The following is a 115,343-nucleotide window of genomic DNA, read 5'->3' as shown; positions in this document are numbered from 1 at the left end:
GTTTCTCTCAAAAATTCTACATTACGCATAGTTTTTTCAAGATCCGGGAACAGAAAAGCAACCGTCTGTGCATAATTCCATACATGAGGCACACTACCGTAACCGCAGCCTATGTAGTCACGTATTCCTTCAAATCCGGCAAAGGTTCCGTCTTCCAGCCGGAAACATAAATTACTTCGAAGATTCGTAATGTTTGCAGTCAGAGCATCAATCACATAATAAGGTAATGTAGTCTTATGGAACATAGCATCGGCAAATTTTCTGCTGTCTGATTCCAGTCGTTCCTTATTATGGTATACATATTTTGCTACATCCCATGCATCTGTGAATTTTGTTGCATAGTAATTTCTTACCGTTCCGTATTCACCGCGCTGGAATTTCTCGTAGTCCTCATCAAACTCGATCCATGCCTTTACCCTGTTGGGGAAATACCATGTAATGACAAATTCGAAGGTTCTTTCTTCTCCCGGCTGAAGTTCTTCCCAGGCTCCGATGGATCCGATCTTTTCTCTTCTTTTCAGGAAACTGAAATTATGAAATTGTGCAAATTCACATCCCACACTGTCAGATACGGTCTCTTTTTCCAAAAGTCCATCACTGGTAAAGTCATCCCAGAAATCCTGTATTCCATCCACCCATTCGCCGTCAAACCACTGTGTTTTATAGGTTACATTGGATCCACTGGTCAGAATCGCCATATTTCCATACCGTAAATGATCCTCTTTCAAATGTTCGGGTGAATAATACAATCCCTTCACATCATCAAATTCCCGATATTCATTTTTTACGCTGTCGGCCAGCTTCAGGTTCTCAATAACATCATATCCCTCAAAACCGGATGCATTGGGAAGTGTGCCTACCAGGCTTACTTTTGTCGGACAGTCTGCAACATTTTTCACTGTGTATCGGATAATTGCACAGGGAATACTGGAATCGTCTGTATTTAAAGGAATAAACGGTGTATATGCTTCCATAGATACTTTTACGGGCAATTCGGAATCTTTGAAATTCACCCTTGCAAAAGGATATTCACAAATCAGTTCGGAATCTTCCATTCTTGGCAGATTTACTAATTCAGCCTGAAGATATCCGTGTGAGCTGGTATATGGCGGAACCATTCTCGATTCCAGAATTTTCGATATAGGTTTTTCCAGTTCTTTGTTTTCCGTACGAATTGCAAAAAAGGAAAGGGGAAATTTCGTATTCTTGGAAGGCCAGTTAAAAATTTCCCAGTCGAGGAACTTTCCTCTTGAATTTACAGAAAAATTACCTGTTCCGATTCCGCCCAGCAGAAAACGGACTTCCGTTGCATCCCGCTTAAAGACCCGCGGTGTTCTGTCAAATAATTTCTCTTTTGAAAATGTCTTTTTCATCTTCTCCTCCTTTTAGTTGTTCGGTTGTTCGAATAACTTGTTTTATTTTTTAACTCCCTGCTTTTGCAGAGAGTTTTTTATTTAATCTTGTTTGTTCGAATAACTTATGCTATGATATTAGCATAACGAAAATATATTGTCAATCACTTTTCAAAATGTGGGGGATTTTATGAACACCAGAACACCAAAATACATGCTTATAAAAAATGAATTTGTCCAGAAAATCGAAAGCGGATATTATCGTCCCGGCGATCTCATCCCTTCCGATAATGAATTAATGCGTACTCTAAATGTAAGTAAAAGCACTATTACACAAGCCCTGAAATGTCTGGAAGCTGAAGGATATATTATACGGCAACAAGGAAAAGGTACTTTTGTAGCAGACCGCTCCAAAGATAAAATAAACCTATCTATTTATTTATGTCCTATGGAAGATAATGAAAAACATTTTTGGATCTCTCTGATCGAACAGTTTAATCTGACATCTTCCGGTTTTTTTGTAACACCGACTTTTCTCACCAACGATAAGGCTCCTCTGCGTGACTCGCTGTTGCAAAGCTTTACCAGTGGAAATGCACCGGATATTCTGTCCCTGGACGGTCCTGATGTCCCCTATTGGGCATATATGAATTCTCTGCTGCCGTTTGATGGATATATGGATTCGTCTTTCCTATCCTCTTTTCTGTCTCCCATTGTGACACAGGGAACCTATCAGGGAAAACTATATCATCTGGGTTATACGGAATCCACTTTATGTATTCTGTATAACAAGGAGTTATTCCATTCCCTTGGTATCCGCATTCCGACTTCTGCGGAAGATGCCTGGAGCTGGGATGAGTTTCTGAATGTCTGCCATACAATACAGACCAAAACTTCTTTTCCCTATCCTTTGCTTATGGACTCCGGACGCGGTCTTTCTCCAAAATCCGGAGAATGGAACAGCTACGCCGGATTGCCATTTATCGTGCAGAACAACGGCAGCTTTTTTAACGATACGCTGACGGCAACCTCTGGATATATTAACTCTCCGGCTTCCGTCGCTGCTATGAATTGGCTGGGCGAATTATTTCATAAATATCATTATACCCACGTAGAGGATCTCAGTGCCGATTTTCCTGAAAACTTTGCCATGAGTCTTTCACTGCCCAGTGCCTATTTTCAATCGCAAAAAAGGAACAGTAATATCGGCATAATCCCTCTTCCCCATGGTATAAAAGCAGCTTCTCCCCATGGAAGCTGGGGATTATGCATGTCCAGACAGACACAATATCCCAGGGAATGTTGTGAATTTATCCGTTATGTTTTCAGTCTGCAGAACCAGTTGAAGATCAGTCAATTAACGGGTATTCCTGTTTTAAAAGAGATTTATGACGTAATGGACAGCTTTCAGGCTGGTTCCGGCAACAGCAATATTTTATTTTCACAATTACGGAATACCTCTTTTACCAGACCGCAGACCCCCGCATATCCTTTCTTCAGTAAGCAGTTTTCCTATGCGTTTTATAATATTGCCATGGGTGCTGATGCACAAGAAGAAATGAATCACCTGGCGCAGCAGGTAGACGATCATCTTTACCGGCATAATTACTATCAACAAAGCTAATAATTTAGGCTAAGGATAAATAAATTCATTTACCCTTAGCCTATTTTCTTAAATATACAATTTTGACATTTCCTCTTCCAGTCCCCACCGCTTACAGTTCTCTGCCAGCTCCGCCAGCGAATATCTGAGATAATCCATGGGCTGTTCCTTCGTAATCTCCACGGCAAAACGAAGATTTTTATAAGTGTTCTTCATTCCCCAGATCACATCCTCCCAGGGAGTTCCCTCCGGGATTCCTTTCACGCTTTCATCTGCATAGACCACATTTTTGGCTCCCGCCTGATACAGAAGATCGAAATAGGCTTTCATTTCCACTTCGTTCAGCTTCTCGTGAATAAAAATAAGCCCTTCTCCGTATCCCGTAAATGATGCCTTGCCAAGATACCGGCACAGCATCTGCTTTAGCATCTTTTCCGCACAGGTATAGTCGCTGACTCTTCCCAATACGATCGGAGAAAAACCAATAGAATTAGCCGGAAGAGCGTAAAGCATGCCTTCGCACTCTTTTCCGGCTGTTATCATTTTCCCTGTTTTCTCAAAAATCACCAGGGATTTCTCATCATATTTTACTTTCTGCTTATAATCATAGATCTTAATGTCTGCACAAAGCTCTGAAGGGGTAAACTTTTCCATCCCGGTACCTCCGTTCGTTTCCGGAAATAAGTATACCTCTTTTGCCCTGTCAGTTCAATCCGATTCTTTTACCGAGAAATCCGAATCTCTTCTACAAAGAAATTCGTGCGATAGAGATAGCGCAGTTCCTTCTCTGTGATGTAAAAGCCGTAATCGGCATTAAAATTTTCTTCGTTTTCTTCTTCAATAGAGCCTGCTGCCCGGATCTCGTCCCAGGTCTTCCCCAAAACTTCTTCCGGAGTGACTTCTTCGCCGGTGGCAACGGAGATCGTCACGGGTATGTAATAGGATAATGGATGCGCTGCTCCTGCATAATAAACCGTGTCATTAAAATGTAGGCTGACATACTCGTCATCCGCTAAAGTAATGCCATTGAATACCAGATAATTATCATCATACCGCTGTCCCTCGGAAAGAGTTTCATCCACTAACTCATACGCTCCGGTGTGATTCTCCCCTTCCTCCTCATACTGGGTTCTGTAATTCTCATACATCTGCTGCAGATAATCATTTACCTTTGCATACTTTTCATCAGCAAAATAGAACTCATCTATTTCGAAATAATAGGTCTTTTCTTCATTATCATTGTAGAATTCTTTTACCGTGTTGGAACATTCTCCATAATCTTCCCAGGGAAGCCATGCGTCCTCATCTTCGTAAGAAGGACCTGTCGTGGATGCCGTAGTGTCGGAAACAGTCTCCGTGGATACTGTCGCTTCCATGGATTCACCAGTCTCTGAAGTGCTCTCTTCCGTTACCGCAGCCTCTGCGGATACGATAACCTCTGAACTACTACTCCCTCCCATCGGATCACTCCCCTGTACTCCGCATGCAGACAACCCCAGTGCCATAACTCCTGTGATAAAAATTAATTTGCTCCTCATTTTGTATCTCTCCTTATGTATTTATTGTAACCGAACGCTTCCCCCGTCCATTACAAGCATAAGCTTAACATATTATAATATCATAGTTGCATCACGTGCAACTCTTCCGATTTATTATTCAATTATCATTTCATAAAAAACGCAGAAATGTATAAACATGAATTACACATCCACGCGTTTTTTCCGGTAATAATTCTCAGGCCTCTTGGGATTTTTCTTTTCCCTCAATAATCGTCTTTACCTCTTCTATTGTTTTATCTGTTGCAGATGCAATCAGTTCTATTGAAAGACCGTTTTTATACATTTTTGTAATGAGTCCTGCCTCACCCTCTGCACGCCCAATTGCGATACCTTCTTCCTTAACTCCCTGGCTCAAATTACACATAGTACTCATATCCTTTCTGAAATTCTCTTCTAATGGAATATCATATTCCTTTCCAATAATATCCAGCTTCTCGTCCACTGTAAGCTCTCTGGACAATAATGCTCCCAACAGACGATGCAGCTCGTAGGCCTCATCATGCTCCGGCAGTTCCTTCGCAAGACCTATCATAATGATATTCAACAGATCCAGATGGAATAGACACATTTGATGTCATCGTAGCTCGAATTCTCAAAATCCCGTTCTTTCTGGGAAGAAATCAATCTGCTCACGTAGAAGACTGCCCGGTTCAGGATCTCATATTCGCCGGGTTCATCCTTTTGTGCTTCCACATTAATAATGATCTGCGAAAGGCCATCCTTCATCCGCACATAAAATACAATGTCAAAACGCACCAGGCCTTCGTTCAGTTCCTGATTCTCTGTATTAAAACCAACAAGGCGTTGACCATTCTGAAAATGCACCGCATTCGTCAGTCCCGGCTCCACCGGCACGGCGCTGATATAAGGAAGTCCCTCTATCAGGCGTTTTGCGCTGTTATCGTATTGGGCGTCTCTGTCTGTTGCCATTACTGCACTCTTTAATTCCGTATTCAATGGTTTCCTCCTTTTGTGTCAGGTAATCATAGATACCGCCGGAAATAAAAGGATTTCGCCATATCTACATTATAACTTACCTGTTTTTCTGATACAACTGATTTTCTTTCTGTGTGGGTTTTCCTCTTCCCTTCTTCCTGGTTCTATGATTTAGGGAATCGGATGGGACATCAGCTTTCGCTGACATAGAAATTTTCATAAGTGAAATGTACTTATACGCAAAGTATAACTTATAATTCCTAATTAGACAATAAATATATTTTAATATCTAAATAGAATTGTCTTTTAAGTGTAATAGTATAATTACCCCTTAAAAGACAATCCTATAAATGATAATTTACCACGGTGATTGCTTATTAAATAATCCGGTTACTTACTTCGATATTATTTCAACAGTCGGCGTTATGCTGTCCAACCCGAGTTCGCTATCTTCCGCAACTCTATAATTAGTAACATCTATTGAATACATATAATCCGAAATATCTGGATTTTCCTCATCAGCCGGAAGTTCAACTTCAAATGTCTTGAACTCGAACACATAAACCGTTCCTTCAACAAGCTTTCCTGTCATATCTTCCTGAAAGCGAAGTAAAAATGGTTTATCCTGAAAGAAGTGAACTACGGCAATCGTTTTTCCCTGAAGCGCAAAGTAATCCGGCAAGAGTTGTTCAACGGAAGCTGTAAAAGATCCCGAAAACTGTGCAAAGTACTTTTTGTTTTCGGCCATTTGCTGCTTCCCATCATTATATCCAACCTCGTAGCCAGCCGTATAACCTTCTTCGTAGTTCGCATCATGCGTATCTGAACTTTGATCATTATTTCCACAACCAGCCAATGAAAAAACCAACACAAGACAAAGAACCATTGCAATAATCTTTTTCATACTGTTTCCTCCCTCAAATTCCGATTTAGTTCAATTCACTTTTATCATATAAAAAAGCCTCCCTTTCAAATATTATTATATCCAAAAGGGAGAGCTTTTTCCATTAATATTCTCCCTTTTCGGAAAAGTGTTCCCGCTGTTCATTTCCCCAATTTTAGTGTATATTCATACATTTCTTAATTTTTCGAGCAATTTGAGCAACTGTATCTTGGATTTTGCCTACTGAATATTGAGAAAATTTAGGCTGAGAATTGAAAAAAGGCTATCCCTTTATTGAGACAGCCTTTTGAATTTAATTTGACTTATCTATCGTTTATTCTCTCATTCAGATTCTTCTCTGTATTCAAAGACGAACCACTTTTCATTCATATAAATTTCTATTGTATCGTCTGCCCCATACTGATAACCAAATCCACTTCCAAAATTAGACTGATTATCTTCTGTTGGTATTTCAGTTCCATCGACAGTTGATGTTATTTCTCCATCCATAGTGCCACAACGTGCATCCATGATGCTTTCTCTCCCTGTATCGTAGTATAATTTACCATCTATTCTTACCATAGGTATTCTATCCCACATGGCATTTGCTTCTGTCTGTTCTATCACGGTAATTTTATAAACCTCTCCTAATTGCGCAGGATATGATTCCATTATTTCTCCGTTATAGCTAATTTCTACGAAATCTCCAATTTGCAATTCAAGGTTCTCTTCGTTTGATATATAAAACTTATCTGCTGAATCAAGTTCCAAAGAACCATCTACCGGTTTTACTATTATTGAATCATGATTCGTTTCAATTACCGATGCCTGAAATGTTACCATTAGCGGTCTATTATCTGCCGAAGCAAGCATTTCAGTTATACAATTACCTAAAGCAGGCGTTGGTTTATAAATTCCTTGATATGGCTGTTCTACATATTCGATTCCTTTATCTACATAGTAAAAAAGAGTAGTTCCTGCCGCCCCATCACAATTTATATTGATCGTAATAGAATCTTTGTTAACCGGTGCATCATTGATTGATTGCTGACTAGTTGTTTCCATATCCATTAGCATAGATAAAAATTCATCAATAAACTCCGTAGCTTCACCTTCTGTGTTAGGTGACATAGCATATTTGTCACCGTCAGAGACACCAATCGATACAATATCCTCTCTGGCAGGCAATCTAATAGGATTCCCCTGTTCTTTTCTTCCACATGCACATAACATAATTGAAACAAAGTAGCAAAGACAAACAATACTGCATAATTTCTTTTTCATGGTCATAATCCTCCCCAAAATATATTTCGTATTATATGTTATCTAAGTGTATATTTCAATGTGTGGGAAATAGCCGGAACGTGTTTTTATGCATTGTGAATGCATGTTTATAGGCTCGTTTTCAGTGGGTACACAATTCCGAAAAGGGAGTTAATATTTTACTATTCTTCCACCTGCGCCGCCGTTTTCCCGGTGTACTGCACAGCAATGCGGTTCTCGGGATGGGCGTCTGTCAGGTACAGCACGCACAGGAAGATCCATTCTAAAGGTTTCATGATAAAATACACCAGATCCGCCGTGTATTTACTGTGGATCAGTCTCGCCACAGGGAACCCGTAAGTGTCATAAAAATGACGCAGTGCCCGGTGGAAGCCGGGAGTCCGTTCTTCCAACACCTGTTCAAAAGCATTGGCGATGCACAACTGACGGTTCACAATGACTTCATGCCCATGCCGCCTCCCCAGGCGGATAGGCTTTACGACCTTTTCATGACCGCCGGCAGCTACCGTGCAGAGATAATGTTCATCATACATGACATTCTGCGGTGCCTGCCTGAGAGACAGATTCCAGTCGCTGGTCTCCGTGAATGCTTTAATCACAGAATCCGGTGCCTGCCCAAACAGCATGAGGATTGCGATCAGGATCCCCAACAGTGGGAACATCAATACCAGTCCCAGCACCGGCCACCATGCAGCCTTCCGCAATATGCTGTCACACCAACGCAGCATGGGATTCTGATAAATCTTCCCCGTCCCAAAGTGTTCCGCCTCCGCATTCTGCATCAGTGCATTCCACTCCCGTATTTTCTTCAGAAGCAGTCGCACCACTAGCAGCACACAGCACAGTGGAAATAATAACAAATATCCATCAAGCAAAATCGTCGGCTTGAATATCTGTACTGTGAACAGGATCAGTTCTAACAATCCCAGGTACATTGCGGAAATCGACAGTACTGTCACAAGGGGCGGCAGCTTCCGAAGCGGAATACTCTGCAGGATCTCATACCCTATAAATGCCAGCAGAATGAGTACTATAAAAGTAACCATAGAACCACTGTAAATCGGTGTATGTTTATTGGAATTGCTTAACTGCGTCTGCCAGTCAGCGGATGTCACATCCATAATCAACCCCAAATAACAAAGTTCATAGAATCCGCCCAGCCAAAATACATGCTGGTCAAACAGCCAGGCTCCCTTCACCGGACGTTCCCATGCTTCACTGATCAGGCAGATTCCTTCGCTGATCGTCAGCACCACAGGAAATACCAGTACCGCTCCCATTAAAATTGCCCAGGTAAACATTTCTGTAAAAGCCTTAATGATCTCCCATACATAATCTCTTTGCTCATAATGAATAACAGAGGCTATGATCGTAAAAAGCGCATAGCCCAGTCCGATAAATATAGAAATCAGCCATGCAAGCAACACCGGATGCTTTTTATAAAACTTTATTTTTTCCGTATTCATTTCTTTATTTTCCATCGATTCTTGCCTCTATCTGTTTCCGCGCCATATATCTGGAAATATTAAATGTCCGCAGAGATGTCTGATCCAAACGCTTCTTATTATGGTTCAGGTAATAATATCCGAATCCCTTCGGCTGATAACTGCCCCACCACTGAGCCTGCGTATCATCCCTCATAATATCCGTAGGGTTCTCCAGTTCATAGGCGCCAAAATCATACCCCAGGCTCTCCATATAAGGAATAATGACCGGTGCCGCATCCGCACTGAGATCACTCAGATAAGAGTAGTCATTATATTCCGATCCCCGGAAAAACGGTCCGGTGAAAAAATCATCTCCGTAATCCTGTGCCACGGATTCTTCCCAGCCGGCACCATCTGTACCCGGCGCATTGGCAATATTCACTCTGGCTATAATATAGTCGGGATGGCTGAAGGACAATGCCAGATACAGCACGGTCACTATCACCACACCATAGCGGAACAAAGGGAAGCTTTCCCTGTAAATGTTGATCAGTACTCCGATAAACATGACGAATAATACCGCCAGCATCCACAATACGAAGATCCGCAGGAAAGTCAGATAATAATACCGGATGTAAATGATCATACGCATTACGCTGGATGCGATCATGATAAAAGTACATAATGACATAATCGTCATAATTACTTTCAGTACCTTACTTTCCCTAAAAAAGCTGAGGCACACCAGTACCAGGATCAGATTCAGAATGCTGACAGCCAGCAGCTGGAAGAAGCCCTCTCTTGCATACTGTGCGTAAGTATAGCCCTCCGGCAGCTGCATTTTTCCTAAGAACAATCCGAAGATCTGAATACCGGAAAACAGCAGATACAATAGTGACAGCAGTGACATAATCGTAATTGCCAGTACCGGCTCACCCTTTCTGCGATCCTTCACTTCTTCCGGGATGCTTCTCTTACACAGATAAGAAGTCAGTGCATAGGAAGTAAAGAACAGAAATGTTACCCTGATGACTACGTTGAATATATTGCCCGGGCGGATCCAGTTCATGAAATCCGTTGTCATCTTACGGAATACCGCATCGGCAGAGCTTAACAGTCCGGCAGCGATCAGTACAATAGGCAATGCGATCACTACTCCCAGCAGCCCATACCATACCTTCTTATTTACTTTTCCCTTTTCACGAAAATAGGCTTTGCCATCGGAGAAGGGCTTGCCCAGTTCGCCGAAGCTCATAACGATCAGCTGACAGATACTCCCCACATATTTTCCCAGATTCCACTTTTTCGTATCAAAATATTGATTCAGCAGCAGACACATTACCAGCAAAAAGACCGCCAGCTTATTCAGGCTGATGATTGCCCATCCGTCCGTGCAGAAGGTGGATATCCCCAGCAGCAGAATGCTGATCATGTAAAAGGTGCTTCCTTTTTTCAAGGTAATCTTCAGTTTTGACAGCGAGAAGACAAAATACAGTAAAGTGCCTGCGAGAAAAAAAGGGAAGGTAATTCCCGATCCGTTATGAAACATGCAAAACGCATAGAACACGGCATAGAGAAACGTCACCGGTCCAAAGAAATTAAAATGTTCCTTCATGCGCTTTGTCTCCGCAGTCTCTGTCTTTTCTACCACCCGGACTACATTCTGCCCGGATATCTGTCCCTGATTTGCTGAAGTTGTTTCCTGTACTACTGTATTTTCCTGCATTGTGATCTCCCCCTTTCAGGATTTAATTGTTTTTCTCTTCTTTTGAATCTTCCACATATTCCAGAATGTCTCCGGGCTGACAATGCAGCACCTCGCAGATGGATTCCAGCGTAGAGAAACGGATTGCTTTTGCTTTATTATTTTTCAGGATGGATAAATTTGCCTGTGTCAGATCCACCTGATTCGCCAGTTCCGTCAGGCTGATCTTCCGCTTTGCCATCATTACATCCAGATTTACAATGATTCCCATAATAGATGCCTTTCTAATTTTGAATTTCCGTTCAGCCGGCGTCATTTACATAGTCGCGTATCACACGCTCTATCACTTCGTGACTGAATTTTTAGATTGTTAAGTCGTTTTCTTTCTTGTAGCGCACGGCTTCTTCAAATACCATCGCCAGCACTTTGCTGAACATGCCTGCAATAATAAATACCAAAATGATCACCAGCATGGCAATGGTCAGGTACACCACACATCTCACAGCGCTCATGGCCGCGATGAAAAAGCTTAAGTCTCCCATTCTCCTAAGGCTCGCCACATTTTCCGGTACAAAGCAGTTCTCCGCAAGCACCGTGCCAAACATCTTGCGCAGTTCATTGATCAACAATAACGCCAGCACGCCCAGAATGGCGAATATGATCACTGCCGGAAGGTAATTCTCCTCCACTGCCTCCAGATACTTTCCTATGTATTTGAGACTGAGCGGCAGACTTACCGTCACCAGTATCCCCGCATAGAACATGAAATCCAGCAGGTACTTTGTCCCCTTCGCCAAAGATAACTTTTTCTCCCGCAGCTCCTTTTCCGACAACTCTCTCTTCTCCATAATGAATACCTCTTTCCTTCTTGGTAGCCTTAACATATCACTCTATGATACGAATGTCAATATAATTTTATTGATATTCGATAAATTTATATTGAATCTCATATATCACAGAGCAGATATAGGGTAAATAGGGAATTATTAACATAAATGAGCTGAATTGGAATCCGAGCTTCCAGTTTGCAAGTTTAAGTTCTGATTTAGCTAATCGCTTGCATAAGTAAATTCTGGCAAATCAAAATATCATGATTTTTATGGAAGTTAGTTTTGCAAAGTTCTTCAAAACTGGAATTTACTATTAGAAACAAGTTGTTTTATGCTTCATATGCTGATATTCTTTTTTTGAGATCTTAATCCTCTGAAAAAAGAGTCACGTTAAGCGGAGGTCGAATTTTATTTCTTTTTTCGCAAGATTAAATTCCACCCCTCATTCGGTTCAGTATTTTTTCCGAATGGCGCTACGTTTCTTATTTTTTCAGTAATAGAGGTGTAAGGTTAATCTCATTAGCGGGAATGGATTTTATTCCTAACTTGTCAAGAATATCCCCGCCATTAATGAAGCTGAACAACTGGTGTGCCGACTGGTTATTCAGCTTTTTTCTGTTATATGAGTTGATATGACTCATCATAAGATTGATATCATCCTGAGTTAAGTTATCAAAAGAGGTTTTCTTCGGAAGCACACGACGAATCATCTCATGTGTAACTTCACAACCACCTTTTTGATCAGAACGCTGTGGATCACAATAAAAGATATGTGTTCTGCGACCATTGCCCTTATTAAATTCGATTGCCAGCGGGTTAGTAAATTCACTTCCTCTGTCGGTCAAAATCACCTGGAAGAGGCTAGTGAATACTTCATGTCCTAACTGTTCATACAACCAGTCAAATATTTCTGTAACTGACTTGGCGGTATTGTTATCACGGATAAAAGCAAGCATTAAACTACTATTTCTAAAGTATATGGTCAACAAGACTTTACCGCCTTTGCGACCTTCTACTGAATCCATTTCCACTACCGGAATATCAGGATTCGCAGCAAGATAAGCTTCAAAATCCTCGTAAGTGCGTCCTACATGACACTGCTTGTCTACTCTTACAGGCTTCTTATGTGAGCGGGTACGATAACGGACCTTTCTTGGAAGATCAACGTTATCTACAGATAAAAGCCCTGCATCAATGTAGTTATAAATAGTCTTTTCATCAAGCATGATATCATCTGCATTATTGACACATATCATGTGAATAGACTGGCCTAACTTAACAAGCGGTGAAACAATAGCATCTACACGCTTTAATTCTTCCGGTGTAATTGCTATTCCTTGACGACTTTCTGAGCGAGTAGTCTCATAATTCTTCTGAGCTGATTTGGCAGAATAAATATGCTTCTCCAGCTTACAGGATTGCCGTTGGATACAGCCGTTGCAAACGTATGGTGGTTTCTTCAGTTTGTTACAAACCAATACCTCAAACTGCTTGCAATGCTCGTAGCACTTTACACGAGGACATCTCTTGCAGCTTTTTGAATACTGTAGTTTGCACTTTGAACATGCTGTTCCGTATTCATCACAGGTACTTCGCTTGCTGCAGGGATTGAAGGAATCTTTACGTACAGTCTGACTATGGAGTCTGACTTCTTTTGAGATAGTAGAAGGGTCCTTGCCAAGTTCCCTACCTATCTCAGTAAATGAAGCTCGTTCTCTTATGCGAACTTCTATTGTGGCTCTTTCATCAAGAACCAGATGTGCATTCTTAGCCATGGTATTCTCCTTGGATAACGCCATCCGGACTCTATTGCTGAGCCACAACTATAACTAGATATCAAGAGGTTTGCAACACTAACTTCTAGGATATATTTTGCAATACTAAGTTCCAGTTTTTGGGTGAATGGACTGGAATTTAATTTTCCAATTCACCTTAACATAAATGAAAATAATTGATATAGACATTCTCAGTGCTTTTTTTTACAATGAAAGCAGTAAAAAAGAAAAGGAGGATTTTTATGGAATCCGTTTTACTATCCGCACGCTGTACTGCCAACACCGCAACTGTGTTCTGGAATAAGCCGGAAAATGCCAATGCCGACACAGTATATGAAGTTTCTCTCGATGGTGGACATTCTGTTCACACAAATCGGACACATTATACATTCACAGAATTGATACCCAATACTGAATATTGTGTTACTGTCTACAATATCGGCAGTATCCGCATCTGTACCTCACCTGCACGGCACCGCATCTATGTAACGGAAGAACCCTACAATGCCGTGGGTGATGGAAAAACGCTGAATACTGCCGCACTCCAACAGGCTTTTACAGACTGCGGACCAAATGACGAAGTATACTTTCCCGCCGGAATCTATCTGACCGGAGCTCTTGATCTACATAGTTGTATGGCCGTGTATCTGGAGAAAGATGCTGTTTTACAGGGAAGTTCTGACCCCACAGATTATCTGCCTCGTATCTGGAGCCGTTTTGAAGGCACGGAGCAGGAATGTTACCGCAGTCTTTTAAACGCCGGACAGCTTGATCATACCGCAGGTGCAAATTGCGAAAACATCCTGCTTTATGGGAAAGGAACCATTAGTGGCGGTGGGCATGTTCTGGCTGAGCGCATGATCGATATCGAACGGGAGAATCTCAGGGAATATCTTGCCCAAAATGCTGCACTGGTTGCCACCTGTGAGAATGACCGTACCATTCCGGGACGTGTCCGCGGACGACTTATTAATTTAAGCAACTGCTCCCGTATTCGTATTACAGGGCTGACTTTACAAAACGGCGCAGCATGGAATGTCCATATGATCTACTGTGATGACATTGTGACTGACCACTGCACGCTACGCTCTGGCGGTATTTGGAACGGCGATGGCTGGGACCCGGATTCTTCCACAAACTGCACGTTATTTGCAACGGAATTTGAAACCGAAGATGACTCCGTTGCCATCAAATCCGGTAAGAATCCTGAAGGTAACGCCATCAATCGTCCTACAAAACATATCCGCATATTTGACTGCCACAGCAACGGCGGTCATGGTATCTGTATTGGCAGTGAAATGTCTGGCGGTGTCGCGGATGTGCAAATTTGGGATTGCGATATAGCTGCCTCTTCCAATGGCATTGAAATCAAAGGAACCCCTAAGCGTGGCGGATATGTGCGCAATGTCACTGTACGCGACTGCACCTTCCCCCGCCTGCTCATTCATTCTGTTCCATACAATGATGACGGCATTCCTGCTTCAGAGCAGCCTTATTTTGAAGATTTTCGCTTTGAACGGCTGCATCTGACCGGACAAAAACAGGAGCACGGCACAGTGGAATCCGTTGCCCCCATTGAAATTGATGGTTTTACTGCACCTGGGCATAAAATCAAAAATGTACTTTTGTCAGACTGTGTACTGCCGCCGAATGCGAAGCTTCTGCTTTCGAGATATGATGCACTGACAATTTCCAATTTGCACACGGAAGAGGATCAAGATGCATCCCGATACTCCGCAACATTATGATTATATTACAATGGAGAATATAACCGGCAGCATCGAAGGCTTTCTCAACATAAAACCCCGGACACAGTTTTGGCATAGACTCTGAACCAAGCCAGTATCAGCTGATGAATTTTTACATTCTACAATTTAAATATTTACCATTTTTACAAAGCGGGTGATTGTCAATGAATATGAGTAAAATCGATATGACACAAGGTTCTATTTTAGGCCGCGCAGCACAGTTTGCATTGCCGATCTGCATCGGAAATATCTTACAACAGTTATACGGAACCGTTGATACTTTGGTCATCGGTAATTTCTGTGATGCATCCGCTTTGGCCGCTGTAGCCACAAGTTCCCAGCCACTGGAGATTCTTTTGTGTATCTTTCTTGGCATTGGTTCCGGAATATCCATCCTGATTTCACAAGCGGCAGGTGCCTCCGATGCCGATCGACTGCGTAAGCTTGCACAAACCGCAGTGTTTTTTCTGTACGCTGCCAGTCTGCCGCTTACGTTGTTAGGCGTAGCTGCCGGACCGTTCCTTCTCAGGCTGATGCAGGTGCCTGCCGATGCCATGCCCTATGCCATTGTGTATTTGCGTATCACAACGTTAGGCATTCTCGGCAATATGGGATATAACTTTAACGCAGGTATTTTACGAGGTCTGGGAAACAGTACTTCCTCGCTGTTATTTCTTGGCATTTCCTGCGTTACCAATATTGTTCTGGACCTTGTACTGACTGCCGGTTTGGGAATGGGCGTCACCGGTGTTGCCATCGCAACTGCTGCCTCACTGTTTCTGTCCTGGATGTTCAGCATCTTCTACATCCGTCATACTTATCCTGCCATGAATTTTCCTGTTTTTGCGCATGGTTTTGACCTTCCTATTCTTCATGAAATGTTAAAGATCGGCTTGCCTCTCGGACTGAATACCGCACTTTATTCTGTCGGTCATGTGCTGCTTCAGGCACTTTATAACACGCTTGGATCCACCTTCGTAGCCGGATGCTCCGTTGCCGGTAAAGTCAGCGGCATTGCCAATATTGCCATTACTTCCTATTCTTCTGCGGCTACTGTGTTTGCCGGGCAGAACCTTGGTGCCCGGAACTACCGTCGTTTATGCTGCGGTGCATGGCAGATACCGCTCTGTTCCGGCATCGTCACCCTTGCAGGGGGATTACTTGTGACTGCTTTTTGCCATCCTCTGCTGATGTTGTTCAGCCGTGATCCGGCCGTGTTGGCTTTTGCACAGCGATATACTTATCTTGTTCTGCCATTCACCTGGGCCTACGCCGTGTTCAATGGCATTATGTGCTTTATCAATGGTATCGGAGAGATTCGCTATCCCACTATCGTAAATATTCTGCTATTATGGGTTGTCCGAATCCCTGCCGCTTATCTCATCATGTATGCCGGCTATGGCGAATATGCCATGGTCAGTGTTTCCGCCAGCTTTATTACCGGCATGATTGCCATGCTCTTCTACTTTAAATCCAGGCGCTGGGCGCTATTTGTGCCCTTGCAAAAAAACAGGAATACCCACCATTAATTACTGACTTGCCAGATTCATAAAAATTTACATACTTCTTAAAAATAATCACATGGATTTTCCTTTTGTCCTGCCCTATAATAAGCGCAATTACAGGCCACAGGGCAAAAGGAGGACTACCATGTTATATCCAATCATGAACCGTTCCCGCAGCTTGATCGATCTGGGAGGAGTATGGCAATTTCAATTAGGAGATGAGACAGAGCCGGAGGATCTCTGGAGCGGACCGCAGGAGATGGACCTGATTGCCGTGCCGGCTTCTTATAATGACCAGAAGGATGATCCGGCTTATCGGAATCATTACGGTTGGGCTTATTACGAGCGAACCGTGGTGCTCCCGGCTCTTTTGTGCGGGAACAACGGGCAGCGCCAGGTATTGCGTTTTGACGCCGTAACTCATGTTGCAAAAGTTTATATCAATGGGAAACTGATTATGACACATAAGGGTGGTTTTCTCCCTTTTGAAGTTGAGATCACAGATCTGGTTCCGGAGGATGGCCACCTTACCATCGGTGTCGCTGTGGACAACCGGATCAGCCACAGCACTCTGCCCATCGGCAACGAAGGTAATATTGCCTTCTTCGGCTCGGACAATCCCGGCATTCCCAGTGTGGAAGCCGCAAAAATATGGAGAAAGAAACAGAATCTGCCGAATTTTGATTTCTTTAATTTTGCTGGCATCAACCGACCGGTGCGCATCTACAGCACTCCGGCATCCTACATCAGAGACATTACTCTGGTCCCGTCTATCGAAGGTGACACCGGCGTCTTAAATTACGAAATTCTCACGGATGGGATGGATAGTGACGCTCCTGTCACTTTAAAAATCATAGACGCAGAAAGCAACTGCAAAGCAGAAGCCACCGGCCGAAAGGGAGAGCTTCGGATCCCGCAGGTCCATCTCTGGCAGCCTTATCCCGGCACTCCTTACCTGTACAAGGCGGAAGTTCATTACGGAGAGGACTGCTATACGGAAGAATTCGGTTTCCGTACCGTAGAGGTGAAGGGAACGCAGTTTCTGATCAACGGGGAGCCTTTTTATTTCAAGGGCTTCAGCAAGCATGAGGATTCATTTTTCCGCGGAAGAGGACTGGATCTCTGCCTCGATGTAAAGGATATTAATCTTCTACACTGGATCCATGCCAACTCCTTCCGCACCAGCCATTACCCTTACGCGGAGGAGATCTACCGGCTCTGTGACCGTGAGGGTATCGTTATTATTGACGAGACGCCCGCCGTGGGCATCGGTGCCGGAGACAGCTGTGACCCTTATAAGACATTTCCCATAAGAGAGCATCACGAACAGGTACTACGGGATCTGATCGCACGGGACAAAAATCATCCCTGCATCGTCATGTGGTCCATGGGAAACGAACCGGATACCGAGCATTTCCCGGAATCCGCCTACGATTACTGGCATTCTCTCTATGAATTTACCCACCGGCTGGATCCTCAGAACCGCCCCGTGACCTTTGTCTGCTGCCAGAACAATTACGAGAAGGACATTGTGACCAGAACCATGGATGTAGTCTGTCTCAACCGTTATTACGGATGGTACAATCTCTCCGGTGATCTGGAAGCTGCTTCCTACGCCTGGAATCTGGAACTGGATTTCTGGGAAAAGATCGGAAAACCCGTGATGATGACCGAATACGGCGCCGATACTCTCGCCGGGCTCCATAACTGTGCGCCGGAAATGTGGAGTGAAGAATTCCAGGTAGCGCTTTACAAAATGTATAGCAAAACCTTCGACGGAAGAGACTTCTTTATCGGGGAACAGGCATGGAATTTCGCCGATTACGCCACCTTACAGGGCTGCATGCGTGCCGACGGCAATCGCAAGGGCATCTTTACCAGAGATCGCCGTCCGAAGCTGATCGCCCATTATTTCCGGGACAGATGGGGGCATATTCCGAATTTCCATTACAAGAACAAGAATAATTCATAAGATGAGCCACTTAAAAACAGCAGCGATACCTAACATATCGCTGCTGTTTCTGGATTTATTCTACGGTGATGGTGTACTCCCTGCGGAATACCCCGCCCGCCTGCAGAGTATTGCCATACTCCCGCTGTTCCAGGCTGCCGTCGAAGGTCGTCCGGTCGCATCTGCCGTACCAGGGCTCGATGCAGATAAACGGTGCTCCCTTGCCTGCGGGAGACCACAGCCCGAATAACGGAGCGTCAAAGCTTACGGTAAGGTAAGGCTTTTTGTCCGGAGTACACAGGCTCACTGCGGAAGCCTGACGATCCTCCACGATCAGAGCATCCCGGTCAAATAAGTGCTCTGTGATCTGCGCATAACCGCTTTTCACCGGTAGTACATCCTTTTGCTGTCCCATGAGTCCTTGTCCGTCATCTGCCACCAATCCGTAAGTCAGATCTTTGTCCGTATCAAACTTGAAATAATATTCTGACTGCTTTCCTTTTCCATCCACAGGACACATAAATGCCGGGTGTCCGCCGATGGAAAAGTACAGTGTTTTCGTATCCGGATTCTCGACCTGCCAGATGACCTTCAGGTCTTTTCCTTCCAATTCATAACCTACTTTTAAAATGAACTCGAACGGATACTTCGCTTTGGTCTCTTCATTAGATCTCAGGGAAAACCATGCTTCCGTCGCGGTCTGTACATCCACGGCAAACTCCATATCTCTGGCAAAGCCATGCTGACCCATGGAATAGATCTTTCCTTCGTAGTGATATTCCTTATTTTTCAGACTTCCTACAAAGGGAAACAGTACCGGGGCAGTTCTCTTCCAAAATTTTGCATCCGCATTCCACAGATACTCGGTATCTGTTGCTTTCCCCTGAATGCTTGCAAGCTCTGCGCCAAAGCTGTTGATGGTTACTTTTAAAGCTTCATTTTCCAATACTACCTGCATATTAACCTCCATTCCGCAGACGATTCCTTTTGTCGGAGGATACGTACCTCTCCTCTGATATTGTACAGATCTCTATCTGTTATCGGTATTATAACAGACTTCCTATACAAGGACAACCGGTGCGCTATCTCTCTGACAATCCGGCTGTCTTCAGCCAATGTCCGGACAAATATCTGCCCACAAAACAGATCACTCGGAAGATCCAGTCCAGTACCATGGCGATCCAGACACCGATGGCTCCGTAACCCATGTTCACACCGATGATATAGCTGAATCCGATACGGAACACGAACATGGAAAAAATAGACAGCACCATAGTAAACCGTACGTCATTACAGGCACGAAGCATATTCGGCAGAACAAAAGACGCCGGCCACAAAAACATCGCCATACCGTTGTGGATCATAACCAGAATATAGGCTAACTGCGTGGTCTCCGGGCTTAATCCGTAGCATTTCAGGACCCACGACAGACACAGCAGGATGACGCTGTTTACCATAAAGGTACACAAGTAGGTAATCTTCAATAATTTTTTCGTATAGTACCGCACCTGACCGGAATCTCCGGCGCCGACACAACGGCCAATTACCGTGATCATTGCCAGATTCATAGCCTGTCCCACGATACAGCCCATGCTGTCTAAGCTGTTCGCCACGCCGTTGGCAGCGATCTGCACAGTTCCGAAACCCGCGATAATGCTTACCACAATGACACGTCCCAGCTGGAAAATCCCGTTTTCAATACCACTGGGAATACCGATATAAAAGATCTTATGAATCACAGGCCAGTCAATCCGAAATTTTTCTTTTAACAGATGCACTTCGTTGGACGGATTTTTCAGCAAATGATACAGGATAAATCCTGCCACCGCACGGGAGATCAGGGAGGGGATCGCCACACCTGCCACGCCCAGTCCCAACACATAAACACCCAAAGCATTACCGCCGATGTTAATGATATTTTCCACCACGGAGACCTTCAGCGTGATCTGGGAATTTCCCATGGAGCGGAACAGCGCCGCACAGGAATTGTACAGGGCAAGGAACGGAAAGGACAGTGCCGAGATCATCATATAGATCACAGCATTATGAAATACGTCCGCTTCAATTTTACCGAAAAACAGGGAAATGATGCCATTACAGAACACCATGACCAAAATCGATATACCGATCGTAATGCATACCGATGAAACGATCAACTGTTTTGCAGATTTGCAGGCGTCCTCTTTTTTCCCGGCTCCGAGGAACTGGGAAGTCACCACCGCGCCACCGGTAGCCAATGCCGCCAACACACTGATGATCAGGTTATTGAACATGTCGATCAGGGATACGCCGGAGACCGCCGCCTCGCCCGCCGAAGAGATCATGACGGTATCCGCCATGCCCACAGTGATTGCCAGTGCCTGTTCAAATAAGAGTGGAATGATCAGTTTTTTCAGATCATCTTTTGAAAATAGTTGCTTTGTTGTACTTGTTTCCATAACGTTTACCTTTTACTACTATAGATTCCCCCACCAATCATATCTCTTTATCAGCTGACCATTTATTTTTCTATATGATACAGCCTAAGGGAATTGTCCCATGCTGCCTTGCGCACTTCTTCCTCTGTGATCCTCTTGATCTGCGCCATGGCAGCGATCACATAGGGAATATTCAGGGAACTGTTGCGTTTGCCGCGGTTCGGTTCCGGTGCCAGATACGGGCAATCCGTCTCCAATACAATGCGATCCATGGGAATGTACTCTACCGCTTCCTTCAGCTTCTTTGCATTTTTAAAAGTCAGCACGCCGCCGATTCCGAAGTAGAATCCCATATCCAGGAAAATCTTCGCCGTCTCCTTCGTATAGGAATAACAGTGAATTACACCGCCGATCTCCTCCGCGCGCGCCTCCGTCATGAGATCCACAGTATCCTTCGCCGCATCCCGGGAATGAATGATAACGGGCTTTCGGATCTCTCGCGCCAGATCCAGCTGCCGCAGGAACCACTTCTTCTGTGTCTCGTGATCCGGCTCCGGCCAGTAATAATCCAATCCGATCTCTCCCACCGCCAGGCATTTCTTTTTCCGGCACTGTTCCTTCAGCCAGGAATAAGATTCCTCATCCAGTTCCGCGGTCTCGCTGGGATGTACGCCGATGGCTCCGTATATATAATCGTACTGCTCCATCAGCTCTAACACTTTCCGGCAGGATGCCAGGCTCGCACCCACATCCACCACCCGGGCAATGCCCTGCCCCGGCAACGCCGCCAGAAGCTGTTCTCTGTCATCGTTAAATGCGTCATCGTCATAATGCGCATGCGTATCAAATATCGCAGTCATGTGAAATCTCCTTAATCAGGGTATCTATGCAAAAAAAGAACCGTCCCCGGAGCTCCTATGTCTCCAAAAACGATCCTTTAAAGTGCATCGCCAGGAGCTCGAACCCCAGACACCCTGATAAAGAGAAATGGTATCTAAGGGGTATTTTAAGTCGTTTTTTGACGGTTTACGCTACGAGAACCGTGTGATATAATAGGCATGCTGTTGACTCTTTCCAGCAGGAAGGAGGTGGCGCTTTGGATATTATTATTACTTTCTTTCTCTCCGTTATAGCAAGTGTAGTTGCCTACTACATATGCAAATGGCTGGACGGAGAAGCTTAGCAACAGTCAGCCTAGCAACAAAAAGCCCCGGGATCGCACCCCGGGGTTTTCTGCGCCTTGGAACAATTATTACTTTCTTATCTAAGTTCAATATAGCACGGGTTCCAGGCTTTGTAAAGTAGTTTGTCAGACAATTATTTTTCTATTTCTTTCCAAGATGATTCTACAAAATCCTCATACCGCAGATCTTTGTCTGCAGGATCTTTTGTGTCCAGTGGTCGCATATTCCAGTTATTTTTGATAACCGGCTTTCCTGTCCCTCTCTTCTTGCTCCGTTTTCTGGTGCTGGCGGTCGTTGATTGGGACTGATCTGTCCGGATCTTAAATACCAGGTACCCGAACATGACAATTAAAATTGAAAACATCATTGCTATTGCATCATTCATAGTATTCCCCTCACTCATCAATTTCAAATATCGTGAATACTTCATATACAGAACTATTAACAATTTTTCTGTAGTGTCCTTCATCCATGTCGTTTCCCATTTCCAACCAGACTGTGGAAGGGGTGACATTTTGGTAGAACTCTTTAACTTTATACTCTCTGTTGTGGCAAGTGTAGTCGGCTACTACATATGCAAATGGCTGGACGGTGATGAATAGCAACAGTCAGCCTGGCAACAAAAAGCCCCGGGGTAGCATCCCAGGGTTTTCTGCGTCTTGAAGTTAGACATTAGTCTCTCTTTGGCTAATTTCAATATAACATGTGTTCCCAGCTTTGTAAAGTAGTTTGTCCAGCAAAATTAAAACCAAAAAAAAGAACCGTCCCCGGAGCTCCTATGTCTCCAAAAACGATTCTCTCGAGTGCACCGCCAGGGGCTCGAACCCTGGACACCCTGATTAAGAGTCAGGTGCTCTACCAACTGAGCTAGCGGTGCATTTTCTGTGTCGTTGTTGTGTCTCCCGCAACGACAAGACATATGTTATCACATGATTTTAAATAATGCAAGTACTTTTTCAAAAAAAATTAAATATTTTTTTCGATTTTTTTATATAATAGGTGAAATTAGTGATTTTCGCGGGCTTCCTGACACTTTTTGCAATAGCCATAAAGCTCTAATTTGTGTCCGGTGACAGTGAAATCTCCGGTATCCTGCTCTAAATGCACATGTGCAAAGGGGCAGCTGGGCAGCGGAATCCGCTTATGACATTCCAGGCAGACCGCATAATGGGTATGTTCCCCGCGGTTCAGTTCGTATACTACGGTACCGTCTCCCATGAACGTTGTCTTCTCTACCATTCCATGTTCTTCAAATGTTGCCAGGATCCGGTAGATTGTGGATACAGCATAATCGCTGCCTTCGTGTTCTTTCTCAATACGATTGTAAATCTGCACGGCGCTGAGGGGTTCGGTCGCTTCCTCCAGCACCTGATACACGCATTTTCTCTGTTTGGTCCATTTCAATCCCTTAGGGTAGGAAATATCATTGTGTTCACATTTATGTTCTTCCATAGATATCTGTCCTTTTATATCGCGATCCGGGGCATCCGCAGTGCTGCTCAGCTCGGTAACGCCCTGCGTTCCCTCACTGGACGGGCATCGCCCTATCAAAATTGGATCTGCCTCTTATGCCTGCAAGCAGTCAAAGAGTCAGCTCTCAATTTTGGCACTGCTTGTGCCTACAGCCAGTTTATCACAATTCCTGCTAAAACGCCAATCACATATAAAATTCCCACGATTTTCAGATTTTCCTTTTTATCCGGATTCACGCGGAACAACACCAGCAGTCCTACTCCCGCGCCCACCAGCAATCCGGACATCATGGCTCCAAGGCTGATCACACCACTGATATACAATTGCGTTATGGTCACAGATGCTGCACAGTTGGGAATCAGTCCCACCACTCCTGCCAGCACAGGTCCCAGTACGGGACGATTCAGGATCAGGCCGGCCAGAACATCTTCTCCCACAAAATGCAGTGCTGTGTTCAGAACAAATCCAATGACTATAATGAAAAAGGTAATCTGAAGCGTATGTTTTACCGCAGACAGAAAAATGCCATCCTCTTCACAATGGCAGTTCTCATGCTCACAGATTTCATGAATGTGCTCTTCCTCTTCATGATCATTTTCCTCATGCCCGTGAACATGGTCATGAGGATGCATCTTCCTCTCCCGGACCAACAGATCGATCACAAATCCGGCTACCGCACCAATGGCCGCTTTCGCTCCCAGCACGCCCAGAACAAAGCGGATATCCATTTTCTCCGAAATCAGGATCGGCAGCATCTCATCAGAAGTGGACAGATAAATGGCTATCAGTGTTCCCAGGGTGATCACCCTGCCTGCATATAAGTTGGATGCCGCTGCTGAGAATCCACACTGAGGCAACACACCTGCCACACCACCGATCAACGGTCCCATTTTACCTGCCTTACGCACCATATGCGTGGTCTTCTCGCCGGCCTTATGCTCCAGATATTCCATAGCCAGATAGGTCAGGAACAAAAATGGCACCAGCTTTATACTATCTATTAAAGTATCTAAAATAACTTCCGACATAACTCTTACCTTTCCATACTTTCTTTATCAAATGAATACTTAATCATATATTTGTTCTAAATGCAAATGAGTTGCATTTGCATTTAGAACTATAACACATTTTTTCATATTGTCAATATTTTAATTATAAAAAATGCGCTATGCTATGATAAGCTACGAAAAGCAAGAGAATGCCCATCTGGGCAAAAGCCAGCCGGTATACCGTCTTATAGTACTCCCGGATCACTTCCATCAATCTTCGATCAATCCTTTTTTCATCCATGCTCCGCTCCGCCAGCGCAGCAGCATGCCGACTGCACGGCAGCATTCATCTGCTGTCAGACCGATATAAGCACCCACTACTGCCAGATGCAGCTGTATCCCCAACAGATACGTTCCTCCCGCTGCACACAAAAACATGAAAACAGCTCCGAGGATCACCGGAAATACAGCATCTCCACTGGTTTTCAGAGCATTCCCGTATACCAGATTTGTGACTCGTCCGGCTTCCAGGGCAATATCAATAAACATCAGCTTCTGCACTAGTTCTACCATACTCTTATCCTGCGTGAAAAAAGAGATCAGGACCGGGGCACTGACTGCAAACAGAAATTCTGTTCCCATCGCCAGTACCGCTCCGATCGCCGCAGATTTTTTCGTCTGCTTATCACATATTTCATATTTTCCCGCACCCATGTACCATCCGGTCATAATGGCATTCGCCTGGGCAAGTGCACTTCCCACACAGAAGGATAAATTCGTGATCTGTGCCGTATAGGAGCGGGCAGCCACATTGATTCCTTCTGTATCCATCTGGTTCAGAAAACGAATCACCAGTGTCATCGCTACATTATAAATAATATTCTCCAAAGCGGAAGGTAATCCGATCCGGATGATCTTCCGCAAAATCTCTCCGGAATTTACCCTCTCCGAATATTTTTTTGCAGGGATCAGCCGCCGTACAAAGATCACGATCAATATCAGATTCACTACTTTGGAGATCACTGTTGCGGATGCAACCCCCTGCACGCCGAGGTGGAATCGAAACAGAAACACGGCATTTAATATAAAGTTCAAAATATTACCTGTCACAGTTGCGATCAGGGGCTGTTTCGTATATCCAAACGCACGCAGATATCCTGCCAGTATGGGAATCATTGCGTTCAGTATGCTTCCGCCTCCTACGATCCGCAGATATTGTACGGCAGGCTCCTTCAATGCCGGCGCAATACCTACCACATACAGAATCCCATCGGAACAGAAAAACAAAAAAACAGACATCATAACACCCAGGATCCCATTAAACCATAATCCCAGAGTCTTTGCCTGACAGGCGATCCCCGGTCTGCCCGCACCGATATTCTGTGTCATCACAGCCAGCATTCCCATAGAAACTACCGAATACATAATAATAAATACACCAATATAAGTATTTGCTGTTCCGACTGCTCCGACTGCCTGATCTCCCACAGAAGAAAGCATTAAAGTATCCACCATTCCGGACAACATGTAAAAGATTGTCTCCAGACACAGTGGTACAAATAATTGAAATAATGACTTATTCTGTCCTTCCATCGTATGTTTTATATCCTTTCTGCGGTTCCTATAAATTTGCATTTTCATTTTGTAACCATTCAGAATACTATTCTGAATAGTACCTTTAATTTTTACATATTACTACTTTATCTTTCCTAAAGCTTGCATTTTTACCACAGAAAATTGACTTATTTCTACTTTTATAGTAATCTGACCATAATATCCTCTGATCCACTTCACAGAAAGGCCTGCCTATGTACCCTGAATTAAGAGAAGAACGCATTCACGGAACAAAAGAATTTCCTTTTAGCTGTTACCACCTGCATGATATGCCTGCTTTTTTTCAGATTCCTGTCCACTGGCATCCGGAGGTAGAGATCATATATGTCCGCTCCGGCTCTCTTAATGTCATCATTGAAGGGGAAGAATACGAAGCGGCCGGCGGCTCCGTATTCTTTGTGAATCCCGGTGAGCTTCATTTTATGGGTTCCGCAATTCCGGGCGTAGACTATCATACCCTGTTGTTTCCACTGGAATTTATTTCCTTTCAGACGGACGATCTGTTGGAAACGGAGTTTCTCCTTCCCCTGCGTAACCATGAATTGCTTTTGCATCATAATCTTTCCCACGAAAAAAGCTGTCCTGACATCATTTCTCTCATCCGTGAGATCCTGTCTGTCAGACAGCTTCCAAATACATTGAGTGGGTATTTCCGATTACGTATTTTATTGTTGTCACTTATCCAAAAAATTGCTTCCTGCGGAACCATTAACCCGATGGGCTCCAAAAGGAACGATCCAATGCAGCGTGAGATACTGACTTATCTGCAGTATAACTACACAGAACCCCTTCGGTTGGAAACCCTGGCAGAGCAATTTCATTTATCCGAAAAATATTTGTCCCGCTATTTTAAGCAGCACTTTCATCTGACTCTGACGCAATACCTGATGCATCTGAGACTGACCCATGCCTGCCATCTGTTAGAGAGCACCTCTCTGCCGGTTACAGAGGTTGCCCTGCAGTCCGGCTTCCCCAACGTAAGTCATTTTATCCGTTGCTTTCACAGGACATATCAGATGTCTCCGCTGCAATACCGTAAACAGCTGCCCTATCAATGATCGTTTTCAAGAGCTCTTCTTGCAAGCTCCAGGCATCCCATAATGCCCTGATCATCATGAAGAGAGGCCGGCACCACATAATGCTCCATGTCTGCAAGTTCATCTGTTACGATATAGCCATTGATGTATTCCTTAAGCTTCTTGCGGATAAGCGGGAACAACTGCTCCTGGTGCATGACACCGCCGCCTAAAATGATCATTTCCGGTGATACCGTCATGACATAACCGGTCAGTGCCTGAGCAATGTAATCTGCCTCCAACTCCCATACTTCCGGGCAATCTGCCAGGTCCACTGCTTTCCTGCCCCAGCGTTCTTCGATGGCAGGGCCTGCCGCCAGACCTTCCAGACAATTCATATGATAAGGACATCTTCCGGCATAAGTATCTGCGGTCCGCTTCGTGATCAGCACATGTCCGGTCTCCGGATGGAGCATTCCGTGATGCAGTTCTCCATTACTATAGATACCACCGCCGACACCGGTGCCGATGGTCAGATACATGACGCACTTTTTCCCTTGTGCCTGTCCGAAGGTCACTTCGCCGAGGACAGAACCATTCACATCTGTATCGAATCCCACGGGGCAATGAAGTGCCTCCTGCATCTGCCCCACAATATCGCAGTCCCTCCAGGCCAGCTTTGGCGTGGTTGTGATATAACCGTATTTTTCGGAATCTCTGTCCAGCTCAATGGGCCCGAAACAGGCAATTCCCAATGCATCGATCCCCTTGTCCCTAAAATAAGCGATCATCTTAGGAATCGTCTCCTTAGGCGTAGTTGTAGGAAGCGATACCTGTTCATAAATTTCACCATTCTCATCGCCAATAGCGCAGACCATTTTTGTACCGCCGGCTTCCAATGCACCCAAACGTAGTTTTGCCATATAAACTACCTGCCTTTCCAAATTCTGTCTGTCAAATATATCCCGCGCTTTTCCTTCGGATTCTGCTCTCTGTGGTTAGTATAGCAAATCCTTTTCTCCCTGTTAATATCCATTTTTATGGAGTTTCTCTCACTTTTTAATTTTCCCTTTTCCAGGGAATCTTTCCTATGATATACTTGTTATACTGTTCTCAGTTACACACAAATTGCAGGAGGTTATATCACAATGAAAAAAATATGGATCGTCGGTTCCCTCGGTCACATGGGGCAGGCGTTGATCAGGTTGTTAGACATGATGGAATATGAATTATACGAGACCGATAAGGACGAGCTGGATATCACGGATGAACATGCAGTTTCCCTGTTCATGCACCGGAATCGTCCCGATGTCGTCATCAACTGTGCAGGATATCATCCTTCCGCCGGTGCAGCACAGTCGGAGACAGATATGGCTTACAAGGTAAACGCCGTAGGTGCGAGGAATCTGGCGCAGTCTGCGGAAAGCATTCAGGCAAAACTCATACAGATCTCTACGGATGATGTATTTTCCAGCGCATCCGACACACCCTATAATGAGTTCGATGATGTAAATCCCGTGGGGCTGTTTGCGAAATCCAAATATGCCGGAGAGAAATTCGTCATCCAGCTGATGACCCGCTATGTCATTATCCGCAGTTCCTGGATCTACGGCATCGGCAAAGACTTTTTGAATGAAGTACTGGAAGCTGCCGCAGATCCCAAAGTATCCACCATGGAATTATGGAACAATGACCGCGCCGTTCCCACTTCTGCCGCTGAGCTTGCCCGGGTGGTGAAATTCTTCATCGACAACGACCACTACGGTATCTATCACGCCGTATGCAGCGGCGGTTCCTGCACACGCCTGGAATTTGCGAAAGAGATCCTGCGTCTTGCCGGAAAAGAAGATCGGCTTACCGTCACAGTAAAAGACGGCACCCCGGAGAAATATTCCGTACTGGATAATATGATGCTGCGTCTCACCGGCATCAAAGAACCCAGTGGCTGGAGAGAGACATTGGCTTCCTACATGAAAGAAACCGGAGGACTGGAATAGTGGAAAAACACGAAAAAGAAAAGAAAAAACTCGGGCTGTCCACCAAAATCTTTATCGCCCTTTTAACCGGTGCGGTATGTGGTGTGCTGATCCATTATTATATGCCGGAAGGGTACTTCAGAGATACGATTCTGATCAACGGTATTCTCTATGTACTGGGAAATGGTTTTATCCGCCTGATGCAGATGCTGGTGGTCCCTCTGGTATTCTGCTCCCTCGTCTGCGGCGCCATGGCCATCGGTGATACGAAAACATTAGGAACTGTGGGTGTGAAAACGATCCTGTTCTATCTGTGCACCACTGCTTTGGCGATCTGCGTGGCACTGGGTATTGCCAGTCTGATCAATCCCGGCGTTGGCTTAAATATTGCGTTGCCGGAGGATGCCACCGAAGTTGCGACCACCCAGGTAGATTTTGCGGAGACGTTGTTGAATATTATTCCGAAAAATATTTTTACCTCTCTGTCCGCCGGAGATATGCTGCCGATCATCTTCTTTGCTTTATTTGTCGGTATTCTTCTGGCTGCCATGGGCAACCGGGTCTCCACTGTGGCGAACTTTTTCAGTCAGTTCAATGACATTATGATGGAAATGACGATTGCAGTCATGAAAGCTGCCCCTGTCGGTGTCTTCTGCCTGATTGCCAAGACCTTCGCAGGCATCGGCTTCGACGCTTTTGTACCTATGCTGAAATATATGGGAAGCGTCATTCTGGCGCTGGCAGTACAGTGTTTCGTGGTATATCAGGTCATGCTGTTTACCTTCACCCGGTTGAATCCTTTCAAGTTCATTAAAAAGTTCTTCCCGGTTATGACCTTTGCCTTCTCCACTTCCACCAGTAATGCGACGATCCCTCTGTCTATCGACACCCTGTATAAAAAAATCGGTGTCTCCAAACAGATTTCGTCCTTTACGATACCTCTGGGTGCCACCATTAACATGGACGGTACTTCCATTATGCAGGGCGTAGCAGTTGTTTTCATCGCACAGGCTTACGGTATTCCTCTGACCCCGGCTGCCATTGCTACTGTCATTGCCACCGCGACGATCGCTTCCATCGGTACTGCCGGTGTCCCCAGTGTCGGTCTGGTCACCCTGTCCATGGTACTGACTTCCGTGGGCCTTCCCACCGAGGGAATCGCACTGATTATGGGTATCGACCGTATTCTGGACATGCTGCGTACTGCCGTAAATATCACTGGTGATGCTGTATGTACCACCATCGTTGCCAAGCAGCAGGGAGCCTTTAACGAAAAGACTTTCCAGGCAGATAACTGATCACCTGTTTACAGCTTTCCAGATGGCTGCACTGTATAAAAAAAGTGAAACATTCTGTCTTGTGCTCAAGTGCACCGTCAGAAGTTTCACTTTTTTATAGCTCGAAGCTATTCTATTTCAGTTTATTTAATTTTGCCCGGTTGGCAATAACGATCAGACGCATATCCTGTGTCAGAGGTACTTCCGGATCGATATTGGTATTTACATTTTTTCCTTCGATGATCGCCACCACGTTAATGGAATATTTTTTCCGCAGATTCAGCTCGATCAGATTCTTGCCGATCCACTGCTGTTTGACTTCCATTTCCACCATAGACACATCCTGGGACAATTCGATAATGTCCATGAAACCGGAGCTTAACAGATTTTTGGCCAGGTGGATCCCTGACTCACTCTCGGGGAATACTACACGGTCTGCTCCTACTTTCGTAAGGATCTTGCAGTTTATCTCAGTGGCGCATTTGGCGATAACGGTCTTTACGCCCAGTTCTTTACACAGCATGGTTGCCATAACACTGGCTTCCAGATGATTTGCCATGGTCACAATGACCACATCAATATTCGCAATACCGATCTGTCTCAACGCTTCCGGATCTGTAATATCTGCACATTTACAGTATGGAATCTCTGAGATTGCCGCATTGACAACTGCCTCTCTATTGTCTACCGCCACCACCTCTGCGCCGTTCTCTGCCAACTCCTTCGCCACACTTCTTCCATATCTTCCAAGTCCAAATACTGCATAGGTCTGATTGATTCCCATAGTCTCTTCCTTCCTGTTGCTTCGATCTGCTTTATCCGACGCTGATCTCTTCTGTCGGGTTCTTCACAATATTTTTGTTCTTTTTCTGCGTGCTGAATGCCACTACCAGAGATATGGGGCCGACTCTTCCCAGATACATGGTCACGATAATAATCAGTTTTCCCCAAAGATTCAGCATGGAAGTCAGGTTCCTGCTTAATCCCACAGTAGCTGTGGCACTCACTGTTTCATACACAATATCGATCACAGCCGCGTCTGTCACTGCAGATAAAAGAATCGCAGACAACGACGCAATGATAAAAAACATACCAACAACTGCTACCGATTTATTCACCGCCTGCTTCGGAATATTTCTCCCAAAAAGCTCTGCATCCTCCTTATTACCTATGGTGGCAAACATAGATACCAGCAGCACTGCGATCGTAACTGTCTTCATTCCTCCTGCGGTTCCCACCGGAGAGCCGCCGATCAGCATCAAAAGCACCGAAATGATCGCAGAGGTATTGGTCAGATCCTCTTGTGGAATCGTGGCAAAACCTGCGGTTCGCGTAGTTACTGCCTGGAACAGGGATGCCCAGATCCGTTGCGGCACCGTGTAATCCTGCATCGTCAGAGGATTATTGTATTCAAAAATATAAAATACCGCCGCTCCCACTACAATAAGTATTCCTGTCACCGTGAGTGCTATTTTACTGTGAAGCGTCAGCAGTCGGAAACATTTCAGCTTCTGGCTCCGGATATTTTTCAAAACCCGCAGTACATCCCACCAGACGATATAGCCTAAGCCTCCCAATATGATCAACAGCATCGTGACCAGATTGACCATTGGCTGAAATACATAGCCACACAGACTGTCTTCCGCCATAATATCCATTCCTGCGTTGCAGAAGGCAGATACGGCATTAAAAATCGAAATCCATATGCCTCTGAGTCCGTATTCCGGCACAAATACTGTCATGTACAAAAGAGCTCCGCATCCCTCCACCACCAGAGTACCTATGAGAACCTTGCGGAGGAATTTCACGATTCCGGAGATATTATTCAGATTAAATACATCCTGCAGCATCCACCGGTTACCCAGTCCCAGTCGTCTGTGCAGTCCCATCATCACACCGTACATGACCGTAATGACTCCCAGACCTCCCAACTGGATCAGAAACAGGATCACAATCTGTCCCCAGACGCTCCAGGTGGAATATGTGGGAACCGTCACCAGACCGGTCACACATATGGATGTGGTAGCCGTAAATAAAGCATCTATATAAGGAACCGCTTCTCCGGTAGCTGAACTGATGGGTAATGCCAGCAGGAAGCTACCCACTAATATGGCACACAGAAAGCTAAGCATGATCTTCTGTGTCGTAGACAACTGTATTATTTTTTTACTGTTCATAACACACTCCATTCCGCCGATGCTTTATCTCATCAGTGGAATCGCTAATCAAATTTCACGGGTGCAATCCGCAATGTTATGATTATAACACACTTTTAAATAAAAAACTCCTATTGGGGACAGTTTGTTGCTGTATCCATCATAGGAGTTTTCTTCTGATCTTATTTTTCTTCCCTTATACCTTAAAACGATATCCAACACCCCAGATGGTCTCGATATATTGAGGCTTTGCAGTATCTTTTTCAATTTTCTCACGGATCTTCTTGATATGCACGGTAACCGTAGCGATATCACCGATGGAGTCCATATCCCAGATCTCACGGAACAGCTCCTCTTTGGTAAATACATGGTTCGGATGCTCCGCCAGGAACGTCAGCAGATCGAATTCCTTGGTCGTAAACGTCTTCTCCACACCGTCCACATAGACACGTCTTGCAGTCTTATCAATACGGATACCACGGATCTCCACGATATCATTCTGCTGCTTCTGGTTAGTTCCCACCAGTCTCTCATAACGGGCCATGTGCGCCTTCACACGGGCTACCAGTTCACTGGGGCTGAAAGGTTTGGTCATATAGTCATCCGCACCCAGCCCTAAGCCGCGGATCTTATCAATGTCGTCCTTCTTCGCAGATACCATGAGAATGGGAATATTTTTCTCCTCGCGGATCTTCTTACATACTTCGAAGCCGTCCATGCCAGGCAGCATCAGGTCCAGAATGATCAGATCATAATCGCCTGCCAGTGCGGTCTTCAGTCCCTCATCGCCGGTATTGCAGATATCGACCTTGAAATCACTGAGCTCCAGATAATCCTTCTCAAGATCTGCAATTGCTACTTCATCTTCAATAATTAAAATCTTACTCATTATTTATCCTCCATTTACAGAATGTCCTTGTATTATCGATGATCATGCCATTTCTGTTTCATTTCCTCATTCATTACTTGGTTCCACCCGGCTGCAGTTCAATATATTTTCTCAGTACAAAATGCATACAGGTTCCTTCCCCTTCTTTGGCTGTCGCCCATACATAACCGCCATGATCCTCAACAATTTTTTTAACAATGGATAATCCGATGCCACTGCCGCCCTGGGCGGAATTGCGCGAAGCATCCGTGCGGTAGAACCGCTCGAAGATCTTCTGCAGATCCTTCTGTGCGATTCCCTTGCCGTTGTCCTCGATCTCTACCCGGATGGAATCCACTTCGTCAAGAATACGGATATCAATATGCCCGTCAGGCTTGTCCATATATTTTACGCTGTTACTGATAATATTATTGATGACCTTCTTCATCTGCTCCGGATCCGCAATGACAACTGTGTCAGGAGATACCAGATTCGAATAGTTCAGCTTGATACCACGCTGCTCCAGATCCAGTCCGACTTCTTCCACACAGTCGCCGAAGTAATCTGCTACGTTGATCCGGTGGAAATTGTACGGGATCCGGTTATTATCAATTCCGGAATAAGTGGTCAGCTCGTTGATCAGACGATCCATATCAATGGCTTTATTGTAGATGGTCTTGATGTATTTATCCATCTTCTCCGGCGTATCTGCCACACCGTCCATGATTCCTTCCACATAACCCTTAATGGCTGTGATAGGGGTCTTCAGATCATGGGAAATATTGCTGACCAGCTCTTTGTTCTGCTTCTCATGCTGAATGTTCTCTTCCGTGGATTCCTTCAGCCGCAGACGCATATCTTCGTAATTGCGGTAGAGATCACCGATCTCACCCTTGGCATCTGTCTCCAGAACATAATCAAAGTTGCCTTCCTTAATCTTGCGCATTGCCACATTCAGCTCATTGATGGGCTCAAATACGCCCTTGTGGATCCACTGGGTCAGCATCAGGCTGGTGAAGATCAGGATCACAATGATCGCCACGAACATATCGATCAGCAGATGTCTCGAGATCAGCGAATTGACCTTCGTGACGATAAATACGCTGCCCGGTGTTCCATCCCGGAAGGTGAAATCAATCTGTTTTACATACTTCTCCAGTTCATTGTAGAAATATCCGCTGTCATCCGACAGATTCTCGTCACCATAGGCAGGCAGTTTTTCAAAAATCTGCTGTGCGGCTTCTTCATTGCCGGCATAATACAGCTTATCACCTTTTCTTACAATAATGTAAGTAGACTTCCGCGATACCTCCTCATTGATATGATCCAGATATTCTTTATCTTCCAGCCTGCTGCTGTCTTCCTTCACCTGGTCCAGCAGCACATAATACGCCTGATCCGTGGTGTTGGTGAATTCCCTGAAATTCTCCGACATCATGGAATAATCAATATCCGTCAGGCTGAGACCCTGAGAGTAATTCATCAGGTAAATGGCAATCATTACAAAAGCCATGATCGTCAACAATAACGGAAGTAATATAATACTTATAAATGTTACACGAAGTCTTGTTTTAAATTTCATATTACTCTTGCCTTTCAGCAACCTGCACGTGAATAATTTATATTTTATACTTTACTTTCGCTCATTATAGCATGATTCCCACCTTCTGTGTATAAAGGAAGCAAGAATATCATTAAAAAAATATAAACAAAATTTTTTCATTTTTCTGTTGACATTATTCTCGCATCATGTATAATAAGCTTATAAGAAACAGTAATCATTACTATTATCGAGAAAGGGGCTTATCATGGCACTGAAACGAAGCAGACAACGGGAAATGATCAAATCCTTTCTCATGGGACGCAAGGATCACCCTACCGCTGATGTGATCTATTCTAATCTGAAGCAGCAGGATCCGAACTTAAGTCTCGGTACCGTCTATCGTAATCTGACTCTGTTGTCGGACATGGGAGAGATTTTACGACTCCGGGTCGGTGACGGTGTTGACCATTTTGATGCTGATACTTCCGAACATTATCATTTCGTGTGTACGGAATGCGGAAGCGTCATTGATCTGGACATGGATAGTATTGATTCCATCATGGAGACAGCCGGAGAGAGATTTGACGGCCGGATCCGGGGACATGTCACTTATTTCTACGGCACTTGTCCTGCCTGCACCAGGGTTGCTACGGAGTCCTAGTTTTCTGAATGAAAACTGGCTTCGTTCCATAATATATTTGTGCTTATAAAGCACACGCAAAAAGAGAAAACTAAAACAAAACATTTCATTAGAGAAAAGGAGAAAAAATTATGGCAAAGTATGTATGTCAGGTATGTGGTTATGTTTATGAAGGTGATGCGGCTCCCGCAGAGTGCCCCATCTGTCACGCTCCCGCTTCCAAGTTCACCAAGCAGGAGGAAGGCAAGACCTGGGCTGCTGAGCATGTAGTAGGTGTAGCGAAAGGTGCTCCCGAGGATATCATTGCAGATCTGCGTGCGAACTTCCAGGGTGAATGCTCTGAGGTTGGTATGTATCTGGCAATGGCAAGAGTTGCTCACAGAGAAGGTTATCCCGAGATCGGTCTGTACTGGGAGAAGGCTGCTTACGAAGAAGCTGAGCATGCTGCAAAATTCGCTGAGCTGTTAGGTGAAGTCGTAACCGATTCCACCAAGAAGAATCTGGAGATGAGAGTAGATGCCGAGAACGGTGCTACCGCAGGTAAGTTTGATCTGGCTAAGAGAGCCAAGGCTCTGAACCTGGATGCTATCCATGACACCGTACACGAAATGGCTCGTGACGAGGCAAGACATGGTAAGGCATTTGAGGGTCTGTTAAAGAGATACTTTGGCTAAGCTACAAGCCATGCAAGGATAAAATAAAAAGTCACTGGGAGGACATTTATGTACTTCCAGTGACTTTTTATTTTAGATTTATACGGCGACAGCCGTCCATGAGCAAGTCACGCAGTGACTGCGAATGGGTTGCATGGCGCCAGCCTTAGGAGCGCGGCAGCCCTTATACAGTTCCGGAGATCACCAGCGTGCTGACGCCGGGGTTGATCCCCCACGCTCCTGTAACGGGATCCTGGGTGTAAGTCGCTGCGGGTACAGTAATACCTCCTGCAGTTCCGGTAAATAATCCGGTAGTCGTATCATACGTATAGTTTGTTCCCTCTGCCCATGCAGTTCCATTAAAATTCACAGTCAGATTCTCCAATACGGGATTAAAGGTATCTGTGATCACGACACCGGTAGCTGCATCTGCTGCCGTATTCCCCAGATTCTGTATCAGGAACGTATACGTCAATGTTCCATTCTCTGTCACGGGTACGGGACTGACGGACTTTGTGATCGTAAGAAGCGGTCCGCTTGCCGCATTTACTGTCTCGCTCACAGTAACAGGAGTGACCCCTGCCCCGGCAATCGTCGCCGTATTCGTAATGGAAGCCTCTGCTGCCAGCGGTGCATAAGAGTTCACCTCAGCCTCATAGGTAAGTGTCACATTACCTCCCGCAGGCACGGTAATTCCCGTGATTGTCAGAGGAGGGCCTGCCGTTACAGCCGGTGTTGCCTGTAAAATTCCGTTTGCATAGTATTTTACGGTCCCCGGAATATACGTCAGAGGTGTCAGTTCTCTGGTATTAAACAAATACTCTCCCAGATTATCCGTTACTGTAATTCCATTAAATGCTGTAGTTCCTGAGTTCACAATGCTGATCACATACGTCACATTTTCATTCTGCCCGTAGGTATCCCGCACTGCTGTCTTGGTTGCAGACAATACCTCCGTGATCTCACCCACTGCTATATTGGAGTTTGTAATCTCATTTCCATAGCGAAGCTGTGCCTGGTTCGTAAATCTAGCCATATATTTTTGTATCCTTTCATTGTATTTGGATTTACTATAATATATGACTGTTTTTAAGAAAGTTGACGGATTCTGTCACCGCATTTCTTGACTTTCCTCTTCCACCTCCGTATGATGGAATCACAGGCATTCACTGGCGCTGCTCCAAAAAACATCGAGGATTCAACATGAAGAAAAAAGTATTTAACATCATCCAGATCGGTGACAAAAGTAACCGTCTGAGCCGGCTCTTTGATATTTTTATTGCTATCGTTATCTGTGCAAATATTCTGGTGACTTTTCTGCAAACCTTTGATGAGCTTGCTTTTTTATTTCCGGTATTTCACGTGATCGAGGTTATCACTATTCTGATCTTCTGTGTGGAATATATTCTGCGGATCTGGACTGCGGACTATCTATATCCTGATAAAAGCGAGCTCCGCTCCCGGCTGCGGTTTCTGATCTCCTTCGACGGCATTATCGACCTGCTGACAATTTTACCCTTTTTCTTCCTGTCCGGCATGGTCATCTTCCGGATGCTGCGGGTGGCGAGGATCTTCCATTTGTTCCGCCTGAATGCACGGTATGATTCCTTCAATGTCATCACTACGGTATTGTATGAAAAACGCAATCAGATCATTTCCTCCGTGTTCATCGTACTGATCCTGATGCTCGCCAGCAGTCTGTGCATGTACAGCGTGGAACATGATTCCCAGCCGGAAGTATTCCGCAATGCCTTCAGCGGCATCTGGTGGAGCATGTCAACGCTGCTCACCGTGGGCTACGGAGACATCTATCCCATCACCACACTCGGCCGGATCATGGCGATCTGTATCGCCTATCTCGGTGTCGGTGCCGTGGCTATCCCCACCGGTATCATCAGTGCCGGTTTCGTGGAACAGTACCAGCGCAAAAGCAGTCTCTCTAATATTAAAGAAGCAGATATTCATGAGATCGCCGAGATCTTCGTAGATAAACGCTTTGCGGACAAATCCGTGGAAGAAATGGAAGAGGCAGAACAGGTCACGATCTTCCTCATTCTGCGGGGGGATCTGTCCATTCTGCCTCAAAAAGATACGATGTTGAAAATAAATGACATCATTGTCATTCGTGGTGAGAATCCCTAACAATAGTGAAGACTGCCTCTTTTGCAGGGGCAGTCTTTATTATTTGTGATACTTATTTGGCTTCCACGGTTTCCGTAGTTTCTGTTGCCACTGTTTCACTTTCTGCGGTTTCAGCCTCGACATTCTCGGTCTCCGTCGCAGTTTCCGTTGTCTCGCTTTCCGTTATCGTAGTATCTGTAGTTTCGATGCTTTCTGTCTCTTCAGCGGTCTCCTCCACCTCCACCAGATCCTCCAGTGTATAATTGAATCCGGTCACCACGTTGGTGGCCACGACATACACTTTCATTTCATAGGGAAATGCGACGTAATACTGGCTGGTCATGGAATTCAGATTACCGACGTTAATGATCACGCTGCGATCTGCAGTCTCGTACTGAATGGTACGCTCCGGATCCGCCAGTCCATACTGTGACATATCCGTCACATTTTCAATCACCTGATCTGCCTTTAACGGTGCCACCTTCAGGATCATCGCCTTGATCCGGTCCTGGTTCAGATTCAGGGAATGATCGTCCGTATAGTACCATGTTTCATCCTTTTTTTCAAAGGCATAGGTCTCTCCCTCATATACATAGCAGAAGCTGGTAATATCATCGGAGTTCACATCCAGCACCGTCTCCTGTGTATCCTCGGTGGTGGAAGTCGCAGACGATGCATTTTTATTATACTGTCGGATGCCCAGGAATGCTGCCGCCAGCACTACCAGTGCCAGCAGCATCCCAATCATCTGTCTTTGTTTCTTTTTCATAATAACACTCTGACCTTTCTGTCTTCGTTTTCTGTCCTTATGCTTATTGCCCTGTTTTGCAGCAAGCGTTTTTATCTCTTCCGTCTGCCAAACCAGATCACGAATCCAGCGATCATACAGCCGACAGGAAGTATCACGGTAACCAGCAGCCCAAGCAGCAGAATCTGTGCGGAATCCACTACCAGATTAGAGACCTCATAGCTTTTTACCGGAATAGATACCGAGGTCTCATGATCTGCCATTCCACTGAATGTATTGGTGAACAGGGTCAGGTTCGCACCGCTGACAACAGAATTTGCATCATCCGTGAACAGCTGCTCGCAACCGTACACGACCAGTGTCGCATCCCCATCATCCAAAGTCTTTACTGCCTCAACACCTAATGCGAAGGGACCATTCACATCATTTTCACCCTGTGAAAAATCCTGTGTATTGTTGACATCCTGTTTTGCAAAAGAGCTGTCGGAGGTGCTCAGGAACACATCATAGGTAATATCACCGGTGACTGTCTCGTCGGTACTTACTTCCTCCGGAACGATGATGCCCTGAGAATACGGCAGGAACAGATATTTTCCATAAGTGCCTGAGGTATAGCTGTCAGAGCTCTGTGTCGGCAGGATATAATACGGACTTCTGTAGTAGCCGTTGGAATCATTCTCCACTACCAGTCCTTTGGCAATGCTCAGATTCATATAGCTTAAGATAGCATCTATATTGGGTGTCTCCTCATCGGTATAGCCGGTTACCAGGATGACTTTTCCACCGTTGTTCAGATAGTCGATCACCTTATCCTTATCATCGGATGAAAAATCGCTGGTGGCACCGTTAATGAACAGACAGGCCGCATCGTCGGGGATAGCATCCAGATCCATCAGATTCACAGTCTCATAATCCACATTTTCCTTGTTCAGTGCGGATGTAAAAGTGTTGCTTAAACTCAGTTCATTATGTCCTATTGTCATATATACCTTGGGCATATCATCATTTAACACATAATCCAGCGCACTGGTGATCTGTCCTTCGCCATCATAACCGGTGGTCGTGGTGTTATAACTGTACGTCGAATAGTCAAAATCATAAGAAGACTCATAGACATCGTTGTAATCAATGACCTTGCTGCGCTTGTCGCTGACCACGATCAGGCTGTTCGTGCTGATGTTGCCGGTGGTGTACTGGGTATAGAACATCGGGTTAACGGTGGGATCCACATATTCCACGGTGATATGATCCGACAGATCATCGTATCTCTGCAAAGTCTGCCCCAGTGTGGTATCCTGATTGTCCTGATTTACCAACACATAGATTGTCACATCATCCTGCATATTTTTCACATAGTCGACGGTCTGATCTGTCAGAGAATACAGCTTCTGGCTGGTCATGTCGATTGCTGTCCAGCCGGAAGGCATCTCGCCCATGATAATATTAACGACTACTACCAGCGCTACAGCTACAGCGATCATACCGGTACTGTAAGCACTGAAGCTTAAGTTTTTCACGGACATGCTGTAACGGCGCTTCTGAATGGACTGTACCGTCAGGAACAGAACCAGTGCCGTAACGGATACATAATATACGATAGAAGATACATCCAGTGTGCCGTTTAACAGGTTGGAAAACGGTGTGTAAAGGTCAAAGCAACGCAGCAGCTTTGTCAACAGATTGCCGGTACTGGAAATAATGGAGCAGATGGAATCCATCATATATCCCAGGAACAATACTAAAAAAGTAAGTACTGCTGCGATGACCTGGCTCTCTGTCACGGAAGACAGGAACAGACCGATGGCAATGGCGGTCATCCCGAAAAGGAAATATGCCAGGATCGACAGGTAAGCCTCTCCCATGGGAACACTGCCGTACTGCGCCATGATCAGCGGGTAAAAGCAGATGATCGCTACGGGAATAGCAAATATAGTTAACAGCGCCAGGAATTTTCCCATTACGATGCCGCCTACGGACACCGGTGCCGTCAGAATCAGCTGATCCGTCTTGCTCCGCTTTTCTTCCGCCAGGATACGCATGGTCAGGATCGGCACGGTCAGCATGAATAGAAAGGTAACGCTGGATACCACATACGCAAAATAAGGATATCCGTTCATCAGGTTATAAACGCTGAAATACAGTCCCAGGAAAAACAGGGTGACTGCAATAAATAAAAATCCGATAAAGGAACGGAAATAGGATTTCAATTCTCTCTTATAAATGGCTAGCATATGATTCCGCCTCCTTTGTAGTTACAGTTTCTTTTTTCTCTTCGCCGGGCTGTGCTTCCTCTTCCGAAGCTTCTGTCTGCTGTGTGGCAGCCTCTGTAATTTCCCGCTTTTTCCTTTTTGAGAACATTTTGTACTTCTCCGGCTGTGTAGGTGCTACATCCTCGGTCAGTTCCAGGAAGATGTCTTCCAGAGACTTCTCCGCATGGGTCATCTCTAAAATAGGCAGCTTTGCATCTGCAAGTGCATAGAAGACCTGCTCTCTGATGTCGGCATTCTCTTTGGAGATCACTTTCAGTTTTGCAATATCTTTGGGAGCCTCAGTATTTTCTTCGATCCTGTCGATCTGCGAGATCTCCTGCAATGCCGTCTTCACCGCTGCGACGCTTCCCTTTACTTCCAGGTTCAGTTCCATGGAACCACTCATAAGCTTCTGCAGATTCTCCGGGGAATCGCTGGCTACCAGCTTACCATGGGCTATGATCATAATATGGTCACAGACCGCGCTGACCTCCGATAGAATATGAGAGCTGAGGATCACGGTATGATTCTCCCCCAGCTTGCGGATCAGATCTCGGATCTCGATGATCTGTTTCGGATCCAGACCTACCGTGGGCTCATCCAGAATAATAACCTCCGGGTAGCCAAGGATTGCCTGCGCCAGTCCGACTCTCTGTCTGTAACCTTTTGACAGATTCTTGATCAGACGCTGCTGCATATCGGTGATCTGTGTCATTTCCATGACCTCGTCAATCTGTTGCTTCCGTTCTTTTTTCGGCACTTTTTTCAGTTCTGCCACGAAATCCAGGTATTCTCTGACAGTCATGTCAACATACAGCGGCGGAAGCTCCGGCAGATAACCGATGGCACGCTTTGCCTCCTCCGGATCTTTTTGGACATCTTTGCCATCGATCGTCACAGTACCCTCCGTGGCTGCCAGATAACCCGTGATGATGTTCATGGTCGTGGATTTACCTGCGCCGTTTGGACCAAGAAAGCCGTAAATCTGTCCCTTTTCCACACGGAAAGAAAGATGATCTACGGCTATATGGTCTCCGTATTTTTTTGTAAGATTGGTTACTTCTATCATATTTGCCTCCCATATCAGTTACTTGCGCTTACCTCAAATAATTCCCGATACTTGTGTCAATCATTATTTGGTGTACTTGTATTACTATATGAGGCAAATGTCATCAAAAGGTGAAACATTTGTGAAAATTGTGTGAAACCGGTTTTGAATCCTACAAAAAACTTTTCACCTTATCGTCAAAGAAGTGCTTAAGTTACCGGCTTCCACCGCCAGATGCAGCGGCAGCTTCTCTGCCGGAATATCCTCAAAAATAAACTCCGGCCCTCCGGTCTGCGCCGACTGAAACAGGAAAAGTACCCCGTCCACATAGAGCACCACTTTTTTCTGGTTGCTGTAGACTGTCAGGGAGAGCAGACCGTTCTCCTGCCGGTGCAGGGTAGAAAGTGCCGGATAGAGTACCGGTTCCCTACTCCATTTCGCCTGATAATAGTAATAGTGCTCCGTCAACGTCCTGCCGTCCTCCGAAAGCAACATCTCCTGCGTAGTTTCTCCGGGTAATCCACGGTATATGGGGATTTTTTCGTCTGTTATCCACAGGTCTTTTACCAAAAATCCACGTTTCAGGCATAACCTGTAAAAATGATCTGTTCCCGGATTCTGCCTTACCCCATTTTTCTGTCCGGCATTGTCCTGCCCGGTCTTTTCCTGTCCTTCGCTTTTCCTGTCGTCATTGTGAAACAGAATCGCATTGGCTCCCATCCGTGCCAGCCGCTCCAGATCTCTTTCCATCTGTTCGTCCTGCGTACCGTACTCACTGAGTTGCGGTGGCAGCCGGTATTCTACGATGTGTGGATGAAATTCGGCTTCGTTCAAATAGATGCCTTTTTTCTCTATGACACGCAAGTCATAAATTGCAAGGTCCCGCTGCCAGTACACTTCCCGTCGATTTTCGAAATCTTCTGAATCCCGGAATTTTCCTGAATCCTCTGTTTTAAAAAGACTACTATCGATCCCGGTTGGGAACCGCAGCCAAGCTCTCACCTGATAGAGATAGGGATCCTTCCTCCCATTCCACAGGTGCGGCCGCAATAATAACGCGGTCATCGGATCCTGATCCACATTCCGATAATTTCCATAAAAAATAGGGCGACCGCCTCCTGCTGTCTCCCATATTTCCATTCGCATCTCAGTCTCCCGCCGCTCCGTCAAAAATTCTTCCGGCAGCTTGAATTCCAACTGTGCTTTTCCATTTTCCAGATTTACTATAATTATAAGATCCTTCCGCATCTGCATCCCTCTTTTCCGGTTTCTCCCTTATAGAAAGAGTTTTTGCAAATTTCGAAACTTTATGCTTACTATCCTTACATCGGGCAGGATCTTCTCCCCGGTACTTCCTCCCCCGAGACATATCCTGCATGAAACTCCATATTAATGTCCCGAAGTTCCTTCTCCCCATCGATGTATGCCTGATACATCTCTGCCAGTCCGGACGAACAGCCGTCACAATTTGCTTCCATATATCCTAAGGATTCCGCTACGATCTGCTCCCGTTCTTCTCTTGTAGTATCTTTGATCAAATATCCTGCCATACGAATCTTCCTGCCTTTCCTTTTGCTTAGTGTCAATGTACCACACTCCCAAAGTTCCCACAAGTTTTTTCACAAAATGCTTGCCCTGACCACGTGTGTATTTTACTATAGAAAAAAGTTGCGCTATGGATGATTCCTGCACAGGCAGCGCCTATGGGACTTTATTCTAGCTGAAACGAACGATTAAGGAGCCAGGTTCTCATGATTTACTGGATTTTAGCCACTTTAACAGCATTTTTCATAAAAGGTCTGTGCGGATTCGCCAATACACTGGTATTCACCTCTATTTTAAGTTTCGGCATCGTAAATGCTAATATTTCTCCGGTGGAACTGCTGATCGGTTATCCGTCGAACCTGATCCTAGTATGGAAAAAAAGAACTTCCCTGCATCCGCGTATCTTTTTCCTCCCTATGCTGTTCGTTCTTGCCGGCAGCATTCCGGGGGCATTTATTTTAAAATACATCACTGCCAATATCGTTAAGATCATCTTCGGTATTGTGGTCATAGGCATTGGAATCCAGATGTGGTTTCAACAAAAAGGGGCAAAAAATGAAGAGACCTTTTCCCCGAAAAAAGTCTCTCCTCTATTCACCGTAATAGTAGGACTCTCCGCCGGATTACTCAGCGGGCTGTTTGGTGTCGGCGCTCTGCTGGCCGTTTATATGACAAGCGTCTGTGAAGATAATGATGCCTTCAAAGCTAATATCAGCGCAGTATTTGCTGTAGAAAGCACCTTTCGCATCTGCCTGTACAGTGCTTTGGGACTGATCCGGTTCGAGACGATCCGGCAGGCGATACTCCTGATTCCCCTAATGCTGTTGGGATTATTCCTTGGCCTGAAGAGCAGCGACCTGATGGATGAAAAGCTCATCCGCAAAATCGTGATTCTCCTGCTCATTCTCTCAGGAATTGTGCTTGTTGCAAAAAGTATTTAATTTACTCATACAGCTGTCCGTCTACAATTCTTACGATACGCTTCGCGGACTGTGCCACTCCCAGATCATGTGTGATCATTACGATCGTGTTGCCCATGTCGTTTAATTCCCGGAACAGCTTCAGTACCTCCTTGCCGCTGGTCTGGTCCAAGGCGCCGGTAGGCTCATCCGCCAGCAGGATCGCCGGCACTGTATTCAACAGATTTTTTACCAAAGAAAAAAACAGGCAATGCCAAAGACCCTCTGTTCGAGGGTGCGGTCACGCTGTTGGCAAGACTGATTGCACCGGTCATGACAGATGCCGCCATTACCGATCTCTCCCTCATCGGCTCTATCCTGATCTTCTGCGTGGGTGTGAACCTCGTCTAGGATAAGAAATTCCGCGTGGCAAATATGCTTCCGGCGGTTGTTCTGCCAAATAGAACCACATTTAGCATATCAGCTTCATTTGCATATGTAAAACTGATTTGTGCTGGTGTCAATTCCGGTGGTATCAAATTTTCTTTGATTGCATCTGTATGTATTTTATAATTCAATTTTGATATTTCACTGTTTAGATTCCAATTTAATGAAAAGCGGCTATTTTCATCTGCTTTCAGCCTTTTATAATCCATGATTATATAAAGTTTAAATTCTGCTGAAATCCATGATGCAAATTCAAATGCAATATCTGAATGTGCATAAGTGCCACCATAACGTCCGGATTTACATACGATTCCTATTGCCCCAGTAGTCTCTATCCATTTTGTAGGTGACATTGTAAATGCATTAGATCCCGCCTGATTTCTAAAGGAGTCGAATTCGACCCCTTTAAAGTTATTATTATGTAATTTTTCCCATAAACCAAGAAACTCTATTGTGTCTTTGCTTCTCATCCAATTTTTAATTACATCCTTTGCTTCATCACTTTTATAGCGTGCAATATCCGTCAATGATATAAATTCATTTTGAAAATCCTATGTATATATTCCAATATCTATTCCATTCGCGTGAATTGTGTCTTTTACAATATTTTTCACTTTATTATCCTCCAGTTCAATTGTAACTATATGCTTTGTTTTCTTCTTCAATAGTCTCACACTCCTGTATTATTCATTTGTCAACTTTCCAGACTGCTCTGCAAGCTTTTTCTCTTCTCGCTTTACCCTGCGTTCCAGTTTCTTAATATCTTCCGATGCTGGTAAATCTTCCGGTTTAATTCCTCTTTGTCCAAGCATGTCCCTAACAGAAGTATTATTTTCCACATGTTCAACAGTGATTGCAGATTCTCCTTGCAGATCCTTTTCTTCAACATTATAATTTGTCATTTCAGTTGCAAGATTTTTTGCGGCAATGGTAAGTGTTGGCAGGAAATCCGCAAGTGGTCTTTTGTCCTGTACTCCCAAACGGTCTTTCATCTGTTTCGTGGTAAATCCACCAAATAAAGCCTGATCTCCTTTAGACCGAATCCGACCAAATCCAGCATCATCTACTCCACGCTCATATATATTTTGAGACAATCTTTTTTCCGATTCCCTTAATTTTCCTCTTGCCTCTGTTCTTTCGATATAAGAAATTCTTTCTTCAATCAATTCCTGTTTTCTAGTCTGAACCGCAAAATAGCTTTGTGCAAAAGCTATCTGCTCCTTTCGTGGATCTCCATTTTCAGCAATAAGATAACATGCATAACGGGTAAGCATATAATCCTCAACTTCTCTATTGGCTCCACTTCCCAATGTGACCATTTTGCTGACGCCAGCAAAATGGTCTTCCACACTAATTCCGTTATTTTTACAAGAAAGCATTCCCTTTTTTACAACATTTTCGAAATTTCTCCATTGAATATAGTCCAATAATGTCATTAATTCTCGTGCATACCAATACTCAATGCCATCCGCTTCATGTCGGATATCATCAAATTTTCTTCTGTACAATTCAATTATTCTCTTTTCCATTCAAATTTCCTCCTCTTATGAACATATTGCTGACGCCAGCAATATGTTTTTTACTATTAATTTCTTCAATTACTCTATCACATTCTCCTTTGTGTTCCTCATCTTGTCATAATACGCCTTATACCTGTATATCGTCCTCTCGCTGACATTATTTCGTTTTGCAATCTCTATCATAGCCATGCCGTTCTCATAGCAATCAACAAAATCATTGTAGATTGCCATCCATTTTGCATTGTGCTTCTGCCTTCCACTTAATTTACGATTTTTATAATATTCCAGTTCTTTGCGTAACTCGGCGTTTTCATTTTCTAATTCTTCAATTCTTTTTAATGCTTCCTCAAGTGTTATAACCTTCTCCACTTCATTGTTCCTCCGTTCATGTCATTTTCGTTTTGTCTATATTATATATTGCTAATTAGTATTAGTCAATTTGATTTTGTCATACAGGAAGACTTTTCATATTCATCATGCAAATAAAATACCGCTGATATCTTTTGCAAGCTATGTCTTTCCATAGACTCTCTGCCTGAATATTCCTAATCCACTCGTCTAGATTCCATTTTCGTTTTAAAGCCGGTCCATATTTTAGAATCAGGGATGTTATTACATCTGCACATCTCTCAAAAGCTGCATTCTCTTTTGCATCTTCATAATACTTCTTTCTCATTGCTGCTCCCTTTTCCGAATATAATTTGTTTTGGCAGCCAATTTGAATTATCTGCTTTGAGCAAATCATAAACATAAATCTTATTCGGTCTTCCCAAGCCCTGATGTCTTCGGTAAATCAAGCCATGCTCCTCCAGCTCCTTCACCATTTTGTTAACCTTCTTATTCCCCAGGTTCATCAGATTCATAATTTCTTCGATTGTGAAAATGATATAGGTAATTCCATATTCATCACGCCATGCGTCTCCATTGGAGTCTGACAAGCACTTGCGATCCAGCAGTATTCCATATAATACTTTTGCTGCATTTGTCATATCTCTGAACATGTCTTCCTTAAAAAATCTCTTAGGTATCCTGTAAAACTTATAATCAAAAGTTACATTTTCCATTGTCTTATCCTCTCTGTCATTCCTAATTTCGCTACTTGGCAAGCAGTGCCCCGGTATATACCCGGCGCATTTTTGCTTGTTGGGGAAAATGCCCCAATCCCCTCGAACTGCGGATAAACCGCAGAGCCACGCTAACGCTTTTTATCAATTCACTTTCTCTTCTTTGAATCTTCCTCATATAGATGAATAACTGCTTCAAGTGCCTTTTTTAGAAGCTCTGTTTGCTCATTATTCATCTTTTTTATTTCTGCAAGATTCTCTTCATACAGCTTCCCCGTTTCATTTGCTTTCTTAGCATACTGAACAACATTTCATCCTCCCGGAACTGACGGATATAAGGACTCTTCGGCTTGACCATAGCTGCGGCAGTGGGCGGTTTCGGGTCAAGCTCAAAGTCCGCAGCCAGTTTTTGCACTGCTTCATAACTGCTCAGATCGAACAGCCTTGCCACAAGGTCGATTACATCCCCCTTGGCTCCGCAGCTGAAGCAGAAAAAAATAGTCCTCATTCAGCTTCAAGCTCGGATGCCTGTCGTTGTGGAACGAACAGCAAGCCATACCGTTGCGGTTGACATTCAGCCCGTAGTGTTTGGCGGCTTGCTTTACGCTGATTGCCGCCTTGATGGTTTCATAGATTGTCATAGAAAAACCTCCGTTCATAGTATTCAGAAAACACGAAACACCCGCCGTGATTGGCAGGTGTTTGACGCTTTCTACTATGGTTATGCCGGATTTTTCAAAAAACAGGCTAATGACAGGACAACTTATCTGAGGACGTAGATTTCTTCACATTTACATGATATAATTAGAAAAATGAAAAAACAGGACAGGAGGGCAAGCATGAACCAAGAATTGATGACTTTGGATTTTTGGCAGGATACGGTCATATATGAGGGCAAAACATTTCCTGTCGGTACGCTTGCCTGTGATGCACTGAATGTCCCTGCGGATACCATTGCAAAGGCGAACGAGCAATGCGAGAAAATCAATCTGCTGCTCGGAACATTAAACGCCGGACAGGATGCTTGTGCACTCTGTCCTATGGCAAGGGAAGCTACTCTGGCGATGCTGGATATTCTCAGCGAAACCCCGCCATTCTCTTATATGGACATATCAAAGCACAGAGAACGGATAGAAAGGGTCTTTACTGCGGACAATGCACTGAAATATGTGGAGTTTGCCACAAAAGCCGCAACCAATTCTTTGCAATTTGAAGAAATCCAGAACTATGCCGAAGCAATCACGCTCCAGCGCTATACCGCCGTATGCGGGCATCTAGCCTACTCCCTTGGGGAATACCAAACGGCCATGCTTGATTTTGCAGAAAAATCGGATTGCAACGAAGCAGACCGCACCGCAGAGGGATTTGCCAGAATGTTCGGCAGCTATTTCACGCCGGAGTTCTCCATCGCTGAGGGCAATGCCTGGATGTCTGTCGCAAATAACTCTGTTCAGTATGTGGCAACCATCCGTCCCGGCGAAAAAGTTGCGAAGCTGGTCAAGCGGATGCACTATGTATCCTTTGTGGGGATGTTCCGGTCTGATCTCTTTGAGGGCCTGTGTGTTGGTCATGCACCGAAGAAATGCAAAATCTGCGAAAAGTGGTTTCTGACCACCAACGCAAGGCACACCAAATACTGCGGCGGCTATGCACCGGGGGACAAGCTGCACCGCACCTGTCGGCAGATCGGCAACCTGAAAAGCAGAGAACAACGGGAGCTTGCGGACGATCATCCGGTGAAACAGATTTATGAGAAACGGCTGAACACCATAAACCGCTATGTGAAGCGTGGTACTCTGGACGCTGATCTTGCAGAGGTTATGAAAAGGCTGGCAAAGGATAAAATGCTTCGAGCGCTGAGCAATGTCGCCTATGCCAAAGGTGATTACGAAAAAGAGATGGGACAGGCGGCTTTGCTAAATGAGAGCCTAAATTATAGGAACACTTAAACTCGGAGGGTTATACGAATGTTAGAATTAACGAAAGAACAAATGGAGGTTATTCAAAAAGCCATTTCAAAGAAGGCTGAAGAAAGTGTACAGGAATTTGATAAAGAATTAGATATTGTTGTGAGCAAGCTATCAACAGAAGGGTGGACTTTACCCGCAGAATTAAATATTTACGCAGTCAAAACAATAGCAAACACAAACAAATTGGATGATATCAATGCATTTTTGAAATGGTTTTTTACAATAGAAGATTTTCAGAAAACCAAAGATATGGTGAACGGAATCAAAGCATCTCCCATTAAAGAAGGACTGAAAAATCTCACAGACCAGTGCTGGCAAGCGTTTCAAAATAAATTGTATGCTGTTTGTGCAACATCGCTACTCTCGGTTATCGAGGGTATTCTGTCAGAATTTAGCGATGACAAGCAAGATGTAAGGATGATGAAGGTTTGTCAAAAGAAGGTCGATACCTTCCCGTCAACAGGAAGTACAATTCAAAAACATGTATGGATTTCTTATAACAACTTCATCCGAAATCTGTATCAAAAAAGCGATTTCTCTGCCGATGAACCTGAAACGATAAATAGGCATTGGCTATTACATGGAAGATCGGATTTTGAAATTGACGAGATGGATTGCATCCGTCTCTTTAATGCAGTTCAAAGCCTATGTATGATTGTAAAAGTAGAAGCAAAAGAAACACAATCTGAGAATTAAAATCAGGCTACTATCCAGAAAGCATTTGTTTAGAAGGGAGGTGCGCTATGCTGAAGGATTTTATATGGAATATGACCGGATACATACCAAAACACCAAGTCAATCCGCACGGTGATGGCATCATTCCCTATGTGGCAGAGCGCATCTTCCAACTGGAACCGGAGCCGCCAGCGGTGGACAGTCTGAACGAATACATCCTGTCTGCCTTACAGGAAAAGAACCTTATATATTTCTCATTCTTCCTGCACCACTACGAGCCGCAGCTCAACAAGCGCATCAAAGACTTTCTCGGTGTGGACGGCGGCGATTTGTACGACACAGACCGATTTATAGATATAAAACTCTCCTGCCGGGAGCAAATGCTCCAAAAGCTGATGGACTATGATCCTGCCAAGGGTGCGGTCAGTGAATTTGCAAAGAAATACAACTGCGACCTTGCTTGAAAAGCGGCTGGCGATCTGCATGACCTGCGGGCGTGTCGGCTCGTGGAAAGGCCGCCCCACCTTTGAAGAACTGGCGGTTATGTTTGAGGGCAGCACAGCAGAAATAGTTCGTCTTGCCGACTGGGACACAGTGAAAACAAACAAATTTGCAATCAGAGCAATAGCCTATCTTCTGAACTGTGAGAACGAAAAATTGCCCAAGGAAATGATGGTGGCATTTGAATAACGAGGGAGTGAGATACATGGAACAATTATTGATTATTGAAGATGATATCGGTTTGAATCAAGGCTTATGCAAAGCACTGAAAGCAGATGACCGTCAGATTATATCCTGTCATGATCTAAAAGCGGCAAGAGAGCAATTGCTTTGCGGCGGTGTATCCCTGATCCTGTTGGATATCAATCTGCCGGATGGCAGTGGGCTTGAGCTGCTCCGGGAGGTCAAGGAAAACATGCCCGGGGTTCCTGTTATTCTGCTGACTGCCAATGACACCGATCTGGACATCGTAGACGGACTGGAGAGGGGCGCTGATGATTACATTACCAAGCCCTTTTCTCTTTCGGTTTTGCGGGCAAGGGTGAATACCCAACTGCGAAAGCAAGCGTCAAACCATAAAAATGCACCGATCCATATGGATCTATTTCACTTTGACTTTGAGGCTATGACCTTTTATGTGGGAGATTCAAAAGTGGAATTGAGCAAAACAGAGCAAAAATTACTGCGTCTGCTTGTTGAAAACCGTGGTCGGACCATGACCCGTGGAGACCTTGTAGACCGGATCTGGACAGATGGCGCAGAATATGTGGATGAAAATGCTTTGTCCGTTACGATCAAGCGTCTGAGGGATAAGCTTGGTGCACAGAAATACATTAAAACCGTCTATGGAATCGGTTATAGCTGGGTGACCAAAGATGAATAAAACCGGTATTGTGATCATACTGCTATGTTTTCTGGCGGCGATAGCTGTTGTATTATGGGAGCGGAGAAAGGCCAGAAAAACGATGGAAGAAATCGAAAGGATGCTGGACGCTGCCATGACCGGCTCCTTTTCTGAAACCAATTTTAATGAAAGCCGGCTGTCTGCTTTGGAAACAAAGTTTGCACACTATCTTTCCGCAGCAGAAGCATCTTCTCGAAATGTAGCACAGGAGAAAGACAGAATTAAGTCCTTGATTGCGGACATCTCCCACCAGACAAAAACGCCGATTGCAAACCTGCTGTTATACAGCGAGCTTTTGATGGAGGAAACTCTGCCTGTATCGGCGAAGGCAAATGTGGTGGCGCTGTACAAACAATCGGAAAAGCTGCGATTTCTGATCGATTCTCTCGTAAAGCTTTCCAGACTGGAAAATGGGATCATTTTACTCTCCCCCCAGCAAGGAGCACTGCAGCCGCTGCTTGAAAGCGTAGTAGAACAATATGCCGCCAAAGCTGCTGAAAAAGGGTTGTCTTTGCGACTGCATGATACAGATATTTCTGCTGCCTTTGATATGAAATGGACAACAGAAGCGCTGGCTAATATCGTAGACAATGCCATCAAATATACAGAGCATGGCACCATTACTATTTCTGCCGTAAGTTATGAAATGTTTGCAAGGATCGATATATCGGATACCGGCACAGGCATTCCGGAAAGTGAGCAAGCAAAGATCTTTGCCCGTTTTTATCGTTCAAAGGCGGTTCAGGAGCAGGAAGGGGTCGGCATCGGCTTATACCTTGCCCGACAGATCATATCCGGCGAGGGCGGTTATATCAAGGTTGCTTCCGTTCTGGGAAAAGGAAGTACGTTTTCCATATTTCTGCCGAAATAACAACAATTCTATCAAAACTGTTAGATTTCATTTTCCGCCGGAAAGAATGTGGAAAGAATCCTGTGCGATAATCTGTATGTATCAAAGGATGATCTCTTTGCATACATACAGATTTTTTCATGGAGGTACTCGTTTATGGAAGTTTTACAGGCAAAAGACCTGATAAAAATTTATGGCTCCGGCAATAATGCGGTTCATGCGCTGGACGGAGTGGATTTAAGTGTGCAGAAAGGCGAATTTGTGGCGATTGTCGGTACATCCGGCTCCGGCAAGTCTACCCTGCTGCATATGCTGGGTGGGCTGGATCGTCCTACAAGCGGCACAGTCATGGTGGACGGGCAGAATATTTTCTCCCTGAAGGAGGAAGCCCTGACCATCTTCCGCCGCAGAAAAATTGGCTTTGTGTTCCAAGCATATAATCTTGTTCCGGTGCTGAATGTGTATGAAAATATCGTTCTACCCATTGAGCTGGACGGTGGCAAGGTCAATAAGGATTTCGTACAGCAGATTGTACAGACACTTGGGCTGGATGATCGTCTGGATGCGCTGCCCAATCAGCTCTCAGGCGGTCAACAGCAGCGTGTAGCCATTGCCCGTGCGCTGGCGGCAGCACCCGCTATCATTCTGGCAGATGAACCCACCGGCAATCTGGATTCCAAAACCAGCCAGGATGTATTGAGCCTTTTGAAAGTCACCAGTCAAAAGTTCGCCCAGACAATCGTAATGATCACTCACAACGAAGAAATTGCGCAGATGGCAGACCGCATTATCCGTATCGAAGATGGTCGGATCGTCTCCCAGAACTAACGGGAGGTGGCTACGATGAATGTCAAAAACAGAAAATGTATTTGGAAATTAAGCTGGCGTTCTTTATGGGCATCCCGTAAGCGTAATATCATTGCAATCATTGCCATTGCGCTGACAACACTGCTATTTACCTCTCTGTTTACCATAATAATGTCCATAAATTCCAGCTATGAGAATTACACCTTCCGTCAGGTGGGTGGGTACTGTCATGGAACCTTTAAGGAAGTGACAGAAAAACAGATTCAAAAGATTGCCGCCCATTCAAATATAAAGGAAATCGGCAAGCGCATCAGTACCGGCTATATAGACAGCGGTGCATTTGCCAAAGTACCTGCCGAAGTCAGTTTTATGGATGCCAACTGCACCAAATGGAGCTTTGCCAAACCTACCACCGGACACATGCCTCAGAGCGGCAAAGAAATCGCCATGGACACAAATGCCTTGAAACTTCTGGGTATTGAGCCGAAGTTAGGAGCAGAAATTGAACTTACTTATACGGTTGGTGCTTTATCCCAAATGCCTTATGAGAAAACAGATACATTTACTCTGACGGGATGGTGGGAATATGATGATATAAGTCCTGTTCACTATATCAATATCAGTGAAGAATACGCAAAAGAAATAGAATCGGAAGCTGTGTCCAATGGACTGGAACCGTTCCGTATTGATTTGAATGTGATGCTGGCATCCAGCATGAACATCCGTGCTCAGATGGAGCAGGTGGATCTGGACTTAGGGTATGCTTGGGATGAAACAGGTGAAGGGGAACTTGTACGCATCGGTGTAAACTGGGGCTACACTTCTTCACAGCTTGGCGAAAGCATAGATGCATCCATACTAATTGCGATTGTCGCTTTCCTTACGTTGGTAATCTTCACAGGTTATCTGATTATCTACAACATATTTCAGATTTCCGTTACCGGAGATATTCGATTCTATGGTTTGCTGAAAACCATTGGTGTCACACCCCGGCAGTTGCGACGCATCATACGCCAACAGGCACTATTTCTGTGCGTTGTAGGCATTCCGATTGGATTGCTGTTGGGATATGGTTTCGGTGCATCTCTGACGCCAGTCGTAATGGCACGAACCACTTTTGGTGTCGGCGTTTCCACCGTCAGCACTTCACCGTTGATTTTCTTTGCGTCTGCTCTGTTTGCGCTAATTACAGTTTTGCTGTCCTGTTCCCGTCCGGGTAAGATCGCTGCAAAAGTTTCTCCAGTAGAAGCAACAAAGTACACTGAAATTGTAAGGAGCAAAAAGAAACACTGTACTACCCATGGCGCAAAAGTACATCAAATGGCTTTTGCTAATTTGGGGCGAAATAAAAGAAAGACTATCCTTGTGGTTATCTCTCTTTCGCTTTCCGTGGTGCTTCTCAATATTCTGGTCACTTTTACCGGGGGCTTTGATATGGAAAAGTATCTTGCAAAGCAGACCTGTGCGGACTTTATTGTAAGCTCTACGGACTATTTTCGTTATAGTCGCTCTGGCAGCTTTATCTCTCAGGAACAAATTGAGCAAATTGAAACCAATATTTCTCCGTCCCTTTCTGGGTGTGGTTACAAGCTGACGGGCTATAAGCCATATGGCTGGATGAGTGAGGAACGCTGGCTACAGGACATGATGCACTATACATCCGAGGAAAATGCAAAAGCCCTCTTGGAACAGCAAAATCGTCGTGATGATCTTGTGAGCCAGCGTGCATTGATCGAAGGTTTGGATGAATCTCTGTTTGAGAAACTAACTGTGGTTGAGGGCGACATATCCCCTATGTTCCAAGAGGATTCAAAAGCAATCGCTGTAGTAGTCCTTACAGATGATTATGGCAACGTAAGTAATCTTGATTTTTACCCGCCTGTAGGTTCTATTCAGACCATAACCTATATTGATGACGGGCATGATATTGACAGCCGTACCGGAAACCTTTGCGATGAAAACACGCCATCGAAATATATACAGTTTCAGATTTCAGAAAGCCATGATGTAGAATATACAGTATGTGCTTATGTCACAGTGCCACACTCTATGAGTTTCCGCTATTATACAACAGGCTACAGTTTTGTGCTTCCTATCGAAAAGCTAAATAATGACAGCCAGCATGAGAGTATCCCGATGTTTTATCTGTTCGATACTCCTGATGATAAGGCAGAAGCATCTGCGGAGAATTATCTTACTGATTTGACTGCGAATGACTTGTCCGAATTGATGTATGAAAGCAAAGCAACACTCCGAGCCGAATTTGAAGACTTTCAGAATATGTTTCTGCTGTTGGGCGGATTGCTCTGTGCCATCATTGGACTTGTGGGTGTTCTAAATTTCTCCAACGCCATGATGACCGGTATCCTTTCCCGCCGCCGTGAATTTGCTGTGCTTCAGGCTGTAGGAATGACGAACCGGCAGCTCAAAACCATGCTGATCTACGAGGGGTTGTTTTACGCAATGTCTTCCGTAGCGGCAGCCTTTATTCTGTCGCTGTTGGTGGAACCTCTTGCAGGAAAAATGCTGGGCAGTATGTTCTGGTTCTTCGAGTATCGGTTCACCATTCTGCCTGTCCTGCTGACAATTCCGGTATTTCTTCTGCTGGGGTGGCTGATCCCCTGCATGATGTATAATAACGCAGCGAAATGCAGCGTTGTAGAGCAATTAAGGGATGCTCAATAACTGTTAAGCAAAAAACGGTCCTCTGCCAATGAAAAGGCAGAGGGCTGAGTTTTAATCTAAGGTTTTACATTCAGTTACAGTTTTTAGATAATTTCGGGATCACCGTTCAATATCAAGTCTGCATATCCAATCGGATCATTGTAGATCAGATAGTCCAATTCTGACCTCTGATACATATTGTCGGCGACCCCATTCTCCACGGCGATGGTATCAATGACAATCATGCTGCCATCTAAGAATTTCAGTTCCACACAGGCATTATCCATGTTGAACTCACAAGAAATCAATCTATCCATTAGAAACCTCCATTCTATGGGATGTTAGATCATCCCAAAATATTTGAATGCTTCTCGGATTGCTTTCTCTTTTTCCGGCGGACACTGTGGCTGTCTGGCAGTCTCCGCTCCCGCTCCGGTCGGCGCAGAACAGAGGTCCACCGAACCTCTTGTGCCCTCGGACTTCGGCAGATTATAGTTCTTACCGACCCCAATCCCACATTTCCGCTTAATTTATGAGATATACAGGTTGGATACCTTTAACCCACTATGCTCCAGCACATAGTCCTTGATCTGGGTGTAGGTTGCCCCATCCTGAAATTCGGACATATCCATATCTTCCAAAGAGAACTCAACCCGAATCTTTTTCGAGTCGACCTCACCCTTGGAAAGCAAGACAACCGTCTCCACTATGCCATTACTGTCTCTTTGAAACACAGATATCCTCCAGATTCTGCGCGCCCTCCGGTCCGATGGGTCTGCCGCCCGTGGTGATGCCCCATCCTGCACGGATCCTGATAATATCGTCGATCTGTCCCTGGGACAACAACGTCTTTTTCCCTAGGATGAAGTTGTTCATCATCAGGATCTTCGCATAATATTCCGTGGTCTCCATGCGGTAATATGCCTGCATGAGATTGTCTCCCCAGGTCAGCGCACCGTGGTTTGCTAACAGTACTGCATTGTATTCCCGACAATAGGGAGCTACCGCTTCCGGCACTTCCTCTGTGCCCGGTAGCGCAAAATGCACTAACGGCACACAGCCTAAGGACAGAACTCCTTCCATCAGCACCGGTTCTTCCAGGCTGATGCCCGCGCAGGCAAACGCCGTTGCTGTAAGGGGATGTGCATGGACCACGCCCTGTACCTTCGGGTTCTCTTTGAATACTCTGAGGTGCATCTTGATCTCGCTGGAAGGCTTGTGCGTTCCCTCCAACACATTCCCGTCCAGATCCAGTTTTACCAGCATGTCCTCTGTCATAAATCCCTTAGAAACTCCCGTAGGTGTTGCCCAGATTCCATTGTCCCCTACTTTACAGGAGATATTCCCGTCGTTCGCTGCCACAAAGCCGCCCTGATACATTCTGCGGCCTACCTCTAAGATCATCTGTTTTGCCTGTGCATCTGATATATATTCCATACTAATCTCCATTCCGCAGACGATTCCTTCCGTCGGAGGAATCCTCCTTTTCCGTTCCGGCATGCAATAATATATTACCTTATTGCCCTTCTCCTTGTCCAGCTGATATTCCCAATAATCTTTTATGCATGCTTCCTAAACATATTCTTTCGTAACTAATTATCTTTCCCTAGGTATTGTACCAAGTCGCTGGTGCGACAGCCAGCCCTAAGTACATCAAACTACCACTTTTTTACCTGTCAATACTGCATTATATCTTTAATCTCACCTTCCTTTAATTGCAGTCTTTTTTCGGTCTCCTTATATTTCACCACAGTATCCACATCCGAATATGCAGTAAAAACGGCACCAGTGATTCTTCCGTCTTTCCAGCTCATGGAAAGTTCCAGATTTCCTATCAGATGCATTCCCCGTACGGCGCCGGTCTTCCATGCAGCCGGCAATGCAGGGAGAAGCAGGATTCTCTCCTCATTGCTCTGAACCAGCATCCCATTCATGGCAGCGCAGATCCCAAAATTGCCGTCAATCTGGAATGGAGGATGTTTGTCCAACAGATTAGGATAGGTCGAGACCTCCAACATCTTCCGGATGTTGTCATATGCTGCTTCAGCGTTCCACAGGCTGACATAGTGATTCGTGATCCATGCCCTACTCCATCCGGTATGTCCGCCGCCGTGGGACAGGCGGTATTCCAGGGTCTTGCGGCAAGCCTCAGCCAGTTCAGGGGTGCCGTCTGCAGTAATCTCTCCGGCGGGGTACAGCCCATACAGATGGGAAATATGGCGGTGTCCGGGTTCTGTTTCCTCGTATTCCTCCATCCATTCCATCAGGCGTCCGTCACTGCCGATCCTGTTGGGCGGCAGTCTGTCGTACATTTTGCGGATTGTTCCCATCAGTTCCTTTATGTCACCGGCTTCCGGAATCTCACAGGCTTCCGGTACCTGTTCTCCCAGTTCCTTCCAGGCTCCCAAGCATCCTTTGAACAGATCCCTCAGAATCTGATTGTCCATGGTTGCACCGATACAGCAGCATCCTTTTTGTCCATTCGGCAGAATATATGTATTCTCCGGTGAAACAGAAGGATTTGTCACCAGATATCCGTCTTTTTCTTCCAGATAATCCACAAAGAATAGTGCTGCCTCTGCCATGACAGGGAAAGCTTCCCGTAAAAATACCAGATTCTTTGTATAGCGGTAATGCATCCATAGGTGCGTACACAGCCATGCTGCTCCCATCACCCAATAAGTCCCGGGATACCATGTATCCTGTGGTGCGGTATCTCCATGAATATCCGTATTGTGATGCGCCACAAATCCCCGGCACCCATACATTTCTCTGGCGGTATATCTGCCGTTCTTCTGCACCTTTTTTAACAATTCAAATAAGGGAATATGACACTCTGACAGATTGCAGTTTTCCACATGCCAGTAGTTCATCTCTGTATTGATATTGATGGTATACTTACTGTCCCATGCTGGGAAAAATTCACAATTCCAAAGTCCCTGCAGTGTGGTCGGCAACCCTCCCTCCCTGCTGGCAGCAATCGTAAGATAGCGTCCATAATCATAGAGCAGCTTCATCAATCCCACGTCTTCTGTCTGTTCTGCATGCTCCTGCTTCCCTTTCCGAAGTCTCTCAAGGCGCAGATCCGTAGGCAGATTCTCGTACCGCTCTGCGCCTTCTACTTCAAACACAAAACGGTCATATAAAGATTTATGATCTGCCACATGCTCTGCTTTAAGGGTATCATAAGACAGAAGCATCGCCGCCTTCAGGCGCTGATCCATTTTCTCTGCCAGAAGTGCCTGCATTGCCATCTGGTATAGGAACTCTGTTCTTGCAGAGCCAGTCAATTCTTCATCCAGCCCCACAGGCAGTTCCCTACCAGCTTTCAGATACGCCTCCGCATACCGATCCTTTTCTGGTATACTGTAGTGATAAGTGGAATCTGCAGTAAACCACAGCACCACTTCCTCTGCTCCTTCTGCCTTCAGACATTCCCCCTGGGTCAAAATCCGTCCGCCAGTAGACACAGCACGCAGTTCCATGGCAAATTCATATCCGCCTCTTCCCAGATTGCCATAAAGTCTTATGCCATTCTCTCCAACCTTACAAGTTCCGTCAAACCAGCTTTCTCTTCGAAGCTTCGCTAAAAAATTCACTTTCCCCTTGCCCCTTGTGCGGAAGCGCATCACCAGACAGTCCGCCGGGTGAGAGGCAAATATTTCCCTCTCATATATACTGTCACCAACAGCGAACTCTGTCCGGCAGATTGCCGTTTCCAGATCCAGACATCTCTCATAATGTTTTGTTCCTTCACAGAGGATCATATCCCGCAGTTTACCGCTTTTCCGTTCTCTGCCGCCTTCGATCCCATCAAAGAAAAATTGTACATCCCCAAGTGTCTGATAAGGATGCATTCCTTCCGGGCAGGCCGATAATGCGGTCTCCATCAGATGCTCAGCCTCCGGAATTCTGCCGTCCCGAAGGAGCTGTCGTATCTTCGGCAGATTTTCTTTTGCATCGGGATTGTGACGGTTTACAGGTCCACCCAACCAGATGCTCTCTTCATTTACCTGGAGCCGTTCTCTGTCCGTACCTCCGTAGACCATGGCACCGATTCTGCCATTTCCTATAGGAAGAGCTTCTTCCCATTCCGATGCCGGATGATCATACCATAACCTACTCATGCCATTTCTCCTTTTTTCCTGTTATTATATATTTTTTTGCACACATTTCCCTGATCCTGACTGTATTCTAACATGTTTTTCTTAACAGCAAAAGCATCCGCTTATCGCCGATGCTTTTGCTCCTGTTCTTATCAGCTGCCTTATTCTGTTACCACACCTTTTTGTAACATAATATTGGCATATAGTGCACTCTCTCCGGTTGCAATAATGGCATAGACCTTTTTTGCCTCCTCATAGAAGGCAAAGCGCTCGATCTGTCCAATGGCTCTGCCACCTCGGGAATCGTGTTTTGCGATGACTTTTTCATAATTCTCCCAGATCGGCGTCTCCACCGGATCCCCAGGCATCACCTCCATCAGATTCAACGGATGCTCCACATAACTATCCAATGGAAACACCTGCAAAATGGCATCCAGAATCTCAGTCGTGCCATGTCCGTCCATCCGAATCACGATTGCATCCTTCCCCATGGACTCAGCCGGAAAATTACCGTCTGCGATAACCAGTCTGTCACTGTGTCCCATTTCACAAAGTACCTTTAATAACTCGGGAGATAATATCTTCGGAATTCCTTTTAACATGCGCTTACCCCTTTCATGACGTGATTTCTCCGTCCACATCCCATAGATCCTGCCAGTCGGTTGCTCCGGGCCACAGAAATACCTGACCTTTGATCAGGCGGCAATTCTTGTCTGCTTTCCGGATCATCTCCATCTCTTCCACTGTCAAGGGATCTTCTGTGATGCATTTCAGATTATCCACATATTGATATTCCTTTACTGAAAAAGGAATCGGAATCTGTCCTCTCTGTACCGCCCACTTTAGGCAGATCATAGCAGGATGTACGTGATGATGCTCTGCAATCTCCATAATCTCCGGCATCCGGGTATCTGAAATATCCTCTGCCGTCCGGTCTCTCTCCGGTCTGGAGGGCGATCCGATGGGACAATAACCGATGGGTTGAATCCCCTGTGACAGTGCATAGTCATACAATTGCGGCTGCTGAAATCCGGGATGCAATTCCATCTCTAAGAACATCGGCTGAATCCTACACAACGGCAATACTGCCCGAAGTTTCGGTACTGTCATATTAGACATACCAATGTATTTTACCCTGCCTTCTTCCACCAGTGCCTCACACTGTCTCCAGGTATTCAGAAATTCCGTCACAGAAAACGGTCTGGAATCCGGATTACGGGAATCTCCGTCACAGCCGGGAGCATGATAATTGGGAAAAGGCCAGTGCACCAGATACAGATCCAGATAAGATACCCGCAGATCCTTCAGGCTCTTCTCACAGGACTCCTTCACTCTATTGTGCATATCATTCCATACTTTAGAGGTGATAAACAAATCCGATCGATCCACGATTCCTTCTTTCAGGACACGCTCAATGCTCTCTCCGATACGATTCTCATTCTGGTATACGGAAGCACAGTCGATCATACGATATCCTGCCCGGATGCCGCCATATACAGCTTCTGCAATCTGATCGCTGTTATATTTATCGGATCCGAAGGTTCCGAGTCCGATTGCCGGTACCTTAAATCCGTCCACCAGAGTCCGCTTTGGGATCCGGCTCTGTTCTATGATTTCTGCCATATGATAACCTTTCTTCCCTTAGTCTTCGGGAAATACCACTGCCACCTTGCCACAGTTTCCACTTGCCATCAGTCTGTAAGCTTCCCCTGCCTGCTCCAGAGGGAATTCGTCCGTGATCAGATCTTCCGGATGAATTCCCCAACGCACCAGTCTTTCTACCAGTTCTTCCATTCTCCACAGCGAGGTTACCCAGCTGCCGTAGATTGTCTTCTGACCATGAATAATGTCCGGACTGGGGTTAAAAGTACAGGTGCCTCCCTCTCCCACGAATGCGATCCTGCCCCATTCTCTGGTAGCACGGATTGCCAGCTGTCTTCCTGGATCACTGGCGCTGGCATCGAACGCTCTCTCCACACCATTGCCGTTTGTTACTTTCATGATCTGATCATAAGCCTCATCCGGTGCAAATACATAATCAGCCAGTCCCATCTTCTTCGCCAGTTCAATACGGTACGGATTCGTCTCCACGCCGATGAGCATATTGGCTCCCAGTGCTTTTGCCAACATCAGTGTTGCCAGACCGACAGGTCCCAGACCGGTTACCAATACTGCATCATTGCCGCTGACACCTACCTTTTCGATAGCCTCATATACGGTACCGAAACCACAGGCCACCTGTGCTCCATCCTTGTAGGTCAGCTCATCTGGCAATGCGATCAGATCCTTCTCATCTGCCAGAATATACTGTGCCATGCCACCGTTTCTCTGCCATCCGTATGCCTGACGGAATTTACTCTTGCAGGAAATATAGTAGCCTCTTCTGCAATCGTTACATACACCACATCCGGAAATGTGATAAATAATAACACGGTCGCCCTTCTTGAATCTCTTCAAACCTTCGCCTTCCTCTACGATCAGACCACAAGGTTCATGACCTGCCACAGTTCCGGGAATATAGCCTTCCGGACCTTTTCCCACATGTTCTCTGTAGATGCAGCGGATATCACTGCCGCAGATAGTTGTAGCCATTGCCTTGACCACAACCTGTCCATGTCCCGGCTTCGGCATTTCGAATTCTCTAAGTTCTACTGTGCTGTTGCCCGGAAGAATTGCTCCCATCATCTTTTTCTGTTTCATTTCCTGTCTGTCCATCTGTTAACCTCCTTAAAAATAAAATGTTATATGTTCTTCTGTCATATTTTCTCCCTGTGTGGGTTGCTGTGATACATCCATTCTAATCCCACAAATATACGATTAATAGACATATTTTCGACATACGTTGTGTATTTTTGTCGTGTTATCGCACTTTTTTAATTGACTTTTTTCTTTACCGTTGCTACACTTAATATCATCGGATAGGTCACGGTAAATCCGGACAGCAGGAGGCTCCATGAATCAGACAACGAACAATACCATCTATGGTCTCGATGTGAAAACCACTATCGACAACACAACTTTTCTAATTCTGAATATTGCTTTCGAACACTTTTTCAAGCCACTGCCACGCCACAGCCACGGTAACAACAGCTATGAACTGCACTACATCCCTAATGGGCTCGGACAGGCAGTCATTGATGGCAGTTCTTATGAGCTTACGCCTGGCACACTATATATGACAGGCCCCCATGTGGAGCACGAGCAGATTCCAAGCCCTATGGATCCCATGACAGAATATTCTATCTATTTTCAGTTGCAGGAAGAAGATGCTCTCCTCGTTTTTTCCGGCAGCACTGCGGACAAATTTCTGAAAAAAAGATTCTGGATTGGTCCGGATACCCAGAATCTTGGTGTACTGATGGAGCAGCTCTTCTATGAATTAAAATATAAATATACCGGTTACATGATTCAGGTAGAGGCTCTGTTACAACAGTGTCTTGTAAAAGCTGTCCGCAATTACGAGGGAAACCGTTTCTCTAAACAGCACTTTGCTCCCTCCAATCTCATTGACGGTAAGACCCTGATCATCGAACGGGCCTTTCTCTATCATTACGAGACCATCACTCTGGAAAACCTGGCAAAAACTCTTGGGTTAAGTGTCCGCCAGACGGAACGGTTCCTGAAAAAATATTACGGCAAGACCTTTCAGCAGAAAAAACAAGAAGCCCGAATGTCTGCGGCAAAAATCTATCTGACAGACAAACGCCTGAGCATCACGCAGATTGCGGAGAAACTGAATTACTCCACATCCCAACATTTCACCCAGGCGTTTCGACAGCATTACGGCATCACTGCCAATAAATACCGCAGGCAGCTCCAGGATCCGATGGATTAAATCCTGATCCTGCGCAGTTCTCCCTGTTTTAGATAATAACATGCATCGTATTGCAACACCGGACAGGAAATTCTGACCTCCTGATCCTCATAAGATTCCAGTTCTGCTTCCAGTATCTTCTTCTCCAGATTCCATGCCAGCTTCCGGATGCAGATTCTTGTTCTGGCCATCAGACCATCCACACTGCCCTGCTTCCACTCCTCCGGAAGTGCCGGCAGGAATTCGATCTCTCCCCGTTCGGAATACACCAGTGCTTCATGTATGATTCCTTGCAATCCCAGAATCGTATCCGTGCAATAGACCCCTCTGCAGCGATCCGTATTATGATCCGTCAGCAGGCTGCTGTAAAAAATATCACTTTGCACCAGCAGGCGCAAGATTTCTCCCAGGCTCCTGCCATCCTTCAGTCTGGCAGCCACCAGTCCCTTGTGGATCCAACCATGAGAGGCAGTATCATCTTTTCCGGCATTCCCGACATTCCGGTTCCTGATGGCCTGCCTGCAGCTTTCCGCAAGTCCCACATTATGCTGTGCCTCTACTCCGGGCCATGCGCAATAGAGATGGCTGATATGGCGGTGCTCATGATTGTCATGCATCTGTGGCAGTGACCATTCCTTTAATCCACCGGTCTCATCCATCTGGTATTCGGGCAGCTTTGCGGCAAGCTCCCTGCTGGCTGTCAGCCACTCTCCCGACCGTTCATCGCAGATCCTCTCTTCCAGTTCCCGGATCATGCGTAATACATCTGACGCCGCCGCAATGTCCATGGCCGCATTGGCAGTGATCGTACTGGAATAGCCGTTTGGATGATTCTCCGGAGAATAAGAGGGAATGATCAGGTATTTTTCTCCCTCCTCCAGAGCTGTCTTTCCTTTCTTATAATGAGGCTGTCCCTCTCTGTCGGTATAATATTCCGGGGTACACAACTGCTCCCAGAAATGAAACGTCTTCCACAGCAGGGGGCGCAGAATCTCCTGTTCCAGATCCAGGCTTTGTTTTCCGCAGACTTTGGCCAGATCCTCTGGCAGTGGGATCTGCCGGTTACCAAAACACTGCCAGTACTCAAAGATCGGCACCATCAGCCAGGAAGCCCCGGCATTCCAGTACTGGAAAGGATAGTCAATATCATACTCTACCATAATTGCCCGATTACCGTCGGTATTCACCGGTGCCAGCAGGGCATCCCACATGCCGTAAACAGCTTTTGCATTCTCCTTCCAGTCCCCGATCTGGCGGAGGATAAAATACATATATCCCCAGGCCGCTTTTTCCATGTGCCCGGTATTCATACCAGAGACCTGAATATTCACATTGGCATCCATCGTATAGGCTCCGCTCCAGCCGGGATTCCATTCCCCTGTCCACAGTCCGCACAGCCTCGGTGCAGAATATCCGGCGCAGGCAGCCTGCACATATCTGCCTGTCTGGTAGATCCGTTCCATCAGTTTCTGCAACATCTGCGGCGTATTTTTCTGCCGCTGTAACAGTTCCGTATTGGTCTCCTTTTCTACGCCTTCCTCTCCGGAATCCGCTGTCTGTTCTCCCAGATGAAAACTTACTGTACCATAGGTCTCCCTCTGCTGTTCCTTCTGCAGTGCCAGCGCTCTCTCATAATTCCAGCTGCCTTCTTTTGTACGGTATTTCGCCACTGCGCTCTTCAGGTCTGCCAACACCGCATCGATGGTTTCCTGTGCTTTCACCCCCGGAAAATCTTCCATTTCTCCCATTTCAACCTGGGCAGCCGTCTTCGCCAGGATCCAGACTGCCTTTGCTCCCCGGATGTGGATTTCTTTGCTGCCTTCCGTCTGTTCCACATTTCTGCTTCCTCCTGTATGTAGAATCCGTACCATGGTCACATACCCCTTATCCTGCAGCTCGCTTTCCACAAATACCGGATAATGCGCTGCCTGTCCGAGATAAGTGCCCGCCTTGTCATAGACCAGTTCATATTTCATATTTACTTCCGGTCCGGTTCCCCACTTTTTTACTCCGAATTTTGGCAGCGTCTCCGGCGGATCTATGGAAAGTATCAGTTCGGGAAGTGTCTCCTTTCCGCCTGCCAGATACTGTGTCACAACGCAGTCCTCTCTGGAGACAAATGTATGCCGACTGAAGTCCCCGGTCTTATCCCGATAGTCCATAATGATCTCCCCGGTCTCTCCTACCATCCGGCGGCTGTATGCTTCGAGCTCCTGCTGTGGTGTCGTGATCCGAAGCTGCATCCCTGGATGGTAGGCATACAGGTAAGTTCTTTTTCTGCCGTGTACATTCCAGGTAGCATCCATATGCAGCACTGCCTGTCTGGCCTCCTGCAGCTCACTTCCCACTTCCGGCGGAGTCATTCTGGGTTCTTCTGTCGGCATCAGCAGTTCTATATTCTGATAGGTCAGTACCTCTTCATAGGGATCACAGAAACAGATCACTCCGCTGTGTCCATTGCCTGCCACCAGTCTCTCCTGCCAGATTTCACCGGTTTTCAATTTTATTTTCCTTTCGTTCATTTGTCTTCTCCTCGTTTTGAATGCTTTGTATTCTATTTTGAAATATGTTATAATCTGCGTGTTATCTGAATATTACCTTACACGTGAGGAACCTGGTATGTATCAAGTAATCATCGTAGATGATGAACCCCGTATTCTGGAAGGGATCATTCATCTTTTTCCCTGGAACAACTTCGGCTTTGAAGTCGTTGCTTCCTTTACCAATGGGAAAGAAGCCCTGGAATATATCAATGCCCACCCACAGGTGGATATCGTTATGACCGATATCCAGATGCCTGTCATGACCGGTATCGAACTGTCTCAAAAACTGAAAAACGAAGATATCATCGTCATCTTTTTCAGCGCCTATCAGGATTTTGAATATGCCCGGGCAGCAATTATCAATCATGTCACGGACTACCTGATCAAACCAATGAAATATGACGCCATGTCTGCCTGCTTTGAACGCATCCGGAAAACCCTGGACGAACGGGAGAAGGGCCATTATCTGCCTTACGAAGCCAATGCAGACGAGGCGGATTATGTGACGATTGTGAAAAACTATATCAAATCTGATTATAAGACCGCAACATTGGAAGCAGCCGCTTCTCTGGTACACTACTCACCGGCTTATCTTTCTTCCGCTTTCAAGACGGATACCGGTGTCAGTTTCTCCCGTTATCTGCTACAGGTGAGGATGGAACAGGCCATGCAGATGCTTTCGGATCGTTCCGTCAAATTTTACGAGATTGCAGATGCCGTCGGCTATCTGAACCCCAAAAATCTCACCCGTAATTTCAAGGAATATTACGGAATCACACCACAGGAATTCCGTGCAGGGAAACAGCCGGAAGTAACTCCTGAGAACAGAGGATCGTTATCATGATGCACCGATTTTTCTTAAAACGCTTAAAAGTATGGAGTTCTCTCCTGTTAATCCCTACCGGTCTTTTGTTTATATGCATCATGATCCTTACCGCAACCTCCCAGCTACAGACCATCAAAGAGACCACCCAGTCCACTACGGATGATCTCTGTCTGAATCTGGAAAGTACCATGGATGTTTGCACTTCCCAACAGGAAATGATCACGCTGAATTCCCAGTTGCTCTTATCCATGCGCAAGATTCTCTACAACAGAGAGACTACTTACACCGACTATGTCTTCCTAAACAGTATAAAGACCTTCCTCGGCAGTATCTCCGCCTCCCATCCACTGGTGGACAGCCTTTATCTTTATCTGGATGACAATAATATCTTTTTCTCTTCTGACAAGACGATCCGTTTTCTGAGCAGCGATGTGGACGCCGGTTGGTATGATATCTATACCTCCCTTCCGGAAGATCAGGACACCTATATTGTCTCCAGGGAAATGAAGACATCCACCTCATCAACATCAGAAAATGTACTGACGGTATATAAGCGTTTTTCTTATCTGGATGGTGTCATGGTATCCAACCTTTCTCTGATAGAGCTGGAAAAAATGATGTCTGCAAAATCCACATCCTGGAAACACGGTATGTTTCTTCTGGACAGCGGGCAGAATCTTCTGGCTTCTCAGGGGTTTTCTTCTGTTCCCGACTTTTCTGAAGTGGATCTTTCCACACTGACGGATGGCTTTCACTGGGAAAAGGTAGATCATCATTTCTATCTTACTTATGTGATATATCAACCCACCTACCGGTATTATTCGGTGCAGCTGGTTCCTGTTTCCGCCATTATTCTCTATTGTGCACAGAATCTGCTGTTGCCGCTGATCATGCTACTGTTTGCCCTGTTCATTATCTTCCTGTTCTCTTATCAGATCACAAGGGATAATTTCCGGCAGATCCAGTCAGTGATTGATCTGTTCGGTAATGCGGAAAAGGGGATCTACCCTACTGAAAAAGATTCTCCGGCAGACCAGCCGGATGACGAATACAGCCTGATCATGAACAATGTCATCCGCATATTCTTAAATACCACATTTTTAAACAGCCAGCTGGCAGAGCAGAAATACAAAAAACAGGCTGCGGAGCTCAGCGCCCTACAGTTACAGATCAACCCACATTTTATGGTCAACACCCTGCAGACTCTGGATTTTGAAGTCTACAAGATAGCAGGCGGTCCTTCCACCGCCAATACGATCATCAGCAATCTGTCAGATATTCTCTCCTACTCTTTGGCCAATCCACAGGTTTCGGTATCGATTCAGGATGAGATCACTTATATTCACAAATATGTGGAAATACAGAGGTTCCGCTTTCCCGACAGTTTTTATTACTTTGAAGAAATCGACAATTCTGTACTGCCGCATGCGTTTAAGCGTCTCCTGCTTCAGCCACTTTTAGAGAACAGTATCAGTCACGGGCTGCGTCCCGGCAATCGCCAGGGAATGGTAAAAATTAAGATTTTTAAACGGGATGATTGGATCCATATATCAATAACCGACAATGGTGTGGGAATTCCAAAAGACAAACTTCAGAAGCTGAGATCAGATCTTATGTCAGACGCTTCCATGCGTATCGGACTCGACAACGTGAACAAGCGTCTGACACTGACCTATGGTTCCGAGAGTGCTCTTCATATTTACAGTAAAGAAGGACTCGGAACCTGTGTGTTTTTCCGCATTCCGGTTCAAATTTAACCCTTCAGACCACTGGTGGCAATGCCTTCCACAAAATACTTCTGTGCAGCGAAGAACAGTATGATCAACGGCAGAATGGACAGGAAGGACATTGCCATTACTTTATTCCACTGAACCACGGATTCTGCATCCAGAGACAGTCTCAAGGCCAGAGACAGGGTATATTTTTTCACAGAGTTAATGTAGATCAACACGTTTGTATAATCATTGTAAGTCCACATGAACTGAAACAGACCTGCGGAGAAAAGTGCCGGTTTCATCAGTGGCACAAGGATCTTCACGAATACCTTCAGATCACTGCAGCCGTCAAGATAAGCAGATTCATCCAGTTCTCTTGGCAGTCCGCGGATAAACTGGATCAGCATAAATACAAAGAACGAGTTCACAGACAGCAGGCCCTGTAAGTAAAACGGCCAGTAAGTATCCACCAGTCCCAGCTTATTAAACATTGCATAACGTGGGATCATAACTACCGCTCCGGGAAGCATCAGTGTGGCAATCAGAATACCAAACAGAATCTTTTTGCCGGGGAACTGGTATCTGGCAAATCCATAAGCGACAATCGCACTGGATAATACCGTAAATAACGTAGTGATGATCGTCATCACAAAGCTGTTTTTGAAAAATGTAGTATAAGTTATTTTGCTGTTCACATGCCAGCCGTCAATATAGCTCTGGAAGCTGAAGGATGACGGCAGCAGTTTGACAGATCCGAAGATCTCCGCATTGCTCTTGAAGGTTGCGAAGAACATCCAGATGATCGGATACAACATTGCCAGTCCGATCAGAAGTACTACTGTGTAGGTCACCCAGGATACGCTGTTTCTCTTTTTAAGCTTTTTTCTCATCTTAGGTTCCTCCTAAAAATCGTTTCCATCTTCGTAATATACCATCATGGAAGAGAATCGGAATAAAATCATCGTAACGATCATGATCATAATGAAGATCACCCAGGAAATTGCGCATGCATATCCCATTTTATAGAAAGAGAATGCCTCCGTGTACAACTTCATTCCCAACACGTAGGTAGACTTTAACGGGCCTCCGTTGGTAATGACCAGTGAGCTGGTAAAGCTTTGTAATGCAGTGATCGTCTGCATGATAATATTGAAAAATATAATAGAGGAAATCTGTGGCAATGTGATCTTAACGAATTTCTTCCAGCTGCTGGCTCCATCGATATCCGCTGCTTCATACAGATCCGCCGGTACATTTTTCAGGGCTGCCAGGAACATAACGAAGGAAGATCCAAACGTCCACAGTTGCAGTAGAATGATCGTCGGTAATGCTGTCTTGGGATCTCCCAGCCAGTGCAGGGTCGGCAGATGGATTGCTTTCAACAGGGAATTGATAATACCCTCCTCCTGGAACATCAGCTTCCAGAGAATGGCAATACCGATGCTGCCGCCGATCAGAGACGGGATATAATAAATTGTACGAATGAAATTGATTCCTTTCATGTTTTTATTCATAACCAGTGCTACGATCAGAGCCACTGTTAATTTTCCGGGTACAGTAAATATTGTGTATATCAAAGTAACTTTTACGGAATACCAGAATTCATTATCCGCCGTAAATAATTTCACATAGTTGGCCAATCCGATCCATTTCGGAGAGGACATGATATTATATTCTGTAAAGGAATAGAACAGGGATGCAACAAAAGGATATACCTGCAGTCCGATCAATCCGATCAGCCAGGGGGCAATGAATACCAGTCCGATCCACTGCTTCCTTTTTATTTTTTTCTTTTTCGGTGTCATGTAGAGTACCTCCGCCTCGTAAATGTCTGAGGTATCCCGAAATCCTTCAGGATACCCCAGTATCATTTCTGTGTAGTACGAATCCGAAACTGATCCGGGATTACTTGGATGACAGATAATTGTCCAGAAGGCTGATTGTTGACTTGGCAACGTCTTCAGGAGTACCCTGTCCGTAAGCAACCTGAGTAGCTGCATCCTGCAGAATCGCCGTTATTTCTTCCTCTGTGGTCAGCCCCAGATCATTGGTTCCTGTATAGGTCTGGATAATATCCACGCTATCCTTGGTGATGCCTTCCAGAATGCCCAGTTCTGTACATGCTTCCTGCCCTACACTGGTAGGAGGTACGGAACGGACTGTCTTCAGGATCTTGGCTGCATCTGCATTGTTGTAGAAGTAGTTTAAGAACATCATGGCTTCTTCCTGATGTTCGCTCGCACCGCTGACACACATATACTGAGGTGCATTGCAGTACCAGCCTTCATCTTTGGCATTTGTCATAACTGGAAGCTTGCCTGCCGCAAAGTTTCCATCGGGACATGCTGCCTGCAAAGTCTCTACTGTAGAGGAGTATCCGAATGCTGCCACATATTTCTGGTTGATCCAGTTAGGATCTGTTCCCAGATCTGCGCCGTATGCGATAACAGTAGACATAGGTGATGCAACGCCTTCATCATACAATGCCTTAATGTAGTTCAGTACCTCCACCAGATCTTTTTCCTCGAAACCTCTCTTCTTGGTCTCATTTACCAGAACTGTGCTGCCGGTCAACTGCTGTAAGTAAGGGCGGACGATCATGGTATTCAGCTCAGAACTTCCCATGGTCAGCAGATACATATCCTTGTCATACTCCTTGACCTTCTTGCCCATTTCTACAATATCGTCCCAAGTATAATCACTACTGAAGTCAACGCCGATCTCATCAGCTACCTTCTTGTTGTAGATCAGTGCATGTCCGGAAATACCGGTCGGTACACCATACTGATGTCCGTCGAACTGTCCGTTGTTCTTTAAAATAGATTCTTCGAAGGTAGACAGATCAAAGACATCTGAGAAATCTTTGAAGTCTGCAAAGTATCCTGCATTGGATTCTACATAGCCGGGCATCCAACCGGTTCCCATCTGGAAAATGTCAGCTACCGTACCGGATACCAACTGTGCTGTCAGCTTTTCCTGATAACCATCACTGCTGCCGTACTCCGCTTCTATCGTGATCCAGGGATATTCCTGCTCGAACTTGTCGATCACATCCAGTGTTGCCTGCGCTCTCTCATCACCGCCCCACCACATGAAGCGCAAAGTTACGGGATCATGGTTCTCTGCTGTTTCCGTACCAGCAGCTTCCTGCGTGGCTGTCGCCTGAGATGACTGTGTGCCGTCTGTCATCTCTTCGGAAGCGCTGTTGCCGCATCCTGCAAGAGACGCTGTCATTGCCATAGTTACGAGTAATGCTGTTAATTTTAACTTCTTCATTTAGTACCCTCCTTCAATCACATTTATGTGTTTGCTTGATGAGTTCATTATAACGGATTTTGCCAAAAGGTATGAGACGCTCAGGTTCGCAAAAAGGCACTTTGTTTTTTTGTTTTGCCGAAAAACTCACTTATTTTTAGATTCTGTAAAGAGAAGTACGCTTCGTTATTTGTTTAACAGAAGTAATATTGCCTATACTCTGTAGCTGTCAAAAGAGCGGATCCTGATGATCCGCTCTTTTGCATCTGTCGTTATTCATCATATGGGTATTTCACACCCCACTGTGCCCGAAGTTCATCCATCTGCTTCATGATCGTAAGAGTCTCCGCATGAGGCATTTTCTCACACTCTCTTTGCCCGTTCCTGATTGCCTCCCGGCATACCAGCACTTCATATTCATAGCCATTGATCTGCGTGGGAATCGTGATTTTACGAATCAGCATTCCTCCCGGGCCATGCAGTTCCAGGTTTCTGGGATTGTTATTGCTCTCCCAGGAAATATACCCTTTCGTTCCACAGATTTTTACACAGTTTTTCTTTTTATCCACCATGGAACAGCGCAGTTGCGCAGCACTGCCATCCGCATAGGTCAGCTGGATTTCATCTGCAGCATCTACTCCGGTCGGATACTTCTCACAGAAAGATTGCGTCTTCACAATATGATCTCCAAAATACATGGAAGCCGTTGTCAGTACATACACTCCAAGATCCAATAGTGCTCCTCCGCACAGCATCGGATCATGCATCCTGGGATTTTCATAATTTTGTACGGAAAATTCCGCTTCCAAAATCTGCGGTGTACCTATCACCCCTTCCCTGAGCAACCCAGTTATGATCTCACGGCTTGGCATATATCGTGTCCAGATTGCCTCTGTAATAAAGACCTTCTTTTCCTCTGCCATTGCAAATAATTCCTCAGCCTGTCTTGCATTGGCTGTAAACGCCTTCTCTACCAGAACATTTTTGCCATGTTCCATACAGAGCTTTGCCTGCTCATAATGCAGAGAATGTGGTGTTGCTATATAGATCAGGTCCACTTCCGGATCCGATGCCAGTTCCTCGTAACTGCTGTATGCTCTTGTGATATTCCATTTTCGTGCGAACTCCAATGCCTTCTCCTGCGAACGGGATGCCACAGCATAAGCACAGGCTTTTCCCTCCTTCTGCAGCTCATTCAGCGCTTCTGCCATGGATCCAGCAATATTTCCGGCACCTAAAATACCTACCTTCAGACAATTCCCCATAGGATTCCTCTCTCTGCTTCCTGTGATTTTATCGATACAAAGGGCCATACTGCCTGCATGCCGCATAATCCGCCGCCTGTGTATCCTGTGTTCCGAAGCTTGACCATGCATGAGGACGATAGATCTTGTCCCGGTCCACATTATGCATGGTCACCGGGATCCGCAACATGCTGGACAATGTGATCAGGTCTGCACCCACATGTCCATATACGGTCACGCCATGATTTGCCCCCCAGTTTGCCATAACACTATATACGTCAGTAAAAGCGCCCTCACCGGTCAGTCTTGGGCAAAACCAGGTGGTCGGCCAGGTAGGATCTGTTCTCTTATCAATCGCATGATGAATCACTTCCGGCAATTTTGCTGTCCATCCTTCGGCAATCTGCAATACAGGCCCTATTCCCTCTATAATATTCAATCTTAGCATAGTTACAGGCATCTGTGCAATACACCGAAAGTGGCTGGAATATCCACCACCCCGGAAATATTCATAATCTGCCCTGCACCAGTCGGTAACATCCAGACATTCCCGGATATCCTCCTCTGTCATCTTCCAGAAAGGTTTCATGACATGGTCGCCCTGTTCGTCCACACACGCTCCAGTCCCGTCCAATGCCGTTGCACCGGAATTGATCAGATGAATAAATCCGTTTGCCGCCACGCCGTCCGGCTTCTGACCTGTCACACATTCACAAGCCTCCGGGCTCCAGTAGGTACGGACATCATGGAAGCAGGGAGCCGTTCCCGAAATCAGGTGTCCCAACAGCATCGAAATACCATTGCAGGTATCATTCTCCGTTGCAAAAGGAGTCGGTGCCTTGGGACCATTCCAGTCGAAAGTAGAAGCAAGGATTGCTTCCGTAAAGTCCGCATTCGGCAACCAGTCCGTCCACTGTCTCTGTCCCTGGAAACCTCCGGCCACAGCATTATGCCCCAAAGCCTCCTCATGCCAGCCAAGCTCGTCCAGTCGTGAATTGCCAAACAAAATATCCCGGATAATCAGTGTCATCTTCACAATAAACTCCCAGTCTTTTTCCGCAGGAATGATTTTTGACTTTGTGATGACTTCCGGCAGATCTTTTCCAAGATTTTTGTCGAACCCTTCCCTGCAGTTTGCTTTCACCCACTGTAATGCCTTCTCATATTCCTCCGGATCATAGATGCCGATGGCAATACGACGGAGAATTTCCACTTCATCTACCCATTCCGCACGGATCCCGAAATATTTCTGTAGCACATCCGGATCACAAAAGCTGCCTGCAATGCCCATGGCTACCGCTCCAATATTGACATATGCCTTATTTGTCATCCAGCCTACGGCCACAGCTCCCCTGGCGAAACGTAAGATTTTCTCCAACACATCTGCGGGAATTGTCGTATCCTTTGCATCCTGCACATCATGTCCATAGATGGAAAAAGCCGGAAGCCCACGCTGTGCATGTGCCGCCATAACTGCTGCCAGATACACCGCACCCGGGCGCTCCGTTCCGTTGAATCCCCAGACAGCTTTGATGGTGTTCGGATCCATATCGAAAGTCTCTGTTCCGTAACACCAACAGGGCGTCACAGACAAGGTTGCTACTACATTTTCCATCTGAAACTGTTCTGCCACCCGGGCCGCCTCCGCACCTCCTCCGATAGTGGTACAGCCGATCACGCATTGTACCGGTGTTCCATCCGGATACTTCAAATTCTCAGAGATCAGTTTTGCGGCAATTTTTGCCATTTCACAGGTCTGATTCTCCAGGCTTTCACGAACGCCACCCCAACGTCCATCGATTACCGGGCGAATTCCAATCTTAGGGTATCTCATAATTACCTCTCTTTCTCCATTTGCATCATGGTAACAAATCTGTGATACGCATTTTCCCATGCGTCTTTTTTTCTGTTTTGTGGTGCATATTCTGTTATTTTCTCTGTCACGGCAATCAGGCGTCTGCCCTTGTCGATATCATGTATGGCATGCAGTGCCTTCAACTGAATAAGAATATTCCCGAGAGCCGTCGCTTCCACCGGGCCGGCTTTTACCATAAGTCTGCAGGCATCTGCCGTCATCTGACAGAGCAGTCCTGCATTTGCTCCGCCACCGAGGATATGCAATATTGTGAAGTTTTTGCCCGTCATCCCTTCCAGTTGCTCCAGAGCATATCGATATTTCAGCGCCAGACTTTCGTAAATGCACCGCACTGTCTCTCCCACTGTCTCCGGCACCGGCTGACCGGTTCTACGGCAGAACTTTTGTATTCTTTCCGGAATGTTTCCGGGTGCCACGAATTCCTGTGCATCCGGATCAATAAAGCAGTGAAAAGCCTCTGCTTCGTCCGCCAGCTTCGCCAGTTCTCCGAAGCTATACTCCTCTCCCTGTCTGGCATATTCTCTCCGGCTCTCCTGGATCAGCCACAATCCGATAATGTTTTTCAGATAGTTAATCCTACCATTGGCTCCGTATTCATTGGACAGGCCGCTGTCGCAGCTCTCCTTCGTCAGGATCGGTGTCTCCAGTTCACAGCCGATCAGGCTCCAGGTGCCACAGGAGAGAAACGCTGCGCTTTCTCCCTCTTCCACAGGCATGGCCGCCACTGCGCACTGGGTATCATGTCCTGCCACTGCGATGATCTTCGTGCTATCCGGCAATGCTCCGATAATGCTACCACTGTCTGTCATGGCTCCGAATAATCCCGGATCCATTCCCATCTGTCTCAGCAGTTCCAAATCCCAGGTTCCGGCAACAGGATTCCACATCTGACTGGTGGAAGCAATGGATCGTTCCCAGGTCAGATCCGCTCCCAGCATTGCCGCCAGCAGATCCGGGATGAACAGCAGATGCTTTGCTCGTCTTAACAGATCTGGCTGTTCCTCTTGTAATGCCAGCAACTGGAACAGTGTATTGATTGCCAGAATCTGATTGCCAGTTCTGACATACAGGCTGTGAAGTTCTATTTTCTGTGCGACACGCTGGGGCCAGTCCTTCGTCCGCTCGTCCCGGTAATGAACAGGATCCTCCAGTAATTTTCCATCCGCATCCAACAATCCAAAATCCACTCCCCAGGTATCAAAAGCAAGACTGTCGGTCTTTCCCGCCTTTTGTATGGCAATACGGATCTCCCCAAGCAGCGCCTCCATATTCCAGCGAAGATGTCCGTTCTCTACTGCCGGTATATTATCGAACCGGTGGATCTCCTTCCATTTCAGTCTCTCACCGTCATAGACCGCACGAATGGCACGGCCGGTGGAAGCTCCAAGGTCAAAAGCAAGCACTGTCGTAAAAGCAGCCATCCTTTACTCCTTTCTCCTATCTGTCCGTAGGAGTTCCATCCTGCGGATGCTTAAATTTCTTGTATCCCGGATGTTTTCCCGTTATGTGATAATAGGATCGCAGGTTGATCAGTTTGTCGATATTTTTCCGGTCAATGTCATAGCTTCCTCCCAGAAGGATTGCGTTGATCGTGATCTTCGCCCACAGTTCCAGACTTTCCATACGGTAATAAGCGGTGATCACATCACTTCCCACTGTCAATGCCCCGTGATTCTCAAGCAGCATTACATCATGTTCCTGCAAATAAGGCTCAATGGCATCTGGAACCTCTGTCGTGCTCGGTGTACCATATGGTGTCAGCGGAACCGCACCGATGGCTGCGACATCCTCGATCATGTTGTACATGTCCATCGGACGATGTGCCACGGCAAATCCGGTAGCTGCCGGAGGATGTGCATGTACGACTGCGCATACATCCTCCCTCTTTTCATAGCATCTTAGATGCATCTTTATCTCGCTGGACGGCCGCAGTCCTTCCGAGCCCTCCAAAACATTACCGGCAGCATCGATCCGGAGCAGTTTGTCCGAGGTGATGAAACTCTTACTCATCCCTGTTGGTGTTGCCAGGTAGGTTCCATCGTCCAGTCTGACAGACACATTGCCATCATTGGCCGCAACCCATCCCAGTTGCCACATTTTGTGACAGACATCGCAGATCTGATCTTTTATCCCTGTGATTTCCATGTCCATACCTCCTTGTATTATATTTGGTTACTTGTATTATACTGTTGCATTTTTGTGGTGTCGTTGTTTATAATGATTACATATTGGACAATATTGATATTCTGTGACCATATTTGTAAAAGAAAAGACCTGAAAGAGCAGTTTTACGAATGGGATTTTAAATAGTACGGTTCTTTTATGAAAGGATAGAATGATGAGATATCTGGCTTCCCATGAGAATACGACGAGAGGAACTTCTGACTTTCCGTTAGAACTCTATTATGTTGATATGCTGCATCCCCGTTACGAAATGCCCTTCCACTGGCATATGGAATGCGAACTTCTACTGGTTCTGCAAGGGGAATTTACGTTGTTGACAGATGGGCAGTCATACACACTGCATCCTGGGAATTCCGCCTTTCTTTCCTCCGGAGCCGTACATGGCGGAATCCCCAAAGACTGCGTCTATGAATGTCTGGTATTTGATCTGAACCATCTTATCAAAAATTACGGAGGACTGTTTCAGCAGAAATATGCCGGGCTCTTTTCTCCTGAGACCCAGATCAATGTTCTGTATCCGGCAGGCACTCCCTGCGGTCAGATCATCTCTGACCTGTTTGCTGCAATGAAAGATAAAAATAACGGCTATGAATTTTTCACCATAGGAATGCTGTGGCAAATGCTGGGACAGATTCTCCGGGAACATTTATTTACGGTACTGACTCCCTCTTCCAGACATTTTGTCCAGGATTCTGACCAGATCAAGCAGGTACTGGATTATATCCGCAGAAATTATGCCTCACAGTTAAGTCTTTCGGACCTTGCAAAAGTACTGCAGCTCTCTCCGGAACATTTTTGCCGTGTGTTTCACTCGATCATTGGCAAATCGCCCATTGATTATCTGAATTATTACCGGGTAGAATGTGCCTGTGAGCTTCTGTGCACTTCTTCCGATAGTATCACAGAAATTGCGTATTCTTGCGGTTTCCACGACTTAAGCTATTTTAACCGCATTTTCCGCCGCTATAAAAGTATCTCTCCGGGCCGTTATCGCAGACAGTATATTGGCAGCTATAAAAATCTGATCTATTAAAAATAAAGAATACTCACCTAAAGCAACATCGTGGTATTTCTCCAGTTCTCCGTCCCCAGTGATCCCGTGTACCAAATCAGAAGCCCGGTGTTTTTGGCATTTTCATCGCAGGATGAAATGACTCTTCGTATCTATACAAAAAAACTTGAAAATGCTATAATTAAATTTAAATCATTTTGCCAACACATACGAAGGAAGCATAGCACTATGACACGGAAGAAAATTAAATTTTCTCATACCAAATGGCTATTGCCGTTATGGGTACTTCTTATCGGCAGCATTGCCTTATATATGATCGCTCATGCGGTACAGCAGGCCGACTCCAGACATCTCCGCACTCTTGCAGAACTGAACGCTGTAACCTACGGTGATAGCATGATCGCAGATCTGAATGCCGGTATCAATATCACGGATACACTGGAGCAGATTCTGATCAGTACGGACGGCAGAATCGACAAATTTGATATCATTGCGGACAGAATGATGGCAGATTACGTCCGGAGCATCAAAGTGGCTCCCGGGGGCATCGTAACAGATATCTATCCCGCCGAAGGCAACGAAGCAGGTAAAATAGACCTGATCCATGACAAATACCGCGGAGAGACCGTAAATTACAGCATTGCTAATGATGTGCTTATCATACATGGTCCTTTCGAGCTGGAGCAGGGAGGACACGTCCTTTCGATCCGTAATCCAGTTTTTTTACAGGATGAGAAGGGAACTCCCTATTTTTGGGGCATGACTATGGTTATCATCAAGGTTCCTGATATTTTTCAGCATTCCGCTAATGCCTTAACCAATTTCGGTTATCAATACCGGCTATCGAAGACCATCTCACCTCTGACCGATGAATATACCGTGGTAGACCAGTCGGAGGAGACTCTGATGGATCCCGTCTCTTATGATTTTACTCTGGGTGGATGTAACTGGAGGCTGGAAATCATGCCCACCGGTGGCTGGAAGAATGGCACACTTTTACAACTGATAGTATTATGTGGCATTGCAGTGATCCTACTACTGGTGGTTCTAACGATATCTATACTATTCGTTGACGAGCAGCGCAAAAAATTTCGCAGACTCTCTCTGACGGATTCTATGACCGGTCTCTTAAATCGTAACGGATTTAATTTGCAGCTGGAGAAGTATCTGGAGGGAAACAAGCAGAAAAACTGTGTCGGTATATTACTTGACGTGGATAATTTCAAATTCATCAATGATGTCTATGGTCATACTATCGGTGATCAGGTTCTATTGCAGCTTTCACAATCCTTAGTGCAGGCTTTTCCGGATAATTCCATTATTGCCAGAAATGGCGGTGATGAGTTCTGTATTATCCTGAAAGATTGCAGTGCAGAAGAGGCTGCCCCAATGATAGACGCTTTCAGTAAGGCTTCCCGCTCTTTTTCAGCCAAAGGCGTCGAACACAATTACAGCACTTCCCTGGGCTATGCGGAATACCCCGCCAACGCAGAAAAAGTCTCTGACATTCTCCGTTATGCCGACATTGCACTCTATGAGGTAAAATTACAGGGAAAACATGGTGCTCTGGCCTACCGGTCGGATTTCCACAATTCGAAACGGACACAGCTTGGTTTTTCATTATCGGATATTTCTGACAACCTGCCGGGTGCCTTTTTCATCTACCGGGCCGAAAAGGAGAATGAACGCATCCTGTATGCTAATCAGGAAATGCTTCAGCTGACAGGATGTACGGATCTGGATGATTTTATGCATTTTACGAAACATCAATTCCGTAATCTGGTGCATCCTGAAGATCTGACACAGGTAGAAGAAAGCATCTGGCAACAGATAGAATCCGGCATGAACGGATACAATGATTATGTCAAATACCGACTTGCTGTCAAAGATGGAACTTATAAGACGGTTCTGGATTATGGGCGTATCGTGGAGAGTGAACATTATGGCTCGGTTTTCTATGTGTTGGTAGTGGATTGCGAATTTATCAAAACACACTACGATGATTAATCATAAAAATAAAAGAATAACAAACTTTCCTCCGGGGCATACTGGTTCCGGAGGAATTTTTATATGAAAGATCAGATTAAGTCTTACTTACAACGTTTGAATCACGGAGAAGCTCTGGAAAGTGTCCAGGCGGATTTCGTCCGGGAATGTAAGGATGTGGATCCTTCCGCAATTATGCAGGCCGAACAGGAGCTGCTACGGGAGGGTACTTCCATCGAAGAATTGCAGCGGCTCTGTGATGTGCATTCCGCCCTGTTCCATGGTTCCACGACAGAAGAGAAAATTGCCAATGCCGAAAAAACAGCAGCCTCTTCTCTAGCTGCCCAGAAACTACACTCTAAAGACATAAAGGACCAACGGCTCTCCGCCGCTGCCGCCCTGATCCAGATCTCCGGACATCCCCTGCAGACTTTTACGTTGGAAAATGCAGCACTGGAAAAGCTGATTGCCCGTACGAGGCAGGCATTGGAAAATAATGGAATTACCGATGAACTGCTTGACGAGCTGCGCCAGATCGCTATCCACTATGCCCGGAAGGGAGACTTACTTTATCCACATTTGAAGGTACAATATGGGATCAGCGGCCCCTCTGCAGTCATGTGGACAGTGGATGATGAGATCCGGGATGAACTGAATGCGCTTGCAAAACAAAAACACCAAAAAGAAACCGATGCATGGAAACAACGTTTGAATGCCGTATTGAACCGCATGGAAGAAATGATCTACAAGGAATCCAATATCCTCTTCCCCAACTGCGCACTGAATTTCTCGGAGGAGGAATGGTATCACATCTACCGGGATGCCAAAGATTATGCGGAATGCTTCGGTATCCGGGGTGATAGTTGGGAGGCTGCGGAAGCACATCTGACCGACACTGCCTCTACGGCTGACACCATGTCTGCGGAACACGCTTTTACAGGTAGTGAGACCAGAATCCACCTCCCCAGCGGCAGTCTGACCCTGTCGCAGCTGACCGCCATGTTGAATACGATTCCTTTGGAGATCTCTTTCGTAGATATCGATAATATCAATCGCTACTTCAACGAAGGTCCCAAGGTATTCAAGCGTCCCGGTATGGCATTGGGCCGGGAGGTCTTCACCTGTCACCCGCCTAAGATCGAAGAACGGGTTCGCCGCATTATCGGAGAATTCCGTGCAGGGAATCTGGACCAGGTACCGGTCTGGATGGACAAGGACGGCCGGACTTTCTTAGTGACTTATTATGCCGTCCGGGATAAGCAGGAGCAATATCTGGGAACGCTGGAACTGGTACAGGACATGGAGTTTGCAAAAGAGCACTTCCGCTAGGACAGTGCTCTTTTCTCTTCTTGTGCTTCCTCTACATAAATACGTGCATTTTCCAGATTCCACCGGATCTCTTCTTCGGTAACAGCACGTTTTACTTTCCCGGGATTACCGACGACCAGGGAATTATCCGGGATCTCCACATTCTGCGTCACCAGTGCTCCGGCACCGATGATGCAGTTTTTCCCGATCTTACAGCCGTTCATCAGAATGGCTCCCATACCGATCATGGTATTGTCGCCGATCTTACAGCCGTGAACGATTGCACCGTGTCCTATGGTCACATGATCTCCGATCTCCACCGGATATCCGCTGCCCAGATGCACTACCGCATTGTCCTGAATATTGCTCTCTTTGCCGATGACAATGGAGTCCCGGTCGCCCCGGACCACCGCATTGTACCAGATTCCGCTGTTTTCTCCGATCGTCACATCTCCCTGCACCACCGCACCGGGAGCTATAAATGCTGTATCATGGATCTGCATATATTCTCTGCTCCTGTTCCTGTTCTTATTTTGTTACAATACTCTTCTTCGTAACATATAGTTTATCACATTTTTTCTGAGCAATATCATATAATTTACAACATTTTTTCCGACCAAATCAATTATATATACAACATTTTTTCTGACCATATTTTATATCTTACTACATTTTTTCCAATCAAAAAGGAACATTCCTCCGAATTTTCCTCAGAATTGTTCCTTTTACAGTCTTACGATTCTTTCCAATGCAGCCGGTGCAGCTCTCCATCCCTCTGCATGCTCTCGAATCCCTGCTGTCTCAGTGCCTCGTAGAGCACAATGGCTACGGAATTGGACAGGTTCAGTGAACGGATCTCGGGAAGCATAGGGATACGGATGCAGGTCTCTTCATGCTCTATCAGGATCTCTTCGGGGATTCCGGCGCTTTCCTTGCCGAACATGATGTAATCGTCCGGTCCGAATTTCACATCGGTGTAGGTCTGGTGTGCTTTTGTGGTTGCCATCCAAATCTTCGCTCCGGGATGCATTTCCCGGAATTCCTGAAAATTCATATACCTGGTGATATCCAGATGCTGCCAGTAGTCCATACCGGCTCTCTTAATCTCTTTTTCATTTAAACGGAAGCCTAACGGCTCGATCAGATGCAGGCTGGGGCCGGTAGCCACACAGGTTCTTCCGATATTTCCGGTGTTTGCCGGGATCTCCGGCTGGTGTAATATAATATGCATAATTCTCCTTTTCGTTCTATTGCTCAATTAATATATTACTTTATTACCTTTTTCCTTATCTAACTGATACAGGACTTTATCTATCTGAGAAAATGCAATTTCCGGGCACTTCTCCTGTTGATACTCCCAACAATCTTTTATATACTTGAGATAGAGCTCTGTCAGCATGGGGATCTTCGTCATCGTTTTGGGATAATCCATAGCATAAAGCTCCCGATACGCCCTCTGATCAATAATGGGGAATATCACCGGGTAATAAAAATGCAATACCGTACTCGCCATTGGAAGTTGCATTCCCTTCGTTTGCAGTAATTTTTCTACAACCCTCTCTGTCTTTTTATCCGCTAGTACCTGTAACGGGGTTTTGATCTCCTTTAATGAAAAGATGGCATCTATCAATTCCTCTGTCACCTGCGGTCTGCGATTCATCTTCCACAGGACGATCTCGTTGATAATATCCCTATTTTCCCGATAATCACCAGCTTCTACTGACGATACACGGTTCAGGATATCTGTTCCGTCATCATATGTAAAACGACCAAGTACTCCCTGATAATCCATAGTTCACCTCAATTTATCTGTCTTCTTTTATATCAACCATAAGCTCACGAATTCGTGCTATCGCACTTTATATCCTGCTTTGCAGGATATTCCGCTAATGAGTCCAGAAGCTGGATCAGGGACCCGGTATGCAATTAAGACTTGAATTCATTCCTGATTCCGAAGAAAATATAATTTTTAATCCCTATATTCCAGTCCAAAATAATCCATGTATACCTTAAATCTATCCTGGGCAGTCAGACAAGTGTCCATAAGATATCCCTGTTCGTTCTTCCATTCCTTCAGCCCCCAATAGTAGAATTCCTTTATATCATCCTCGATAATAAAAGGGGTAATTCCATTACGGAGGCACTCCTTAAACATAATTAATCTTCCAACACGGCCATTTCCATCCTGAAAAGGATGTATCTTCTCAAATTCATAATGAAATTGTATTATTTCCTTCAACGTCTTTTGTTTTGAAAGATTATATCTTTTTAATAAATTCCGCATTTCTCCGGATACATCGGCGGGCTTTGCTGTTGCGCTTCCTCCGACCTCATTTTCAAAACGTTTATATTCACCAACAGCAAACCACGTTTTTCTGCTATCTGACGTTCCTGATTTCAAAATATAATGTAACTGTTTAATAAATGCCTCACTCAGGGGATAGTTTGCCAACTCTATTATTTGATCAATGCATCGGAAATGATTGGCTGTTTCAACAATGTCATCCACATTCACAACTTCATCCTGAATTCCAATCGTATTCGTTTCAAAAATATATCTGGTTTGATCATGGGTCAAGCGGCTGCCTTCCATATGATTCGAATTATATGTCAGTTCGATCTGAACCTTATGATATATTCCTCCCGGTATCCCTGCTTCCTTTTCCATTTTTAATCTGGTCAAAATATCATTTGCTATTTTTTCCGCTCGTTTCTTTCTGACCGGCTTTACGGCATCCTCCGGAATCCTCCATGTTTTCCCATCAAGAATTACACCCGGAATTTTTCCATGGGCACAATAATTTCTTACACTTCTTTCTGATAAATTCCATTTTGCAGCTATTTCATTTACATTTACATATTTCATACACAACCTCCGTAAAACGGCTCACCGGAAATATTATATCATTATCGGTAATATATCTCAAATTTTTTGCTTTTAAATTTCATTTGTATTTTGCCGATAAGAGTCGCTTAATTCTTTCTGTGCTTCCTCTACGTAAATGCGTGCATTTTCCAGATTCCAGCGGATCTCTTCTTCGGTAACAGCACGTTTTACTTTCCCGGGATTACCGACGACCAGGGAATTATCCGGGATCTCCACATTCTGCGTCACCAGCGCTCCTGCACCGATGATGCAGTTTTTCCCGATCTTACAGCCATGGACGATCGCACCGTGTCCTATGGTCACATCTCCAAGCACCACTGCTCCAGGCGCTATAAATGCTGTATCATGGATCTGCATATATATTTTCTCCTCTGTTCTATCTACTACTCTTCCTTACAAAGTGCAGTTTACCACATTTTTCCTAACCATATAAACCTTATATTTTACTTTTTTTCCTACCAAAAAGGAGACACTATAAATGTCCCCTTTTGTTACAATCTTTACAGACAGTCTCCTGTCTGGCATTGTATCTCATATTCTATTCTGCTCATTCGCAGTAAAATGAGTCCCTGTATCCCGGCGCTGTAATATTTGATTCCATGCTCTACAGCATACTCTGCCAAAAGTGCATTTCCAATATCCTCCGCATCCGTGATAATGGCATTCGGCTGTACTGTTTGCAGCCACTTTTGTCCATTTGAGGTATAGGTGCCGTGATGATTCGATTTCATTACATCTGCTTTCAGAAGATCACCATATTGCTCTGCCAGTTTTTCTTCCATCTCTATATACAAGTCTCCACCGGTGAGATATTTTGATCTTCCATAGACAAATTTCATCAAAATAGATACATTGTTCACGCTCTCATCATTTCCGACACATTTCTCCAGATCCTCAGTCGTCGGATGATATGCGGTTATACGTACATCCCCTACCGTCCACTGATATCCCGCCAGGACATTTTCATAAACATGTGTCCCTTTCTGCTTAAGATATTCCTCAAATAAGGGCTCCTGCTTACTGGATGCTATATAGGAGCTTCGATAACAGGCATCAATCCCTCCTCCATGCTCATACAGATATTGTGCCACAGCCAGGGCTCCTCCTGCATGATCATCATGCGCATGAGACAATACAAAATAATCCAGATGATGCAGTCCCAGATCATCCAACAATGAAATAATATGCGCACTGCAGGCAATGTAACCGGCATCTATCATCATTGTTTTGCCATTCGGGAATACCACAAGCGTACAATCTCCGCATTTTGCCCGGATTCCCGCCTCTGTCAGATCCGGTGTGAGAAAATACAGATTACCGTCTCCGCCGTAAGACAACGCTTTTTTTACACAACAAACCATCTCTTCATAGTGATCTGCAACCGAATTATCATTAGTCTTTTGGTATCCTGCAGGTTCTTCCTTCAGGCATCTTCGTTCCGCTGCCAGAAGATATTGATTATCGGATGCGGTTCCACTGATCAGAATTTTCTCCCACTGTGCCTCCGTTCCATGATAAATAACCGTATGAAGAGCCTCATCTTTCGCAAACGCTCTCATATCAATATTTTTCAGGCTGACAGGCAATTCCACCTTCTCCAGTGCCGAACAACTATGAAACGCCTTCGCACAGATAATGCATATTCCTTCCGGCAATTTTACATCCCTTAATGCGGTACATCCGCGGAAGCTATACACCCCGAGATAGACAAGCGTCTCCGGCAGTTCTACTTCCTTCAGTGAAGTACAATTCTGAAAAGCACAATCTCCCACGCTCTCCATTCCCACACAAATTCTGACCCGGCGGATTTCATCTCTGATTTCTTCCCATGGTCTCTCTTGATGTTCCGCCCAGTTCTGCATCTTTCCGGTCCCTGTAATCGTCAGGCATCCTGTTTCCTGCGTGAAACTCCATTCTACATTATTCAATTTTTCATTCATATTCTTCCTCGTATCCGAAGCGTTACAGCTTCAGTTTCCATACAAACTTGTTTCTCTCCAAAGGATAAATACTTTCCGATATTTCAATAATCTGTCCCTCTTCATTCCTGGTAACAGAAGAAATCAGCATTGCAAGAGCATTTTCCTTCATTCCCATCAGATGACTCTCTCTGCTCTCCAGCGGACGGGCCGTCATTTCTTTTTCCAGGCTGAATCGATTCTTGGAATGATCATTGAGCGCCTTCGTCAGAGATGCCTTCGTAAAATCATAGTCAAACAAAAATGCATCACTCTCCGGCATATAGGACGTTGTCAATACAATCGGTCCTTTGTCAAAAGAATCCTTTACGTATCTGAGACGGCTCAGTTTAATGACTCTGCTGTCACCGTTTTCGAACTTTTTCGCCAGTTCCTCCGTCATCTCCATATAACGGAATTCCAGCACTTCCGTCTCTACCTCAATGCCCCGGCGAAACATTTCATTAAAAAAGCTCTCAATAAATACCGTCGTATCCTCCAATACGCGTGGTGCTGTAACAAAGGTACCTTTTCTCTTAACTCTTTTCAGATGTCCATCCTGCACCATCCGCAGCATTGCCGTACGCACTGTGGAACGACTGACACCAAATTGTTCACAAAGCTCCACTTCTTTCGGAATTTTATAACCGATCGGCCATTCTCCCGTATGAATCTTGTTCATGATATATTCTTCAATCTCTGAATATCTGGCTGCCATATTTCCCCCTATTAACACTTTCCTTTTCGTTTTCTGTGTTTTTGTTATCCAATCTCATTATGATATTACATATTACTAACAGTATAGCGAATTTGGGAATTTAATGTCAATAATCGAGCGTACTAATATGTACGAATTTCAAAAATTCTTGCAAAATGGATACCGTAAGCACGGTGAACCGTCACCTTTATGGTATCACAAATTACATTTCCCAGCGGAATTCTGTTCAATCGCTGATAATTGTCATGTATTTCCTTGCAAAATACTTCTTTTCCTTCTCTGAAAGCACGCACATCATAATCCCGTACAAGTTCATCCGGCAGTCCTTTTACCTGTCGGTTCCGTACATTTCTTGTAAGAGATGGCATGATCTCTTTTGTCAGGTTCGTATCAAATGTCAGCTGAATCTGATGTAGCACCAGTTTCCCGTCATAGGTAAGCGTTATTTCGGCACCCTGTTCTCCTATCGGTGCCTCCCAGCAGTTACTTTCTTCCTGCTCCTGTCTGGCAATTCCGTTCAATACTTTCCATGGTTCATTTCCATGTGTATATCCGGATGCAGCTACCTTAGCTGACTTTGCATAATCGGCCGGATCCCGGTTACGGACTCCCGGAATATAACAGTCATCCCGCAAAAGCTCCTGTTGTAGTTCTTCCATATGTTCCCCGATCTGTCTGGGGGTACAGCCATATCTGACAGCCATTGCTGCTGCCGTGCCTACCGCCTGTCCTCCCACAGCGCAGGTTCCCATAACTCTCGTTGATCCAAATGCCATTTTTGTAGTACTGATATCACGTCCCGCCAGCATTACATTTTCCAGATCCTTTGCATAATAGCATCTCCATGGTATTGTATAACAACCGTTGAAATTCAGGATCTGTGAAGGAATCTTATCCGTATCCAGAAGTCCCCTGCGCACATGCTGATCCATCTGCCAGCCACCATAAGCTACTGCGTCCGGGAATATCCTGTTGGCTAGTACATCCTTTTCATTCAACAGATAGTCTCCTTCGATTCTTCTGCTTTCACGATATCCCGGCACGAATCCAACCCAATCCAGCTCCAAATTTTCCACACCGTGGTTTCCCACATTTTTCAGATGATCCCATACGCCGTACACACATTTCAGCAATTCATCACGGATTTTCTCACCGTCACGGATAATATCTTCATCCTCACCACCCAGTTCAATCCACCAATATCCGGAGTCCACATTGGAAAAGTGTGGCAGTCTCCCGCTTCCTTCTTCGAATTTGGTCAGCTTACCGCCTTCCATATGGGAGGCAATACTGTTCGCATGTTCCCGGTATTTCAAATCTTCCTCCGTGTAATGGTTTGCCCATTCAGGACACACAAATTTTACCGGCTCTCCACGGTCCACAGCGGAAAACAACAAAGTGTTTCCCATCGTATCGCTGTTCGGTTCTTCCGGAGCATCGGGTTCCTTAAATTCGTCTCTTCCTTCACTGCCCATACGCCCCGTCGCACCGCACATGGTAGCTAAGGTACCGTGCCCTGTGGCATCGACAAAGATGTCTCCGTAGATGGTAAACTCGGTTTCCGTACTGTTCTGATGACAGACTACGGCCTTTATTTTTTTCCCTTCCAGGATCACGTCATCCATATTCGTATTCAGAAAGGATTCCAGATTTTCCTGAAAATGCACTTTTTCCCAGATGACGGAATCAAATACCGGAAAAGATGCATAGGGATTTCTGCGTTTGTTTGCCAGCAGAATCTCCAGCAGGATTCCTGTCTCTCCAAGATTTTTTTTGGCACCGTGGGAGTTGGCTCCCACAATGTGCATACGGATCTCCGAGCTGGCGTTGCCACCAAACATAGAGCGATTCTGTATGATGGCTGTTCTGGCTCCTTTTCTGGCAGCTGCTATTGCCGCACAGACACCGGCCAGGCCGCCTCCCACTACTACAACTTCATATTTTCTGGTTTCACTGTGAATTGACATATTGTTCTCTTTATTTTCTCCCTTATAGCAATATAGCAGGCACAGAGTCTTCTCCTGTCCTGCCACACTGCATCTGCCATTTTCAATTTATTATCCCTTAACCGCACCTACGGACAAGCCTTTCAGGAAGAACTTCTGTCCGAACAGGAATACGATAAATACCGGTACAACCGCCATACAGCAGGCCGCCATGGTCAGGTTATACTGTGTTACCTCTGTACCGACAAACTGGTTCAAAGCCAGAGGAATCGTCCATTTCTTCCAGTTGGAGATAAATACCAGAGGATCCAGGTAGCTGTTCCATGCATCCAGGAACTGTACTGTCGCCGTCGCCGCTATCGTCGGCTTGACAAGTGGCAGCATAACCTGTGCAAAGGCTCTGTATTCACCGGCTCCATCAATTCTGGCAGCTTCCCGCAGTTCATCCGGAGTACTTAAGAAGGACTGCCTGAGCATAAAGGTGGAAGATACCGCTATAATTTTCGGTACGATCAGCGACAAATGGGTATTCATCCATCCCAACTGCATAAACATTATGAATCTGGGAATCAGTGTCAGCTGTGAAGGCACCATCATCTGCGCCAGATATACAATGAACAATACATTGGAGCCCTTGAACTTCAACTTGGCAAAGGCATATCCGGCAAGTGTTGCGGAAGTAATTGCCACTACCGTACTGATTACAGCTACCTTGATAGAGTTAAAATAGGCCAGACCGAAATGATAATTTGTGGAGCTGGTCGTTCCTATGCTTAATACTCTCTTATAGTTATCCGGGTAAAAATACTTCGGGATCCACTCAATAGGGATCTTCATAACATCCGCTTCTGTCTTGAAAGATGCTGAGATCATCCAGACAAAAGGAACAATCATAACCAATGTAACCAGAATAATTACAATGGTAATCAATACTCTGGCTACCTTTTTGGAAACAGGTACATTCTTCCTCATCTTAATCCCTAGCCTTTCTCTTCTTTATTGTTATGTACCCACTGGATAATGGTCACAATAAGCAGCATCACAAACAGAATTACGGCAATTGCCGAAGCATAACCCATCTTATAATACTTAAATGCTGATGTATAAATATAATAAACCAGTGTGTAGGTAGAGCTTCCGGGACCACCGCCTGTCATAACGTTCGTATATCCAAATACTTTAAAGCTGGATATAATACCTGTAATTGTCAGGAAAAAGGTCGTAGGCTTCAACAGCGGAACCGTTAATTTGAAAAATTTCTGAATAGAATTCGCTCCGTCAATCTCAGCAGCCTCATACAAATCTCTCGGAAGTCCGGTGATTGCGGCGCTGTACATAAATACGCGGTATCCCAGGCTTGCCCAGATTACGACCAGCATGATCGCGGGAAGTGCCCATTCATAGCTTGCCAGGAATCGGGGAGGATCCTGCCATCCGAGAGCCCTCATCAATTGTGTAAAGGGTCCGTATTTAGAATACAACGCCATCCATACAACGGAAATTGCCACAATATTACAGATATGCGGCATATACATAGCGACACGTACCACACCCGCTATTTTCTTATGACAAAATTCATCAATCAGTACCGCCATTATAATTGCCAGGAAAAGTCCGATGGGCACGGTTACGACGGTGAAGATCAATGTATTTTTCAAAGATGCAAGGAACCATTCATCCTTCCACAGATTGATAAAGTTTGTCAGTCCGATGAAATTCCAGTTGCCGAGTCCTTGAGAGAAATTCCAGTCAGTCAGACTTACATATAAAGAAATTATCAGCGGAATCAGACTGAAACATATTACACCTATCAGACTCGGTGCCAAAAAGGAATATGCAACCAGGTTCTGATGCAATATTTTTCGTCTTTCTCCTTTAGTCTTCTTTTTCTTGCTCTTCATTTGCTTTATCCCTCTTTTGTTCGTTTCAGAGCAGGGGACGGTTCGCCTGTGAAAACGACCGCCCCTTCCCACTGCTGTTTTTATTTTTTTACTTCTGACTGCTTAATTCGGTCTGGATCAGTTCGTTACCTCTCTTCTCCATGTTCTGAACGGTCTGATCTGCAGACTGTTTTCCATAGCACATAGCATCAAACTCTTCGAACCAGGCAGAACTGATTTCAGAGGAAGCATGTCCTTTAATAGCGGCAACACCCTGCGTAGTATCGAGAGACAGATAGTTCTCCATGGAATCCATATCAATGGAGCCCTGTGCCTTCTCCTTCAGTACGCTCAATACTTCATCCTTATTAACACCATTCCACAGAGGGATTCTTCCGCCCTGTACCAGAGGGGACATACCACCCTTTAAATACCACATTGCAAACTCAAAGCTTGCTTCCGGATACTTTGTATTTGCTGAAATGCTCAGCAGGTCTCCTGCACCGGTAGTACCGATCTGCTTACGATAAAATTCGGTGTTGTATTTCTCATCATCGGGAACGGGTGCTGGTACCAGTGCAGTCATGAAATCATGAGGATAATTCTCCTGATCCATACACAGTCTCATCTGTGCTACACCAAGCATGATGGCACATTTACCCTGAAGGAACGTATTGGCAACGCTGAGATCCTCGGAGAATTCATCTTCGATGGGAATCGCATAACCCTTATCCAGCGTCTCTTTTACAAGGTTAAGACCTGCACGATATACATCATTATCGAAGTTTACCTCTGTACCTTCTTCATTCTTGTAAATCTGATTTGCACCCAGTACAGCGTCTAATGCATTCAGAATACTATTACCGCTCTGCTTACGTGCCCAGCATACTCCGTATACCTTATCCTGGCCCTCGCCATGTGTCAGCTTCTCGGCAGCCGCAAGGAATTCGGAATAGGTCCATCCATCATAAGGAATATCCAGTCCTGCTTCCTTAAACATATCTTCATTGATCAGAATCCATCTTGAGTTCTCGTATTTGGTAGGGAATCCATATACGGCACCATCATCGTAGTGATACTCTGCCATATTTGCCACACCCAGCTCATCATCCAGATTGAATCCGATATCATTGAGCATACCGGACATATCCAGCAGCAGGTTGGAGTCTACACGCTTGTCCATTTTGGCACGTCCGCCATAGCCAATGAACAGATCGACATCACCACCGCCCATTAAGTAGGTCTCCAACTGAAGGTTACCGTTATCATCATTTACATATCTTACATATTCTACCTGAAGTCCTTTGTCTTTGTACTCCTCATTGAAGTTGGCACACAGATCATCATATCCGTACTCCGGCTGAACACCACCCCAGAAATGAAGCGTGATCGTCTTTCCGTCTTCCGTGCCATACCATTCCTTCTCGGATTCTGTGGTTTCTGCTGCTGCGGTTCCTGCGGCTTCTGTAGATGCATTTGTGTCTGTATCTACTTGTCCACATCCTGCCAGACAGGTACCTAACATTGCCATTGTCAATGCAAGTGCAATTTTCCTCTTCATAATTGTAATCCTCCTACATTTTAGTTTTCTATGGTTAACCTGAGTTTTTCTCAGGAATACACCCTTACTTCATAAATATGTACGTCTTTTTCCCCATTGGTGGTATGAATCGTAATGGTTACTTTATCACATTCCGTAGGCTCAAAAGTTACAACGTTCTGTCTCTGGTCATTTTCTGTCACTTTCTGTGCTGCCATCTTCTGTTCTCCCCGCCAGAGTGTCACAGTGTAATCTTTTACCAATTCGGGAGGTACTCCTATCCTCTGCTGGAGCTGACGTTTCTTCGATAAAGTAATCTTAATCGGATAATTAAAGTTGGAATCGAACGTCAGTCTGACCTGGGATACTTTTTTCACCGAGGCAAGCTTTAAGGTTAACGTCTCTCCTTCCGGGCTTATGCCATCGGAGCTCCACATATTTCGAATTCCGTTTTCATCTCTGGACACTCCGTTGATCACTTTCTCCGGAGCGAACCCTTCTCTGGCAGAGGTTGCACTGATCTGCGCGGTTCTCGCCAGATCCTGCGGATCGGTGTTTCGATAACCCGGAATATAACAGTCATCCTTCAGCAGAAGCTGTTGCAATTCCTCCATGTGCTCCGGCATATCTTTCGGCCCGCAGTGATATTTGATGCAAAGTGCCGCTGCGGTTCCCGCTGCCTGTCCTCCTATGGCACAGGTTCCCATAACTCTTGTGGATCCCATTGCCATTTTGGTAGCACTGATATTTCGTCCCGCCATCATCATATTGGGAATATTTCTGGAGCAATATGACCGGTACGGAATCGTATAGGCTCCGTCAAAGCTGACAACTCTGGAAGGAAGTTCATCAAAATCATATAGACCTCCGGGAGTATGGATATCCATCGCCCAGCCGCCGTATGCCACTGCATCCTCAAATACTTTATTGGACAAAATATCATTTTCATTTAATATATAATCTCCTACCAGACGCCTGCTCTCTCTGACACCGGGCAGCATACCGACCCATTCCAGATCATAATTCTCGGCTCCATGGTCACCACCGTTTTTCAGATGATCCCATACCCCATAGATACAAGACACCAACTCATCACGGATTTCTTCATACTCATCTATGATATCTTCTGTCTTGCCGGGAAGCTCGATCCACCAGTATCCATAGTCCACAGAGGAGGTACTGTAGGAGGTCATACGTAAGTATGCCTTATCCACATCTCCCTTTGTCTTAGCTTCGTGCACGGCAGAGTGTGTTCTGTATTTGAGTTCCTCTTCCGTAAAATGTCTGGCGATCTTCGGTCGTTTAAAATTCACCGAATGTCCTCTGTCCACCGCCTTGAATAACAGCGTATTTCCCATACGGTCATTGTTGGCCTGTTCCGGCGCATCCGGTTCATTGAATTCTGCCCTTCCCTCGCTGCCGGTACGATATTCCGCTCCTGCATAATATCCCAGGGTCGCATTGCCGGTACAGTCAATAAATATGTTCCCTCTGATCTGCCAATGTGTCTCTGTCGTGAGCTGGTATGCGTCGATTTCACGGATCTCATTGCCTTCCATCCGGCAATCCTCCATCGCGGTATTCAGATACACTGTCAGATGTGGCTGACTCTTCACTGCGGTAAATAATACCATATCCCAGATCGAATAATTAAAATAATCATTTCTGCTCTTGTTGTCAAGCATGATTTCATGGAGAATTCCGCTCTCTTCAAGCTCCGGTTTCGCAAGATTCTCGGATGCTCCGCAGATATGCATTCGGATTTCACTGGATGCATTTCCTCCCAGTACATGTCTGTCATGCACCAACGCTGTCCTGGCTCCGTGTCTTGCAGATGCAAGTGCCGCACAGATGCCAGCCATTCCACCACCGATTACTACAACATCATATTCAGCTTTTTTAACTTTTCTGTTCTCTGACATTTCGTTCACCTTTTATGTTGTAACTTATGTCTATATAATATGCTTATGCGTGCAATATGTCAATACATATTTTAAAATTTATGCTATAAATGTCTGTAATATTTAGTGACATAATAGGAAAATTGCCTTTTTTCTGCATTAAAACCATACAAATATACTTCAAATTATACTTCTTCCAGATAATGAACACCCTCTATCTGACTCACTTCTGACAAAACCTCTGCATGATTTCTTCTTTTCTTCAGATCCAGCATCATTATAAGGACAATATCCGATCCTTTTAAGGTCTTATCCCTCTTTTTCTCCACGGATCTCAGTTCATATCCAAACTCATTGATATAGTCATAGACTCCCCTTGTCATCGACTTATCAATTTCTATATATAGACCAATGTATCGATTGTATTGCTCCTGCACACGACTGACTCTGGCAATTCCGAACATCGTGACAATGATCAATACGAACATCATCAGACTGACTTCCAACATTCCGGATCCCAACATAATTCCAAGCGTTGCCGTTGCCCATAATCCGGCAGCCGTTGTCAGTCCTCTGACCTGATTTTTCCCGGTAATAATGATGGTTCCCACCCCCAGAAAGCCAATACCGCTGACCACGCCGGCTGGGATACGCCCCATATCTGTGCTTCCGACGCCCAGGGCTGTCCCAAGATAGATATTGACGACAGCGGAAGCCGCCGCTCCAAGACACACTAATGCAAATGTCCGCATTCCTGCCGGATGATGTTTCGTTGCTCTCTCCAGTCCGATCACACAACCCAATACAGCCGCAAGCAGCAGCCGCAAAGCTATGGCTCCATTCGTAAATTCCGCAAAATAATTCGCAAAGTTCTGCATATGTATTTCTCCTTTCATACTTCCATATAAGAAAGGCCGGCATAGTCTCCTATCGCGAACTGTACCGGCCTTCGTTATCATTTAAAATATCTGCTGTTTTACAGCGCTTTTTTATTACAAAATTACAGATTCAGAAGATATTCTCCCAGCGCATAAGAGAAATCTACCAGGTACGGCTGTACCTCCTTGGGATACATACTGGTAAGGTGGTGTGTTTCAAAAGCAAAACACTCCTGGTAGTCAATATCCCGCAGAGCCTGCACTACCTCTTTCCAGGGAATCGTTCCGTTGAACGGTGAAAAATGCTCGTCCTTGATACCGTAATTATCGTTAATATGGGTAGCCTTCAGATGAGAACCTACCTGGCGGATCATATCGGGAACATTCAGACCCACCATATTTGCATGACCGGTATCAATACATATCTGTACATTCGGATTGTCAATGACATCAATCAGCTCCAGCAGTTCTTCCGCACAGCTGCCGTAATGGGTAGGCTTTGTCATATTTTCGATAGCCATTCCCACATGATGATCCGCAAAAATTTCACCCCAATGCTTCATGTATTCTTTGTTATATTCAAAAGATTTTCTGTAATCATAACCGCCGCCGTTACGTCTTACAGTGTAAGGATGAACTACCATCCACTTTACTCCCAATGCTTCTGCTGCCAGGACACTGCGTCGCATAAGCTCCTCTCCCAGCTCTCCGTCCGAACGGGTCAGATCCGCATTAAATGCATTTCCAATGGTCCAGTAGGCATGTGCCTGGATGTATTTCACACCGAGTTCTTCTGCCAGTGCTGCGGTATCCGCAATCCATTTTTCCCAGTTCTCTCCTCTTAAGGGTTGTCCTTCCCTGCAATGGCTGCAAAGACATGCATCTACATATTTATATCCCGCCTTTGCACAAGCCCTGGTGGACACGTCAATGGGAATCTGATAAGGTCTCTTATCATCGAAATCCATAATGTTAGTTGATGTTGCGAGTTTCATTTTTTATCCTCCATTCTTTTTCTTTTTAAGAATTGCTTCTTCCATAATTCTGTAGTTCTCACTATATACTCACTTATATAATATGTCAATACATATAAAGCATATATTTTATCGTTTTAAGTAAAATACGCGTTATTGTACGTACATATTTAGTAAGAAAGACCGGAATAGTCTTTTGTTGCAAACTGTACCGGTCATTCTTATTATTTTATATTACGGTTTTATACAGACAAAATTGCTTTCTGTTCTAGTAAATGTCTGCGAAGTTCTGCCACATCTACCTTTTCCGGCTCACAATGGGATGCTATTGCCATTGCAGCCGCTTCTCCCGCTGCCTGTCCCACTGCCATACATTCATTCATGATTCTAGTGGAACCAAAGGTGATTGCATCCACGCTGATATCTCTTCCAGCCATCATCAGGTTGGGAATATCCGCAGACACCAGGCATCCATAGGGGATTCCAAAAGGCTCTTCAATGGTAACACGATACGTTCCGGCACCTGCACCATTATGAATATCAATAAAGTATCCACATAATGCAATACTGTCCTCCGGCTTTTTCCCAGCCACTGCATCGTGATGATCCAGCATCTTGATACCCTTGATTCTCCGGCTCTCCCGGACGCCAATGGAAGCATTGATGGAATCCAGATAACAGTTTTCAAAACCGGGCACATTTTCCCGGAACATCTTCATAAGTTTCGGAATCTGCAGGTGAGCTTCCATTTCCCCGTTGCTTAAATCATGCAGATTGGAGCCGTCAAAATTCAACAGACGGATCGTGTTCACGGCTACCTGTCCCGGCATAGGCTGACAGATAAAAATAACAGTCTCACGGTCCACAGGACATTCGCCCTTTTTCCGAAGTTCCTCCAGGAGATGATGCATCCCCAGGAAAATAAAACTCTTGGTCTTCCGGAAGAAATCCGCATTATATCCCTGGGCAATATTGTCCAGTACATCATAGGGCAGTTCCTCCGGATGTTGTTCGATAAAATCGCAAAACTCCTCAAAATTCACACCGCCGAGATTAAACATCAGGGTAGGCGGCTGCATCACATTGTTTTCGTTTCCTTTTTCTGTTGTCGCTCCGCTTAATGCACCTAAATCACCATCTCCGGTTCCATCAATAAACACGTCTGCGGTAATTTCAATGTGCTGTCCCTTGCCGGACACAATAATGGACCGGATTTTTCCGTCCTTCATTTTCACATCTGCCAGCTCACAGTGCATGAGAAGCTCCACTCCTGCTTCCTTTACCATCTCAAAGCACAGAATTCTGGAGTAGAAGGGATGTATCAGTGTAACTGACTGATGATGCGGGCAATATTCATGTCCATAGGATGCTCCCGCCTGCTCCAGCCTGTCCACAAATTCCTGGGCAATACCGCCCACCACCTGTCTGCCCTTAATATCCCAGAATGCCAAAAACGGAAGTCCGCTTCCCAGCTGACCACCCAGATAACCGTTTCTTTCCACCAGCAGGACCTGAGCTCCTGCCCGTGCTGCGGTCACTGCCGCCGCAAATCCACCGGGACCTCCGCCTACCACTACCACATCTTTTTTTATCTGTTCCATGGTCATCCTCTTTTCTCCAGTTCTTCCAACCAGGCTCTTATCTGTTTACTGTAAGTCTCTTCCAAACCTAAATCCCACAAAAGCTGTAGCAGGGTATAACGGTTCCGCACCTCTTTACCAACCTCGATTCCCTCCTGTACCATCTCTATGGGGAGACCGATCTGACAGGGACAATAGGGCGCATCCAAAGATTGCAGTAATGCAATCAACTGCTCTGTCGCCGGAAGCTGTTCTTCAATGGTGCGCCGGATATCCTCCCACCGTTTTTCAATAATCTGCAGCCTCTGATTTCGTTGCTCTATATTATTTTTTCCGCATTCCTGTTCCAGTCTCAGGATTCCTTCGGCGGCATCCAGGTAACTTGTTTTTATCTTCTGTTCCCAGTCGGATACTTTCCGCTCCTTTTTCTGTGCTGCGGCAAAATCCACCGTTTCCTGTGCCAGCATATGATACATCTGTGTGACAATGATCATTCCGACACCTACCTTGGTGCCATGCAGGACCGGTTTTCTGCCTTCCATGAGAAAACGCATCTCCCAAAAATGGGACAAATGATGTTCACAGCCGGATGCCGGTCTGGAATTTCCCACATAATACATAGCAATTCCCGTAACCACCAAAGCTTCCATCAGACTCCGAATTGCCTCCGGATCTCTCTTTTTAATCTGTGCACCTTGTTCCACTACCGTTTCCACCGCACCGCGCACCATGTCCACCACATAATCGCAGTAGTATTCTCCATTGATCATCTGAGAAAGTTTCCAGTCCAGCAGACAGGTATATTTTCCAAGCACATCCCCCAGTCCGGCGGTGATCAGTTCCATGGGAGCCTCCGCCATAATCTTGGTGTCACCAATGACTGCCACCGGGCCGTGGGCATCTTTGGTCACCTTTACATGGTTAAGCATCAGAGCTGCACCCACGGATACAAAACCGTCCATACTGGTGGCGGTAGCTACGATCATATAATCCAGTTTCAACCGAAAACTGACATATTTACACATATCATTGATGGTTCCCGTACCCACCGCCAGCAGGATTTCCGTCTCCGGGGGACAGGCGGTCAGAATTTCTCCTAAATGACTCTCATCGGGAATCGGCTCCTGCTCCGAAAATACCAGTGCTTCACAGACAATCTGCGCTTCCACTAACTCCTGTTCCAAAGCTTCTCCTGCTGCCTTCCAGGTATTCTGATCCGCCACCAGGAATACCCGATGATAACCCAATTCCTCCAAAATACCTGGAACTTTCTGCAGAGCATCCTGTTCAATCACGACCCGTTTTAACGGGGTCTCGTGAACACGACCACAGCTGCATTTTCTTGCTTTTCCCAGATACTGCGCTACTCCTTCTCTCATCCCAACACACTTTCCGGCATTCGCCTTTACAATAGTCCGAGTCCTTTCCTGTCAAACCGGGACATAACCTCCACATGCTTTTCCGCATCCAGCCGGATACAAAGCAAATCATTCAGACAAGTGCTATAATATCGAATATGTTTTGCCTTCATCTTCCAGGCAAAAGGAGTGCTTCCCATGTCATCGGCACAGGCATATATCACGGAAGGACATATGGCATCCACCCACTCCATACTGTTGGAAGTATGGGCTCCATGATGATTCGCTTTCATCACATCCGCCTTTAGCGCTTCTCCATAGCGGGCAATCAGTTCCAGTTCCTTATCACGATACAAATCCCCGCTGGTTAAAAATGTTGACTTCCCATAAGTAAATTTCATCAGAAGGGATAAATTGTTCAGATCCTCCTCAGCGCCGGTACAGCTTTCCACAAGGGCTTCTTCCGGATTGTAGACTGCAATGTCCACTCCACCTATGCTCATGTGAAAGCCTTCCTTTACATCCGTAACAGTTCTGGCTCCTTTCGCCCGGATATAGTCAAAAAATGCCTTTTCCAGCTGACTGTTTACAAATGCGGAACGATAATAACAGCCGATGTAACCACCATCCTGACCGTATATATATTCCGCAACCTGCTGCAGTCCTCCTGCATGATCATCATGGCTGTGTGATAACACCACTCCGTCCAAAGAAGTCAGGTGCAGATCTCTTAACAGGGAGACCACATGCTTTCCACACTCCACGAAGCCTGCGTCAATGAGCATTGTTTGTCCATCCGGGAAAACCAGCAGTGTAGCATCACCACTTTTCGCCCGGATTCCCGGCTCCCACAGTTTGGGTGCCAGAATGTAGAACTTCCCGTCTCCGCCCTGATCCAATACCTCTCGGATCTTTAAAATAATCTGTTCATATCGATCCGGTGCTTCCGGCCTTTCTTCCGATGGTTTGGCGCTTTGTCTTTCCAGGCAATGCCGTTTGGCCTGCACCAGATATTGATTATCGGATGCAGACCGGCTGATCATGATCTGCTCCCACTGTTCCTCACTTCCCTGATAGAAAACTTCCTCCAGAGATTCGCATTTTCCGAACGCCCGCATATCCACGTCTATAAGAGTAGACGGCAGATAAACCTTTCTTAATGCACTACAGAACTGAAATGCCTTGGATGCCAGCACCCTGACACCTTCCGGAATGACAATTTCCTTCAGCACTGTACAGCCCTTAAAGCTGAATACGCCAACGATTTCCACGGAGCCCGGCAGGCTGACCTCCTGCAGATTGCTGCCGCCGGCAAAGGCATAATCTCCCACGGTAGTAATTCCATCCCGGATCACCACGGTTTTTATTTTCTGAATGAAAGTATTCCAGGGTACCTGTTCCGGGTCTGTATAATCCTCCATGGCTCCTACACCCTGTATGGTAAGGATCCCGTTCTCTTCCTCATAGTTCCAAACTGCCTGTTGTCCGCAAAGTCGCATTTTGCCTGTTTCCATTTTATTTTTCTTTCATTCCTTTTTCGATTTCACTGACCATCTGTCTCGCTACCAGTACAGAGAACTCCACGCCCTGCTGATGAATCTCCGGGCTCATTCCACCTGTGAAATTGTGAATTTCGTAGGTGAAATCTCCCTGGTAATTCACATCTGCCAGGCTCTTCAGCAGAGATGTCCACTCTACATATCCCAGATAAGGCAGCAAATGATCATCCTTCTCACCACGGTTGTCGTTGATATGTAATGCCTTTAAACGACTGCCTATCTGTTGGATCGCTGCTGGCTGGTTGACCTGTGCCAGATTTGCATGTCCGGTATCCCAGCAGATACCAAATATGTCATCCGCATTTAACTTATCCAGAAGCTCCAGCAGGTCTTCAGCATTACATCCAAAACGTCTGCCATATCCAATACCCAGATGGTCTACCATGTTCTCGATGGCAATTCCGGTTCCATATTTCGCCGCAAGTTCGCCGAAGCGCTTAAAACGCTCCGTCTCACTTGCCAGAGATTTTTTCCTGGAATATCCCGCTTCATCATTGACGGAATCCGGATGAATGACTAGCCAGGGCACCTGACACATACCTGCTGCCTCAATATCTCTCTTGATCCTGCCGATATTGTCTTCCCAGTCCAGCGCTGTAAATTTCATACTTTCTGCCACACTATAATAATGCGCATGTGCCTGGGTCACAGGAAGATTATGCTTATCACAATTTTCCTTCTGCCGCTTTACCCAGTCTCTCCAGTCAGGAGCATCCATGGGAAGCCCCTTTCTTCCGTATGCCACAAAGCATAAATCAATGGCGTCAAAACCTGCCTTTGCAATAGATTCAATTGCCTGCTCGCAGGAATAATACATTTTCTGTGTCCAAAAAACACTGCCACAAGTTCCTGTTGATGTCGATATTCTCATAATAATACCCCTGCCTTTCTATGACCTGCCGACTTTGCATCACAGGTAAAAAATATTATTTTGCATACACACGGATTTCATGAATGACAGCCTGTTCCGCTCCATTGGTGGATTCCGGGATCACACGAATCTCGTCTGCCGGTACATCACCGATTCCCACACTGCACAGGCGCTGGTAATTATCCTTTACAAATGCTTCTCCCGTCTTTTTGCCTTCCCGGTACAGTTCGATTTTTACATCTTTTACCAACTCCTCGGGTACACCGTTTCGCTGCTGTGCCTGACGTAAAGGTGCCATAGTCACGCGGATTGGATATGCAAAGTTGGATTCAAAGGTCAGTCGGATTTCCCGGATTTCTTTCGTCTCGTCCCATTTCATGATAAGACACTCTCCGGGCTTCGTAACCCATCCATTCTGTTCCTCTCCAAGCTTTCTGGAGATGCCGTTCGCCACCTTCTCCGGCTCGCCTCCCTGTTCCCAGGAAGAAGCGGTGATTTTTGCCTTAAGTGCCAGATCTTTTTCATCCTCATTCTTAAAGCCCGGCAGAAAACCATCCTCTTTCAGGATGAGCTGCTGTAATTCCTTTACATGAGGTGCCAGCTCCCTCGGATTGCAGGCATATTTATTACACAGAGCAGCGGCAATCCCCACTGCCTCACCTCCAATGGCGCAGCATCCGATGATTCTGGTGCTTGCCAGTCCCAGTCTGGTGGTACTGATATCTCTTCCCGCCATGTACAGGTTCTTAATATTTTTCGAATAGTAAGAGCGATAAGGGATCGTGTATACGCCGTCATAAAAATTACAGTCAGAAGGAAGCAGGTTGAAATCCAATAGTCCGTGCGGCGCATGAAGATCCACACACCATCCCCCGTAACAGACTGCATCTTCGAAAATTTTATGCTCCAGAATATCCGTTTCTGACAGCAGATAATCTCCCACCAGACGACGGCTTTCTCTCACACCGGGCAGTGCTCCCACCCATTCCAGCGCATAATTTTCTGCATGGTGTTCGTGGATTCCTTCCTTATTGTTTTTAATATGATCCCAGATACCGTAAGCATAGGCAATGAGGTCATCACGAATCGCCTCATACTCTGTGATAATATCCTCTCCATCGCCACAAAGCTCCAACCACCAGTAACCATAATCCACACAGGCACTGCTGGTCATGGAGGTTCGCTTATACTCCTCCGGGTTGGGCGAATCATCACAATTGATGGTATCTCTCATCTGAACGCAGTGGATACGTTTCGCCAGCTGCTCTTCGGTCAGTTTTTTAGCAAAAGATGGCGGCGTAAATTTCACCGGATGTCCCATATCCTTTGCTTTTAATAAAATGGAATTTCCCATGCGGTAGTTGTTGGGCTGCTGGGGGGCATGCAATTCTCCAAACTCAGATTGTGGTTCGCTTCCCTTTCTGTATTCAGCTCCTGCATAATATCCCAGTGTCCCGTTTCCCGTAGCATCTACGAAAACCGGTGCATATAACTGATAGCGCATCTCCGTGGTTTCCTGTACACAGTAAATGGAAACAATTCTGTCATCCTTCGTTTCACAGTCATACATGACTGTGTTAAAAAAGACTTCCAGATCCTTTTCTTCCTTTGCTTTTTCAAACATCACCATATCCCACACGGAATAGCTGAACTGTTCGTTGTTTTTCTTATTTTCCAACATCAGCTCGTAGAGCAGGCCACCCTCTGCATAATCAGGCTGTTTTAATGACTGGTCCGCACCGGAAATATGGATCCGGATTTCGCTGGATGCATTTCCTCCCAGTACAGGACGTGCCTGAATAAGTGCCGTATGTACGCCCTGTCTTGCTGCGGCGATAGCTGCGCATAAACCTGCCATGCCACCACCTACGACAATCACGTCATAGTGTTTTTTCTCAAATCGAAGATTCATTCGTCATATCCTCCATATATGGTAAAATGATCTTTTCCCTGATATGCCAGGTCATCAAAGTTCTCCATATAATAATCTGGTAAAAATTCATCGTTAAATTGTAAATCATCTGACACGGTATTCATCACATAGATATATACAATTGTGTGTTCTTTTTCGTTCAACAAAGCGTACTCGTAGCAAAAATCATATCCGGCAATAGTGACATATGCAGGATATCCGAAAGATGTCTTATCATACTCCACAGACCTTGTTTCATCAGTGCGGTCTATATAAGTAAGAGAGGAAAGTCTCTCCTGTTCTTTCGCATAAGTGTCCTCATCCAGTCGGTAGGAAAGATAAATCTGACTCATAGGTCTGCCCCATCCGCTTTCATACTGATAGTAATACTCCACTTCCTCTGCTTCTGCCGGAATTTTCTCCGGAAAAATCAGAAATTGTGTATACTTTTCCTGCACGGACCACTTCCGATAGTCTTCTACGTCCTGTGACCTCTCTCTGATATCTCCCTTTGCCAGATTGCTCAGGGCAAGCGCCAGGACAATGAGGAATGCTGAAAACAAGATACTGATGACTGCTACAATATAACCCTTCGTTTTTTGTTTCATTTTTTAACCCTTTACCGCACCTACGGTAAGACCTTTAATAAAGAATTTTTGTCCGCACAGGAACACAATAAATACAGGGACCGTCGCCAGACAGCAGGCTGCCATCATCAGTCCGTACTGTGTTGCCTCCATACTTACGAAGTTATCCAGCACCAACGGCAAGGTATAAAGTGCTGATTTGTTGATAAAGATCAGAGGATCCAGATAACTGTTCCAGGAACTTACAAACTGTGTGGTACATACTGCCGCAATGGTGGGAATTATGATAGGCACCATAATCTGATAGAAAATGCGGAACTCACTGGCACCGTCGATTTTGGCAGCTTCCCGTAACTCCTCAGAAGTTCCTAAGAATGCCTGACGCATCATAAAGGTAGCGCTTACTGCCACAATTTTAGGTAAGATCAGTGCCCAATGCGTATTCACCAGACCGATTGCGGAGAAGATTACAAACCGCGGGATCAGAGTCAGCTGTGAAGGTATCATCATCTGGGACAGATACAGCAAAAACAGTACATTAGAGCCACGGAATTTCAATTTTGCAAAGGCATAGCCGGCCAGACAGCTACTGATCCCCGCTACCAGTGCAGAGATAGCAGCCACCTTAATAGAATTCCAATAACCCTGTAAAAAATGATAATTTGTTTTTCCCGCAAACCCGAGCACCCGTAAATAGTTCTGAGGATACCAATAGGTAGGGAATAATCCAACTCCCTGTTTCATAACATCGGCTTCTTTTTTGAGGGATGCTCCAATCATCCAGATAAACGGAGAAAGCATCAGTAAACAAAGTCCGATGATTAAAATCACCATAAGAAATCGGAAAAATCTTTTTTTCGGAGTATTACTTCCCACAACTTTCGTATTTGCCATTTTTCCGCCTCCTTAATCTTGTTTATTATTATGAACATATTGAATAATGGTGATAATTAGTAAGATCAGGAAAAGGACAACTGCCACTGCAGAACCGTATCCTGTCTTGTGATAGTCAAATGCCAGTTTATAAATGTAATACACCAGCACATAAGTAGAATCCTTCGGACCTCCTCCGGTCATGACATTGATATAACCGAATACCTGGAAACTGCTGATAATACTTGTAATGGTGATAAAAAATGTAGTATTTGCCAAAAGTGGAACCGTCAGTTTCCGGAACTTTTGGAATCCGTTTGCACCGTCCAAAGATGCACATTCGTACAGATCGGAAGGCAATGACTGCATGGCTGCCCCATACAGAAATACGGAATATCCAATCTTTGCCCAGATGACAACCAGCATAATCGCCGGAAGCGCCCAGGTATAGCTTACCAGGAATCTAGGAGGATCACTCCAGCCCAGTGCTCTCATCAGATTTGTAAAAGGTCCATATGTGGAATACATAGTTTTCCAAATGGTAGATGTTGCTACAATATTACAGATATGGGGCATATATAGTGCAATTCGCACCACACCTGCGGTTCTGTCAGCGCAGAAATTATCAATCAGCGCCGCAATGACCAATGCCAGAATAATAGTTAACGGCACTGTGACAATGGTAAAAATAACAGTATTCCAGAGAGATTTCTGAAACCAGCTGTCTTTCCACAGATCTACAAAATTCTGAAGTCCTACAAAATTCCAGTTACCAAGTCCATCTGTATACACCCAGTCTGTCAGCGAAATGTACAGGGAAATCAGCATGGGAATCAGGCTTAAAAGTACCAGGCCCAGGAGACTGGGCAGAAGAAACAGTATTGCCATTCCCTCTTCTTTTCGCTGTCTTTTCTTCTTTCCTGCCCCCGGCGGAAGTTCTCGATTGATTGCTTTTGTTTTCCACATAGCAGATACCTCTTTCTACTTAAAATATTGTTTATACCGATTATCAAAACAGGGATGCCACAGTGTAGTATTACAAGCAGCATCCCTGTAATCATAGCCGGCATACATCCGCTATCGGTTATTCTGCCAGAAGAGTATTTCCTCTATCTGTTGCTTTCTTTAATGCTTCTTCGGCAGTAGGTGTCACACCATACATGAAATCTTCCCACTCCTCATGAAGAATGGTAGCCAGTTCTCCACCCTTGTCGTTTACATAACTCTTCTTGATATAAGAAGAGCGGTCAGTGCTAAACAAATGTTTCAAGGAATCAATATCAACAGAGTCTCCTGCAGACTGCTCAACATAATCCAGAATAGCATCCATATCGGTTCCTAACCACAACGGATAACGGGCTGCTTTAATTAGCGGAGTCATACCTCCCTGAATGTACCAGCGCGCGAACTCACATGCAGCCTCCTTATAAGGGGTACTTGCAGAAATACACATAAAGTCACCGGAGTAGTTTGCCTGGTCCTGTGTATAGAACTCTGCGTAATCTTCACTGGGGACAGGGAAAGGAATTAACGCAGTGGTGAAATCATGAGGATAGGTCTCGGTGTCCATTGCCAGTCTCAGCTGGGAGAAGATACCGAACATAGCACACTTGCCCTCCAGGAAAGTAGACTGTACTGTCAGAGCATCTGCGATATCATCCTCCATGGTCGGTGCATATCCTTCATCACAGACATCTTTGATGAGATTAAATCCTTCTACGTATACCGGATTTTCCCAGTTCAAAGTTTTCATAGTATCATCGGTGAAAGTATCGTTTGTTCCCAGAACAGCGCTGATGTAATCAAGTTGTGCAGCTTTGGTAAAATTAAAGCCCCAACAGATACCGTACACCTTATCCTGCCCTTCACCGTGAGTCAACTTTTTCACAGCATCTCTAAATTCCGCATATGTCCATCCTTCATAGGGGAGCTCAATTCCTGCCTCATCAAACATATCCTTATTAACCATCAGGTATGCATTGTTATCAAATTTAGTAGGAAGTCCCCAGACTTCGCCGTTATCAAACACGTAATTTGCCTTGGTATTTTCACCCAACTCTTTACCGATATCAAATCCGATGGAATCCAGGTAATCACTGTAATCATATAACAATCCGCCATCTGCACGGGTTGCCAATGCGTTTTTACTTCCGTAGCCGATGAATACATCAACGCCGCCATCTTCACCTGCCATCAGATAAGTCTCCAGCTGAAGGTTTCCGTCTGAGTTGTTAACATAACGGTTATATTCCACCTGTACACCCTTATCCGCATATTCCTTATTGAAATTTTCAACAATTTCATCATATCCGTATTCCGGCTGAATACCTCCCCAGAACTGTAAAGTAACTGTCTTGCCATCCTCGGTTCCGTACCACTCTTTTTCTCCGGAAGCTGCTTCCGTAGCTGTAACAGCAGTACTGCTTTCACTCTGCGACTGAGTGGCGTCTGTTGTGTCTGTGCTTGCACCACATCCGGCAAGGGTTCCCATGACCATTGCTGATGTCATCACTAGTGCCATGATTCTCTTCATCTTCATAACTCATCCTCCAATATCAATTTTTCGTTTATCCACATGTGATTACATGTTGAGCTCTTATGTATGTTATTATTATATATTTTTCCCAACTACTTGTCAATACATGTTGTTTATATTGTTCATTTTTTTACATTTGTCATTACATGTTGCAATAATATAGTTATATGGAAAAAAATGAGCAAAAATCAGGTAAAAAAATACCACACCTTTTCAGGCATGGTATTCTTCCTTTCTTTTTGTTCGGTAATTACACGTTGATCTTTAATACGAACTTATTACGTTTCGAGGGATAATAACTGAGCGTGTACTCCATTACATGTTTTCGATCTGCTTCTTGGCACACCGCGCTGATCAGTATCCCCAGGCTTTTTTCTTCTACTCCCAAAATCCTGGCAATTTTCCCCTCTAAGAGAACCGCATCAATATTCTTTTCCAGATGATGGCGTTCCACATGATTCCGTGTCAATGCTCCCGTCAGGGATTCTTCCTCAAAATTGCATTTCAACAGAAATGAAAACTTCTTCGGAAAATAAGAGATATTATACACAATCGGTCCTTCATGAAAGGAATCTTTCACATAACGAAGTCTCACAATCTTGATGACCTCATCCCCACACGGTACCTTCAGTTTGGAAGCCACTTCTTCATCTGCCGCAATCATCCGCTGTTCTAATACTTCCGTCTGCACAGAGATACCCTTTGTTGCCATTTCCTTGCTGAAGCTCTCCAAAAATACCGTGGTATCCTCCACAATCTTTGGTTTCGACACAAATGTACCCTTACCCTTGACCGTCACCAGATATCCCTGATTGGCAAGATAGGCGATTGCTGCCCTCACCGTAGGTCTGCTTACCTGAAACTGCTCACAAAACTCCTTTTCGGATGGAATCAACTGTCCCTTCTTCCATTCTTCCGTCTTGATCTTTTCCATGATAAATTCTGCAATCTTATGATATAATGCCACTTCTCCACCTCCTTACACTGTCAACTTGTTTTAACTTATTAGTATTAGTATACCGACATGTAAAGAAGATGTCAACATATGCCACATGGTGATTTTTACGCAATTTCTTCTGTTTTTTTCGATAAAGTCAGTTGCCTGTCTTTACATTCCAGGATCTCGGTAGAACAATTCTCCAGCGGCAGTTTCCAAAAATCATGAACAGAATATCCCACAATCGGATTCAAAATGGTCCGAATCAATCCACCGTGAGCCACCACCAGAATTGTTTCGTAATGATCCTCCAACGGAAACAGCACTTCTCTCACAAACGCTTCCCCTCTTCGGTACAATTTCTCCAGAGATTCCATATCTCCATCCGGATGATAATTTTCCGGACAGTGAAAATACTGCCATACCGGATTCTTCTCCTGCGTCATTACTTCTTTATACGTTTTTCCTTCCCATTTTCCCAAATAGATTTCTTTCAGACGTTCATCATAGGACAAAGGAACGGAATGATATTTTAACAAAATTTCCGCAGTATGATGGGCGCGGGTCAGAGGAGAACAAACTGCATATTCAAAGGGGACATTTTTCAATATCTCCGCCAGTTTTTCTGCCTGCCGGATGCCCTGCTCATTGATATCCACATCCTGCTGTCCCTGTATTTTCTTCTGATAATTCCAGTCCGTCTGCCCATGTCTTACCAGATAAATTTTCATGAATTCACCTCGAGATTTAGCCCTTCTGCCGAGACTCCTCTGAGCATATTTCTTAGATGTTTATTTTTTCTGTATAGTTCTTCATAAGCTGCCCGATGTATCTCATCCGGCTTATAGACCGTAAAATCATGAATGCCCATATGATCATAAGTTTCCTGAATATTTGTGTAAATTCCGGCTGCCATTGCTGCGAACATTGCCGCTCCTAGCGCCGGGCCTTCTGCTGTCTTCGCCACCAGGACATCCCGACGCAACAGATTGGCATATTCCTGCATCAGAAGAGGATTTTTCTCTGTAATACCACCCGTTGCCAATACTCTTCTGATTTCTACACCCTGTCCGGAGAGACTTTCCAAAATAGTTCCGGTTCCGCAGGCAATCGCCTGTAATAACGCCAGATAGATATCCTGTGTTTTGGTATCCATTTCGAGACCGGACATGCTTCCACGCAGTGTCAGATCACAAGGGGCATTTCTGCTGCCGCTCCACCAGTCAACCGCTATTACTTTATTCTCCCAGGGTTTTTGGATTCGTTCAGCAAGAACCTGATGAGGAGAAATCTTCCGTTCTTCTGCCTCACGGTGTATCTGCCAACCCGCCATATGCTCCACAAACCACCCCAGCATATTGCCGGTACTGCTCTGACCGGTGTCAATGCCACAGCTTCCGGTTACCATCCCATCCTGTGCAACGCCACATACATCCTTTAACTCCTGCAATTTTCGATCCTGCACCGTACACACATTGGATGTTCCTACAATCAATGCAGCATCTCCCGGTTCGAAGGCGCCCATTGTAGCCAGGGAAGTATGCCCATCCAACATACCCGTTGCTACCGGAATCTGCTCCGGCAGTCCCCATCTTTTAGTTAATTCCGATCGAAGCATTCCTGCGCATTCTCCCGGCTTACGAACATCACCTCGGAGAAAATGACAGTATTCTTCATAAAATCCTGCGCGAAGTCCATTCAGAAAAGTTCGCTCGGGAAAGCTTAGATCCTCTGCCCATAAACATTTATAACTCAGAGATCCAATACTTCTTACCAACTGCCCCGTAAGCCGAAAGGTGAGAAATTCACACAAATCCATTGCAAGATCTATTTTGGAATAAATCTCCGGTGCCTCATCCCGCACCTCCAGCAGTTTCGGAAGCATCCATTCACAGGAAATACTTCCTCCGGTTCTCCCTAAAAAAGGTTCCTGCAGATTGCTTGCCAGATTCAGTGCCTCGTCTGCTTTCTCCTGCGCCCGGTGATACTTCCACAGTTTCACTCTGGCATGGGCTGCTTCCGACCATCCATCCAGCTCCGACAGTGCCCGGCCATCCTCTGCCAGCAATACCATTGTCAGAGAAGTGGCATCGATACAGATCCCCGCTACCGTTTTCCGATATTCTTCCGGTATTACGTTACGCAGTAACTCATATAAAGTCATTTCATAATCCGTTGCACAGGGAAGATTTTCCGCACAGTCAATTGCTGGTACCGGTGTACTGTTATAGTGATATTCTTTCCGACAGGAATATATAATTTCGCCGTTCTCTGCATTTACCAGCACTGCCCTGGCAGACTGGGTTCCAAAATCCACGCCAATCACTGTCTTTGAAACTGTTCTCATACATGATCTCCTATTGGGCTTTATTCCTTTGGCATACAGGTACACATGGTTTTTACTTCATGATGTTTGCCGTTATGGATCTCATCAATTACACCCGGAAGTTCATCCAGGGAATATCTTCCCGTAATAAGATCCTTTACCTGGAATTTTCCTTCATCCAGCATTTGTACGGTATACATCCATTCATTCACGGGGAACGGCGCACGACTGGAATTCCATACTCCGTGGATGGCCAGTTCCTTACGCAGCATCTGGCTGTGAATTGCCAGTGGAAGGGTAGCATCTCCGGAGGGATTGCCTAACAGAGAAATGGTTCCTTTTGCTCTGATGCATTCCACACAACTGCTCAATACCACGCCTGCTCCGGTTCCCTCAATGGCTGCATCTGCCAGTTTTCCATGATTTCTGTTGCGAATTTCTTCCGATACATTGGTTGTCCGGGAATTGATGGCATCCAGTCCTTTTTCTATGGCAAATTCTACTTTATCCTGTGCAATATCCACCAATAAAGGTGTCGCTCCAAATAACTTCACCCAGCGGGCAGCCATAATGCCGATTGGTCCTGCTCCAAAGATGACCACATATTGACCTGCCTGTACATCTGCTCTTCGTACTGCATGCTGTGCAACGCAAGCCGGTTCTGTCATAGCCAGTTCTTCCATGGATGCATTCTTTGCTACGATCAGCTGCCATTTGGACGGAAGCAGACAATATTCTGCAAATCCACCGTCTCTTCTGGATCCCAGATAATCATAATGCTCACACATAGCATAGTTTCCCGTCACGCAGGGATCACATTTCCGACAGGGGATCAACGGATAAATTGCAGCTTTGGTTCCAATCAGTGCTTCATTCTCTTTAGATCCCGCTGCGACAACCTCTCCTGCGAACTCATGACCTATGGTCAACGGATAAATTCCGCTGCTGGTACCATGCTCATAGGTTCTCGGATAATCGGAACCGCATACACCGCAGGCGCCCACTTTGATTAAAAGTTCTTCTCCCTTCGGCACAGGTACTTCCATTTCATCGCATCTGAGATCTCCGATGGCATGTAATCTGACAGCTTTCATTTTCTTAATATTTTTTGTCTCACTCATGGTTCTTCTCCTTTTAGCTTTTATAAGTTATGCATCCATGCAATTGCCATTGTTATCCAGCATTCACACTCTCTTTGTATCCGCTCTCCCTGAGGATTATCCGTCAACTCATTTGCCAGAGAAAGTCCATGACATCCCCTTTCAAAAAGATGGAATTCTACCGGTATATGATGTCTGCGAAGCTCTGTGGCAAATAGCAGCGAATTCTCCACCGGCACCACCGTGTCCTCATAGGTATGCCAAATAAAAGCACGTGGGACATATTCATTTACCTGTTTTTCCAAAGATGTCTTTTCCAACATTTCTTCTGTATATTGATCTCTCAACAAATTATTAAAAGAACCACGATGTGCAAATTCACCGGAAGTAATTACCGGATAAGAAAGAATCATTCCGTTGGGTTTTAAAATATCCTTTGATACCTGTAGTTTGTTACTTACAAAATCCTCATGCCAAAATACACCATAACTTGCCGCCAGATGTCCACCCGCAGAGCATCCTTCTACAACAATCTTATCCGGATCTACGTACCATTCCTTCGCATGTTTCCGAACCAGTTCTACACTTTTGGCAAGTTCCAGCAGTGCGGTAGGAAAAGTAGCCGGTTTCACAGAATACCACAAGATAGCTGCATGAAATCCTGCTGCCACAAATTGCAATGCAAGCATTTCTCCCTCCCGTTCCGAAGTAAACCAATAGCCTCCTCCCGGACACAAAATAATCAACGGGCGTGTCTCCGTTTTAATAGAATCAGAATGACTGATTAAGTAAGTATTCAGTCTTGCATATTCCTGTGAATTTTCATTCTTAATATCAAATGTTTCACAAATCATATCTTTATTCCTCCATACTTTTTTTAAATTTTGCTATATTTTCCTCGATAGATCCATTTTTCCCAAAAATACTGGAAGTGCCGCATACAAAAGCTCTTGCACCCGCGTGGTACATTTTAGGTGCATTTTCAAAACTTACATTTCCATCCACTTCTATAAACACTTCTTCGTGTCCGGTTTTATCCAGCAGTTCTCTCAGACGGGTTATTTTCCCCAGCGTCTGCGGAACCAACTTCTGACCGGCGAAACCGGGATTAACCGTCATCAGCAATACGCCGGATACATCATCCAGCACATCCTCCAACATGCAGAGCGGAGTAGCTGGATTCAGCGCAACCATGGGATGTGCCCCATAATCCGCGATCTTTGCCAGTGTTCTCTGCAAATGTCTTGTGCTTTCTGCGTGAACAGACACATATTCACCGGGCTGAATATCAAACCAATCCAGTTTTTCTTCGGGTTTTTCGACCATCATATGAATATCCAGGGGAATATCCGTTACCTCTCTTAAATGTTTGATACTCTCTGTTCCGAGCATCAGATTCGGAACAAATTTTCCATCCATTACATCAGCATGTATCATCGCAATTCCATTTACCTTTAATTGTCGGAAAATATTCTTCGTATCGTGCCATTCCGATATACACATGATAGACGGTGCAATCATTATTTTTTCTTCCATTTTATCCTGCATTTCTCTGTTCCTTTTCCTTTCGTTTTTCAAAATGAACAAATTCGCTCATAAATATGTATTGAATTTTCCGTTGGTATACCATATAGTATTACTAAGATACAGATCCTTTATATAGCTTATTTTCCGAAGTTCTGTATCTTTACTCTTAGTATATCTTTCTCCTCTGTGAATGCAACCGGTGGCGGCCACCTTGCATAACAGAGCATAGTTCATACATATTCAATCATTTTCAATCAGGAGTAAACATATGTTAGAAGTAGAACGTTTTGAAAAAATAATGGAATATTTAAGAGAAAAAAAGACTGCACCGGTAAATGTTCTTGCGAAGCGCCTGTTTGTGAGCGAAGCAACCATGCGCAGAGATCTCTCAGAACTGGAGCGAAAGGGACTTGTAAAACGTCTCCATGGTGGAGCCATTCTTTTGGATGGTGCCAATCAGGAACTGCCCTTATATCTACGAGAGCGTCAGAATACGGATGCCAAAAGAATCATCAGCGAAAAAGCCTCCCACCATATTGTGGAAGGCCAGACAATTTTTCTCGATGCTTCTTCGACTGCACAATATCTGATTAAATATTTTGAAAATTATCAGAATCTGACCATTATTACAAATGGTCTGAAAACAGCCCAGGAATTGAATTCCCTGAGCCATAGAATTTACTGTACGGGAGGACTGCTTCTTCATAATTCCTCGGCGTATGTAGGAGACTTTGCCGCTGATTTTGTGCGGAATTTTAATGCTGATATTATGTTTTTCTCAAGCCGTGGAGTATCGGAAAGCGGTCAGATCACCGATGCATCCCGGGAAGAAACTTACATTCGTCAGGTCATGCTGCAACAAAGCCGCAAACATATTTTTCTATGTGATCATAATAAAATCGGTCAGGTCTATTGCTACAACTTATGTAATGTATCACAGCTGGACGATTATATTACCGACCTGTAACTATCAGAGTTATTCTTTCCAGTGCAGCCGGTGCAGTTCTCCATCCCTCTGCATACTTTCAAACCCCTGCTGTCTCAGTGCCTCGTAGAGCACGATGGCTACAGAGTTGGACAGATTCAGGGAACGGATCTCGGGAAGCATAGGGATACGGATGCAGGTCTCTTCATGCTCTACCAGGATCTCTTCGGGGATTCCGGCGCTTTCCTTGCCGAACATGATGTAATCGTCCGGTCCGAATTTCGCATCGGTGTAGGTCTGGTGCGCTTTTGTGGTTGCCATCCAG

Annotated in this window: 103 protein-coding genes, 1 tRNA gene and 6 pseudogenes (1 of these 110 running past the window's edge); 27 read left to right on the top strand and 83 right to left on the bottom strand. The window is 45.3% G+C overall.

The genetic code is table 11. The features are described 5' to 3' along the window. Window positions 1-1,373 carry the 5' portion of a GH116 family glycosyl-hydrolase gene (locus tag DW835_RS04720; protein WP_117465275.1) on the bottom strand. It extends 1,093 nt beyond the left edge of the window, so only the first 1,373 of its 2,466 coding nucleotides appear in the window; the start codon lies at window positions 1,371-1,373; the stop codon falls past the left edge of the window. A 427-nt stretch (window positions 1,374-1,800) separates the two neighbouring features. On the opposite strand from DW835_RS04720, the gene DW835_RS04715 reads away from it, so the two are divergent. Next, the gene (locus DW835_RS04715) at window positions 1,801-2,976 is read left to right on the top strand and encodes an extracellular solute-binding protein (protein ID WP_243037052.1); all 1,176 of its coding nucleotides are present in this window, start codon (window positions 1,801-1,803) and stop codon (window positions 2,974-2,976) included. 48 nt (window positions 2,977-3,024) lie between these two features. Here DW835_RS04715 and DW835_RS04710 read toward each other — a convergent pair whose 3' ends face one another. The 11 genes from DW835_RS04710 to DW835_RS04665 form a co-directional block, all read right to left on the bottom strand. Beyond that, window positions 3,025-3,609: a rod shape-determining protein gene (locus DW835_RS04710; RefSeq protein WP_117465272.1), complete on the bottom strand. Its 585-nt coding sequence runs from the start codon at window positions 3,607-3,609 to the stop codon at window positions 3,025-3,027. 68 nt (window positions 3,610-3,677) lie between these two features. After that, window positions 3,678-4,493 (bottom strand): hypothetical protein, encoded by an 816-nt coding sequence (locus DW835_RS04705; RefSeq protein ID WP_118669492.1) that lies wholly within the window; start codon window positions 4,491-4,493, stop codon window positions 3,678-3,680. 196 nt (window positions 4,494-4,689) lie between these two features. Then, window positions 4,690-5,046: a hypothetical protein gene (locus tag DW835_RS18680; RefSeq protein ID WP_347559354.1), complete on the bottom strand. Its 357-nt coding sequence runs from the start codon at window positions 5,044-5,046 to the stop codon at window positions 4,690-4,692. A gap of 8 nt (window positions 5,047-5,054) precedes the next feature. After that, the gene (locus DW835_RS18675) at window positions 5,055-5,471 is read right to left on the bottom strand and encodes a hypothetical protein (protein WP_347559353.1); all 417 of its coding nucleotides are present in this window, start codon (window positions 5,469-5,471) and stop codon (window positions 5,055-5,057) included. Between the two features lie 373 nt (window positions 5,472-5,844). Further along, window positions 5,845-6,354 carry a hypothetical protein gene (locus DW835_RS04695; protein WP_243037051.1) on the bottom strand — a complete coding sequence of 170 codons (510 nt, stop codon included), beginning with the start codon at window positions 6,352-6,354 and terminating at the stop codon, window positions 5,845-5,847. A gap of 321 nt (window positions 6,355-6,675) precedes the next feature. Beyond that, window positions 6,676-7,617, bottom strand: coding sequence for a DUF5301 domain-containing protein (locus DW835_RS04690; RefSeq protein ID WP_242993434.1), 942 nt, complete (start codon window positions 7,615-7,617; stop codon window positions 6,676-6,678). Window positions 7,618-7,778: 161 nt separating this feature from the next. Continuing rightward, a complete protein-coding gene (locus tag DW835_RS04685; protein WP_243028698.1) occupies window positions 7,779-9,098 on the bottom strand; it encodes a DUF6688 family protein in 1,320 nt (439 codons plus the stop codon). After that, window positions 9,088-10,770 carry a DUF4173 domain-containing protein gene (locus DW835_RS04680; protein ID WP_118669491.1) on the bottom strand — a complete coding sequence of 561 codons (1,683 nt, stop codon included), beginning with the start codon at window positions 10,768-10,770 and terminating at the stop codon, window positions 9,088-9,090. The genes DW835_RS04685 and DW835_RS04680 overlap by 11 nt, the downstream gene beginning before the upstream one ends. A gap of 22 nt (window positions 10,771-10,792) precedes the next feature. After that, window positions 10,793-11,020: a helix-turn-helix transcriptional regulator gene (locus tag DW835_RS04675; RefSeq protein ID WP_022313169.1), complete on the bottom strand. Its 228-nt coding sequence runs from the start codon at window positions 11,018-11,020 to the stop codon at window positions 10,793-10,795. 91 nt (window positions 11,021-11,111) lie between these two features. After that, window positions 11,112-11,597: a DUF2975 domain-containing protein gene (locus tag DW835_RS04670; RefSeq protein WP_117465267.1), complete on the bottom strand. Its 486-nt coding sequence runs from the start codon at window positions 11,595-11,597 to the stop codon at window positions 11,112-11,114. Between the two features lie 464 nt (window positions 11,598-12,061). Continuing rightward, complete coding sequence (locus DW835_RS04665) at window positions 12,062-13,354, bottom strand: IS30 family transposase (protein WP_118669798.1); 1,293 nt, start codon at window positions 13,352-13,354, stop codon at window positions 12,062-12,064. Between the two features lie 242 nt (window positions 13,355-13,596). Between DW835_RS04665 and DW835_RS04660 the strand changes: the two genes are divergently transcribed. The 3 genes from DW835_RS04660 (at window position 13,597) to uidA (ending at window position 18,579) form a co-directional block, all read left to right on the top strand. After that, complete coding sequence (locus DW835_RS04660; RefSeq protein WP_182430249.1) at window positions 13,597-15,102, top strand: glycosyl hydrolase family 28 protein; 1,506 nt, start codon at window positions 13,597-13,599, stop codon at window positions 15,100-15,102. Between the two features lie 164 nt (window positions 15,103-15,266). After that, on the top strand, window positions 15,267-16,631 hold the full coding sequence (locus DW835_RS04655) for an MATE family efflux transporter (protein ID WP_118730767.1): 1,365 nt from the start codon (window positions 15,267-15,269) through the stop codon (window positions 16,629-16,631). A gap of 121 nt (window positions 16,632-16,752) precedes the next feature. Next, a complete protein-coding gene (uidA, locus tag DW835_RS04650) occupies window positions 16,753-18,579 on the top strand; it encodes a beta-glucuronidase (RefSeq protein WP_118669260.1) in 1,827 nt (608 codons plus the stop codon). 55 nt (window positions 18,580-18,634) lie between these two features. Here uidA and DW835_RS04645 read toward each other — a convergent pair whose 3' ends face one another. From DW835_RS04645 to DW835_RS04610, 8 genes are all read right to left on the bottom strand, one after another. Continuing rightward, window positions 18,635-19,516 carry an aldose 1-epimerase family protein gene (locus tag DW835_RS04645; RefSeq protein ID WP_118501654.1) on the bottom strand — a complete coding sequence of 294 codons (882 nt, stop codon included), beginning with the start codon at window positions 19,514-19,516 and terminating at the stop codon, window positions 18,635-18,637. Between the two features lie 124 nt (window positions 19,517-19,640). Further along, window positions 19,641-20,996, bottom strand: coding sequence for an MATE family efflux transporter (locus tag DW835_RS04640; protein ID WP_118501653.1), 1,356 nt, complete (start codon window positions 20,994-20,996; stop codon window positions 19,641-19,643). A gap of 62 nt (window positions 20,997-21,058) precedes the next feature. Beyond that, the gene (locus DW835_RS04635) at window positions 21,059-21,835 is read right to left on the bottom strand and encodes a TatD family hydrolase (protein WP_118501651.1); all 777 of its coding nucleotides are present in this window, start codon (window positions 21,833-21,835) and stop codon (window positions 21,059-21,061) included. Window positions 21,836-22,292: 457 nt separating this feature from the next. After that, window positions 22,293-22,628 (bottom strand): hypothetical protein, encoded by a 336-nt coding sequence (locus DW835_RS17920; RefSeq protein WP_118669261.1) that lies wholly within the window; start codon window positions 22,626-22,628, stop codon window positions 22,293-22,295. Between the two features lie 335 nt (window positions 22,629-22,963). Continuing rightward, window positions 22,964-23,036 (bottom strand) — tRNA-Lys (locus tag DW835_RS04625). Window positions 23,037-23,164: 128 nt separating this feature from the next. Then, window positions 23,165-23,710, bottom strand: coding sequence for a Fur family transcriptional regulator (locus DW835_RS04620; RefSeq protein WP_118730765.1), 546 nt, complete (start codon window positions 23,708-23,710; stop codon window positions 23,165-23,167). Window positions 23,711-23,778: 68 nt separating this feature from the next. Further along, complete coding sequence (locus tag DW835_RS04615) at window positions 23,779-24,660, bottom strand: putative manganese transporter (protein ID WP_118539024.1); 882 nt, start codon at window positions 24,658-24,660, stop codon at window positions 23,779-23,781. 231 nt (window positions 24,661-24,891) lie between these two features. Then, window positions 24,892-26,214: an MATE family efflux transporter gene (locus tag DW835_RS04610; RefSeq protein ID WP_118730764.1), complete on the bottom strand. Its 1,323-nt coding sequence runs from the start codon at window positions 26,212-26,214 to the stop codon at window positions 24,892-24,894. 290 nt (window positions 26,215-26,504) lie between these two features. On the opposite strand from DW835_RS04610, the gene DW835_RS04605 reads away from it, so the two are divergent. Continuing rightward, window positions 26,505-27,293 (top strand): AraC family transcriptional regulator, encoded by a 789-nt coding sequence (locus DW835_RS04605; protein ID WP_243037050.1) that lies wholly within the window; start codon window positions 26,505-26,507, stop codon window positions 27,291-27,293. Here DW835_RS04605 and DW835_RS04600 read toward each other — a convergent pair. Further along, window positions 27,287-28,174: an ROK family protein gene (locus DW835_RS04600; protein WP_118730763.1), complete on the bottom strand. Its 888-nt coding sequence runs from the start codon at window positions 28,172-28,174 to the stop codon at window positions 27,287-27,289. The two genes, DW835_RS04605 and DW835_RS04600, sit on opposite strands and share 7 nt — an antisense overlap. Before the next feature lie 225 nt (window positions 28,175-28,399). On the opposite strand from DW835_RS04600, the gene DW835_RS04595 reads away from it, so the two are divergent. Both DW835_RS04595 and DW835_RS04590 read left to right on the top strand, forming a co-directional pair. After that, a complete protein-coding gene (locus DW835_RS04595; RefSeq protein WP_117465223.1) occupies window positions 28,400-29,248 on the top strand; it encodes an NAD(P)-dependent oxidoreductase in 849 nt (282 codons plus the stop codon). Continuing rightward, window positions 29,248-30,525 carry a dicarboxylate/amino acid:cation symporter gene (locus tag DW835_RS04590; RefSeq protein ID WP_118669267.1) on the top strand — a complete coding sequence of 426 codons (1,278 nt, stop codon included), beginning with the start codon at window positions 29,248-29,250 and terminating at the stop codon, window positions 30,523-30,525. Before DW835_RS04595 ends, DW835_RS04590 begins: the two co-directional genes overlap by 1 nt. Before the next feature lie 112 nt (window positions 30,526-30,637). On the opposite strand, the gene DW835_RS04585 is transcribed toward DW835_RS04590, so the two are convergent. The 4 genes from DW835_RS04585 to DW835_RS04570 all read right to left on the bottom strand — a co-directional run bounded on the left by DW835_RS04585 (window position 30,638) and on the right by DW835_RS04570 (window position 35,110). Beyond that, the gene (locus DW835_RS04585; protein ID WP_117465221.1) at window positions 30,638-31,288 is read right to left on the bottom strand and encodes a TrkA family potassium uptake protein; all 651 of its coding nucleotides are present in this window, start codon (window positions 31,286-31,288) and stop codon (window positions 30,638-30,640) included. A 31-nt stretch (window positions 31,289-31,319) separates the two neighbouring features. Next, window positions 31,320-32,681, bottom strand: a complete 1,362-nt coding sequence (locus DW835_RS04580) for a potassium transporter TrkG (protein ID WP_118669268.1) — start codon at window positions 32,679-32,681, stop codon at window positions 31,320-31,322. Window positions 32,682-32,856: 175 nt separating this feature from the next. Beyond that, window positions 32,857-33,549, bottom strand: coding sequence for a response regulator transcription factor (locus DW835_RS04575; RefSeq protein ID WP_022154060.1), 693 nt, complete (start codon window positions 33,547-33,549; stop codon window positions 32,857-32,859). A gap of 73 nt (window positions 33,550-33,622) precedes the next feature. Next, a complete protein-coding gene (locus DW835_RS04570; protein WP_117465219.1) occupies window positions 33,623-35,110 on the bottom strand; it encodes a HAMP domain-containing sensor histidine kinase in 1,488 nt (495 codons plus the stop codon). 226 nt (window positions 35,111-35,336) lie between these two features. On the opposite strand from DW835_RS04570, the gene DW835_RS04565 reads away from it, so the two are divergent. Both DW835_RS04565 and DW835_RS04560 read left to right on the top strand, forming a co-directional pair. Beyond that, window positions 35,337-35,732, top strand: a complete 396-nt coding sequence (locus DW835_RS04565; protein ID WP_117465218.1) for a transcriptional repressor — start codon at window positions 35,337-35,339, stop codon at window positions 35,730-35,732. Window positions 35,733-35,842: 110 nt separating this feature from the next. Beyond that, entirely contained in the window at window positions 35,843-36,385 is a 543-nt protein-coding gene (locus tag DW835_RS04560) for an NADH peroxidase (RefSeq protein WP_022154063.1), read from the top strand. Window positions 36,386-36,548: 163 nt separating this feature from the next. On the opposite strand, the gene DW835_RS04555 is transcribed toward DW835_RS04560, so the two are convergent. Continuing rightward, window positions 36,549-37,400, bottom strand: a complete 852-nt coding sequence (locus DW835_RS04555; protein ID WP_118669269.1) for a DUF11 domain-containing protein — start codon at window positions 37,398-37,400, stop codon at window positions 36,549-36,551. 167 nt (window positions 37,401-37,567) lie between these two features. Here DW835_RS04555 and DW835_RS04550 point away from each other — a divergent pair, with 167 nt between their 5' ends. Further along, a complete protein-coding gene (locus tag DW835_RS04550) occupies window positions 37,568-38,506 on the top strand; it encodes an ion transporter (RefSeq protein ID WP_118669270.1) in 939 nt (312 codons plus the stop codon). 52 nt (window positions 38,507-38,558) lie between these two features. Here the strand turns inward: DW835_RS04550 and DW835_RS04545 are convergent, their stop codons facing one another. The 5 genes from DW835_RS04545 to DW835_RS04525 all read right to left on the bottom strand — a co-directional run bounded on the left by DW835_RS04545 (window position 38,559) and on the right by DW835_RS04525 (window position 44,080). Then, entirely contained in the window at window positions 38,559-39,254 is a 696-nt protein-coding gene (locus DW835_RS04545; RefSeq protein ID WP_182430245.1) for a DUF4340 domain-containing protein, read from the bottom strand. 71 nt (window positions 39,255-39,325) lie between these two features. Beyond that, complete coding sequence (locus DW835_RS04540) at window positions 39,326-41,464, bottom strand: Gldg family protein (RefSeq protein WP_118669271.1); 2,139 nt, start codon at window positions 41,462-41,464, stop codon at window positions 39,326-39,328. Then, entirely contained in the window at window positions 41,448-42,551 is a 1,104-nt protein-coding gene (locus DW835_RS04535) for an ABC transporter ATP-binding protein (RefSeq protein ID WP_118501625.1), read from the bottom strand. The genes DW835_RS04540 and DW835_RS04535 overlap by 17 nt, the downstream gene beginning before the upstream one ends. 165 nt (window positions 42,552-42,716) lie before the next feature. After that, on the bottom strand, window positions 42,717-43,778 hold the full coding sequence (locus tag DW835_RS04530) for a hypothetical protein (protein ID WP_118538945.1): 1,062 nt from the start codon (window positions 43,776-43,778) through the stop codon (window positions 42,717-42,719). Window positions 43,779-43,852: 74 nt separating this feature from the next. Then, window positions 43,853-44,080: a purine biosynthesis protein PurH gene (locus tag DW835_RS04525; protein ID WP_117465212.1), complete on the bottom strand. Its 228-nt coding sequence runs from the start codon at window positions 44,078-44,080 to the stop codon at window positions 43,853-43,855. A gap of 201 nt (window positions 44,081-44,281) precedes the next feature. Between DW835_RS04525 and DW835_RS04520 the strand changes: the two genes are divergently transcribed. After that, the gene (locus DW835_RS04520; RefSeq protein ID WP_243026416.1) at window positions 44,282-45,016 is read left to right on the top strand and encodes a sulfite exporter TauE/SafE family protein; all 735 of its coding nucleotides are present in this window, start codon (window positions 44,282-44,284) and stop codon (window positions 45,014-45,016) included. A gap of 1 nt (window position 45,017) precedes the next feature. On the opposite strand, the pseudogene DW835_RS04515 reads toward DW835_RS04520, so the two are convergent. Next, window positions 45,018-45,215 (bottom strand): annotated as a pseudogene (locus tag DW835_RS04515) (ABC transporter ATP-binding protein); the annotation flags it as partial. Between DW835_RS04515 and DW835_RS18330 the strand changes: the two are divergent. Then, window positions 45,206-45,385 carry a DUF554 family protein gene (locus DW835_RS18330; protein ID WP_117465209.1) on the top strand — a complete coding sequence of 60 codons (180 nt, stop codon included), beginning with the start codon at window positions 45,206-45,208 and terminating at the stop codon, window positions 45,383-45,385. The pseudogene DW835_RS04515 and the gene DW835_RS18330 overlap by 10 nt on opposite strands. Before the next feature lie 41 nt (window positions 45,386-45,426). On the opposite strand, the pseudogene DW835_RS04505 reads toward DW835_RS18330, so the two are convergent. The 6 genes and pseudogenes from DW835_RS04505 to DW835_RS04480 form a co-directional block, all read right to left on the bottom strand. Next, window positions 45,427-46,035 (bottom strand): annotated as a pseudogene (locus tag DW835_RS04505) (KilA-N domain-containing protein); the annotation flags it as partial. 69 nt (window positions 46,036-46,104) lie between these two features. Next, the gene (gene dinD / locus DW835_RS04500; protein WP_118669272.1) at window positions 46,105-46,950 is read right to left on the bottom strand and encodes a DNA damage-inducible protein D; all 846 of its coding nucleotides are present in this window, start codon (window positions 46,948-46,950) and stop codon (window positions 46,105-46,107) included. A 69-nt stretch (window positions 46,951-47,019) separates the two neighbouring features. Next, window positions 47,020-47,310, bottom strand: coding sequence for a helix-turn-helix domain-containing protein (locus DW835_RS04495; RefSeq protein ID WP_118538943.1), 291 nt, complete (start codon window positions 47,308-47,310; stop codon window positions 47,020-47,022). 79 nt (window positions 47,311-47,389) lie between these two features. Then, on the bottom strand, window positions 47,390-47,617 hold the full coding sequence (locus DW835_RS04490; protein WP_109257873.1) for a hypothetical protein: 228 nt from the start codon (window positions 47,615-47,617) through the stop codon (window positions 47,390-47,392). Continuing rightward, entirely contained in the window at window positions 47,598-48,005 is a 408-nt protein-coding gene (locus DW835_RS04485; RefSeq protein ID WP_118538941.1) for a replication initiator protein A, read from the bottom strand. The genes DW835_RS04490 and DW835_RS04485 overlap by 20 nt, the downstream gene beginning before the upstream one ends. Before the next feature lie 304 nt (window positions 48,006-48,309). After that, window positions 48,310-48,646: pseudogene (locus DW835_RS04480) on the bottom strand (CHC2 zinc finger domain-containing protein); the annotation flags it as partial. Between DW835_RS04480 and DW835_RS17915 the strand changes: the two are divergent. The 8 genes and pseudogenes from DW835_RS17915 (at window position 48,542) to DW835_RS04445 (ending at window position 56,397) form a co-directional block, all read left to right on the top strand. Then, window positions 48,542-48,784, top strand: coding sequence for a hypothetical protein (locus DW835_RS17915; protein ID WP_182427082.1), 243 nt, complete (start codon window positions 48,542-48,544; stop codon window positions 48,782-48,784). The pseudogene DW835_RS04480 and the gene DW835_RS17915 overlap by 105 nt on opposite strands. Window positions 48,785-48,844: 60 nt before the next feature. Beyond that, window positions 48,845-49,954, top strand: coding sequence for a DUF6076 domain-containing protein (locus tag DW835_RS04475; RefSeq protein WP_117465205.1), 1,110 nt, complete (start codon window positions 48,845-48,847; stop codon window positions 49,952-49,954). 18 nt (window positions 49,955-49,972) lie between these two features. Further along, window positions 49,973-50,671, top strand: a complete 699-nt coding sequence (locus DW835_RS04470) for a hypothetical protein (RefSeq protein ID WP_117465204.1) — start codon at window positions 49,973-49,975, stop codon at window positions 50,669-50,671. A gap of 47 nt (window positions 50,672-50,718) precedes the next feature. Further along, window positions 50,719-51,340, top strand: a pseudogene (locus DW835_RS04465) (hypothetical protein). Window positions 51,341-51,356: 16 nt separating this feature from the next. Beyond that, a complete protein-coding gene (locus tag DW835_RS04460) occupies window positions 51,357-52,034 on the top strand; it encodes a response regulator transcription factor (protein WP_117465318.1) in 678 nt (225 codons plus the stop codon). Continuing rightward, window positions 52,027-52,926, top strand: coding sequence for a HAMP domain-containing sensor histidine kinase (locus DW835_RS04455; RefSeq protein WP_118501618.1), 900 nt, complete (start codon window positions 52,027-52,029; stop codon window positions 52,924-52,926). Before DW835_RS04460 ends, DW835_RS04455 begins: the two co-directional genes overlap by 8 nt. Before the next feature lie 135 nt (window positions 52,927-53,061). Next, complete coding sequence (locus tag DW835_RS04450; protein ID WP_118538939.1) at window positions 53,062-53,733, top strand: ABC transporter ATP-binding protein; 672 nt, start codon at window positions 53,062-53,064, stop codon at window positions 53,731-53,733. Window positions 53,734-53,748: 15 nt separating this feature from the next. After that, the gene (locus DW835_RS04445) at window positions 53,749-56,397 is read left to right on the top strand and encodes an ABC transporter permease (protein ID WP_118501616.1); all 2,649 of its coding nucleotides are present in this window, start codon (window positions 53,749-53,751) and stop codon (window positions 56,395-56,397) included. Window positions 56,398-56,448: 51 nt separating this feature from the next. On the opposite strand, the pseudogene DW835_RS04440 reads toward DW835_RS04445, so the two are convergent. The 7 genes and pseudogenes from DW835_RS04440 to DW835_RS04410 all read right to left on the bottom strand — a co-directional run bounded on the left by DW835_RS04440 (window position 56,449) and on the right by DW835_RS04410 (window position 63,197). Next, window positions 56,449-56,693 (bottom strand): annotated as a pseudogene (locus tag DW835_RS04440) (DUF6061 family protein). 24 nt (window positions 56,694-56,717) lie between these two features. Beyond that, window positions 56,718-57,095, bottom strand: a pseudogene (locus tag DW835_RS04435) (hypothetical protein); the annotation flags it as partial. Further along, window positions 57,091-57,813 (bottom strand): class II aldolase/adducin family protein, encoded by a 723-nt coding sequence (locus DW835_RS04430; protein WP_207664184.1) that lies wholly within the window; start codon window positions 57,811-57,813, stop codon window positions 57,091-57,093. The pseudogene DW835_RS04435 and the gene DW835_RS04430, both read right to left, overlap by 5 nt. A gap of 239 nt (window positions 57,814-58,052) precedes the next feature. Next, window positions 58,053-60,503 carry a glycoside hydrolase family 95 protein gene (locus tag DW835_RS04425; protein WP_118538937.1) on the bottom strand — a complete coding sequence of 817 codons (2,451 nt, stop codon included), beginning with the start codon at window positions 60,501-60,503 and terminating at the stop codon, window positions 58,053-58,055. 140 nt (window positions 60,504-60,643) lie between these two features. After that, window positions 60,644-61,084 carry an RbsD/FucU domain-containing protein gene (locus DW835_RS04420; RefSeq protein WP_118538935.1) on the bottom strand — a complete coding sequence of 147 codons (441 nt, stop codon included), beginning with the start codon at window positions 61,082-61,084 and terminating at the stop codon, window positions 60,644-60,646. A gap of 13 nt (window positions 61,085-61,097) precedes the next feature. After that, window positions 61,098-62,105, bottom strand: a complete 1,008-nt coding sequence (locus tag DW835_RS04415) for an aldo/keto reductase (protein ID WP_118501612.1) — start codon at window positions 62,103-62,105, stop codon at window positions 61,098-61,100. A gap of 18 nt (window positions 62,106-62,123) precedes the next feature. Further along, a complete protein-coding gene (locus tag DW835_RS04410) occupies window positions 62,124-63,197 on the bottom strand; it encodes a zinc-binding dehydrogenase (protein ID WP_242993424.1) in 1,074 nt (357 codons plus the stop codon). Between the two features lie 238 nt (window positions 63,198-63,435). Between DW835_RS04410 and DW835_RS04405 the strand changes: the two genes are divergently transcribed. Then, entirely contained in the window at window positions 63,436-64,317 is an 882-nt protein-coding gene (locus DW835_RS04405) for an AraC family transcriptional regulator (RefSeq protein WP_118730762.1), read from the top strand. On the opposite strand, the gene DW835_RS04400 is transcribed toward DW835_RS04405, so the two are convergent. Next, complete coding sequence (locus tag DW835_RS04400) at window positions 64,314-66,818, bottom strand: glycoside hydrolase N-terminal domain-containing protein (RefSeq protein WP_118730761.1); 2,505 nt, start codon at window positions 66,816-66,818, stop codon at window positions 64,314-64,316. The genes DW835_RS04405 and DW835_RS04400 overlap by 4 nt on opposite strands. A 97-nt stretch (window positions 66,819-66,915) precedes the next feature. Here DW835_RS04400 and DW835_RS04395 point away from each other — a divergent pair, with 97 nt between their 5' ends. Then, window positions 66,916-67,683, top strand: coding sequence for a response regulator (locus DW835_RS04395; RefSeq protein ID WP_118501609.1), 768 nt, complete (start codon window positions 66,916-66,918; stop codon window positions 67,681-67,683). Then, window positions 67,680-69,422, top strand: coding sequence for a histidine kinase (locus tag DW835_RS04390; RefSeq protein WP_117465192.1), 1,743 nt, complete (start codon window positions 67,680-67,682; stop codon window positions 69,420-69,422). The genes DW835_RS04395 and DW835_RS04390 overlap by 4 nt, the downstream gene beginning before the upstream one ends. Here the strand turns inward: DW835_RS04390 and DW835_RS04385 are convergent. From DW835_RS04385 to DW835_RS04355, 7 genes are all read right to left on the bottom strand, one after another. Further along, entirely contained in the window at window positions 69,419-70,270 is an 852-nt protein-coding gene (locus tag DW835_RS04385; protein WP_117465191.1) for a carbohydrate ABC transporter permease, read from the bottom strand. The genes DW835_RS04390 and DW835_RS04385 overlap by 4 nt on opposite strands. Before the next feature lie 12 nt (window positions 70,271-70,282). After that, on the bottom strand, window positions 70,283-71,185 hold the full coding sequence (locus DW835_RS04380; protein ID WP_117465190.1) for a sugar ABC transporter permease: 903 nt from the start codon (window positions 71,183-71,185) through the stop codon (window positions 70,283-70,285). Window positions 71,186-71,285: 100 nt separating this feature from the next. Beyond that, the gene (locus DW835_RS04375; RefSeq protein WP_118730760.1) at window positions 71,286-72,656 is read right to left on the bottom strand and encodes an extracellular solute-binding protein; all 1,371 of its coding nucleotides are present in this window, start codon (window positions 72,654-72,656) and stop codon (window positions 71,286-71,288) included. A 251-nt stretch (window positions 72,657-72,907) separates the two neighbouring features. Further along, window positions 72,908-73,900, bottom strand: coding sequence for a Gfo/Idh/MocA family oxidoreductase (locus DW835_RS04370; protein WP_118730779.1), 993 nt, complete (start codon window positions 73,898-73,900; stop codon window positions 72,908-72,910). A 28-nt stretch (window positions 73,901-73,928) separates the two neighbouring features. Continuing rightward, the gene (locus DW835_RS04365; RefSeq protein WP_118730759.1) at window positions 73,929-75,713 is read right to left on the bottom strand and encodes an L-fucose isomerase; all 1,785 of its coding nucleotides are present in this window, start codon (window positions 75,711-75,713) and stop codon (window positions 73,929-73,931) included. A 2-nt stretch (window positions 75,714-75,715) separates the two neighbouring features. After that, on the bottom strand, window positions 75,716-77,176 hold the full coding sequence (locus DW835_RS04360; RefSeq protein WP_118501605.1) for a rhamnulokinase family protein: 1,461 nt from the start codon (window positions 77,174-77,176) through the stop codon (window positions 75,716-75,718). A gap of 16 nt (window positions 77,177-77,192) precedes the next feature. Beyond that, window positions 77,193-77,900, bottom strand: a complete 708-nt coding sequence (locus DW835_RS04355) for a class II aldolase/adducin family protein (protein WP_117465186.1) — start codon at window positions 77,898-77,900, stop codon at window positions 77,193-77,195. 190 nt (window positions 77,901-78,090) lie between these two features. Here DW835_RS04355 and DW835_RS04350 point away from each other — a divergent pair, with 190 nt between their 5' ends. From DW835_RS04350 to DW835_RS04340, 3 genes are all read left to right on the top strand, one after another. Next, window positions 78,091-78,972: an AraC family transcriptional regulator gene (locus tag DW835_RS04350; RefSeq protein WP_118730758.1), complete on the top strand. Its 882-nt coding sequence runs from the start codon at window positions 78,091-78,093 to the stop codon at window positions 78,970-78,972. 207 nt (window positions 78,973-79,179) lie between these two features. Further along, the gene (locus DW835_RS04345; protein ID WP_182430244.1) at window positions 79,180-80,958 is read left to right on the top strand and encodes a diguanylate cyclase; all 1,779 of its coding nucleotides are present in this window, start codon (window positions 79,180-79,182) and stop codon (window positions 80,956-80,958) included. A 63-nt stretch (window positions 80,959-81,021) separates the two neighbouring features. Next, on the top strand, window positions 81,022-82,266 hold the full coding sequence (locus DW835_RS04340; protein WP_118730756.1) for a DUF438 domain-containing protein: 1,245 nt from the start codon (window positions 81,022-81,024) through the stop codon (window positions 82,264-82,266). On the opposite strand, the gene DW835_RS04335 is transcribed toward DW835_RS04340, so the two are convergent. The 29 genes from DW835_RS04335 to DW835_RS04195 all read right to left on the bottom strand — a co-directional run bounded on the left by DW835_RS04335 (window position 82,263) and on the right by DW835_RS04195 (window position 114,114). Next, window positions 82,263-82,748, bottom strand: coding sequence for a gamma carbonic anhydrase family protein (locus tag DW835_RS04335; protein ID WP_117465314.1), 486 nt, complete (start codon window positions 82,746-82,748; stop codon window positions 82,263-82,265). The genes DW835_RS04340 and DW835_RS04335 overlap by 4 nt on opposite strands. Window positions 82,749-82,978: 230 nt before the next feature. After that, on the bottom strand, window positions 82,979-83,476 hold the full coding sequence (locus DW835_RS04330) for a tRNA (cytidine(34)-2'-O)-methyltransferase (RefSeq protein ID WP_182430238.1): 498 nt from the start codon (window positions 83,474-83,476) through the stop codon (window positions 82,979-82,981). Between the two features lie 27 nt (window positions 83,477-83,503). Next, complete coding sequence (locus DW835_RS04325) at window positions 83,504-84,037, bottom strand: hypothetical protein (protein ID WP_118669277.1); 534 nt, start codon at window positions 84,035-84,037, stop codon at window positions 83,504-83,506. 177 nt (window positions 84,038-84,214) lie between these two features. After that, a complete protein-coding gene (locus tag DW835_RS04320) occupies window positions 84,215-85,111 on the bottom strand; it encodes a Fic family protein (protein ID WP_118669278.1) in 897 nt (298 codons plus the stop codon). Between the two features lie 72 nt (window positions 85,112-85,183). After that, window positions 85,184-85,489, bottom strand: coding sequence for a hypothetical protein (locus DW835_RS04315; RefSeq protein ID WP_118669279.1), 306 nt, complete (start codon window positions 85,487-85,489; stop codon window positions 85,184-85,186). 143 nt (window positions 85,490-85,632) lie between these two features. Beyond that, window positions 85,633-87,072 carry a leucine-rich repeat protein gene (locus DW835_RS04310; protein ID WP_118669280.1) on the bottom strand — a complete coding sequence of 480 codons (1,440 nt, stop codon included), beginning with the start codon at window positions 87,070-87,072 and terminating at the stop codon, window positions 85,633-85,635. Between the two features lie 22 nt (window positions 87,073-87,094). Continuing rightward, entirely contained in the window at window positions 87,095-87,808 is a 714-nt protein-coding gene (locus DW835_RS04305; RefSeq protein ID WP_118538917.1) for a GntR family transcriptional regulator, read from the bottom strand. Window positions 87,809-87,930: 122 nt separating this feature from the next. Then, window positions 87,931-89,841 carry an FAD-dependent oxidoreductase gene (locus tag DW835_RS04300; RefSeq protein ID WP_243037049.1) on the bottom strand — a complete coding sequence of 637 codons (1,911 nt, stop codon included), beginning with the start codon at window positions 89,839-89,841 and terminating at the stop codon, window positions 87,931-87,933. Window positions 89,842-89,865: 24 nt separating this feature from the next. After that, entirely contained in the window at window positions 89,866-90,726 is an 861-nt protein-coding gene (locus DW835_RS04295; protein ID WP_118538915.1) for a carbohydrate ABC transporter permease, read from the bottom strand. Between the two features lie 8 nt (window positions 90,727-90,734). After that, a complete protein-coding gene (locus DW835_RS04290) occupies window positions 90,735-91,655 on the bottom strand; it encodes a sugar ABC transporter permease (protein ID WP_118669281.1) in 921 nt (306 codons plus the stop codon). 88 nt (window positions 91,656-91,743) lie between these two features. Beyond that, a complete protein-coding gene (locus tag DW835_RS04285; RefSeq protein ID WP_118730755.1) occupies window positions 91,744-93,195 on the bottom strand; it encodes an extracellular solute-binding protein in 1,452 nt (483 codons plus the stop codon). Window positions 93,196-93,245: 50 nt separating this feature from the next. Further along, on the bottom strand, window positions 93,246-95,096 hold the full coding sequence (locus DW835_RS04280; RefSeq protein WP_118730754.1) for an FAD-dependent oxidoreductase: 1,851 nt from the start codon (window positions 95,094-95,096) through the stop codon (window positions 93,246-93,248). A gap of 164 nt (window positions 95,097-95,260) precedes the next feature. Further along, window positions 95,261-95,953, bottom strand: a complete 693-nt coding sequence (locus DW835_RS04275; protein WP_182430236.1) for an MgtC/SapB family protein — start codon at window positions 95,951-95,953, stop codon at window positions 95,261-95,263. 122 nt (window positions 95,954-96,075) lie between these two features. Beyond that, the gene (locus DW835_RS04270; protein WP_118669285.1) at window positions 96,076-96,948 is read right to left on the bottom strand and encodes a sugar phosphate isomerase/epimerase; all 873 of its coding nucleotides are present in this window, start codon (window positions 96,946-96,948) and stop codon (window positions 96,076-96,078) included. 221 nt (window positions 96,949-97,169) lie between these two features. Further along, a complete protein-coding gene (locus tag DW835_RS04265) occupies window positions 97,170-98,528 on the bottom strand; it encodes an FAD-dependent oxidoreductase (RefSeq protein WP_182430235.1) in 1,359 nt (452 codons plus the stop codon). Between the two features lie 2 nt (window positions 98,529-98,530). Then, window positions 98,531-99,886 carry a sn-glycerol-1-phosphate dehydrogenase gene (locus tag DW835_RS04260; RefSeq protein ID WP_118669287.1) on the bottom strand — a complete coding sequence of 452 codons (1,356 nt, stop codon included), beginning with the start codon at window positions 99,884-99,886 and terminating at the stop codon, window positions 98,531-98,533. A 26-nt stretch (window positions 99,887-99,912) separates the two neighbouring features. Further along, the gene (locus tag DW835_RS04255; protein ID WP_118730752.1) at window positions 99,913-101,379 is read right to left on the bottom strand and encodes a leucine-rich repeat protein; all 1,467 of its coding nucleotides are present in this window, start codon (window positions 101,377-101,379) and stop codon (window positions 99,913-99,915) included. A gap of 1 nt (window position 101,380) precedes the next feature. Continuing rightward, the gene (locus DW835_RS04250; protein ID WP_207665409.1) at window positions 101,381-102,241 is read right to left on the bottom strand and encodes a sugar phosphate isomerase/epimerase family protein; all 861 of its coding nucleotides are present in this window, start codon (window positions 102,239-102,241) and stop codon (window positions 101,381-101,383) included. A gap of 109 nt (window positions 102,242-102,350) precedes the next feature. After that, window positions 102,351-104,207, bottom strand: coding sequence for an FAD-dependent oxidoreductase (locus tag DW835_RS04245; protein ID WP_118669290.1), 1,857 nt, complete (start codon window positions 104,205-104,207; stop codon window positions 102,351-102,353). Beyond that, the gene (locus DW835_RS04240) at window positions 104,204-104,815 is read right to left on the bottom strand and encodes a hypothetical protein (RefSeq protein WP_118669291.1); all 612 of its coding nucleotides are present in this window, start codon (window positions 104,813-104,815) and stop codon (window positions 104,204-104,206) included. The genes DW835_RS04245 and DW835_RS04240 overlap by 4 nt, the downstream gene beginning before the upstream one ends. A 3-nt stretch (window positions 104,816-104,818) precedes the next feature. Next, window positions 104,819-105,688, bottom strand: coding sequence for a carbohydrate ABC transporter permease (locus DW835_RS04235; RefSeq protein WP_243037048.1), 870 nt, complete (start codon window positions 105,686-105,688; stop codon window positions 104,819-104,821). 12 nt (window positions 105,689-105,700) lie between these two features. Continuing rightward, window positions 105,701-106,633 carry a sugar ABC transporter permease gene (locus DW835_RS04230; RefSeq protein ID WP_243037047.1) on the bottom strand — a complete coding sequence of 311 codons (933 nt, stop codon included), beginning with the start codon at window positions 106,631-106,633 and terminating at the stop codon, window positions 105,701-105,703. Between the two features lie 118 nt (window positions 106,634-106,751). Beyond that, entirely contained in the window at window positions 106,752-108,206 is a 1,455-nt protein-coding gene (locus DW835_RS04225) for an extracellular solute-binding protein (protein WP_118669292.1), read from the bottom strand. Window positions 108,207-108,453: 247 nt separating this feature from the next. Next, a complete protein-coding gene (locus tag DW835_RS04220; protein ID WP_118538891.1) occupies window positions 108,454-109,170 on the bottom strand; it encodes a GntR family transcriptional regulator in 717 nt (238 codons plus the stop codon). 95 nt (window positions 109,171-109,265) lie between these two features. Continuing rightward, a complete protein-coding gene (locus tag DW835_RS04215; protein ID WP_118538889.1) occupies window positions 109,266-109,871 on the bottom strand; it encodes a histidine phosphatase family protein in 606 nt (201 codons plus the stop codon). Further along, window positions 109,868-111,487, bottom strand: a complete 1,620-nt coding sequence (locus DW835_RS04210; RefSeq protein WP_118538887.1) for a ribulokinase — start codon at window positions 111,485-111,487, stop codon at window positions 109,868-109,870. Before DW835_RS04210 ends, DW835_RS04215 begins: the two co-directional genes overlap by 4 nt. Window positions 111,488-111,507: 20 nt before the next feature. Continuing rightward, window positions 111,508-112,587 (bottom strand): galactitol-1-phosphate 5-dehydrogenase, encoded by a 1,080-nt coding sequence (locus DW835_RS04205; RefSeq protein WP_243026410.1) that lies wholly within the window; start codon window positions 112,585-112,587, stop codon window positions 111,508-111,510. Window positions 112,588-112,607: 20 nt separating this feature from the next. Next, window positions 112,608-113,420, bottom strand: a complete 813-nt coding sequence (locus DW835_RS04200) for an alpha/beta hydrolase (protein ID WP_118730751.1) — start codon at window positions 113,418-113,420, stop codon at window positions 112,608-112,610. A gap of 4 nt (window positions 113,421-113,424) precedes the next feature. Further along, window positions 113,425-114,114: a ribulose-phosphate 3-epimerase gene (locus DW835_RS04195; protein ID WP_243037046.1), complete on the bottom strand. Its 690-nt coding sequence runs from the start codon at window positions 114,112-114,114 to the stop codon at window positions 113,425-113,427. A gap of 247 nt (window positions 114,115-114,361) precedes the next feature. Here DW835_RS04195 and DW835_RS04190 point away from each other — a divergent pair, with 247 nt between their 5' ends. Next, window positions 114,362-115,060, top strand: a complete 699-nt coding sequence (locus DW835_RS04190) for a DeoR/GlpR family DNA-binding transcription regulator (protein ID WP_118538883.1) — start codon at window positions 114,362-114,364, stop codon at window positions 115,058-115,060. 9 nt (window positions 115,061-115,069) lie between these two features. On the opposite strand, the gene DW835_RS18325 is transcribed toward DW835_RS04190, so the two are convergent. Beyond that, window positions 115,070-115,343 (bottom strand): TrmH family RNA methyltransferase (locus DW835_RS18325; protein ID WP_279221264.1); only part of this gene is annotated, 274 nt, incomplete at its 5' end.

It is taken from the genome of Clostridium sp. AM34-9AC, from assembly GCF_003480225.1.
In the GTDB taxonomy this organism is placed as follows: domain Bacteria; phylum Bacillota; class Clostridia; order Lachnospirales; family Lachnospiraceae; genus Acetatifactor; species Acetatifactor acetigignens.
Note: the sequence above shows the minus strand (reverse complement) of the source record. Positions and strands in the feature narration are given on the sequence as shown.

What these genes read in the sequence shown, in the direction of transcription:
- DW835_RS04485 (WP_118538941.1), bottom strand. Translation starts at nt 48,005, where the DNA reads ATGGAAAATGTAACTTTTGATTATAAGTTTTACAGGATACCTAAGAGA.
- DW835_RS04260 (WP_118669287.1), bottom strand. Translation starts at nt 99,886, where the DNA reads ATGAGAGAAGGAGTAGCGCAGTATCTGGGAAAAGCAAGAAAATGCAGC.
- DW835_RS04545 (WP_182430245.1), bottom strand. Translation starts at nt 39,254, where the DNA reads ATGAAAAAGAAACAAAGACAGATGATTGGGATGCTGCTGGCACTGGTA.
- DW835_RS17920 (WP_118669261.1), bottom strand. Translation starts at nt 22,628, where the DNA reads ATGAAGGACACTACAGAAAAATTGTTAATAGTTCTGTATATGAAGTAT.
- DW835_RS04385 (WP_117465191.1), bottom strand. Translation starts at nt 70,270, where the DNA reads ATGAGAAAAAAGCTTAAAAAGAGAAACAGCGTATCCTGGGTGACCTAC.
- uidA (WP_118669260.1), top strand. Translation starts at nt 16,753, where the DNA reads ATGTTATATCCAATCATGAACCGTTCCCGCAGCTTGATCGATCTGGGA.
- DW835_RS04245 (WP_118669290.1), bottom strand. Translation starts at nt 104,207, where the DNA reads ATGAATCTTCGATTTGAGAAAAAACACTATGACGTGATTGTCGTAGGT.
- DW835_RS04680 (WP_118669491.1), bottom strand. Translation starts at nt 10,770, where the DNA reads ATGCAGGAAAATACAGTAGTACAGGAAACAACTTCAGCAAATCAGGGA.
- DW835_RS04685 (WP_243028698.1), bottom strand. Translation starts at nt 9,098, where the DNA reads ATGGAAAATAAAGAAATGAATACGGAAAAAATAAAGTTTTATAAAAAG.
- DW835_RS04695 (WP_243037051.1), bottom strand. Translation starts at nt 6,354, where the DNA reads ATGAAAAAGATTATTGCAATGGTTCTTTGTCTTGTGTTGGTTTTTTCA.
- DW835_RS04230 (WP_243037047.1), bottom strand. Translation starts at nt 106,633, where the DNA reads ATGTGGAAAACAAAAGCAATCAATCGAGAACTTCCGCCGGGGGCAGGA.
- DW835_RS04665 (WP_118669798.1), bottom strand. Translation starts at nt 13,354, where the DNA reads ATGGCTAAGAATGCACATCTGGTTCTTGATGAAAGAGCCACAATAGAA.
- DW835_RS04705 (WP_118669492.1), bottom strand. Translation starts at nt 4,493, where the DNA reads ATGAGGAGCAAATTAATTTTTATCACAGGAGTTATGGCACTGGGGTTG.
- DW835_RS04240 (WP_118669291.1), bottom strand. Translation starts at nt 104,815, where the DNA reads ATGAAACAAAAAACGAAGGGTTATATTGTAGCAGTCATCAGTATCTTG.
- DW835_RS04560 (WP_022154063.1), top strand. Translation starts at nt 35,843, where the DNA reads ATGGCAAAGTATGTATGTCAGGTATGTGGTTATGTTTATGAAGGTGAT.
- DW835_RS04395 (WP_118501609.1), top strand. Translation starts at nt 66,916, where the DNA reads ATGTATCAAGTAATCATCGTAGATGATGAACCCCGTATTCTGGAAGGG.
- DW835_RS04370 (WP_118730779.1), bottom strand. Translation starts at nt 73,900, where the DNA reads ATGGGGAATTGTCTGAAGGTAGGTATTTTAGGTGCCGGAAATATTGCT.
- DW835_RS04605 (WP_243037050.1), top strand. Translation starts at nt 26,505, where the DNA reads ATGCCTGCTTTTTTTCAGATTCCTGTCCACTGGCATCCGGAGGTAGAG.
- DW835_RS04535 (WP_118501625.1), bottom strand. Translation starts at nt 42,551, where the DNA reads ATGATAGAAGTAACCAATCTTACAAAAAAATACGGAGACCATATAGCC.
- DW835_RS04645 (WP_118501654.1), bottom strand. Translation starts at nt 19,516, where the DNA reads ATGCAGGTAGTATTGGAAAATGAAGCTTTAAAAGTAACCATCAACAGC.
- DW835_RS04490 (WP_109257873.1), bottom strand. Translation starts at nt 47,617, where the DNA reads ATGAGAAAGAAGTATTATGAAGATGCAAAAGAGAATGCAGCTTTTGAG.
- DW835_RS04250 (WP_207665409.1), bottom strand. Translation starts at nt 102,241, where the DNA reads ATGTATTATTCCTGCGAGCAGGCAATTGAATCTATTGCAAAGGCAGGT.
- DW835_RS04335 (WP_117465314.1), bottom strand. Translation starts at nt 82,748, where the DNA reads ATGCAGATCCATGATACAGCATTTATAGCTCCCGGTGCGGTGGTGCAG.
- DW835_RS04285 (WP_118730755.1), bottom strand. Translation starts at nt 93,195, where the DNA reads ATGAAGAGGAAAATTGCACTTGCATTGACAATGGCAATGTTAGGTACC.
- DW835_RS04225 (WP_118669292.1), bottom strand. Translation starts at nt 108,206, where the DNA reads ATGAAGATGAAGAGAATCATGGCACTAGTGATGACATCAGCAATGGTC.
- DW835_RS04710 (WP_117465272.1), bottom strand. Translation starts at nt 3,609, where the DNA reads ATGGAAAAGTTTACCCCTTCAGAGCTTTGTGCAGACATTAAGATCTAT.
- DW835_RS04330 (WP_182430238.1), bottom strand. Translation starts at nt 83,476, where the DNA reads ATGCATATTATATTACACCAGCCGGAGATCCCGGCAAACACCGGAAAT.
- DW835_RS04375 (WP_118730760.1), bottom strand. Translation starts at nt 72,656, where the DNA reads ATGAAGAAGTTAAAATTAACAGCATTACTCGTAACTATGGCAATGACA.
- DW835_RS04655 (WP_118730767.1), top strand. Translation starts at nt 15,267, where the DNA reads ATGAATATGAGTAAAATCGATATGACACAAGGTTCTATTTTAGGCCGC.
- DW835_RS04525 (WP_117465212.1), bottom strand. Translation starts at nt 44,080, where the DNA reads ATGGCAGGATATTTGATCAAAGATACTACAAGAGAAGAACGGGAGCAG.
- DW835_RS04670 (WP_117465267.1), bottom strand. Translation starts at nt 11,597, where the DNA reads ATGGAGAAGAGAGAGTTGTCGGAAAAGGAGCTGCGGGAGAAAAAGTTA.
- DW835_RS04210 (WP_118538887.1), bottom strand. Translation starts at nt 111,487, where the DNA reads ATGAGAACAGTTTCAAAGACAGTGATTGGCGTGGATTTTGGAACCCAG.
- DW835_RS04365 (WP_118730759.1), bottom strand. Translation starts at nt 75,713, where the DNA reads ATGAGATACCCTAAGATTGGAATTCGCCCGGTAATCGATGGACGTTGG.
- DW835_RS04715 (WP_243037052.1), top strand. Translation starts at nt 1,801, where the DNA reads ATGGAAGATAATGAAAAACATTTTTGGATCTCTCTGATCGAACAGTTT.
- DW835_RS04690 (WP_242993434.1), bottom strand. Translation starts at nt 7,617, where the DNA reads ATGAAAAAGAAATTATGCAGTATTGTTTGTCTTTGCTACTTTGTTTCA.
- DW835_RS04600 (WP_118730763.1), bottom strand. Translation starts at nt 28,174, where the DNA reads ATGGCAAAACTACGTTTGGGTGCATTGGAAGCCGGCGGTACAAAAATG.
- DW835_RS04190 (WP_118538883.1), top strand. Translation starts at nt 114,362, where the DNA reads ATGTTAGAAGTAGAACGTTTTGAAAAAATAATGGAATATTTAAGAGAA.
- DW835_RS04325 (WP_118669277.1), bottom strand. Translation starts at nt 84,037, where the DNA reads ATGGATTATCAGGGAGTACTTGGTCGTTTTACATATGATGACGGAACA.
- DW835_RS04295 (WP_118538915.1), bottom strand. Translation starts at nt 90,726, where the DNA reads ATGAGGAAGAATGTACCTGTTTCCAAAAAGGTAGCCAGAGTATTGATT.
- DW835_RS04455 (WP_118501618.1), top strand. Translation starts at nt 52,027, where the DNA reads ATGAATAAAACCGGTATTGTGATCATACTGCTATGTTTTCTGGCGGCG.
- DW835_RS04265 (WP_182430235.1), bottom strand. Translation starts at nt 98,528, where the DNA reads ATGGAACAGATAAAAAAAGATGTGGTAGTGGTAGGCGGAGGTCCCGGT.
- DW835_RS04550 (WP_118669270.1), top strand. Translation starts at nt 37,568, where the DNA reads ATGAAGAAAAAAGTATTTAACATCATCCAGATCGGTGACAAAAGTAAC.
- DW835_RS04470 (WP_117465204.1), top strand. Translation starts at nt 49,973, where the DNA reads ATGTTAGAATTAACGAAAGAACAAATGGAGGTTATTCAAAAAGCCATT.
- DW835_RS04460 (WP_117465318.1), top strand. Translation starts at nt 51,357, where the DNA reads ATGGAACAATTATTGATTATTGAAGATGATATCGGTTTGAATCAAGGC.
- DW835_RS04575 (WP_022154060.1), bottom strand. Translation starts at nt 33,549, where the DNA reads ATGAGTAAGATTTTAATTATTGAAGATGAAGTAGCAATTGCAGATCTT.
- DW835_RS04360 (WP_118501605.1), bottom strand. Translation starts at nt 77,176, where the DNA reads ATGGCTGCTTTTACGACAGTGCTTGCTTTTGACCTTGGAGCTTCCACC.
- DW835_RS04635 (WP_118501651.1), bottom strand. Translation starts at nt 21,835, where the DNA reads ATGACTGCGATATTTGATACGCATGCGCATTATGACGATGACGCATTT.
- DW835_RS04255 (WP_118730752.1), bottom strand. Translation starts at nt 101,379, where the DNA reads ATGGAAACAGGCAAAATGCGACTTTGCGGACAACAGGCAGTTTGGAAC.
- DW835_RS04565 (WP_117465218.1), top strand. Translation starts at nt 35,337, where the DNA reads ATGGCACTGAAACGAAGCAGACAACGGGAAATGATCAAATCCTTTCTC.
- DW835_RS04340 (WP_118730756.1), top strand. Translation starts at nt 81,022, where the DNA reads ATGAAAGATCAGATTAAGTCTTACTTACAACGTTTGAATCACGGAGAA.
- DW835_RS04640 (WP_118501653.1), bottom strand. Translation starts at nt 20,996, where the DNA reads ATGGAAACAAGTACAACAAAGCAACTATTTTCAAAAGATGATCTGAAA.
- DW835_RS04555 (WP_118669269.1), bottom strand. Translation starts at nt 37,400, where the DNA reads ATGGCTAGATTTACGAACCAGGCACAGCTTCGCTATGGAAATGAGATT.
- DW835_RS04530 (WP_118538945.1), bottom strand. Translation starts at nt 43,778, where the DNA reads ATGCGGAAGGATCTTATAATTATAGTAAATCTGGAAAATGGAAAAGCA.
- DW835_RS04390 (WP_117465192.1), top strand. Translation starts at nt 67,680, where the DNA reads ATGATGCACCGATTTTTCTTAAAACGCTTAAAAGTATGGAGTTCTCTC.
- DW835_RS04305 (WP_118538917.1), bottom strand. Translation starts at nt 87,808, where the DNA reads ATGGCAGCCAGATATTCAGAGATTGAAGAATATATCATGAACAAGATT.
- DW835_RS04675 (WP_022313169.1), bottom strand. Translation starts at nt 11,020, where the DNA reads ATGGGAATCATTGTAAATCTGGATGTAATGATGGCAAAGCGGAAGATC.
- DW835_RS04310 (WP_118669280.1), bottom strand. Translation starts at nt 87,072, where the DNA reads ATGAATGAAAAATTGAATAATGTAGAATGGAGTTTCACGCAGGAAACA.
- DW835_RS04540 (WP_118669271.1), bottom strand. Translation starts at nt 41,464, where the DNA reads ATGCTAGCCATTTATAAGAGAGAATTGAAATCCTATTTCCGTTCCTTT.
- DW835_RS04195 (WP_243037046.1), bottom strand. Translation starts at nt 114,114, where the DNA reads ATGCAGGATAAAATGGAAGAAAAAATAATGATTGCACCGTCTATCATG.
- DW835_RS04425 (WP_118538937.1), bottom strand. Translation starts at nt 60,503, where the DNA reads ATGAGTAGGTTATGGTATGATCATCCGGCATCGGAATGGGAAGAAGCT.
- DW835_RS04445 (WP_118501616.1), top strand. Translation starts at nt 53,749, where the DNA reads ATGAATGTCAAAAACAGAAAATGTATTTGGAAATTAAGCTGGCGTTCT.
- DW835_RS04270 (WP_118669285.1), bottom strand. Translation starts at nt 96,948, where the DNA reads ATGAAACTCGCAACATCAACTAACATTATGGATTTCGATGATAAGAGA.
- DW835_RS04415 (WP_118501612.1), bottom strand. Translation starts at nt 62,105, where the DNA reads ATGGCAGAAATCATAGAACAGAGCCGGATCCCAAAGCGGACTCTGGTG.
- DW835_RS04610 (WP_118730764.1), bottom strand. Translation starts at nt 26,214, where the DNA reads ATGGAAGGACAGAATAAGTCATTATTTCAATTATTTGTACCACTGTGT.
- DW835_RS04275 (WP_182430236.1), bottom strand. Translation starts at nt 95,953, where the DNA reads ATGCAGAACTTTGCGAATTATTTTGCGGAATTTACGAATGGAGCCATA.
- DW835_RS04660 (WP_182430249.1), top strand. Translation starts at nt 13,597, where the DNA reads ATGGAATCCGTTTTACTATCCGCACGCTGTACTGCCAACACCGCAACT.
- DW835_RS04320 (WP_118669278.1), bottom strand. Translation starts at nt 85,111, where the DNA reads ATGAAATATGTAAATGTAAATGAAATAGCTGCAAAATGGAATTTATCA.
- DW835_RS04205 (WP_243026410.1), bottom strand. Translation starts at nt 112,587, where the DNA reads ATGAGTGAGACAAAAAATATTAAGAAAATGAAAGCTGTCAGATTACAT.
- DW835_RS18680 (WP_347559354.1), bottom strand. Translation starts at nt 5,046, where the DNA reads ATGATAGGTCTTGCGAAGGAACTGCCGGAGCATGATGAGGCCTACGAG.
- DW835_RS04380 (WP_117465190.1), bottom strand. Translation starts at nt 71,185, where the DNA reads ATGACACCGAAAAAGAAAAAAATAAAAAGGAAGCAGTGGATCGGACTG.
- DW835_RS04430 (WP_207664184.1), bottom strand. Translation starts at nt 57,813, where the DNA reads ATGGAATATATATCAGATGCACAGGCAAAACAGATGATCTTAGAGGTA.
- DW835_RS04235 (WP_243037048.1), bottom strand. Translation starts at nt 105,688, where the DNA reads ATGGCAAATACGAAAGTTGTGGGAAGTAATACTCCGAAAAAAAGATTT.
- DW835_RS04400 (WP_118730761.1), bottom strand. Translation starts at nt 66,818, where the DNA reads ATGAACGAAAGGAAAATAAAATTGAAAACCGGTGAAATCTGGCAGGAG.
- DW835_RS04475 (WP_117465205.1), top strand. Translation starts at nt 48,845, where the DNA reads ATGAACCAAGAATTGATGACTTTGGATTTTTGGCAGGATACGGTCATA.
- DW835_RS04580 (WP_118669268.1), bottom strand. Translation starts at nt 32,681, where the DNA reads ATGAACAGTAAAAAAATAATACAGTTGTCTACGACACAGAAGATCATG.
- DW835_RS04280 (WP_118730754.1), bottom strand. Translation starts at nt 95,096, where the DNA reads ATGTCAGAGAACAGAAAAGTTAAAAAAGCTGAATATGATGTTGTAGTA.
- DW835_RS04200 (WP_118730751.1), bottom strand. Translation starts at nt 113,420, where the DNA reads ATGATTTGTGAAACATTTGATATTAAGAATGAAAATTCACAGGAATAT.
- DW835_RS04405 (WP_118730762.1), top strand. Translation starts at nt 63,436, where the DNA reads ATGAATCAGACAACGAACAATACCATCTATGGTCTCGATGTGAAAACC.
- DW835_RS04355 (WP_117465186.1), bottom strand. Translation starts at nt 77,900, where the DNA reads ATGGAAATCACAGGGATAAAAGATCAGATCTGCGATGTCTGTCACAAA.
- DW835_RS04615 (WP_118539024.1), bottom strand. Translation starts at nt 24,660, where the DNA reads ATGTCGGAAGTTATTTTAGATACTTTAATAGATAGTATAAAGCTGGTG.
- DW835_RS04215 (WP_118538889.1), bottom strand. Translation starts at nt 109,871, where the DNA reads ATGAAAATTTATCTGGTAAGACATGGGCAGACGGACTGGAATTATCAG.
- DW835_RS04585 (WP_117465221.1), bottom strand. Translation starts at nt 31,288, where the DNA reads ATGGGAATCAATCAGACCTATGCAGTATTTGGACTTGGAAGATATGGA.
- DW835_RS04450 (WP_118538939.1), top strand. Translation starts at nt 53,062, where the DNA reads ATGGAAGTTTTACAGGCAAAAGACCTGATAAAAATTTATGGCTCCGGC.
- DW835_RS04410 (WP_242993424.1), bottom strand. Translation starts at nt 63,197, where the DNA reads ATGGACAGACAGGAAATGAAACAGAAAAAGATGATGGGAGCAATTCTT.
- DW835_RS04595 (WP_117465223.1), top strand. Translation starts at nt 28,400, where the DNA reads ATGAAAAAAATATGGATCGTCGGTTCCCTCGGTCACATGGGGCAGGCG.
- DW835_RS04570 (WP_117465219.1), bottom strand. Translation starts at nt 35,110, where the DNA reads ATGAAATTTAAAACAAGACTTCGTGTAACATTTATAAGTATTATATTA.
- DW835_RS04315 (WP_118669279.1), bottom strand. Translation starts at nt 85,489, where the DNA reads ATGCAGATCCATGATACAGCATTTATAGCGCCTGGAGCAGTGGTGCTT.
- DW835_RS04345 (WP_182430244.1), top strand. Translation starts at nt 79,180, where the DNA reads ATGACACGGAAGAAAATTAAATTTTCTCATACCAAATGGCTATTGCCG.
- DW835_RS04350 (WP_118730758.1), top strand. Translation starts at nt 78,091, where the DNA reads ATGATGAGATATCTGGCTTCCCATGAGAATACGACGAGAGGAACTTCT.
- dinD (WP_118669272.1), bottom strand. Translation starts at nt 46,950, where the DNA reads ATGGAAAAGAGAATAATTGAATTGTACAGAAGAAAATTTGATGATATC.
- DW835_RS04290 (WP_118669281.1), bottom strand. Translation starts at nt 91,655, where the DNA reads ATGAAGAGCAAGAAAAAGAAGACTAAAGGAGAAAGACGAAAAATATTG.
- DW835_RS04520 (WP_243026416.1), top strand. Translation starts at nt 44,282, where the DNA reads ATGATTTACTGGATTTTAGCCACTTTAACAGCATTTTTCATAAAAGGT.
- DW835_RS04420 (WP_118538935.1), bottom strand. Translation starts at nt 61,084, where the DNA reads ATGTTAAAAGGAATTCCGAAGATATTATCTCCCGAGTTATTAAAGGTA.